The 107,262-nt window shown below is 66.1% G+C and carries 104 protein-coding genes and 3 pseudogenes; 45 read left to right on the plus strand and 62 right to left on the minus strand.

All coding sequences use genetic code 11. The annotated features are described in order from the left end of the window. The 11 genes from HX774_RS05050 to HX774_RS05100 all read right to left on the minus strand — a co-directional run. The coding region (locus HX774_RS05050) for a transposase (RefSeq protein ID WP_178824801.1) at positions 1-501 on the minus strand (501 nt) is incomplete at its 3' end. A gap of 301 nt (positions 502-802) precedes the next feature. Further along, on the minus strand, positions 803-979 hold the full coding sequence (locus tag HX774_RS05055) for a hypothetical protein (RefSeq protein ID WP_178824802.1): 177 nt from the start codon (positions 977-979) through the stop codon (positions 803-805). Between the two features lie 63 nt (positions 980-1,042). Beyond that, entirely contained in the window at positions 1,043-1,987 is a 945-nt protein-coding gene (locus HX774_RS05060; protein ID WP_178824804.1) for a DUF2493 domain-containing protein, read from the minus strand. A 320-nt stretch (positions 1,988-2,307) separates the two neighbouring features. Next, positions 2,308-2,811 carry a GcrA family cell cycle regulator gene (locus HX774_RS05065; protein ID WP_178824806.1) on the minus strand — a complete coding sequence of 168 codons (504 nt, stop codon included), beginning with the start codon at positions 2,809-2,811 and terminating at the stop codon, positions 2,308-2,310. A 134-nt stretch (positions 2,812-2,945) separates the two neighbouring features. Next, positions 2,946-3,365: a single-stranded DNA-binding protein gene (locus tag HX774_RS05070; protein WP_178824808.1), complete on the minus strand. Its 420-nt coding sequence runs from the start codon at positions 3,363-3,365 to the stop codon at positions 2,946-2,948. Between the two features lie 30 nt (positions 3,366-3,395). Further along, positions 3,396-3,806 (minus strand): hypothetical protein, encoded by a 411-nt coding sequence (locus tag HX774_RS05075; protein WP_255500073.1) that lies wholly within the window; start codon positions 3,804-3,806, stop codon positions 3,396-3,398. Positions 3,807-4,061: 255 nt separating this feature from the next. Next, positions 4,062-6,077, minus strand: coding sequence for a ParB N-terminal domain-containing protein (locus tag HX774_RS05080; RefSeq protein WP_178824810.1), 2,016 nt, complete (start codon positions 6,075-6,077; stop codon positions 4,062-4,064). A gap of 27 nt (positions 6,078-6,104) precedes the next feature. Then, positions 6,105-7,067 carry a toprim domain-containing protein gene (locus tag HX774_RS05085; protein WP_255500074.1) on the minus strand — a complete coding sequence of 321 codons (963 nt, stop codon included), beginning with the start codon at positions 7,065-7,067 and terminating at the stop codon, positions 6,105-6,107. A 7-nt stretch (positions 7,068-7,074) separates the two neighbouring features. Next, positions 7,075-7,734: a RadC family protein gene (locus HX774_RS05090; protein WP_178824812.1), complete on the minus strand. Its 660-nt coding sequence runs from the start codon at positions 7,732-7,734 to the stop codon at positions 7,075-7,077. A 346-nt stretch (positions 7,735-8,080) separates the two neighbouring features. Further along, a complete protein-coding gene (locus HX774_RS05095) occupies positions 8,081-8,725 on the minus strand; it encodes a hypothetical protein (RefSeq protein ID WP_255500076.1) in 645 nt (214 codons plus the stop codon). 21 nt (positions 8,726-8,746) lie between these two features. Further along, positions 8,747-9,103, minus strand: coding sequence for a hypothetical protein (locus tag HX774_RS05100; protein WP_178824814.1), 357 nt, complete (start codon positions 9,101-9,103; stop codon positions 8,747-8,749). Positions 9,104-9,960: 857 nt separating this feature from the next. Between HX774_RS05100 and HX774_RS05105 the strand changes: the two genes are divergently transcribed. After that, on the plus strand, positions 9,961-11,748 hold the full coding sequence (locus HX774_RS05105) for a response regulator (protein WP_178824816.1): 1,788 nt from the start codon (positions 9,961-9,963) through the stop codon (positions 11,746-11,748). A 153-nt stretch (positions 11,749-11,901) separates the two neighbouring features. Beyond that, complete coding sequence (locus tag HX774_RS05110; protein ID WP_218650283.1) at positions 11,902-12,126, plus strand: hypothetical protein; 225 nt, start codon at positions 11,902-11,904, stop codon at positions 12,124-12,126. Positions 12,127-12,138: 12 nt separating this feature from the next. Here HX774_RS05110 and HX774_RS19985 read toward each other — a convergent pair whose 3' ends face one another. From HX774_RS19985 to HX774_RS05125, 3 genes are all read right to left on the minus strand, one after another. After that, positions 12,139-12,345: a hypothetical protein gene (locus HX774_RS19985; RefSeq protein WP_255500077.1), complete on the minus strand. Its 207-nt coding sequence runs from the start codon at positions 12,343-12,345 to the stop codon at positions 12,139-12,141. Positions 12,346-12,467: 122 nt separating this feature from the next. After that, the gene (locus HX774_RS05120; RefSeq protein ID WP_178824822.1) at positions 12,468-13,328 is read right to left on the minus strand and encodes a Ku protein; all 861 of its coding nucleotides are present in this window, start codon (positions 13,326-13,328) and stop codon (positions 12,468-12,470) included. A 99-nt stretch (positions 13,329-13,427) separates the two neighbouring features. Next, on the minus strand, positions 13,428-13,664 hold the full coding sequence (locus HX774_RS05125) for a DUF5961 family protein (protein WP_114817667.1): 237 nt from the start codon (positions 13,662-13,664) through the stop codon (positions 13,428-13,430). A 147-nt stretch (positions 13,665-13,811) separates the two neighbouring features. Here HX774_RS05125 and HX774_RS05130 point away from each other — a divergent pair, with 147 nt between their 5' ends. The 4 genes from HX774_RS05130 (at position 13,812) to HX774_RS05145 (ending at position 20,712) form a co-directional block, all read left to right on the plus strand. Beyond that, on the plus strand, positions 13,812-14,570 hold the full coding sequence (locus tag HX774_RS05130) for an ImuA family protein (protein WP_178824825.1): 759 nt from the start codon (positions 13,812-13,814) through the stop codon (positions 14,568-14,570). Then, entirely contained in the window at positions 14,485-16,002 is a 1,518-nt protein-coding gene (locus HX774_RS05135; RefSeq protein ID WP_178824827.1) for a DNA polymerase Y family protein, read from the plus strand. The genes HX774_RS05130 and HX774_RS05135 overlap by 86 nt, the downstream gene beginning before the upstream one ends. Then, a complete protein-coding gene (locus tag HX774_RS05140) occupies positions 15,999-19,256 on the plus strand; it encodes an error-prone DNA polymerase (protein ID WP_178824829.1) in 3,258 nt (1,085 codons plus the stop codon). Before HX774_RS05135 ends, HX774_RS05140 begins: the two co-directional genes overlap by 4 nt. A gap of 568 nt (positions 19,257-19,824) precedes the next feature. Further along, on the plus strand, positions 19,825-20,712 hold the full coding sequence (locus tag HX774_RS05145; RefSeq protein ID WP_218650284.1) for a hypothetical protein: 888 nt from the start codon (positions 19,825-19,827) through the stop codon (positions 20,710-20,712). Positions 20,713-20,901: 189 nt separating this feature from the next. Here the strand turns inward: HX774_RS05145 and HX774_RS05150 are convergent, their stop codons facing one another. The 3 genes from HX774_RS05150 to HX774_RS05160 form a co-directional block, all read right to left on the minus strand. Then, positions 20,902-21,084, minus strand: coding sequence for a hypothetical protein (locus HX774_RS05150; RefSeq protein WP_178824833.1), 183 nt, complete (start codon positions 21,082-21,084; stop codon positions 20,902-20,904). A gap of 212 nt (positions 21,085-21,296) precedes the next feature. Then, positions 21,297-22,115 (minus strand): TIGR02587 family membrane protein, encoded by an 819-nt coding sequence (locus tag HX774_RS05155; protein ID WP_178824835.1) that lies wholly within the window; start codon positions 22,113-22,115, stop codon positions 21,297-21,299. A gap of 146 nt (positions 22,116-22,261) precedes the next feature. Then, on the minus strand, positions 22,262-23,155 hold the full coding sequence (locus HX774_RS05160) for an SDR family oxidoreductase (RefSeq protein WP_178824837.1): 894 nt from the start codon (positions 23,153-23,155) through the stop codon (positions 22,262-22,264). A gap of 347 nt (positions 23,156-23,502) precedes the next feature. Here HX774_RS05160 and HX774_RS05165 point away from each other — a divergent pair, with 347 nt between their 5' ends. The 5 genes and pseudogenes from HX774_RS05165 (at position 23,503) to xth (ending at position 27,523) form a co-directional block, all read left to right on the plus strand. Beyond that, the gene (locus HX774_RS05165) at positions 23,503-24,459 is read left to right on the plus strand and encodes an NAD(P)/FAD-dependent oxidoreductase (protein ID WP_255500079.1); all 957 of its coding nucleotides are present in this window, start codon (positions 23,503-23,505) and stop codon (positions 24,457-24,459) included. An 84-nt stretch (positions 24,460-24,543) separates the two neighbouring features. Next, a pseudogene (locus HX774_RS05170) lies at positions 24,544-24,813 on the plus strand (SemiSWEET family sugar transporter); the annotation flags it as partial. Between the two features lie 485 nt (positions 24,814-25,298). Next, the gene (locus HX774_RS05175) at positions 25,299-26,033 is read left to right on the plus strand and encodes a Crp/Fnr family transcriptional regulator (protein WP_370523343.1); all 735 of its coding nucleotides are present in this window, start codon (positions 25,299-25,301) and stop codon (positions 26,031-26,033) included. 336 nt (positions 26,034-26,369) lie between these two features. Next, complete coding sequence (locus HX774_RS05180) at positions 26,370-26,612, plus strand: hypothetical protein (protein ID WP_178824842.1); 243 nt, start codon at positions 26,370-26,372, stop codon at positions 26,610-26,612. A 137-nt stretch (positions 26,613-26,749) separates the two neighbouring features. Next, a complete protein-coding gene (xth, locus tag HX774_RS05185; protein WP_178824844.1) occupies positions 26,750-27,523 on the plus strand; it encodes an exodeoxyribonuclease III in 774 nt (257 codons plus the stop codon). A 22-nt stretch (positions 27,524-27,545) separates the two neighbouring features. On the opposite strand, the gene HX774_RS05190 is transcribed toward xth, so the two are convergent. After that, positions 27,546-27,920 (minus strand): hypothetical protein, encoded by a 375-nt coding sequence (locus HX774_RS05190; RefSeq protein WP_178824846.1) that lies wholly within the window; start codon positions 27,918-27,920, stop codon positions 27,546-27,548. Positions 27,921-28,114: 194 nt separating this feature from the next. Continuing rightward, on the minus strand, positions 28,115-28,348 hold the full coding sequence (locus HX774_RS05195; protein ID WP_178824848.1) for a hypothetical protein: 234 nt from the start codon (positions 28,346-28,348) through the stop codon (positions 28,115-28,117). A gap of 97 nt (positions 28,349-28,445) precedes the next feature. Between HX774_RS05195 and HX774_RS05200 the strand changes: the two genes are divergently transcribed. The 3 genes from HX774_RS05200 (at position 28,446) to HX774_RS05210 (ending at position 29,856) form a co-directional block, all read left to right on the plus strand. After that, a complete protein-coding gene (locus HX774_RS05200; protein WP_178824850.1) occupies positions 28,446-28,817 on the plus strand; it encodes a hypothetical protein in 372 nt (123 codons plus the stop codon). 478 nt (positions 28,818-29,295) lie between these two features. After that, positions 29,296-29,532, plus strand: a complete 237-nt coding sequence (locus HX774_RS05205) for a DUF378 domain-containing protein (RefSeq protein WP_178824852.1) — start codon at positions 29,296-29,298, stop codon at positions 29,530-29,532. 66 nt (positions 29,533-29,598) lie between these two features. Next, a complete protein-coding gene (locus tag HX774_RS05210) occupies positions 29,599-29,856 on the plus strand; it encodes a hypothetical protein (protein ID WP_178824854.1) in 258 nt (85 codons plus the stop codon). 369 nt (positions 29,857-30,225) lie between these two features. Here the strand turns inward: HX774_RS05210 and HX774_RS05215 are convergent, their stop codons facing one another. Both HX774_RS05215 and HX774_RS05220 read right to left on the minus strand, forming a co-directional pair. Beyond that, positions 30,226-30,996: a DUF2243 domain-containing protein gene (locus HX774_RS05215; protein ID WP_178824856.1), complete on the minus strand. Its 771-nt coding sequence runs from the start codon at positions 30,994-30,996 to the stop codon at positions 30,226-30,228. Between the two features lie 253 nt (positions 30,997-31,249). Continuing rightward, positions 31,250-31,996: a Crp/Fnr family transcriptional regulator gene (locus HX774_RS05220; RefSeq protein ID WP_178824857.1), complete on the minus strand. Its 747-nt coding sequence runs from the start codon at positions 31,994-31,996 to the stop codon at positions 31,250-31,252. 773 nt (positions 31,997-32,769) lie between these two features. Here HX774_RS05220 and HX774_RS05225 point away from each other — a divergent pair. Then, positions 32,770-34,845 (plus strand): glycoside hydrolase family 65 protein, encoded by a 2,076-nt coding sequence (locus HX774_RS05225; RefSeq protein ID WP_178824859.1) that lies wholly within the window; start codon positions 32,770-32,772, stop codon positions 34,843-34,845. Positions 34,846-35,411: 566 nt separating this feature from the next. On the opposite strand, the gene HX774_RS05230 is transcribed toward HX774_RS05225, so the two are convergent. Both HX774_RS05230 and dinB read right to left on the minus strand, forming a co-directional pair. After that, complete coding sequence (locus HX774_RS05230) at positions 35,412-35,981, minus strand: alpha-ketoglutarate-dependent dioxygenase AlkB (protein ID WP_178824981.1); 570 nt, start codon at positions 35,979-35,981, stop codon at positions 35,412-35,414. A gap of 5 nt (positions 35,982-35,986) precedes the next feature. Next, positions 35,987-37,075, minus strand: coding sequence for a DNA polymerase IV (gene dinB, locus HX774_RS05235; protein WP_178824861.1), 1,089 nt, complete (start codon positions 37,073-37,075; stop codon positions 35,987-35,989). Positions 37,076-37,282: 207 nt separating this feature from the next. Here dinB and HX774_RS05240 point away from each other — a divergent pair, with 207 nt between their 5' ends. Continuing rightward, positions 37,283-37,525 carry a hypothetical protein gene (locus tag HX774_RS05240; protein ID WP_178824799.1) on the plus strand — a complete coding sequence of 81 codons (243 nt, stop codon included), beginning with the start codon at positions 37,283-37,285 and terminating at the stop codon, positions 37,523-37,525. Positions 37,526-37,703: 178 nt separating this feature from the next. On the opposite strand, the gene HX774_RS05245 is transcribed toward HX774_RS05240, so the two are convergent. From HX774_RS05245 to HX774_RS05265, 5 genes are all read right to left on the minus strand, one after another. Further along, the gene (locus tag HX774_RS05245) at positions 37,704-38,876 is read right to left on the minus strand and encodes a zinc-dependent alcohol dehydrogenase (RefSeq protein WP_178824863.1); all 1,173 of its coding nucleotides are present in this window, start codon (positions 38,874-38,876) and stop codon (positions 37,704-37,706) included. Between the two features lie 18 nt (positions 38,877-38,894). Further along, positions 38,895-39,410, minus strand: coding sequence for an SRPBCC family protein (locus HX774_RS05250; RefSeq protein ID WP_255500084.1), 516 nt, complete (start codon positions 39,408-39,410; stop codon positions 38,895-38,897). Between the two features lie 72 nt (positions 39,411-39,482). After that, positions 39,483-39,941: a hypothetical protein gene (locus HX774_RS05255; RefSeq protein WP_178824867.1), complete on the minus strand. Its 459-nt coding sequence runs from the start codon at positions 39,939-39,941 to the stop codon at positions 39,483-39,485. A 1-nt stretch (position 39,942) separates the two neighbouring features. Further along, positions 39,943-40,530, minus strand: coding sequence for a DUF4142 domain-containing protein (locus HX774_RS05260; protein ID WP_178824869.1), 588 nt, complete (start codon positions 40,528-40,530; stop codon positions 39,943-39,945). A gap of 230 nt (positions 40,531-40,760) precedes the next feature. Then, positions 40,761-40,976: a hypothetical protein gene (locus HX774_RS05265; RefSeq protein ID WP_178824871.1), complete on the minus strand. Its 216-nt coding sequence runs from the start codon at positions 40,974-40,976 to the stop codon at positions 40,761-40,763. Between the two features lie 153 nt (positions 40,977-41,129). Here HX774_RS05265 and HX774_RS05270 point away from each other — a divergent pair, with 153 nt between their 5' ends. Beyond that, positions 41,130-41,786, plus strand: coding sequence for a DUF6766 family protein (locus tag HX774_RS05270; RefSeq protein ID WP_178824873.1), 657 nt, complete (start codon positions 41,130-41,132; stop codon positions 41,784-41,786). Here the strand turns inward: HX774_RS05270 and HX774_RS05275 are convergent. Together HX774_RS05275 and HX774_RS05280 are read right to left on the minus strand one after the other, a co-directional pair. Further along, positions 41,783-42,511, minus strand: a complete 729-nt coding sequence (locus tag HX774_RS05275; protein ID WP_178824875.1) for a DUF72 domain-containing protein — start codon at positions 42,509-42,511, stop codon at positions 41,783-41,785. The two genes, HX774_RS05270 and HX774_RS05275, sit on opposite strands and share 4 nt — an antisense overlap. Before the next feature lie 37 nt (positions 42,512-42,548). After that, positions 42,549-42,797, minus strand: a complete 249-nt coding sequence (locus HX774_RS05280) for a hypothetical protein (protein ID WP_178824877.1) — start codon at positions 42,795-42,797, stop codon at positions 42,549-42,551. A 214-nt stretch (positions 42,798-43,011) separates the two neighbouring features. Here HX774_RS05280 and HX774_RS05285 point away from each other — a divergent pair, with 214 nt between their 5' ends. The 3 genes from HX774_RS05285 to HX774_RS05295 all read left to right on the plus strand — a co-directional run bounded on the left by HX774_RS05285 (position 43,012) and on the right by HX774_RS05295 (position 45,256). Beyond that, positions 43,012-43,206, plus strand: coding sequence for a hypothetical protein (locus HX774_RS05285; protein WP_178824879.1), 195 nt, complete (start codon positions 43,012-43,014; stop codon positions 43,204-43,206). 407 nt (positions 43,207-43,613) lie between these two features. Further along, a complete protein-coding gene (locus HX774_RS05290) occupies positions 43,614-44,375 on the plus strand; it encodes a histidine phosphatase family protein (RefSeq protein WP_178824881.1) in 762 nt (253 codons plus the stop codon). Next, on the plus strand, positions 44,372-45,256 hold the full coding sequence (locus tag HX774_RS05295) for an NAD(P)H-hydrate dehydratase (protein WP_178824883.1): 885 nt from the start codon (positions 44,372-44,374) through the stop codon (positions 45,254-45,256). The genes HX774_RS05290 and HX774_RS05295 overlap by 4 nt, the downstream gene beginning before the upstream one ends. Before the next feature lie 87 nt (positions 45,257-45,343). Here HX774_RS05295 and HX774_RS05300 read toward each other — a convergent pair whose 3' ends face one another. From HX774_RS05300 to HX774_RS05325, 6 genes are all read right to left on the minus strand, one after another. Further along, a complete protein-coding gene (locus tag HX774_RS05300) occupies positions 45,344-45,589 on the minus strand; it encodes a hypothetical protein (RefSeq protein WP_178824885.1) in 246 nt (81 codons plus the stop codon). 155 nt (positions 45,590-45,744) lie between these two features. Then, complete coding sequence (locus HX774_RS05305; protein ID WP_178824887.1) at positions 45,745-46,650, minus strand: manganese catalase family protein; 906 nt, start codon at positions 46,648-46,650, stop codon at positions 45,745-45,747. 55 nt (positions 46,651-46,705) lie between these two features. Continuing rightward, positions 46,706-47,224 (minus strand): ferritin-like domain-containing protein, encoded by a 519-nt coding sequence (locus tag HX774_RS05310; RefSeq protein WP_178824889.1) that lies wholly within the window; start codon positions 47,222-47,224, stop codon positions 46,706-46,708. 78 nt (positions 47,225-47,302) lie between these two features. Next, on the minus strand, positions 47,303-48,127 hold the full coding sequence (locus tag HX774_RS05315; protein ID WP_255500085.1) for a cyanophycinase: 825 nt from the start codon (positions 48,125-48,127) through the stop codon (positions 47,303-47,305). Beyond that, on the minus strand, positions 48,120-50,903 hold the full coding sequence (gene cphA / locus HX774_RS05320; RefSeq protein WP_370523344.1) for a cyanophycin synthetase: 2,784 nt from the start codon (positions 50,901-50,903) through the stop codon (positions 48,120-48,122). Before cphA ends, HX774_RS05315 begins: the two co-directional genes overlap by 8 nt. Continuing rightward, positions 50,900-51,091: a hypothetical protein gene (locus tag HX774_RS05325; protein ID WP_178824893.1), complete on the minus strand. Its 192-nt coding sequence runs from the start codon at positions 51,089-51,091 to the stop codon at positions 50,900-50,902. Before HX774_RS05325 ends, cphA begins: the two co-directional genes overlap by 4 nt. Positions 51,092-51,400: 309 nt before the next feature. Between HX774_RS05325 and HX774_RS05330 the strand changes: the two genes are divergently transcribed. The 5 genes from HX774_RS05330 to HX774_RS05350 all read left to right on the plus strand — a co-directional run bounded on the left by HX774_RS05330 (position 51,401) and on the right by HX774_RS05350 (position 54,557). Further along, positions 51,401-52,165 (plus strand): iron-containing redox enzyme family protein, encoded by a 765-nt coding sequence (locus tag HX774_RS05330; protein WP_178824895.1) that lies wholly within the window; start codon positions 51,401-51,403, stop codon positions 52,163-52,165. Further along, positions 52,165-53,088, plus strand: a complete 924-nt coding sequence (locus tag HX774_RS05335) for a methyltransferase (RefSeq protein ID WP_178824898.1) — start codon at positions 52,165-52,167, stop codon at positions 53,086-53,088. The genes HX774_RS05330 and HX774_RS05335 overlap by 1 nt, the downstream gene beginning before the upstream one ends. A 94-nt stretch (positions 53,089-53,182) precedes the next feature. Further along, positions 53,183-53,710 carry a hemerythrin domain-containing protein gene (locus tag HX774_RS05340; RefSeq protein WP_178824900.1) on the plus strand — a complete coding sequence of 176 codons (528 nt, stop codon included), beginning with the start codon at positions 53,183-53,185 and terminating at the stop codon, positions 53,708-53,710. 355 nt (positions 53,711-54,065) lie between these two features. Continuing rightward, the gene (locus HX774_RS05345) at positions 54,066-54,266 is read left to right on the plus strand and encodes a hypothetical protein (RefSeq protein WP_178824902.1); all 201 of its coding nucleotides are present in this window, start codon (positions 54,066-54,068) and stop codon (positions 54,264-54,266) included. A gap of 81 nt (positions 54,267-54,347) precedes the next feature. Further along, the gene (locus HX774_RS05350) at positions 54,348-54,557 is read left to right on the plus strand and encodes a hypothetical protein (protein ID WP_178824904.1); all 210 of its coding nucleotides are present in this window, start codon (positions 54,348-54,350) and stop codon (positions 54,555-54,557) included. A 168-nt stretch (positions 54,558-54,725) separates the two neighbouring features. Here HX774_RS05350 and HX774_RS20370 read toward each other — a convergent pair whose 3' ends face one another. Beyond that, positions 54,726-55,358, minus strand: coding sequence for an IPTL-CTERM sorting domain-containing protein (locus HX774_RS20370; protein WP_370523346.1), 633 nt, complete (start codon positions 55,356-55,358; stop codon positions 54,726-54,728). Between the two features lie 142 nt (positions 55,359-55,500). On the opposite strand from HX774_RS20370, the gene HX774_RS05365 reads away from it, so the two are divergent. The 5 genes from HX774_RS05365 (at position 55,501) to glf (ending at position 61,578) form a co-directional block, all read left to right on the plus strand. After that, a complete protein-coding gene (locus tag HX774_RS05365; protein WP_255500108.1) occupies positions 55,501-56,247 on the plus strand; it encodes a Crp/Fnr family transcriptional regulator in 747 nt (248 codons plus the stop codon). A gap of 22 nt (positions 56,248-56,269) precedes the next feature. Then, the gene (locus tag HX774_RS05370) at positions 56,270-56,458 is read left to right on the plus strand and encodes a hypothetical protein (protein WP_178824911.1); all 189 of its coding nucleotides are present in this window, start codon (positions 56,270-56,272) and stop codon (positions 56,456-56,458) included. A 143-nt stretch (positions 56,459-56,601) separates the two neighbouring features. Further along, a complete protein-coding gene (gene galE / locus HX774_RS05375) occupies positions 56,602-57,609 on the plus strand; it encodes a UDP-glucose 4-epimerase GalE (protein WP_178824913.1) in 1,008 nt (335 codons plus the stop codon). Next, complete coding sequence (locus HX774_RS05380; RefSeq protein WP_178824915.1) at positions 57,599-59,146, plus strand: glycoside hydrolase; 1,548 nt, start codon at positions 57,599-57,601, stop codon at positions 59,144-59,146. The genes galE and HX774_RS05380 overlap by 11 nt, the downstream gene beginning before the upstream one ends. A gap of 29 nt (positions 59,147-59,175) precedes the next feature. Further along, positions 59,176-61,578: a UDP-galactopyranose mutase gene (gene glf / locus HX774_RS05385; protein ID WP_255500111.1), complete on the plus strand. Its 2,403-nt coding sequence runs from the start codon at positions 59,176-59,178 to the stop codon at positions 61,576-61,578. A 285-nt stretch (positions 61,579-61,863) separates the two neighbouring features. On the opposite strand, the gene HX774_RS05390 is transcribed toward glf, so the two are convergent. Then, entirely contained in the window at positions 61,864-63,189 is a 1,326-nt protein-coding gene (locus HX774_RS05390; protein ID WP_370523345.1) for an NAD(P)/FAD-dependent oxidoreductase, read from the minus strand. 110 nt (positions 63,190-63,299) lie between these two features. Between HX774_RS05390 and HX774_RS05395 the strand changes: the two genes are divergently transcribed. Beyond that, entirely contained in the window at positions 63,300-63,809 is a 510-nt protein-coding gene (locus HX774_RS05395; RefSeq protein WP_178824918.1) for a hypothetical protein, read from the plus strand. On the opposite strand, the gene HX774_RS05400 is transcribed toward HX774_RS05395, so the two are convergent. Then, positions 63,806-64,468: a Crp/Fnr family transcriptional regulator gene (locus HX774_RS05400; RefSeq protein WP_178824920.1), complete on the minus strand. Its 663-nt coding sequence runs from the start codon at positions 64,466-64,468 to the stop codon at positions 63,806-63,808. The two genes, HX774_RS05395 and HX774_RS05400, sit on opposite strands and share 4 nt — an antisense overlap. Before the next feature lie 134 nt (positions 64,469-64,602). Next, positions 64,603-64,833 (minus strand): hypothetical protein, encoded by a 231-nt coding sequence (locus tag HX774_RS05405; RefSeq protein WP_178824921.1) that lies wholly within the window; start codon positions 64,831-64,833, stop codon positions 64,603-64,605. Positions 64,834-65,010: 177 nt separating this feature from the next. On the opposite strand from HX774_RS05405, the gene HX774_RS05410 reads away from it, so the two are divergent. After that, a complete protein-coding gene (locus HX774_RS05410; protein ID WP_218650285.1) occupies positions 65,011-65,799 on the plus strand; it encodes a Crp/Fnr family transcriptional regulator in 789 nt (262 codons plus the stop codon). A gap of 736 nt (positions 65,800-66,535) precedes the next feature. On the opposite strand, the gene HX774_RS05415 is transcribed toward HX774_RS05410, so the two are convergent. The 5 genes from HX774_RS05415 to HX774_RS05435 form a co-directional block, all read right to left on the minus strand. Then, the gene (locus HX774_RS05415) at positions 66,536-66,730 is read right to left on the minus strand and encodes a hypothetical protein (RefSeq protein WP_178824925.1); all 195 of its coding nucleotides are present in this window, start codon (positions 66,728-66,730) and stop codon (positions 66,536-66,538) included. A gap of 650 nt (positions 66,731-67,380) precedes the next feature. Beyond that, positions 67,381-67,680 carry a hypothetical protein gene (locus HX774_RS05420; RefSeq protein ID WP_178824927.1) on the minus strand — a complete coding sequence of 100 codons (300 nt, stop codon included), beginning with the start codon at positions 67,678-67,680 and terminating at the stop codon, positions 67,381-67,383. Next, positions 67,677-70,223, minus strand: coding sequence for a cbb3-type cytochrome c oxidase subunit I (locus tag HX774_RS05425; RefSeq protein WP_178824929.1), 2,547 nt, complete (start codon positions 70,221-70,223; stop codon positions 67,677-67,679). The genes HX774_RS05420 and HX774_RS05425 overlap by 4 nt, the downstream gene beginning before the upstream one ends. After that, the gene (locus tag HX774_RS05430; protein ID WP_178824931.1) at positions 70,220-71,170 is read right to left on the minus strand and encodes a c-type cytochrome; all 951 of its coding nucleotides are present in this window, start codon (positions 71,168-71,170) and stop codon (positions 70,220-70,222) included. Before HX774_RS05430 ends, HX774_RS05425 begins: the two co-directional genes overlap by 4 nt. Then, positions 71,160-71,540 (minus strand): cytochrome c family protein, encoded by a 381-nt coding sequence (locus tag HX774_RS05435; RefSeq protein WP_178824933.1) that lies wholly within the window; start codon positions 71,538-71,540, stop codon positions 71,160-71,162. The genes HX774_RS05430 and HX774_RS05435 overlap by 11 nt, the downstream gene beginning before the upstream one ends. A 235-nt stretch (positions 71,541-71,775) precedes the next feature. Here HX774_RS05435 and HX774_RS20375 point away from each other — a divergent pair. Then, a pseudogene (locus HX774_RS20375) lies at positions 71,776-72,237 on the plus strand (cytochrome c); the annotation flags it as partial. On the opposite strand, the gene HX774_RS05440 reads toward HX774_RS20375, so the two are convergent. The 4 genes from HX774_RS05440 to HX774_RS05455 all read right to left on the minus strand — a co-directional run bounded on the left by HX774_RS05440 (position 72,233) and on the right by HX774_RS05455 (position 75,483). After that, the gene (locus HX774_RS05440; RefSeq protein WP_178824935.1) at positions 72,233-72,967 is read right to left on the minus strand and encodes a cytochrome b; all 735 of its coding nucleotides are present in this window, start codon (positions 72,965-72,967) and stop codon (positions 72,233-72,235) included. The pseudogene HX774_RS20375 and the gene HX774_RS05440 sit on opposite strands and share 5 nt — an antisense overlap. Then, positions 72,964-73,689: a cytochrome c oxidase assembly protein gene (locus HX774_RS05445; protein ID WP_114817705.1), complete on the minus strand. Its 726-nt coding sequence runs from the start codon at positions 73,687-73,689 to the stop codon at positions 72,964-72,966. The genes HX774_RS05440 and HX774_RS05445 overlap by 4 nt, the downstream gene beginning before the upstream one ends. A 64-nt stretch (positions 73,690-73,753) precedes the next feature. Beyond that, the gene (locus HX774_RS05450) at positions 73,754-75,061 is read right to left on the minus strand and encodes a sorbosone dehydrogenase family protein (protein ID WP_178824937.1); all 1,308 of its coding nucleotides are present in this window, start codon (positions 75,059-75,061) and stop codon (positions 73,754-73,756) included. Continuing rightward, positions 75,061-75,483, minus strand: coding sequence for a DUF2231 domain-containing protein (locus tag HX774_RS05455; protein ID WP_178824939.1), 423 nt, complete (start codon positions 75,481-75,483; stop codon positions 75,061-75,063). The genes HX774_RS05450 and HX774_RS05455 overlap by 1 nt, the downstream gene beginning before the upstream one ends. Positions 75,484-75,746: 263 nt before the next feature. On the opposite strand from HX774_RS05455, the gene HX774_RS05460 reads away from it, so the two are divergent. From HX774_RS05460 to HX774_RS05480, 5 genes are all read left to right on the plus strand, one after another. Continuing rightward, positions 75,747-76,526, plus strand: a complete 780-nt coding sequence (locus HX774_RS05460; RefSeq protein WP_114817696.1) for a hypothetical protein — start codon at positions 75,747-75,749, stop codon at positions 76,524-76,526. Beyond that, entirely contained in the window at positions 76,510-77,280 is a 771-nt protein-coding gene (locus HX774_RS05465) for a metallophosphoesterase (RefSeq protein WP_178824941.1), read from the plus strand. The genes HX774_RS05460 and HX774_RS05465 overlap by 17 nt, the downstream gene beginning before the upstream one ends. A 525-nt stretch (positions 77,281-77,805) precedes the next feature. Then, positions 77,806-78,216, plus strand: a complete 411-nt coding sequence (locus HX774_RS05470) for a biliverdin-producing heme oxygenase (RefSeq protein ID WP_178824943.1) — start codon at positions 77,806-77,808, stop codon at positions 78,214-78,216. After that, a complete protein-coding gene (locus HX774_RS05475) occupies positions 78,213-80,783 on the plus strand; it encodes an HWE histidine kinase domain-containing protein (protein ID WP_178824945.1) in 2,571 nt (856 codons plus the stop codon). Before HX774_RS05470 ends, HX774_RS05475 begins: the two co-directional genes overlap by 4 nt. A 78-nt stretch (positions 80,784-80,861) precedes the next feature. After that, positions 80,862-83,789: a PAS domain-containing protein gene (locus HX774_RS05480; protein WP_178824947.1), complete on the plus strand. Its 2,928-nt coding sequence runs from the start codon at positions 80,862-80,864 to the stop codon at positions 83,787-83,789. A gap of 791 nt (positions 83,790-84,580) precedes the next feature. Here the strand turns inward: HX774_RS05480 and HX774_RS05485 are convergent. The 5 genes from HX774_RS05485 to HX774_RS05505 form a co-directional block, all read right to left on the minus strand. Continuing rightward, positions 84,581-85,264 (minus strand): LuxR C-terminal-related transcriptional regulator, encoded by a 684-nt coding sequence (locus HX774_RS05485; protein ID WP_178824949.1) that lies wholly within the window; start codon positions 85,262-85,264, stop codon positions 84,581-84,583. Between the two features lie 311 nt (positions 85,265-85,575). Beyond that, positions 85,576-86,442 (minus strand): hypothetical protein, encoded by an 867-nt coding sequence (locus HX774_RS05490; RefSeq protein WP_178824951.1) that lies wholly within the window; start codon positions 86,440-86,442, stop codon positions 85,576-85,578. 37 nt (positions 86,443-86,479) lie between these two features. Then, entirely contained in the window at positions 86,480-89,041 is a 2,562-nt protein-coding gene (locus HX774_RS05495) for a fimbria/pilus outer membrane usher protein (RefSeq protein ID WP_178824953.1), read from the minus strand. A 61-nt stretch (positions 89,042-89,102) separates the two neighbouring features. After that, entirely contained in the window at positions 89,103-89,750 is a 648-nt protein-coding gene (locus HX774_RS05500; protein ID WP_162790634.1) for a fimbria/pilus periplasmic chaperone, read from the minus strand. 166 nt (positions 89,751-89,916) lie between these two features. Then, entirely contained in the window at positions 89,917-90,420 is a 504-nt protein-coding gene (locus HX774_RS05505; RefSeq protein ID WP_178824955.1) for a hypothetical protein, read from the minus strand. A 476-nt stretch (positions 90,421-90,896) separates the two neighbouring features. Here HX774_RS05505 and HX774_RS05510 point away from each other — a divergent pair, with 476 nt between their 5' ends. After that, positions 90,897-91,160, plus strand: coding sequence for a hypothetical protein (locus HX774_RS05510; RefSeq protein WP_178824957.1), 264 nt, complete (start codon positions 90,897-90,899; stop codon positions 91,158-91,160). Between the two features lie 709 nt (positions 91,161-91,869). Here the strand turns inward: HX774_RS05510 and HX774_RS20000 are convergent. The 3 genes from HX774_RS20000 to HX774_RS05525 form a co-directional block, all read right to left on the minus strand. Further along, complete coding sequence (locus HX774_RS20000) at positions 91,870-92,040, minus strand: hypothetical protein (RefSeq protein ID WP_255500115.1); 171 nt, start codon at positions 92,038-92,040, stop codon at positions 91,870-91,872. A 208-nt stretch (positions 92,041-92,248) separates the two neighbouring features. Further along, complete coding sequence (locus tag HX774_RS05520) at positions 92,249-92,530, minus strand: toxin-antitoxin system, antitoxin component (protein WP_114817416.1); 282 nt, start codon at positions 92,528-92,530, stop codon at positions 92,249-92,251. 409 nt (positions 92,531-92,939) lie between these two features. After that, a complete protein-coding gene (locus HX774_RS05525; RefSeq protein WP_218650286.1) occupies positions 92,940-94,070 on the minus strand; it encodes a zinc-binding dehydrogenase in 1,131 nt (376 codons plus the stop codon). A 147-nt stretch (positions 94,071-94,217) separates the two neighbouring features. Here HX774_RS05525 and HX774_RS05530 point away from each other — a divergent pair, with 147 nt between their 5' ends. Continuing rightward, a complete protein-coding gene (locus HX774_RS05530; protein WP_178824959.1) occupies positions 94,218-94,574 on the plus strand; it encodes an MbcA/ParS/Xre antitoxin family protein in 357 nt (118 codons plus the stop codon). Beyond that, complete coding sequence (locus HX774_RS05535) at positions 94,571-95,275, plus strand: RES family NAD+ phosphorylase (protein WP_178824961.1); 705 nt, start codon at positions 94,571-94,573, stop codon at positions 95,273-95,275. The genes HX774_RS05530 and HX774_RS05535 overlap by 4 nt, the downstream gene beginning before the upstream one ends. 14 nt (positions 95,276-95,289) lie before the next feature. Here HX774_RS05535 and HX774_RS05540 read toward each other — a convergent pair whose 3' ends face one another. From HX774_RS05540 to HX774_RS05550, 3 genes are all read right to left on the minus strand, one after another. Beyond that, complete coding sequence (locus HX774_RS05540) at positions 95,290-96,549, minus strand: integrase arm-type DNA-binding domain-containing protein (RefSeq protein WP_178824963.1); 1,260 nt, start codon at positions 96,547-96,549, stop codon at positions 95,290-95,292. 400 nt (positions 96,550-96,949) lie between these two features. Next, positions 96,950-98,395: a UdgX family uracil-DNA binding protein gene (locus HX774_RS05545; protein ID WP_178824965.1), complete on the minus strand. Its 1,446-nt coding sequence runs from the start codon at positions 98,393-98,395 to the stop codon at positions 96,950-96,952. Beyond that, a complete protein-coding gene (locus HX774_RS05550; protein WP_178824967.1) occupies positions 98,395-99,636 on the minus strand; it encodes a putative DNA modification/repair radical SAM protein in 1,242 nt (413 codons plus the stop codon). Before HX774_RS05550 ends, HX774_RS05545 begins: the two co-directional genes overlap by 1 nt. A 151-nt stretch (positions 99,637-99,787) precedes the next feature. On the opposite strand from HX774_RS05550, the gene HX774_RS05555 reads away from it, so the two are divergent. Further along, positions 99,788-100,807, plus strand: a complete 1,020-nt coding sequence (locus HX774_RS05555) for a ligase-associated DNA damage response exonuclease (RefSeq protein ID WP_178824969.1) — start codon at positions 99,788-99,790, stop codon at positions 100,805-100,807. Beyond that, on the plus strand, positions 100,807-102,411 hold the full coding sequence (locus HX774_RS05560) for a cisplatin damage response ATP-dependent DNA ligase (protein WP_178824971.1): 1,605 nt from the start codon (positions 100,807-100,809) through the stop codon (positions 102,409-102,411). Before HX774_RS05555 ends, HX774_RS05560 begins: the two co-directional genes overlap by 1 nt. Positions 102,412-102,436: 25 nt before the next feature. On the opposite strand, the gene HX774_RS05565 is transcribed toward HX774_RS05560, so the two are convergent. Continuing rightward, entirely contained in the window at positions 102,437-103,651 is a 1,215-nt protein-coding gene (locus tag HX774_RS05565) for an FAD-binding oxidoreductase (protein WP_178824973.1), read from the minus strand. A 177-nt stretch (positions 103,652-103,828) separates the two neighbouring features. Here HX774_RS05565 and HX774_RS05570 point away from each other — a divergent pair, with 177 nt between their 5' ends. Next, the gene (locus tag HX774_RS05570; protein ID WP_255500118.1) at positions 103,829-106,270 is read left to right on the plus strand and encodes a ligase-associated DNA damage response DEXH box helicase; all 2,442 of its coding nucleotides are present in this window, start codon (positions 103,829-103,831) and stop codon (positions 106,268-106,270) included. Beyond that, entirely contained in the window at positions 106,267-106,992 is a 726-nt protein-coding gene (gene pdeM, locus HX774_RS05575) for a ligase-associated DNA damage response endonuclease PdeM (protein ID WP_255500119.1), read from the plus strand. Before HX774_RS05570 ends, pdeM begins: the two co-directional genes overlap by 4 nt. A 21-nt stretch (positions 106,993-107,013) precedes the next feature. Here pdeM and HX774_RS05580 read toward each other — a convergent pair. Next, a pseudogene (locus HX774_RS05580) lies at positions 107,014-107,262 on the minus strand (SLC13 family permease); the annotation flags it as partial.

Genomic DNA, 107,262 nt, shown 5'->3' on the forward strand with positions numbered 1-107,262 from the left:
GGCCTGGTCGAACGCGCCCCGGCCGACCTTGGCGAGCTTGACGCCGAAGCTCTTGAGCGAGTGACGGATGCTGTTTTCCAGGTCGAGGAATTTGCGCTTCAGGTTGCGGCGCTGGATCAGCAGCAGCCGCAGCCGGTAGGCCGCCTCGGTTTTCACATGGGCGGTCCGGTACCAGCCGGTGCGCATCAGGTGGGCCAGCCCCAGGGCGTCGGTCGCGTCGGTCTTGTTGCGCTGGGCCGCCAACGCCGCCCGCACATGGCGGGTCTCCAGGCAGGTCGCCGGCACGCCCAGGTCTTTCAGCGCTGGCTGCAGCCACGGCGACAGCGCCCCGGCCTCGTGCCCGGCCCGTCGCAGAGTGGCGCGCCACGGCGCCAGAGCCTGAGCAATGACGTCCGGCTCGGTCGCCACCGTCGTCTCCAGCCGCACCTCGCCTTTCAGATCGACGATGCAGATCGCCGTCTCGGCCACGCCCACGTCCAGGCCCGCATAGTGTTCCGTCATCGTCCCTCTCCGCCGTTGAGCGGGCCGCGGCGGTGCGCCCGCAACGGCGACAACGTCCACGGACGGGATGCGGTGTCTGGGCGAGGCTTCAGGCGAGAGGCGAGCCGGCCCGATTACACCGGCACTGAGCCTCTTTTCGCAGATTTCCAGACATCCTCAGCAAAGCTTCGGACACCCGATCAAATGCGATCACGGGTCTCTGCTGCCAAAGGCGGGAGCGCTCAACGCGTTTCGCTTGGCCAATGCTGCCGCCGCATAGCAAAGAAAAACCCGCCCGGCCGAAGCCGAGCGGGTCGTTCACTCAGTCTGCCGGACGGTCCGGTTCGTCGTCCCAGTAGGCCGGATCGCAGGGATCCAATCTGCGGATGCAATAGTCGTCCCAGAGATCGGCGGCTGAAAGGCGGATCGCCATCTCGTTCTGCTCGGCTTCCCATTCGCTGGGGTCCGGTTCGTCGTGGTCGGAAGTGTCGGAGGTCATCACCCTCTCCATGAAATGACTCGTCCGGTGATACCGAGCGAGGCGTTGTTGGGATGCAGATTGTCAGGCGGCTCGCGCCTTGACGGCGACGTGTCGCAGCCCGGACTCCATCGCCTTCTGCCCGAGGTTGAGCGCCGGTCCGAACGGACGTCCGTCCACTGACCGCCCCTCATCCAGAGACCGTGCCAGCGTAAGGCAGCAGGTCGGCTCGAGCGCGATGAGATCATCGTTGGCCCTGAAGGGCGCCGCCTTGCCGTGGGCGTCGAAATCCGCCCGTGCGAGGATGAGCGTCACCCCCTTCTGCTGCGCCCATCGGATGGCCAGCTTCTCCGCGCCTTTCGCTCCGGTCGTGGCGAGCGCCATGTCCGGCCACTCCGCCAGGGCCCAGTTCAGGGCGTCGAAGATGCGCGCCGCGTCCTCCGCCCCATCCGCCGACGGCGCGCCCCGGAAGGCCACCACTGCGCCCCGGTGGCGGGCGTCGCCCGCCCTCCGCTCGCGAACCGCCCGGATGGCTTGCTTGGCCTCCAGTTGCGCCGCCGTCAGGAAGCTCCCCCTGCGGCTGCCCTTCCAGGCCGTCCAGACCTCGCCGGTGGAAACCGTCCAGGCGTCCGCAGCCGCATCCCGTATCCGCTCCGCCGCCTGCGTCGCCGCGTCACTCGCTCGAGCCTTGGCGGTCGCCTCCTGCAGCTCCACGTCCGCCGCCTCCGATCCATCGAAATCGCGGTCGAGCCGGCGCATTGTATCGCGCGCCCGATCAGCCTCCCGTTCGATCCGTCCGGCCGCCGAATGAAATGCGCCGATCAGGGCTTCGCCGAGGAGCGTCTGGAAGTCCTCCAGCGCCGTGTCCGCGATCACATCCAGAAGTTCGGTCATGAGGGCTCGCCCAAGCTGGACCAGGGCTTCCTCGGAGGCCTGCGGGCGTTGATCGCCGAACGCTGCGCCAAGGTCGAAGGCGGAGTCTGATGTCGCGGTGACGGCCATGGCCGACCCGGTGTTCAGAGTGTGCATCGTATCGTTCCCGTTCTGAAAGGCCGAAGCGCCCCATGCGCAACGACCCCATTCCTGGCCACGTCGGGGTCCCCGGCAGTCACCGCAGCGGTCCGCCCCTGCGGGCCGCGAAGGGAAACGGCAAAGCCGTTGACGGCCGGGGTGACGTGTCAGGATGGGAGGTCGTTGTGTGGGGGCATGTCCTCGCCCCTCCGGCGAGGACCCCACTCGGCGCCGTCGCGCCGATAGCCACGGAAGACATGCGGCCGCCCTGCACTGCGATGACGGCCGCGCCGTCGTCGCCTCCATCTCGGGCGCGGTCGCCCTGCGCGCATCAGACGTCAATCGACGCCGACCATTCTCATCAGGCTCTCGGCCGAACAGGGCCGCCTCTGATAGCCTACGGCGGCATGGGCCGCGCAAAAGGCGCCGCGCGTCACCGGACGCCCGCACAAACCGAAACCCGCCTCGCCGGAGGAGCCGTAGGGCCAGCGGCACTGACCGAACCCTACGGACAGTATGGTGGCCGTCGGCGCGGGCGGCGCAGCCCCCAAGGCCGCCGACGTCCCCACCTTTGATCGGACCTTCACGGCCGCAGGCGACCTCGCAGCGGGCGGCGAAGCATCGACCGCGTCCCGAGGCGGCTTCGCACGGGGCGGCGCTTCAGTCCGCGCCCGCCTGACCTCGGGTCCACGGGCCAGGCCCAGGCGATAGACCTTGCCGAGGACGGCGCAGCGCGAGACGCCGCGGCCGAATTCGCGCGCGATGGCGGCGGCGGTCCGGCCCTCCAGCCACAGGGCGGTCAGGCGGAGAATACGATCCTCAGTCCAGATAGAGGCGGTCATGGGGATGCTCATCGTCAGTGAGCCCGATCGGCTCGCCCCCGACCGCCCTTCCTCCCGCTTTCCAGGACCGGCAATGACAATGGCCCGGCGCGTCTGCGCCGGGCCATGCCGCCCGCCTTCCGACCGGGTTGCAGTCAGAAGGGGATGTCGTCGTTCAGATCATAGCCGGACGCCGCATCGGGGCCGGCGTCGCCGGCGGCCGGCTCTCGGTTCGAGCGGGCGTCGCGCCGGTTCTTCAACCGCATATCGTCCACCACAACCCGCAGGTCGTAGTGTTCGACCCCGTCCTTGCCGGTCCAGCTGTCATTCTCGACATGGCCCTGGAGGACGACCCGGCTGCCCTTGCGGGCATAGGGGGCGATGTAGTTTTCCGTCGTCGCCTCATTAAAGCAGACGCAGTTGAAGCCGGTCGTCCGCTCCCCCTGTTCGCCGTCGGCGCGCCGATAACGGGTCGTCTCCAGGACGCGGAAGCTCGCGCGTTTGCGGCCCGAACCCTGGGCCGAGAGTATGGAGGGATCGGCGGCCAGATAGCCTTCGATGACGAGGGTCTGCATGGTCAGTCTCCTTGATATGAGGGTGAGGATTCAGGCCGCGGCGCGGCCCCGCTTGCGAGTGCGGACCGTCTCTGCGGTTTCGTCAGCCATGTCCGCCGAACCTTCCGCTTCGGGTTCCGCGGCCCGGTCGCCCGACCAGTCGAGGACCGTCAGCCGGTTCACCACCAATTCCTTGGCGGCGCGTTCGGTCCCGCCCCTCGCCGTATAGCTCGTGTCGACGAAGGCCCCCACGACCAAGGCCTCGCACCCCATGGCCAGGCCTCGGGCGATGACCTTCTCGTTGAGGCCCTTCGCCCAGCTGACGCAGTTGACGCCGACGATTCTGTCCTGGCCGCCGGCGTCCACGCCGCGCTTCTCGAGCAATCGGAACACCGCCTTGGCGAAGTCGGTGCTGATCTGGGGATCGGCCGCCAACCGGCCGGTGAACACCATGGTCTGCATGTCAGTCTCCTTGTGATCCGAGGCCGGGAAGACCTTCTCCCTCGTTCCGCCTCGCCCTCCGGATCCCTTCCTCCCTCCGGACCGGTTCCGCCGGACGCGTCCCGACGAAACCGGCTTTCCGGTCAGGCCGCGTCGGTCGCCGCCGCGCCCTGGGCGCCGTCAACCAGGGCCGCCTCCCCGGCCGCCGTCACAACGAAGACGCCGACGCCCCATGTCCCCTCTCGGTCATCAGCTTCGCCGCCAGTCTCCGGATCGTCAGCGTCGGCCGCCCTCGTCAGGCGCTTCGTCCGCGTCCTCCAGCGCCAGCCTCCATGACAGGCAGGCCGGCGCCCAGGTCCGCGCCTTCGCCTGGTCCTCCGTCCAGGCGACGAGGTCGCCCTTCCTCATGCGAGCCGGTGCCTCGGTCTCCGCCCCCATGGCCTCTAGCATGGTCAGAAGTTGCTCCCGGGAATGGGGCCGCAGATAGGCGCCGTCCGGGGTCCACCAACGGGCAATGTCCGCGTCGCAGAGGTCGGCGATCTCGGCGGCCTCGGTCCTCGCCGCCTTCCGCACGAGGCTGGTTCGGTCCTCTCGCAGGTCGAGGCTGAGGGCCGTCAGTTCCGCCAGCGGGCCCAGCCTGTCGCCCAGCTCCATGGCGTGGACCCAGGCGATGATCGTCAGGCCCGACGCCTCCCAGGCGCGACGCCGCTCATCGAGGCGTTCGCGCACCGCGCCGTCCAGGGCCTCGACGATGCGCCCCCCCGTCGGGTTGAAGATCGAGGCTGTGACGGCGAGGGCCGCCTCAGTCCGTCCGATCGACGGCCAGATCGCCACGGCCCCGAACAGCCGGGCGATCAGGGCCGTGAGCGCGACCTCCGGCGCGTCCGCCAGGGCGCGGATCAGACCGCGCGTCGCCATGTCCGTGCGGGTCGCGTGCAGGACATGACTGACTCCGTCGACCTCGGGCGCCGGGGCCCGCGCACGAGGCGGCGCATAGGCGCTGCGAGCCATCGCTCGTCCCGGAGACTCCGTTTTCTCTACGTCAGTCTCCCCGGCCTCGTCGCCCCTCGACCTGACAGGATCGACCTCAGCCTCAACCGGCCCGTAGCAATCGACCTCGACGCCGGTCCGCAACGTCGGCTTCATCACAAGAACAGTGGCCAGCCTCTGGCCTGCGCCGGCCTGATCCTGGGCGATCCGCGCCCGTACAAAGGTTTCCAGACCTCCCGCACGGGCCGCATCGGGCGCTTCCGGTTCGGTCGCCGCCACGGCCTCAGCCGCCGCTTGGGTGCGGTCGCGAGCCTCGTGATAGACAAGGGTCGCCTCATCGGAAAGGCCGCCATAGGCGTAGAAGAGCTGCTCCAGGTCCTCAGGCAGCTCCATCCCCTCGTCGTCGGGAGCGAGGTGCACGGTCAGGCCCTCCGCCTCAAACGGCGCTGCAATCTCCGCCGCGCGTTTGAGCCAGGCCCGCGTCAGGGCCTCCGGATCCAGCAGGACAGGCGGCATCTCCCCGAACAGATCAGCCTCCGTCCGCCCGCCCTCGGCCGCGTAGAGCGCAGGCGTGACCAGGCCGCAGCGGGGATCCCGGTCCGTGATCCGGCCCTCGCCCAGCTGTTCCTGGATGCGCCACTCCGCCAGACCATGTCCGTCGAGGACGCCCTGGGCCATTTCCACCTGCTGGGCCTTGTTCTTCAAGCGCGCCAGCAACCTGGCCTGGCGCAGGGTGATCTTGCCGGCCTTCAGCGCCTCCAGGGCGACGGCGGGAAGCTTCGACAGGGCCGCCAGACGGCGGATCTCGACCTCGCCATAGCCCAGGGCGCGGGCGATGACCTTCACGCCCAGCCTTTCCCTCAGCATCCGGCCGATGGCGGCGATGACGTCGGCGACGTGAACCGGGGCGGCGGTGTTGGTCAGGACGACCGCCGCCGCCTGGCGCGCCCGGTCGGTCTCGACGAAGACCTCCACGGAGTGATCGTCGTCGATGAGGCCGCCGTCGCGCAGAAGCCGCAGAGCCAGCAGCCGCCGACGTCCGTCCAGGACCATATAGGCCGCTTCGTCCCTCCTCCCCGGTCGGACAGTCGGAAACTGCAGCAGACCGGCGGCGGCGATGGTGTCCGCCAGCTGGGGAATGTCATCATCGGGCGCCTCGCCATGGCGAAGGTTCTCGGGGGCGAGGTCAAGGTCGCCCAGGCGCACGACGGCCTGGCGGCGCATCGACCTAGCGGGCGCCGATGCGGATGAAGCCTTAGCGGGCGCCGCCGCAGCGGCGGCCTGTGAAGCAGAACGGGTCATGGGTCTTCTCCCGCCGGTCCGCGGGGCCTATCCCCACCTTGCCGGCGCCCTCCTGCGCCCTTCCTTCCCCTCCCTGTCGGCCGCCAAGACCTCATTCCAGTCCCCAAACGGCGCTGGCGGCAAACGGATCTCGACCGTCGTCCCCATGGCCCGAAGGCGCGACCCCAGCCTTGCAGCCGCCGCCTCGCCTGCCAGGCCGCGGTCCCCCGCGATCAGGATGCGACGAACCCCCTCAGGCGCAGACCAGTTGGCGAGATTTCCGGCGGACAGCAGGGCCCAGCCGGGGAGATCGAAGCGCGCCATGGCCGAGAGCGTCGTCGCCACACCCTCGCCCACGACCATTTCCGCCGCCGTCGGGCTAAGGCGCACAGCCACGCCGGAAGGCGCTGACCCGACTGTCTTGCGCGGCAGGCGAAGGCGACGCGCCGCGCGCCCGTCCGGATCGAGATAGACGATCTCCACGGCGCTGATCGCGCCGGCGGGCGTGCGGATCGCCGCGATCAGGGCCGGACAGGTCGGGCCCGCCTGGCGAAACACGGACACCGGCGCGGCCGGATGGCGGCGCAAATCATGGGGCGCCGACCGAAGACAAAGACCGCGATGCCGGAAATGACGGTAGCCGAGATCGCCTTCGACGAGCGGGATGGCCTCAGCCCAGAGCGAGTGGGCGACGGCGATCCGGGCACGAGGCGGCGGGCGCGACGGCGCGACGGGCGCCGCTCCGGCGGTCGTCCCCGTCACGCCGGCCAGACGGCCTCGGGCGTCGATCAGATTCAGGCCCTGAAGATGGGCGCGCACGGCGCGCCAGTCCGCCGAGCCGAATCCATGGATCACGAGCCGGTCGCCGTCGAGCAGGAGGGAGACGGAGCGGTCCGCAGGACTGTGGCCCGGCGCCGGCACATTGGCCCTCCCGCCGCCATGATGGAGGTCGCCGCCCAGGGCGGCGACGATGTCGCGGAGGCTCAGCGGTCGGATTCGGGCGCCGGCCATGGCGGCCTCACATCAGGCCCAGAGCCCGGAAGCTCGCCGTGCCCTCCCGGCCGACGATCACATGGTCATGGACCTGGATGTCGAACACGCGCGCGGCCTCCACGACCCGACGCGTCATGTCGATGTCCGAGCGCGACGGATCGGGATCCCCCGAAGGGTGGTTGTGAGCCAGGATCAGAGCCGAAGCGGAAAGCTCCAGCGCCCGGCGAACCACTTCTCTGGGATAGACTGGAGCGTGGGAGGTCGTCCCGTCCGCGCGCCATTCGTCCTTCATCAGGATGTTGCGCCGGTCGAGGTAGAGGACCCGGAACTGTTCGCGTGGCGCATGCGCCAGACTGGCGCGAAGATAGGACGTCAGGGCGCTCCACGACGACAGGACCGGCCGGCGGCAGGCCTCCGCCCTCGCCATGGCGACCGCCAGGCGTCGCGCCCTCGCTAGATCGGCGACCGCTCCGGCCGCAAGACCCTGACGATGCAAGGCGACCTCGTCTGCGGCGGCGACCTCGGCCAAGCCGCCGAAGGCTTGAATCAGGTTCGCCGCTGCAGCCCGGCCGGCGGCCGGAGACAGGGATCGCCCCAGGATCGAGGCGAGAAGGTCGAGATCGGCGTCTGCCGCAGGCTTGGGCAAGGCCGACGGGCGGGGCGTTGAAGCGGAATGGGACGACATGGCGGGCTCCTGGTCAATGCGCTCCCGATCGGCGCGCCCCCGTCCGCCCTTCCTTTTCACTCTGACCAAGCTTGCCCAGGGGCCTGGACCTGATGACCCTGGCCGCTGCCCCCACGAAACCGAAAGCCGCACGGCCCCAGTCGCCCTCCAAGGTGCACACGCCGCAGTTTCTTGCCGGTGTCGCGAAGTCGGGATCTCCAGCCGCCCGCGCATCAACGCCGTCCCCTGCTCCCTGACTTCGTAAGAAAAAAGGCCCTCCGTCTTGCGACGGAGGGCCGAGAGATCTTCAAAAAGCGCATCACCACTCTATCAGATCATCCCGATAGCATTCTCGCGGTTACGGCGATTAGCGATATCGAGCCCGTTCCTGTTCGATCTGATCGGTCGTCCAGGGCTGAGCGGCGGGGTCGAAGGCGGACCAGCCGCCTTCACGGTAGGCCCCGACGCGCGCCTGAGAATCGAAGCCCCGACGATCGTTCAGGATGGTTTCAATACGCTCCCGCTCGGATTCGTCCGCCTTCACGCTCACCAGCGTGCCGCCACGACGAACGCCCTCGGCATAGACATGGGCTTCTTCGTCGGAATGCCCCGCTTCCTTCAACGCTCCGAGCAACCCCCCGGCCGTTCCGCCGACAGCAGCGCCCGCCACCGCCGCCACCGCGGTCGAAGCAAGCCAACCGGCCGCCACAACGGGGCCAAGTCCGGGGATCGCCAACATGCCGAGGCCAGCGAGCACTCCGGCGCCCGCGCCTAGAACGCCGCCCGTCGCGGCGCCCTTGCCGGCGCCTTCAGCGATATCGTTCTCACCGTCTCCGTTCAGATCCCCAAGCTTGCGGTCGTCTGCGTGACGATGACCCTCGTGCCAGTTGTCTGCGTTGTTCGAAATCAGGCTGATCTTGTGATGATCAAAGCCGGCGGCTTCCAAGGCGGAAACAGCCTCAAGCGCCTGGGTGTGCGTGTCGAATAATCGAGTGACCGTAGCCATGTGCATTTCCTTGAAACTGAAGTGATTCTAGCGAGTCGAAGGGGCGGCGCTGACGACCCCCTTGTAATCGACGGAGACCTGGCTCTCCGCCCCGTCCTTGGTGGCGACCGCCGTCCAGATTCCCGAAGAGTCCTGGCTCAGGGGTCCAACAGCCGTGTAACCCTGCTTCTCGATAGCCGAGCGCGCCTGGGCTTCGGTGAAGGAGTTGGCGCCGGGCGTGAGGCTCGCGTCGGCGGGGTTCGAGGACATGTCGACCGCCGGATTCCGCGGCGCATCGGATTCAGAAACCACCGGGCCTTCGACCCTGCCCTCGTCCGCCGAATTGTCGCTGCAGGCTGTCAGCAGCAGCGCTGCCGCCGCTAGGGCGTAGATGGCTCTCGTCATGTGATTTCCTTTCAAGGAGACTGTCCGGAAAAGAAGCTGCGCTCCGGTTCAGGGTTCCGCTGAAGGGTCGACAATTCCGCCCAACCCCCGTCTCTCAGGCCTCATTGCAAAACGGCAGGGTCCGCAAAGCTGCATTCCCGACACAGAGAACCGCATCGGATTTCGAACGTTCGCGACGAACCTAAGAGACCCAATCCAGCCCCCTCGCAGGCACGAGGCGGAGCCCGCTGATTTAACCCTCCAGGGCGGCTGAAGTCGCCCTGTGGTCAAGCTGCATTGGCGACCACAGCGCGGTGCGTCAAACCAAGGACGCCGAGAGCGGCGTTGTTTTTCTTGCGCCCGGGCTCGCGCTAAAATCTGCGCCAGTGACGGCATTGGACGCAGGATCGGGTTGAGCCCGGCCTTTTTTTGAGCGGCGGTTCTTGCGGGCGACCACAAAGGCGTCGGCGCGTCTGGCTTCCCACCTGGGCGTTGTCCCCGAAGCGTCTCCGGCCACCACCGCGCTCAGCCCCTTACGGAAGCATGGCACAGACGCGGCGTTTGATGTCACCGAATGTCAGTTCGAACGCCTGCGCGCGCTGGCGGTTAGTTCCTCGGCGGAGGGTCCGACCGGGCGCTTGTGATCGCCTGGCGTTACGCGTGGCCGCCGGGATGAGGTTTCCCGGCGTCGCCGGCATGGGGTCCGATGGTCATCTGACAGTCCTCATAGCCGCTCCGGTTTGGAGCGCCCCCTCGCTCCCTCCTCCTCCCTCCCGATCACCGCTGGAGAGAACAGGCGCACATTCCGGGACCCTGAGAGGCCTTGAGGCTTTGTTGACGAAGGCGGTCTCAGGATCGCGCAAAAGGGAGAGACGGTCATGACCCCCAAGAAGAGGCGGCGGATCGGGGAGGCGCTCAGGCAGCGGGCCGGGCAGTGGCGCACGCGCATAGGTTTCAGCCTGCTTATCGCCCTGGCCTTCTGGCCCATGGTCGGTCTGCGCTTCGCCCTGACCTGGACCGTCGCCTATGTCCTGGTCCAGGCAGGGGAAAGGTTCGTGACAGCGGTCTGGACCGCTTCGCCGCGGCTGAGGCGCCGGCTCGCTCCGATCGGGGTCAGCCTGGTCCTCTCCAGCAACCTCCTCTTCGCCGTCTTCGCCCTGCGCCAGGCCATGACCCTGGAGACCCAGGGCCTGGTCTGCGCCGCTCTTTTGCTGTCCGGCGCCCTGATCAACGGCCTCATGGTGACCGCCGGTTCCCGGACGATCACGGCAGTGACGCTGGGTCCTCATCTGTGCGCGCTTGCGGCCCTGCCCGTCTTCATGCGCATCCGGTACGACCAGCCCCTGCCTGCCCTGCAGCTTCTGGTCGCCGGCCTGCTGCTGGCGGCGGCTACGGTCGCGGCTGTACGCGGCCTGTCCGCCGCCCTTGCCCAGCGCCGGACAGCCGAGGCGACGGCCGTCGCCGCGCGTCGTCTGGCCGAAGCGGCCAGCCGCGCCAAGAGTGATTTCATCGCCAATATGAGCCACGAGATCCGGACGCCCCTCAATGGGGTGATCGGCATGGCGCGCGCCCTGTCCCAGGCCGACCTGCCCCCTCGCGAAAAGGAGCAAAGTCTCCTGCTGGTCGATTCCGGCGAAGCCCTCCGCGTCCTGCTCAACGACATGCTGGACCTCTCCAAGATCGAGGCCGGCAAGCTGACGATCGACGCCCGTCCCTTCGCTCTCCGCCCGATGCTCGAGGGCGTCACCCGCCTCTTCGAACCAGCGGCCGCCGCCAAGGGATTGACGATCGGCCTCGAGATCGCACCCGGCCTGGCCCGGACCTGGATCGGCGACGAGGCGCGCATTCGTCAGATCCTTTCCAATCTGGTCTCGAACGCGGTCAAGTTCACGAGTACGGGAGGCCTGGTCGTAAGCGCGGCCCCCGCAGGCGGCTCCAGCGGATCGGCAGCCTTGGCGGGGCTTCGGCTCGCCGTCGTCGATACCGGTCCGGGCATAGATCCCGCCCAGATGGATCGTCTCTTCCAGAAATTCGTCCAGCTCGACGAATCCTCCACCCGTCGCCATGGCGGCACGGGACTCGGACTCGCCCTGTGCGCGGATCTCACCTCCCTGATGGAGGGGGAGATCCAGGTTCGTCGGGCCCCGAGCGGCGGCATGGAGTTCCTCGTCCTCCTGCCGCTGAAGACCGGTCATGCCGATCTCGCTGAGACCCCGCCCCATGAGCCGGCGGCCCGAGACCTCGAGGGCGCACCGCTATGGGTTCTTGCCGCCGAGGATCACCCCACCAATCGCAAAGTCCTGGAACTTCTGCTCGAACCGACCGGCGTCCACTGCCGCTTCGTCGAGAACGGCCAGGAAGCGGTAGAGGCCTGGCGCGAGCAGAACTGGGACGTCATCCTGATGGACGTGCAGATGCCTGTGATGGACGGCCTCGCCGCGACCCGCGCCATCCGGTCGGAGGAAGCCTTCGGCGGCCGCCGGCGAACGCCGATCATCGCCCTCACGGCCAACGCCTTGCAGCACCAGCAGGAAGAATATGCGGCGGCGGGGATGGATGATTTCGTCGGCAAACCCATACAGCCGGACCGCCTGTACGCGGCGCTGAGCCGGGCGGCCGAACAGTCTGAGCCTTTGACCAGGTCGGCGGACGCCGCCCAGGCCTAGTCGCGGCGGCTCAAGAGGGCGCGCCGGCGGTCCCGACCAAACGCTCCGTAAGGGCGCCCGGCATGCGATTTAGCGGAACCCCGAGCCGGCGGGATCGCTTGATGCGCCAAATCGAGGTCAAGTGGCGTGAATTCATACTTTTGCATTGTTAACATGCCCGGCGTTCCGGCGCGTGAAATCAGGGTGCTGGACGTACGCGACGACGCCTCGGCCATGCAGGCCTTGTCCGCTGTGGCCGCCGAATGGGTCGGCTTCGACACCATCTGCCTCTATCAGGGTGAACGCTTCATCCAGGTGCTGAGCAATCCTGCTCTGGGCTTCCCCCAGGACCCACTGGTCCTCCCGCAAGACCCGACGCCACGGGCCGAGGCGGCTTGAAGCCGCGCCCCCTCATTCTTCTTCCTGGCCGGCGAACCAGGCCGCATAGGCGGTATTGCGCGCCAGGCGGCGATCGACGTCAGGCGCGCCGTCGCTCCACCACGGCGGCCCCCTTTCGCCCAGTAAAACCTTGGCCGCCTCCACCTCTCTGCGAGCGAGAAGCAGGGCCTGTTCATCCCTTGCTCGCAGGGCGTCCCGCACCGCCCTGCGGGCGCGCATCAGGTCATTTACGAGGCGCTCGCGCGCCTCTGGAGCGAGGGACGGGTTGGAACATCGCCACAGGCGCCCCCGCACGACGAAATACCGCCCGTCCGGCGTAACGGGATGGGGGCTATCGTCCCTCAACCGGCGCGACGGCGCGGCGAGGCTCGAGACGTCTTGGCCGGCGCGGGCGACTTGGAGGTGCGTCCACGTCCCTTGGTCCGCGGAGCCGCCCCTTGGAGACTGGCGCGAAGGGCGGCCATGAGGTCCACGACATTGGTGTCTTCCGGCTCGACCGAGCGCACCGGCTTCTGGCCCTTCTGCTTGGCCGCGATCAGGGCCTTGAGCGCCTCTTCGTAGCGATCTACGAACTGGTCCGGATCAAAGGGTCCGGCCTGCTGCTCGATGATGCGCCGGGCGATGTCGATCATGGCCGGATCGGGCTGCTTGTCCGAAATGGCGCCAAAAACATCCCTTGTGTCGCGCACCTCCCCTCGGGTGCGCAGGGAATAGGCCAGAATGCCTTGGTCGCGCGGCTCCAGAGCCAGAAGGCGCTCGCGCGTTGAAAGCACCACCCGGCCCAGGGCGATCTTGCCTTCCGACCGCATGGCCTCGCGGATGACGCCGAAAGCTTCCTCGGCGATGGCTCCGGCGGGAGCGAGATAATAGGGGTTGTCCCAGTAGATCCGATCAATCTCGTCGGCGGGGACAAACCGCTCGATGTCGATGGTCTTGGTGCTCTCGAGCTTGACCGACCTGATCTCCTCGTCGGTGAGCAGGATGTATTCGTCCTTGGCGACGGCATAGCCCTTGACCAGGGAAGACCGCTCCACGGGCCCGGTGTCGGGATCCGTCGTCACCATGCGGATACGGTTATTGGTCTCCGGATTGATGAGGTTGAAATGAACCTCCCCTCCGGAATTGGTGGCCGTATAGAGGGAGACCGGACAGGTCACGAGAGACAGACGCAGGTGTCCCTGCCATGTGGGGCGAAAGGCCATGATCCGAACTCCTGGCGGACATCAGGCCCGCCACCTCGGATTCAACACCGTCCCGACGAATTCGCTCCGTCCGATTTCAGGCTCGTAGACCGGTCAGCGTCAGCCGCAAGGCTCGGCCTGACCGTCGCCGAGGTCGATGACGAAGCAGTGTTCCTGCCCCCCCTCCATCTCCGCCACGAAGACCCGGATCTCGTCGTCGGCGTCCACGGGCGGCGCATAGATTTCCGTGTAGCCGACGGCGGCGGCCTCGAAGCTCGGCGCCTCGATGACATGTCCGTGGGCCCGTCCCACGCCCTCGGCATAGGCGAAATAGCGATGCTGTGCAGCTTCGATCATGGGCTCTCCTCCTCAAGTGAATGCGGCAGGCGACAAAAGGATTCCATGATTCGTCCGGGGATAAGCCTTTCTCCTGATTGACTCCGTCCCGGAATGAGAACCAGAACATAACAGGAACATTATAGACCTCGGAAAGGAGGCCCCGTCATGCACGTCCGGCCTGTCGCCGAGCTCGCAACCTTGCGCGCCCGCATTGAAAGCCTGGAGACATCCGGTCGGTCCCGCGCCGGCGTCCTGCCCTTCGGCGTCCCTATCGTCGACGCCGCCCTGCCCCAGGGCGGGCTGGCCCTCGGCGCCCTGCACGAGGTGGCCGGCGGCGGCGACGGGGCGGTGGACGGCGCGATCGCCGCCCTCTTCGCGGCCGGCATAGCCGCCCGCCTCCCGGGTCAGGTGCTCTGGTGCCTGACCCGGCCTGATCTCTTCGCCCCGGCGCTGCAGCAGGTCGGGCTCGACCCGGACCGGGTCCTCTATCTGGAGACCGGCGACGAGAAGAGCCTGATGGCCTGTTTCGAGGAAGGCCTGCGCCACGGCGGTCTGGCCGCCGTTGTCGCCGAGACCGCCCGCCTCTCCATGACCGCCTCGCGTCGCCTCCAGCTCGCCGCCGAAGGCTCGGGGGTCACCGCCATCGCCGTGCGACGCTGGCGGCGCGCGAGCGAGGCCGCCGACTTCGGTCAACCGACAGCGGCGGTGACCCGATGGCGGGTGACCGCCCAGCCCTCCTCGCCCCTCCCCGCGCCCGGCGTCGGCCGCCCGCGATGGTTCGTCGAACTCCTCCGCTGTCGCTCCGGCGACTGCGCCGATTTCTCTCTGGAAGCCTGTGATGAAAAGGGTCGTCTCGCTCTACCTCCCGAACTGGCCGATCGATCGGCTGCGCCGGCGGCTGGGGTCCGCCGCACCGCCGCCTGAAACGCCGACCGTTCTTGTCGGGCGGGATCGCCGCCGACGTATTCTTACGGCCTGCAATCCAGCCGCCCGGGCCCTGGGTCTGCGCCCTGGCATGGCCTCGGCCCAGGCCCATGCCCTCGTCCCCGGCCTGAAGCCCTTTGACGCCGCTCCCGCTGAAGACGCAGCCGCGCTTGAGCGGCTCGCCCTTTGGGCCATGCGCCGCTACGCCCCGGTCTGCGCGGCGGATGCGCCTGACGGTCTCGCCATCGACGTCACGGGCGCCGCCCATCTCCGGGGTGGAGAGGAGAAACTCCTGGTCGACCTGGAAACGCGCCTGGAGGAAGCCGGCGTCCGCGCCAGGGCGGCCGTCGCCCCGACCTACGGCGCCGCCCATGCCGCGGCGCGTCATGGCGGCCCCGCCGTCATAGGCGCGGGCGAGATCGGCCAGTCTCTGTCCAACCTGCCCCTTGCCGCCCTGCGCCTTTCGCCGGACCTCATCCAGTCCTTGGGCCGCATGGGCTTCGAGACCATCCTGGATCTGGAACGCCAGCCCCGCGGCCCCCTGACGCTCCGCTTCGGGCCCGAGGCCGGCAAGCGCCTGGACCAGGCCTTTGGCCGGACCTTCGAACCCATCATTCCCGTCATCGAGACCGAACAGCCCCGGGTGGAGCAGGTCTTCGCCGACCCCATAGGCGCGCCCGAGACCCTGGCGCGCTACGTCGGTCTCCTGACAGACGCGCTTTGCGCGCAGCTGGAACGACAGGGCCTGGGCGCACGCCGCCTCGACTGGCTCTGTTATCGTGTCGATCATCGCATTGAGGCCGTCCGCGTCGGTACGGCCCGGCCTGTGCGGGACCGTCGACGCCTGACTCGACTGCTGCAGGACAAGATCGAGACCGTCTCGCCCGGCTTCGGCATTGAGCGGATGACGCTGACGGCCTCGATCGCCGAACCCCTGGACTGGCGGCCAAGCCCCTCCAGCCTGGCGGATGTGGCGGCGCCTGACGTCTCGGGCCTGGTCGATTTGCTGGCCAATCGCATCGGCGCCGGCAGCCTTTACCGCATGACGCCTGCAGAGAGCGACGTCCCGGAACGATCCGTCCGCAAGACGGCCCCGCTCGCGGGCCCCTCCCTGGCCGCCTGGGCTCCGGACTGGCCGCGGCCGGTGCGTCTCTTTCCTTCGCCCGAGCCGGTCCAGACCATGGCGCTCCTGCCCGACAATCCCCCGACCCATTTTACGTGGCGCGGCGTGCGGCGACGCATTCGGCGGGCCGACGGCCCGGAGCGGATCTACGGCGAGTGGGGCCGGCGCGACGCCGAGATGTGGGTTGTCCGGGACTATTTCCAGGTCGAGGACGAGGCCGGTGAACGCTTCTGGCTGTTCCGGGCCGGCGACGGCCTCGACGCCCGGACCGGCTCCCAGGCCTGGTTCATCCACGGGCGGTTCGGATGAGGTACGCCGAGCTCCAGTGCGCCTCCCACTTCTCTTTTCTGAGGGGGGCCAGCGCCTGCGAGGAGTTGTTCGCCGAGGCGGCCGCCTGCGGCCTCGACGCCCTGGCGGTGACGGATCGCAACAGCCTGGCCGGGATCGTTCGCGCCCATGAAGCGGCCAAGGCCACGGGGGTGCGCCTGATCGTCGGCTGCAGTCTGGAACTGACCGACGGCGCCGTGGTCCTCGTCTATCCGACTGATCGGACCGCCTATTCACGCCTGACCCGCCTGCTGACCCTTGGCAAGCAGAGAGGCGGCAAGGGCCGCTGCTTGCTGGACTGGGAGGATCTCGCCGGTCATGCCGAAGGCCTGGTGGCCATACTGGCGCCCGACCGGCCGGACGCCGCGGCCCGCCGTCGGCTCGAGCGGATGAAGGCGGTCTTCGGCCAGAACGCCCACGTCGCTCTCGCTCTGCGTCGACGTCCGCGAGACCAGATGCGCCTTCATGAGCTGTCATGCCTGGCGGCTGAGACCGGCGTCGCGACCGTGGTCGTCAACGACGTCCTCTACCACCATCCGGACCGCCGCATCCTGCAGGACGTCCTCACCTGCATCCGGGAAGGTTGCACCATCGACAGCGTCGGCTTTCGCCGCGAGCGTTCCGCCGACCGGCATCTGAAGCAGGCCGTCGAGATGCACCGCCTGTTCCGGGCCTGGCCCGAAGCTTTGGCCCGAACCCTGGAGATCGCCGACCGGTGCCGCTTCTCGCTCGACGAGCTTGCCTACCAGTACCCTGAAGAGGCCGGCCTCCCCGGAATGACGCCCCAGCAGGCGCTAGAGCACCTCACCTGGGAGGGCGCGAAGACCCGCTATCCGGATGGCCTGCCCGAAAAGGTCCGGAAGAGCCTGGAGCATGAGCTGCGCCTGATTGCGACGCTCGAATACGCCCCCTACTTCCTGACGGTCCACTCCATTGTTCGTTTCGCCCGCAGCCAGGACATCCTTTGCCAGGGCCGGGGCTCTGCCGCCAATTCAGCGGTCTGCTATGTGCTGGGCGTCACCTCTATCGACCCTGAACGCAACGACCTCCTGTTCGAACGCTTCATCAGCCAGGAGCGCAAGGAGCCTCCGGACATCGACGTCGATTTCGAGCATGAGCGTCGCGAGGTCGTCATCCAGTGGATATTCGAGACCTACGGGCGTCGCCACGCCGCCCTGTGCTCTACCGTCATCCGCTACCGGTCGCGGGGCGCGCTTCGCGACGTGGGAAAGGCCCTGGGACTGTCCGAAGACATCATCAAGGGCCTGTCGTCCCAGGTCTGGAGCTATTCCAGCGAGGGCGTCGAGGACCGGCACGTCGAAGCGCTCAACCTCAACCTCGCCGATCGCCGTCTGCGGCTGGCCCTTGATCTGTCGCGTCAGTTGATCGGCTTCCCGCGCCACCTTAGCCAGCACCCCGGCGGCTTCGTTCTCACCCACGACCGCCTGGACGACCTGGTTCCCATCGAGCCGGCGGCGATGAAGGATCGCCAGGTCATCGAATGGGACAAGGACGACATCGATGTCCTGAAGTTCATGAAGGTCGACGTCCTGGCCCTCGGCATGCTGAGCTGCATGAAACGCGGCTTCGATCTCCTGGCCGAACATAAGGGCGTCGCCCTCGACCTTGCGACTATTCCGGCTGAGGACCCTCTGACCTACGCCATGATCCGCAAGGCCGACACCCTGGGCGTCTTCCAGATCGAAAGCCGCGCCCAGATGGCCATGCTGCCTCGGATCAAGCCGCGCACCTTCTATGATCTGGTCATCCAGGTGGCCATCGTCCGGCCCGGTCCCATCCAGGGCGACATGGTCCATCCGTATCTGCGGCGTCGCGAAGGCCGCGAGGCGGTGGACTATCCCCGGCCCGAGCTGGAGAAGGTGCTGGGCAAGACCCTCGGCGTCCCCCTCTTCCAGGAGCAGGCCATGAGGGTCGCCATTGAATGCGCCGGCTTCACCGCCTCCGAGGCCGACCAGCTCCGCCGCGCCATGGCCACGTTCAAGTTCACGGGCGGGGTCAGCCACTTCAAGGACAAGTTGGTGGGGGGCATGGTCGAGCGCGGCTATGCGGCCGAGTTCGCGGAAAAGACCTTCAGCCAGCTTGAGGGCTTCGGCTCCTACGGATTTCCCGAAAGCCACGCCGCCTCCTTCGCCCTGATCGCCTATGCCTCGTCCTGGCTCAAGCGTCATCACCCGGACGTCTTCTGCGCCGCCCTCCTGAACGCCCAGCCCATGGGCTTCTACGCCCCGGCCCAGATTGTCCGCGACGCTCGGGAGCACGGCGTCGAGATCCGCCCCGCCTGTGTCAACGCCAGCCGCTGGGACTGCACCCTCGAAAAGACCAGCGACAGTCGTTTCGCCGTGCGGCTGGGCCTGCGGATGGTGCGAGGCCTGGCCAATGCCGACGCGGCCCGCATCACGGCGGCGCGGTCGGACCGTCCCTTCGCCTCCGTGGACGATCTCTGGCGCCGCGCGGCCGCGCCCGCCGCCAGCCTGGTCCGCCTGGCCGAGGCCGACGCCTTCCGCCCGTCGCTGGGGCTGGAACGGCGCGAGGCGCTCTGGGCCATCAAGGCCCTTCGGGAAGCGCCTCTGCCCCTCTTCGCGGCAGCGGACGCCCGGGACGGATCCGTCCTGGCGGAGGTTCCCGAAGCCACGCCTGACCTGAAACCGATGACCCCCGGTCGGGAGGTGGTGGAAGATTACGGCCACCTGGGCCTGACGCTGCGCGAACATCCCCTGAGCTTTATTCGGGGCGATCTTCAGCGGAGACACGTCATGACCTGCGCCGAGGGCACGGCCATGCGTGATCGCCGCCTGACACGGATCGCCGGCCTGGTCCTGGTGCGACAGAAGCCCGGCAGCGCCAAGGGGGTGATGTTCATCACTATCGAGGACGAGACAGGGGTCGCCAATCTCGTCATCTGGCCCAGCCTCTACGAGGCCCAGCGCCGTGTCGTCCTCTCTTCAAGCCTGCTGGTCGTCGACGGCAAGGTCCAGCGCGAGGGCGAGGTCGTCCACATCGTCGCCACCAGGCTCCATGACGGCTCAGACCTGCTGGCTTCTATAGGCGAGAGAGGCCAGGCCTTCCCTCTTCCCCACGGTCGCGGCGACGAGGCCCATAAAGCCAGCGGCCCCGATCCCCGCTGCGCGCCTCCACGGGCAGGTCAGGCCCGCGACATCTATATTCCCGACTTCTCTCTGGAGACGATCAAGGTGAGGTCCCGGGATTTCTGCTGAAAAACAGCCTTGCGGCGCAAATGGCACGACGCGCAAAAGTCGATCTTCGGCAGGAACACCCGGCGCCTCGCGCCGCTTTGCGGTGACAGGGATCATCAACCACCGCCCGCCCTGTTCATGAGTATATGACGCATGCCCCGTAACACCGCCACGCCGGCTGCCCTTCGCGCTCTTCAACAGGAGGCTGAGAGGATGGCCCGGCTCTCGCCTTTCTCCGCCGACCGCGACCGATTCAACAGGATCGCACAGCGCTACCGCGACGAAGCCGAAAAGCAGGCCTAGACGGCCGATTTCCCTTCTCCCGGACGGCGCGGCAGCTTCGTTGCCGCCGTCGTTGCAAGACTGATTTTCCAATGGCGGAGACATCTTGCCTGCTGCAGGGACTAGCGCCCGCCCCCTGGATCGCATCGCTTGGCGCTTGCTTCGACGCCTTGATCGGGTCCAGCAGGGTGTTCATTCGGGTGGTCGCCCCGCGCTGCGAAGTTCCCGCCCGCTTGTCGGAGGCCCGGGAGCAACCGACAGCACGCAGAGCCGTTCATCGCGGAACCTTCACCTTGACGAGCAAACCATGACCTCAATCCGCTGTCTGCCCGCCGCCGCTGTCGCTGTCGCTCTCGTCGCCTGCCCAGCAGCAGCTCAGAACACCGGCGACGCGCCTTCCCAGCAGCAGGAAAGGATCGGGGCCATTCTTGGCGCGCTTTTCGGCGACCGATTGGGCGTTACGACGTCGATCGAAGCCCAATGGGCGGCGGGACGCACGCCGCTCCTGACCCAACGCAACCAGTTCACCGCTCGTATTGATTCCGACGTCCGCTCCGGCGCGATCAATCAAATGACCGGAACCCGGCTCAAGAGCGATTATGCGGCGCTTGTGGATCTCGAGACCCGCTACGGATCTGATCGTCGCTTTACAGCGGAAGAACGCGCGGACCTGGCCAGCCGCTACGAAGCCCTGACCCGCGTGCTCGCAGACGGCCGCTATGCCGACTCTTCGTCGGAGGTCGCTTCGGTCGTCGCCGGCAAGGCGGACTTTGACCGACGGGTCGATACGGCTGTGTCGACGCGTCGCCTGAGTCGTACGGAAGGGTCGCGGCTCAAGGGCGACTACGCCGCCCTGATCCAGGTCGAAGCGGGATATCTGCGCGACGGCCAGATCACGGTTCGCGAACGCGAGGATCTCGACTCCCGGCTGGACGCCCTCGACGCCCGCGTCGGCGACGTGGGATATGGGAGCGGGACAACGGCTCAGACGCCGAGCAGTCGTCTTGACGCCGTGCTTCGGGGCCTGCCTTATTCGGGTCTTTCCGCCGCCGCCCAGACGCAGCTGCGCATCGAGCACGGCGACCTTGACCGACTCGCTGCGGCTTACGAACGCCTTGCTCCGTCGGCGGATGACCGGACCTATCTGGAACGGCGCGTCGGCGAACTCGAGACCCGGGCCAAGGTGCGGCGCTGAAGCGTCGAGCGCACGGCACGCGCGGGGCAGAAGCGAAACCGATCGCTGACCTGCCCCGCAACGCCCGTCTGCGCCCCGTCCGGGAGCCGTCCAGCCCAGTCCGGCAAGAGATGCGGGCCGATGAAAAGCTCAGGGCTTCGGACCCGCCAGTTGCAGTGAATCAGGCAGGCCGCTGGCGTCTCCCATGGCTCAGGGATCGCTCCATCCCATGACCCGGACGCGCGCCTGAGGTTTCGCATTGGAGGAAAACACCAGGGTCGCCCGCTTTTCGCCGCGCCCCGGCACATAGTCCAGGCTGGCCCGCGCCCGCTCCCCTTCGGCTTCGCCTTCTATCTCGACAGCGGCCGCCGTCATGTCGCCCTTGTTGAGCACCCTGACCTCCACAGCCCAACCCGATGCGACGGGCCGAGGGGCCTCCGGTCTGACAGAAAGATCCGGCGGCGATTGATGAGCGAATGCGGAGCGGGACAGCACCACGATTGCGGCCAGGGTGACGACGAGACCCAGGAGGGCGCACAAGCCCTGCAACCGGGACGGCGCTCCCTCGTCGGATTTTCTGCGGCTCTTCATCCTGGTCATCATCCTCATACCAGAAGCCGGGCCGCCGCGGCCCCCAGAGCCGCCGGGAAAGCCAGCACGACCACATTAGCCATGATCGCCCCCGCCCCATGCCCATCGACAGCGGCGAAGGCCCACAGCATGGCGAAGCTCGCCGCCAGACAGAGGGCGTAGCCCGGCAGGGTGAAGTGCAGGAAGGCGCGAAGCGGCGTTTCCTTCTCTTCCTGGCCCGCAAAGCCTGCTTCGAAGACGATGACATGCAAGAGGACCATGGAGACGACCATCAGCCCCAGAGCGCCCAACGGCGTGGTCAGATAGGCGATCAGTCGCATTTCCTCGGTCGGCGCGAGATTCATGGCGAAATAGAGCGCGCCCGCCAGCATGAGAAAGAGCTCGCCCGGGTAGGAGGCCTCGTCCTCGTCCCCCTCTTCGCCGTCGCCGGAAAGCTGGCGGCGGGCCGCCAGGGCGCCCAGAGCCGCCGGCGCCGCCTGAAGGGATATCTGTCCGGTCGCCGACGTCAGGGAAGCGTAATCAAGGACATTGAACAGAGCCAGGAGCGCGGCCGAGGTCACGTAGCCGACGGCGAGCGCGACCAGGGTGTCCAGGGTATTGTTCATCAGACCCCTGCGCGCCGAAAAGCCCGCGTAATGTGCGAGACCGTAAAGCACCGGCAGCGCCCCGAGCACAAAGGCGAGGCGTCGCAAAGGGGGCGCGGACACGCCCAGAGCCCACATCTCCATCGTCATCAGGAGGGGCAGACTGAACAGCAGGGCTCCGCCGAAGGCGCGGCCGAGATCCGTGAGATAGCTCAGCTCCGATTTGGCCCCGTGAACCGCGGCTTGCATCCTTCCCCCTCATCTCCGGCGTCGTGCTTCGACCCGATGCGCCTTCCGTAAGCCGCCGCTGAACCGCGCAGTCTCAAGCGTGCCTGGAGCCAACGTCCACCCAGCCTTGCTGTTCCTCTCTGTCGATGACCCGGCTTGGGGACGTCTCAGCCGACCCCCGCCCCGCCGGTGACGCCCCAGACCTCTCCCGTGACGAAACTGGCCTCCTGTGAGGCCAGCAGCACATAGACAGGGGCGATCTCCACGGGCTGTCCCGGACGGCCGAAGGCGCTATGGGCGCCGAACTGCTCGACCTTCTCCTGCGGCTGGCCGCCGCTGGGCTGCAGCGCGGTCCAGAAGGGCCCGGGCGCTACGGCGTTCACACGCACGCCCTTGTCGATCATCTGTTTGGCCAGGGCCTTGGTGTAAGCGACGATGCCAGCCTTGGTCGTGGCGTAGTCCAGCAGGATGTCCGACGGCTCATAGGCCTGTATCGAGGCGGTGGTGATGATGGACGCCCCCGGAGGCAGGTGCGGCGCCGCAGCCTGACACAGCCAGTGCAGCCCGTAGAGGTTGGTTTTCATCGTCGCGTCGAAATCCTCTGTCGAGACCTTAGACACGTCTTCTCGGTATTGTTGATGTCCAGCGTTGACGATGAGAATATCCAGTCCGCCGAAGGCCTCGACGACCCGCTCGACCATGGTCGCGTTCCAGGCCTCGTCGCGGATGTCGCCCGGCAACGCCAGAGCCCTGACCCCGGCTTTCTCGATCAGGGCGATCACCTCCCTGGCGTCCGCCTCCTCGGACGAAAGATAGCCGATCGCCACGTCTGCGCCCTCGCGGGCGAAGGCGATGGCGATCGCCCGCCCTATGCCGGAATCGCCGCCCGTGATCAGGGCCTTGCGCCCCTTTAGCCGACCATGGCCGACATAGCTGGCTTCGCCGTGATCCGGCCTGGGGCTCATGCGGCCCGCCAGCCCCGGCTCGGGCTGGGGCTGGCGGGGAAAAGGCGGTCGGGGGTACTGGCTGCGGGGATCCTGCATGGCGAGGCGATCGGTCATCGGGTCAACCTTGTGAGGAGGCGCGCGACGTCAGGCGGCGCGCTAACATGCTGATCTAATGCCCTCGCCGCACGGCGCGTTCCGCTGCGCAGACCCGTCCCATGACGGCGGCGGGATCTCAGGCTTGCCCCCGTCGCGCTCTCTATCGCCTTCGGTTCTTAGGCGAAGAAATCGCGATCGCGCCTTTGAGTCACCGGCTCGGGTTGTTGACGCACAGCGCCGCCTGAGGCCGCTCCGTTCGCCGCCGCCAAGGTGAGACGCGAACCTCAGGTCATTCGTCAAAAAAAGAAGACGGAACGGCGCGCTCCTTCATCTGTTCGCACGGAACGTCACCACGAAGCGAACCCATGGCCGCAGAAACAGAACTGACCGCTGACCCCGATGTCGCCATCGTCGGCGCCGGGCCCGCAGGCTTGACCGCAGCCCTCTATCTGGCGCGATTTCGCCGGAATGTGCTCGTGCTGCATGACGGCAAGAGCCGAGCTCTACGCATTCCTCTTACGCACAACGCTCCCGGATTCCCGGAAGGCGTTCGCGGCCCGGACCTCATCGCACGCATGACGCGCCACGCCGTTCAGTATGGCGCGGCCATCCAAGAGGCTGAGGTCACCGCCATAAAGGCCGTGACTGGCGGATTTCGCCTTCACCTCGGAGACGGTTCGACGCGCGTGAGTCGCGGCGTCATCCTGGCGACAGGCGTGGATCTCAATCAGGTCGATCTGCCGGAAGCCGCCCATGAGGCGGCGATCCGGGCGGGGGTGCTGCGCTACTGCCCCGTCTGCGACGGATATGAACACATTGGCAAACGGATAGGCGTGATCGGCTGCGACACCAATGGCGCCGCTGAAGCCCTCTTCCTGCGCGGATATTCCAGCGACATCACCTTGATGCCGCTCAACCGTCCCGACATCTCCTCCGCCGAGGCGCGGGCCCTGATCGATGCGGGGATCCGGTTGGAGACAGGCGCCCTTCTCGCTCTCGAACCCGGCGCTGATCACATCATCGTTCGTCTGGACAGGGGCGCGCCGTTGACCTTCGACGTCATCTACCCGGCCTTGGGGTGTCGCCCGCGTTCAATCCTGGCGGAACAGCTCGGGCTCCGCCTCACGGAGGACGGCTGCGTGACGTCCGACTCCATTCTCGACAGTCGGGCGGCAGGCGTCTTCGCCGCGGGAGACCTCGTCGAAGGCCTGGATCAGGTCAGCGTGGCCATGGGCCACGGCGCTGTGGCGGCCACCCGGGCGCACAACTGGCTGCGCGAGCAGGCGCAGGTCACGCTCCGGAGCCAAAGAACCGGGCGATGACGCGTTGCCGCCTACTGAGGCGACACTGCCGGCGCACGCGCCCGAACCCAAGGAACAGCATAAAGCGCCTGACGTTGCGGCCGTATGAGTGAACTTCTCGCCAACATCGTCGGCTCGGCCGCCGCCGTCTGCTCCGTCACCAGCTTCGCGCCCCAGGGCGTCAAGATCTGGAAGGAGAAGGACGCCTCGGCCGTGAGCCTGAAGACCTATGGACTGACCGTCACCTGCTTCGTCCTCTGGGTGATCTACGGCGTCATGACCCAGGCCTGGCCCGTGACGATCGCAAACGCCTGCGCCCTGGCCATGGCGTCGGGCGTGCTCTTCATGAAGTGGCGTTTCAGGGACAATGGTCCCCGGGCTGGCGATCCTAGCGTCCCAGACGCTCCCGCCTTCGCGACGGAGCCGGATGAGACGCCTATTCGACATAAGGTCTCAATGAAGCATGGAGCGAAGGAATAGTTTTGAAGCCGTCTCAAGCTCGACGCCCTGAGAAACACGGGAAGAGTTGTCAGCGAGCCTGTGACGGAGGGCGACGCGGGGCCCATCATGACAGACCGCTTGGAAGCTGCTGGCGACCGGCATCGGCTTCCTTGTCAGGCCTCGCCAGACCGCCGAACTTCACGCCGCGCGGTCAAGGTCCTCGACAAGTTCGGCCCGAACCCCGCGCCGCGGCCTCGCAAATCGGCAAAGGCTTAGACGATCTTCAGGCGAGGCAGCGCGGAACCAAACCCGGTCAGCGAGACGTTTTGCTTGCTGATCAAGGGAGGCACACTCGTTTCGAGCGGCCAGTTCCTGTCGCCATCGCGGTCTTAATTCGGGGGCTTGCTCTGGATTTCCTGGTGCGCAAACTCAGGCATGGCGCCTGGATCGATGAGGACGACGAGAGGTCATTACGTGCCCTTTACGAGGGCGTGCGTCTGGTCCACGCCCGCGGCGATATCATTCGCGAAGGCGCGACGCCGCGCTTCCTGACCCTCGTGCTAGAGGGCTGGGCCTGCACCTATCGGGATCTTGGGAACGGCCAGCGCCAGATCCTGTCCATTCTGCTTCCCGGAGACCTCGCCGAACCCTTCGGCATCTTGCCCGACTTCGCCGATCACTCCATAGGCGCCGTCACCCAGGTCACCCTCGCCCAGGTAAATCCTGACGCGATCCGGGCTGCGGCGAGCGCCAGCCCCCGGATCGAGCAGGCTCTGTGGTGGGATCTGCTCGTGACGATCGCGATCGAACGGGAGCATGCCGTCAGCCTCGGCAGGCGCACCGCTTCGGAGCGTCTCGGTCATCTTCTCTGCGAGTTGCATCTTCGTCAGGCCCTGGTGGGGTTGGCCGAGGGCGCCTCATGTGAGTTCCCTTTGACCCAGTCGGAGCTGGCTGATCTGCTTGGCCTGTCCGCCGTTCACGTCAACCGTTCCCTCCAGGACCTGAGGGGCAGGGGTCTCGTCAGTCTGCGAAACCGCAGACTCATCATTCACGAACTCGAGGCCCTCAGGAACTTCTCCTTTTTCGATCCTGACTATCTTCATGCTGATACGGACGCCCTTCATTCCGGCGAGCTCTCGTTGAGAGGTGAATGACAGATCACGCCCGGCGCATGAGAGCGATCTGGCGGCCGACAATTAAGGTGACCCTCAGAGCTCGCACGAGACGGGTTGATGGAACGCCCGCCGCTGTGAAATCTGTTGCTGCGGTCGGCGACCCTAAACCGCCAGCCGGGAGGCGGACGGCCGGGCGTCCGCACGCAAGATCAGTTCACCTGCGCAATACATGTCGGGGACGCCGAGCGGGTGCATCAGAGCTGTCCTGCTCGGATCGTCGGTTCTTTCGCGCGGTCGAACCAGGCGATCAGCCCGCCGTGCCGACGTCTGACCCGCGGGTTCATCCGATCTCCCCGGTCCTGCGTATAGAGGCCCATGAAGGCGCTCTACAGATATATCGTCACGCAACCGGACAAGGAATTCGTCCTCGACAACGCGGCCGCCACGGACGCCGTCGCCTATCGCGAAGGGGTTCGTTTCGCCGCTGAATTGCTCGCTGAACAGTCTTCGCCCGGTCAGAGGCCTATCAGCTTTGGCCTGGTCGTTCTGAACGCCGACGGCCGCGAGATCTGGCGCGTGGACATCAAGGCTTCAGCTCCGCCAGACGCAGGTTCATGAGGCGACGCCGGCCAGGCGTCCGCGGAACGACTTTCGCGGCGGCCGCCTTTAAACACCATGGTCTTTCCGCCTATTGCTCGAACGGTTCTTGCGTCTGACGCGGGTCGCCGGACCTCACCTTACCGGACAGGTCCGCGATGAGGATCGCCACCTATAACGTCAACGGGATCAACGGCCGGTTGCCCGTTCTGCTCCGATGGCTGAAGGCAACCCGCCCGGAGGTCGTCTGTCTGCAGGAGCTTAAGGCGCAACACGGCGACTTCCCTGCAAAGGCCCTGGGCGACGTCGGATATGAAGCGATCTGGCTCGGTCAGAAGAGCTGGAACGGGGTCGCCATCCTGGCGAGGGACGCCGCCATCCATGCGACCCGCCGGGGCCTCCCGGGCGACCCTGACCCAAACCAGAGCCGTTATATCGAGGCTGCGATCAACGGCGTCCTGGTGGGTTGTCTCTATCTGCCCAACGGGAATCCCGCGCCCGGTCCTCGGTTTGAGTACAAGCTCGCCTGGGCGGAAGCCTTCATCGCTCATGCCGCCGGGCTGATTAAGACCGGTGCTCCGGTGGTCCTGGCGGGCGACTACAACATCATCCCGACCCCGGCGGACGTCTACAAGCCAGAGCGCTGGACAGACGACGCCCTCTTTCGTCCCGAGGCGCGCCACGTCTTCAGCCGCCTTCTCGACCAGGGATGGACAGACGCCCTGCGCCTGCACCACCCGCAGGAAATCCTTTTCACCTTCTGGGATTACTTCCGGAACGCCTACGCCCGCAACGCGGGACTCCGCATCGACCATCTTCTCGTCAGCCCGTCGCTCGTTGATCGCCTCCGCGCCTCCAGCGTCGATCACGAGGTCAGAGGTTGGGACCGATCAAGCGACCACGCTCCGACCTGGATCGAGATCGCACCCTGAAGCAACCGGCCAACGGCCCAGGTCAGAAGGACAGGCCGTTCTCAATCCGGCGAAACAGCGTGAGGGCCTGAGCGTCGTCCAGAGCGTCGATATCGACGCCGGCCGTGAGATCAACCAGGAGATCAATCACAGTCCCGCAGGCTGCGCTGTCGGTCGGCGCCTCCGACTGCACCCAGGCCGCAATGGCCGCGAGCGTGTGCAACGCTTCCTGATCGGTCATGGGACTGTCCTGAAGGGCGGCGGCGGCGGCGATCTCCCGCATTTCCCACAAGGCCTTGCGACAGGCGTCCGGGTCCTCTTGTCGTGGGTTCTGCGCAATCGCGGCGACGGCCGGCGACGCCGCCACGCTCACGACCAGCTGGAACAGGATCTCGCCTCTGCTTGAAAAAACGGTCATCCGCGCCTCGCGCGAAATCCAAAAGCCGGGTCCGTCATCCCGAAGAAGTTCGCCCAAGGTGCGAACCGCCTCGACCCGGGCCTCCTGCATCGAGGCAAGGCTCGACTCCCACCTGAACCTTCCACCCTCAGGCCCCGCGTCGGACTCGAATATGAAGCTCAGCATCTTGCCCTGAAGCTTGCGCGCTTCCGAAGTCAGCGTGACGAAGGGGCGGCGTCGACCCCCGGAGCGCCATCCGAGGTCCCGCGATCGTCCGAGCGGCCGGTTGCATCCATGGACGTCGTGGTGGCCTCATCCTGAAAGGCGGCGGCGTCTTCGACCTGCGCCCCGTTATCGACGGGCGCGGCGGCGAAAGGTCCCGCCCAGAAGGCCCAAACCAGGGCGAAACCGACGGCCGTCAGCAGCAGCCCTCCCAGGAGGACCGCCATGATGCGCGCGCCTCTTCGCCCCTGGCGGACGTACTGAGCCTGGACCGGTCGGTTGTTTCGAACGGCCCGCGCCGAGGCTTCATGGGGAGTGTGGGGCATGTTCGTCCTCTTCATCTTGGAGCGGGCGCGGAATTCCGCCCGGCGAACGCGTCCCAATCGACGCCTCGTGCTGTTGTGGAACGACCGCTCACAGGCTCAAGAGGCCGAGCACCAGCATCAAGAGGCCGACTGCTGCCGCGCATCCGTACCAGAAGCTCGGCGTGAGGCGCGGCCCTCCGGGCTGGAATACAGGCTCCGTCGGGAGAGGATCGCCTGGTCCCTCTTCGGCAGGGACGACCGAACGCGCGCCACCGGCCTCTTCATCGGCGCCGGCGGGAGCCGTGCCGGGATCAAAGATCGGCCTGGCGCCATGGCCGCGACGACGCCATTGGGCGTCCTTTTCCTGAAGGGGGTGGGGCATGCGATCTGAATCCATGACGCGACCCGTGGTTCCTATTCGGGGGTCGTAGGTCGGGAAGGCGACACTGGAACGGCCCGCTCTTCGCCCACGTGGTGTTCAAAACATCCGCTCTCGACCTCAGTGCGGGAAAACACCTCCTCCTGACCGTCGATCAGCAGTTCGTCGGCCAGATCGTCGAGCACCTCGCATGCTTGACCGATCGTCCCTGGAGCGTTCGGGCCGGGCTGATCCGCCGTTATGCGCTTCCTGTTGCGGGGTCCGGACCTGTCACGCCTCTGGTTCATGGTGCTGCGCCTCGCGTTCGCTACGTCTCCACGAGAACAATCCATCACCACGCTGACGGGTTCAGTCGGGCTGAGCGATGGACCGAACGTCCCGAAAGGACGGGCCGAAAGAGACGGCGGCCCTGCACCTCTGACCGATACCGGTCTCAGCGGAACAAGGAGGGGGCCCGCCCGATTGACCGGCATCGTACGGAGGAAAGACAATGAAAGTCGTCAATCTCGTCACCCTTCTTCTGGTCATCATCGGCGCGGTGAACTGGGGTCTTGTGGGCGCCTTCGATCTCAATCTCGTTTCCGCCCTTTTCGGCGACGGCTCCGCAGCCGCTCGCGGCGTCTACATTCTTGTGGGGATTTCGGGTCTTTGGCAGCTGGCGCCTTTCGCCCGGGCGTTGCAGATCGATGAGCCTCGCGCCGAAGCCGGTCGTCGCCTTGCCCGCTGAACCTCCGCCGAGACGGGCCGCGTCCAGTCCGGGACGGGTTCCGGCCAGAAACGCCAGGGACTGGTCATGATCTACTTCTGTTTCATTGAAGGCGACGCTCAGCATGATGTCGAAATGACGCTGTTGAAAGCCGTCGAAGACGGCACAGCGATGCAGGAGGCCAGAGCGCTTCATTTCGGCGGACGGACCGGCTACGTCTTCGACGGCGACCGCGCGGTCGGCTCCGTGGAGACGTCCCGCGAGCCGGCGTCGGACCAGTCCTTGTTCGGCAGGATCGATTACGAACCGTTCGGCGCGCCTCTCTCGTCAGGCCCGGACGCCTGATCGGTCGATGGTCGTCGCCGGGACTCAAATCTCTACCTATCCTGCCGGTGGCAGGACAAGCGTTGAAACCCAGCATACTCTCACTGGACATGCCGGGTCGTCGGTTCGACGCCGCCGACCGACGACCCGAGACGACCGCGCCTTGAGAAGCAGGGCCGCGGCCCGAGGTCGCCACGGCGAAGCTCATTTCTGAGAAATAGACCCCTGCTTGCGGGCCAGCGCGCAGCGGAACTACTTCCCTCAAACGAGGTCTCATCCCTCGCGTTCAGGCCCGCTTTAACCGTTGCATCGGGCTCGGCGTTCGACAGCGAAACGTTCGATGCTTCGCTGGCGTGTCGAACCCGCTGCCATCGTGGTTGTTCAGATAGGTCACGCCCGGCTCCAGTCGAAGCATCCGGCAGGCAGGCCCGAGCCGCTGACCAGCACCGCCCCGTGTCGATACAGGGACCACCTTCGGGAGGGATCGAGTCTGAAAACCACGACCGACATTTCCGCGTCCGACCAGACCAGCCGGGCATCCGTCGCCGCCATCGCTCTGACCGCCGTTTCTGGTCCGGCCCCGGGTTGGAAAACCACCGTTGTGAACTCCGGCTGATCTGACGGCGGCTGAAATGCCCACACTCCCGCCCCCGTGCTGACCAGCCCGAGCAACAGAACTGTCAGGGTCGCAGGGTTCACGGGCGACAATCCCCGCTTTCGCCTCAGCAGCAGGGCTCCAAGCAACATGGGAACCAGGGCGAAGGCGAAGAACCAGATCAGATCCCACATCAACGGGCTGGGGCTGTCCAGTTTTACGCGGTGTATGCCGAGGATCCAGTGAGAGAGCACGCTGTCCACAAAGTGCCAGACGCCGAAGCCTAACAGAATCGCTCCGAGGGTTTGAAGCCCCCACGGCCCTGTCCCCTCATTGCGCGCCCGCCACAGCCCCCAGAGGCCGAGGGCCGCGATCGCATACATGAGGGCGTGGAAATAGCCGTCCCAAAGCACTTGAAAGCGGAGGCTGGAGACGTCCGGCACCAGACTGAGAAGGTGATGCCATTGAAGAATTTGATGGAGCAGGATGCCGTCAAAGAACCCGCCAAGGGCGAAGCCCAGGACCGTCGCCCATCGAATCCAGCGGGAGTTGCACAAGTCCTTCATCCCGTCTTGAAACAGGCGGCGATCGCTTGAGTTCCTATGTCGGCTTCCATCCTTAAGCGGAGTTTGCCGCACCCGCTGAGCCTCCTTCGCTGCGCGGCGGGCTCGGTCGCTGGGTTGGCCATCAGGAATGGCGAGCTCGTCGGCAGCTCCAGAAACAGCTTGCTCGCCACCCCGGTCGAGCGGCCCACGCTCTTTGTCAAGGCATCGACAAAGGGCAGCCTTGAGACGCGGGGGTCGTGGCCCGTCCGTAACCTTAGGCGATGGCGCGCAAGAGATCGGCGGGCGCCTCCAGATAGGCGGACTCGAACTCGCCAAGGGCGGCCAAGGCCTCCAGATCCGGAAGGCGCACCCTCCCCCCGGACATTTCGATCAACCCTTCCTCTCGCAGTTCCCCGATGATGCGGTTGACGTGCACTGCGGACATTCCAAGCATGTCCGACATCTCCGTCTGGGTCATGGGAAGGCGGAAACCGTCGCCCTCCGTCAGCCCCACGATCTCCATCCTCATGAAGAGTTCGCAGAAGAAACGGGCGAAGCGCTCCTTGGCGTTTTGCACGCCCAGGGACAGCACCCATTCGCGGCTGATCGCCCCGTCAACGAGGGTTTCCAGCCAGAGGCTGCGCATCAGCTCCGGTTCTTCACGGATCAGCCTGTCGAGCGCTGAATGGGAAATGACAGCCGTTCTGCAGTCGGTGAGGGCGGTAAGGCCTTGGGGCTGTCGCTTTTTCAGCAAGGAGCCAAGGTTTACAAAATCTCCGGGAATACAGATCTCGGTGAACTGACGGCGCCCATCAGCCAAAATGCGGTAGCGCGCGCAGAAGCCTGCCGTCAGGAACATGCACGTCGATGCGTAAGCGCCCTCTACGACCAGATCCTCCTTCGCAGAAACCCGTCGTGTCGAGGAAAAAGCCTGTGAGAGCCGATTGATGGCCCGAGCCGGGACATCCCGGCGAATGCTGAGCTTCGCGAACAACAGGTCAGAAAGATCAGTATCGGACACTCTCGACTCCATACCGGCTGCGTGCGCTGACGCGCCATGGCCTTGTCTGGTTCGCCTTTTGGTTGGATCCAAGCAGTCTGGCTGCGCGTCACGATAACGCCGCTGGGCCAGAAGTGTTTCTTCCGTCCTGTAGTCCCGCCGGCCAGAAGGCCGGAGGTCCCGCTAAGGCGCGCTCGAAGCCTCACTTCGGGTGCTCGGGAGGCTGAATCAATGTGTGAAATCGGACGAACAAAGCTGCCGCCGAAGTTCCGAGAGGCTCAAGACTCTTCCCTGCTACGACTTCGACAATGCGCCGGAAGCGGTCATTTTCGGCTAATCCCAAACCGGACGCGCCGGTGATCAGAGGCTCGCTCGCTGCAGACGATCCTCGTCAAGGACGCACCTAGGCCATAACCCACGGCGGCGAGGACGACGCGCCCCCTCCCTCCGGAAAAAGGAGCAGCTCCAAGACCGGAGCCCGACACAGGTTCGGCCCGGCCTCATGAAAAGGAACCAACCTGTCAAGAAACCGTCTGTATGGCGGGGGCCGGTCAGGAGCAGGGTCATGACATCCGAGCAATCCCTTGGGCGGGCGCGCAACGCCGCGACGCCGAGCGGCAAGCCCGAAGCCGCCGAATCCGACAAAGCCGTGATGCGGGTGGGTCGCGAGTCCCGCCGGCGCGCCGGCCCGGACGGGCCGGACGCCACGATAGTCGGCGACATCTTCAAAACGCCTCCCGGTCAGGGGCGAGCAAAAGAACCCAGAGGAAAAACGCCTGGGGCGCGTCCCCCAAATGGATGACCGACCTGCGTCGCCGCTGAATCCCGAAGCCGTTTCGGGGCCACGAGACGGCGACCTGCCGGCCTATCTCGGCAACGGCCTGATTGGCCTGAGGGTTCGCGAGGTCCCCCTCTTCGCCGGCATGGTCCTTGTCAGCGGCCTGACCGGCGCCCATCCGGAGCGCGGGATCGAGGCGGCGGCCGCCGCCCCCTATCCGCTGTCCGGCGATCTGGCGATCAACGGCGTCTGGATGAGCGAGCAACCCTGGGCCGTCGGCGATCTCCGTCAGTCCTACGACTTCGCGACCGCCGAGCTCCACTCCGCCTTCAGTTTTCGGGTCGGAATGCGGAGCCTTGCGGTTGAGGTCGTGACCTTCGCCAGCCGCACGGCCCCCTCGATCGTCGCCCAGGAGGTCCGGGTTGCGGCCGATGGCCCCTGCGAGGTGAAGTTCCGGTCCGTCGTATCGATCGCCGGACTGACCGGACGGGTCGCGCGACGGCGCACGGACACGCCCGGGGAACCCGAACCTGTCTGCGACGGCAGCCTCTTGTGGGAAACGGCCGAAGCGCTCAGTCAATGCGGCCTGGCTCTCGGCACCGAAGCCCCGGCGTCCGCCCGGCGCCAGGTCCTGACCTGGAGCGACGCCGGTCCCCTCTGCACGGAGTATGAGATTCGGCTGGCCTCAGGGAGACCCGCGAGGTTCAGGCAGCTGGCGGCCCTGGTCCCCTCCGCCCTCCATGCCCGGCCTGACGAGGAGGCCGTCAGGCGCCTGGCGCGGACGGCCAAGGATGGTTTTGAAGTCCTGAGACGTTGCAACCGCGCAGCCTGGGCGGAGATTTGGGAAGGCCGGATCGTCATTGTCGGCGCGAGTGCGCGACACCAGGCGCTTGTCGACGCCGCCTACTACTATCTGAACGCCTCCGCCCACCCCGCTTCGCCGGCCTCCACCTCGATCTTCGGCCTCGCGACCTGGCGGGACTATCACTACTACTACGGCCATGTGATGTGGGATGTAGACGCCTTTTGCCTCCCGCCTCTGATCCTCACGCAGCCGGACGCGGCCCGCGCCATGCTGGGTTTCCGGAGTCGGGGTCGGCCCGCTGCGGCGGCCAATGCGCGCCTCTCCGACCGCCAGGGGCTGCAATATCCCTGGGAAGCCGCACCCGGCACGGGCCAGGAAGCGTCGCCCGGCGCCGGCGACGCAGCGCATCATGAGGACCACGTCTCTCTGCATGTGGCACGCGCCTTCTCTCTCTTCGCCGACGCCACGGGCGACCAGCGATTTCTCGAGGAAGAGGCCTGGCCGGTGCTCAGCGGGGTGGCCGACTGGTTCACGAGCCGGGTGAGCCGGACAGACCGCGGCTTTGAGCTTCTGCGTTCGATGGGACCGGCCGAGGTGCCCTCGCCTCCGGACAACGACGCCTTCAGCCTCATGGCCGGCGCGGACGTGCTTCGGCGCGCCCTGCGGGTCGCCGAGCGCCTGCGACAGACCGCGCCCGACGCCTGGAAGACGGTTCTCGCCGATCTCTATCTGCCGGTGCGTTCCGACGGGGTCATCGCCGCCCATGACGACTATGACCGCCGCGAGGAAAAGGGCGCGACCCCCTCCCCCCTCGCCGGCCTCTTCCCCTATGACTATCCGGCCTCCCCCTCTTTGAGCCGCAAGACGCTGGCCTTCTACCTGAAACTCTGGCCCGACTATGTCGGGTCGCCTATGCTCCCTGCTCTCTACTGCGCCTGGGCGACCATGGCCGGCGATCGGGACCTGGCGCTGAGGCTCTTTGAGGAGGGCTTCGCCGCCTACGACCGGCCCCGGTTTCACCAGTGCCTTGAGTACCGGCAGGATCGAGCCGAGGGTCCCGCAGCCGGTCCCTTCTTCGCCAACCTCGGCGGCATGCTTCTCGGTCTCTGCTTCGGGCTGACCGGACTGGTGGTGGACGACGGCGAGCCGGAGTCCTGGGCCCGCCGCCCCATCACCCTGCCGACGGGCTGGGAGGCTGTCAGGATTGAGCGTCTCTGGATAAGAGGCCGCTCAGCGCGCCTTGTCGCGCGGCAAGGCGCCGAGCGCGCCGAGCTGTCCTTCTCCTGAGGTTAGGACGTGGCCGCAGGCTAGCAACGCGCTTGAAGACCTCGCTCGCCCTCCACCTGCAGGCCTTCAGCGTCGGCTCCGCATCGAAGACGGAAGGCCAGGGGTGAAAACACCTCTCCGCTCCGAGCGTCCTGAATGGCGACCCCTGTCAGCCCCTGAGCCTCGAATGACGCCGCCAGGCGCAGGGCGGCGTGGTCATCGGACACGCAGGTGGCGAGGTCTTTCTCCCCGACTTCATAGATGACCAGATAGGGCAATGATCACTCCCAGTTCCGCCTCCCTCGAGAAGCGCCCTCGCCGGGCGTCGTCTCCCTGTGTCGGAAGCCCGACACAGGCGCGCTCAGGACGTGCGCGTCCCGACCTGGAGCGGCGGGTCTCTCTAAAGACAGTGACGAAGAACGTGCGCCTTAAGCCGCGGCGCAGTATCGCAGGCGGCAAGGATTAGGCCTGCATATCGCCCTGGTCTTCTGGCCCATGAGCGGTAGGCCGGCGAAGCCCGGCAAGCGCGTTCGAAGTCTGGGGACTGGCGACTGGGCCTGCCGTCTCCCGCCAAGCGCGCTCACCTATCAAGCCAGGGTTCTGAAGGTGATGGAATATCGCAGGGCCCTCATCGGCGAGATCGAATGCTCCCACTCTCTGCGCGCTTCTCCGGACAGACGATAAGCCGATCCAGGCGCCAGCGGCGCCGCTGACCGGCGCCATCCCGCGTCCGCCCTCTGGCGCAGGCGCATGACGCAAGGCGCTAGGAAGGAGACGCCGAAGATCTCCCCGTAAACCGGCCTGTCGCGGTGCCATCCGATCCCGGCTCCGGGGGCATATTCATTGATGAGGACCTGGACGAAGGCCTCTTCATCAAGGTCGAGCCGTCCGGTCAGACGTCCCAGGAGCCCTTTCAGAAAATCCGGCCAGGGATCGGCTGCTTCCAGCCTGCCCCGTTCCAGATCATAGCGGCGCCCGAAGGCGGCGATCTGCCGGAAGCCCTGGTAGCCCATGTGCTCATAGGGCCTGAAGCTCAACCGCTGCAGTTGCTCGACCACCGCCGCTTGCTCGAATGCCGACAGGACATCCGGCCAATAGTCGAAGCCCGGAGGCACGGCAGGTTGAGGCGCGTGCCCGAACAGGTCGGCCTGGAGCATGGCCGTCACAGCCCCAATTCGCCCGAAGACGCCCCTGACGACCTTCCCGGCGACGCCTTCTCCAGATTGGAAAGGGTCACGCCGACAAGCCGCACGCCCCGGGTCGGTGGATAGAGGGATCGCACCAGCAGGCGGGCGATCTCGCGCAGCCGCGCCTTCGAGGCGACCGGCTCATCAAAGGACCGGCTGCGGGTCGATTGCTGGAAGTCAGCCCACTTGATCTTGACCGTCACGGTCCGGCCCAGCGACCCGGCCTTCTCGCACCAGGCCCAGACATCGTCCGCCATCTCGTCCAGCCCGGCTTCGATCTCCGATGGGTCGACCAGGTCGCTGGCGAAGGTTGTCTCCGATCCGCTCGACTTGCGTTCCCGATCTGGATTGACCGGGCGGAGATCCTCTCCCCGGGCCACGCCATGGTACCAGGCGCCGGACTTGCCGAAGTGATGCTGCAGGAAGGCCAGGGACTGACGCTTCAGGTCCGCGCCGGTCTCGATGCCCAGGCGGTTCATCTTCTCCGCCGTCACCGGCCCGACGCCATGGAAACGCTTCACAGGCAGGGCCTCGACAAAAGCCTCCCCTCGCCCCGGCGGGACTACGAACTGGCCGTTCGGCTTGCGCTGGTCCGAGGCCAGCTTGGCCAGGAACTTGTTGTAGGACACCCCGGCCGAGGCCGTCAGACCGGTCTCCTCGAAGATGCGCGCGCGGATCTCCTCCGCCGTCGCCGAGGCCGTCGACAAGCCCCGGATATTGGCGGTGACGTCGAGATAGGCCTCGTCGAGGGACAGGGGTTCGATCAGGGGCGTGTAGTCTGCGAAGATGGCGTGTATCTGCGCCGAGACGGCGCGATAGACCTCGAACCGGGGCGGTGTGAAGATCAGGTCCGGGCACTTACGCAGGGCCGTGCTTGAGGGCATGGCCGAGCGCACCCCGTACCGGCGCGCCTCATAGCTGGCGGCGGCGACCACCCCGCGCGAGGCGGCGTGACCTACGGCCACCGGCCGTCCACGCAGGGCCGGATCATCCCTCTGCTCCACCGAGGCGAAGAAGGCGTCCATGTCCACATGGATGATCTTGCGAGGCGCGGCGACGTCCATGCGCCACGCCTACCAGAAAGAGAACAAATCCGGAACTGATATCCTGCCCGTCAGCAGCCGCTCCACACCACGCAACCAGGGCGCCCGCCCAGGCAAGGGACCGAAACGGGTTCCGCCAAGGCTGCCAGGGCCCGCTGCCGGACAGTAGGAACACGGCGTCATGCCCACGGTTCGACAGGCGTGGACCAACAAAAGGGAGACACGTCAATGGACCGAGACAAGGACGCCGACCGCTGGGGCGGCCCGGGCTCAAGTCACCAGAACCGGCAGGCCCCGCAGCCCGATCCCGTAGTGAAGGACGCCGAAGATCCCGATCATCTGTCGCCCCGCAGCCAGGTCTCGGGCGGCGGAGGCGAGAAGGATGTGCACAAGGGCCATCCGGCCGAGGCGCGTTCGACCAGGCAGGCGTCCAGCGAGGAGAAGCGCCATGAACGCAACAATCGCCAGTAAACGCCTCGGTCCTTCGAGCGACGAAGCCCGCTGGGCCCGTCGCCTGAGCCCGGACTAGCCCGACCGCCTGCCTTCATCCGACCGCGTCGAGCCGCAAGGCTCCGCCATCGAGGCCCGTCTCCACCGGAGACGGGCCTTCGTCCTGTTCGCCGCCCAGCCGGACGCCCCCCGAAGCGGCTCAAGGTTTGAGGACGACCTTGGTCCACTCATTGGGATTGTCGTGGAAGTTCTTGTAGGCCGTCGCCGCCTCCTCGAGGGGAAGGCGATGGCTGATGAGGTCGGTCGTGTCGATCTGACCGTCCATCACCAGCTCCAGCAGCTTGGGCAGGTATTTCTGCACATGGGTCTGCCCCGTCTTCAGGGTCAGCCCCTTCTGCATGAAGGCGCCGATCGGCAGCTTGTCGCCGATCCCGCCATAGACGCCGGGCATGGAGATGCGCCCCCCCTTGCGGCAGGCCATGATGGCCTCGCGCAGGACATGCTGGCGATCAGTGCCCAGTTTGGTCTCCTGCTTGACCGCATCAATAATGTTATCCGGAGCGAAACCGTGCGCCTCCATGCCTACGGCGTCGATGCAGGCGTCAGGTCCGATACCCGCCGTCATCTCCTTGAGCGCCTCAAGCACCTTGACCTCATGATAGTTGAGCACCTCGGCTCCGTTCTGTTTCGCCAGGGCGAGGCGCCGCGGATGGTGGTCGATGGCGATCACCCGCGCCGCCCCCATGTGGATGGCGCTCTTGATCGTGAACAGGCCGACCGGGCCGCAGCCCCAGACCACCACCGTGTCGCCCGGCTCGATACCGGCGTTTTCCGCCGCCATCCAGCCGGTGGGGAAGATGTCCGAAAGGAAGAGCACGCGCTCGTCTTCGATGCCGTCAGGCACGACAATGGGACCGAAATCCGAGTAGGGAATGCGCGCATACTCGGCCTGGCCTCCGGCGTAACCGCCCGTCAGGTGCGAGTAGCCGAACAGACCAGCAACGGGGTAGCCGTAGGCGACCTCGGAGGCGTCGGATTTGTCGGCCGGGTTGGAGTTGTCGCAGGCCGAATACTGCTCCTTGCCGCAGAAGAAGCACTGCCCGCAGGCGATGACGAAAGGCACCACCACCTTCTGCCCGATCTTCAGACTCGTATTTCCCCGCCCCACCTCGACGACCTCGCCCATGAACTCATGGCCGAGAATATCGCCGCGGTGCATGCCCGGGATGACGCTGTCATAGAGGTGGAGGTCCGAGCCGCAGATGGCGGTGGCGGTGATCTTGATGATGGCGTCCCGAGAATTGACGATCTCGGGATCGGGGACCGTGTCCACCCGAACGTCGTGTTTGCCGTGCCAGGTCAGTGCGCGCATGGAATTCGTCCTTGAAGATCAGCCGCGGGGCGCGGCGACGGGAGCTTGGGAGGTGGAAACCTCGCCCGTCTCCATCAGCTGTTTGAAGCGGCGAAGTTCGCGTCGGGCCTGGATGCGCGGCTCGCGCTGCATCACCTTGGCCACGAGCTTGCCCACGGCGCCGGCGGGCGGATCATAGCTGATCATGACGCGAACCTCGGTCCCCCGTCCGAAGGCGTTGTCGCGGAACTCGACCCAGCCTTCGTGATCGATGTCCGCCACCTCCGTAGAGCGCCAGGCGATCTTCTCGCCCGGCCGATCTTCGACGATCTCGGTTTCCAGTTCGACGTCCATTCCGCCGGGACCGGCTATGACCCAGTCGCGTCCGTCGCTGCTGACGGACCGGACATTGGCCATGAAAAGGGGAAGATTCCGGAACTCGCGCCAGAAGGCGTAGAGCTCGGATCGGGGCCTATTGATCATGACGGCCTGGATGGACGAGGAGGCATGCTCCCCGTCGTGGACGTCGTCGTTCAGAAATCCTGTCGACGCCATATTCGCGTCAGTGCTTCTCGGCTGCGTCTGCATTGTTCTCTCCGGTTCCTGGGAGGCGGCCGCCTCCGCCCATCATCGTTTCTCGCGCGCCCTGGCGAGGTCGCGAACAAGCTTGGTCCGCGCCTGGTCAAACCGCGCCTTCTCTTCCGCGGCCCGGGCTTCAAGGCTCCTCATCTCGCCGCGCACAGCCTCGGCGCTGTCGGCATGAGCCCGCTCGAGCGCCTCTAGTTCGTCAGTGAGGCGCTGAACCCGACGCTGCTCGGCGGGCGTCGGCCCCTTGCGCGCCTTGGTTCGGGCCGCTCGAGGGCCAGCCTTGCCGACATCGACCGCCAGCCCCCGCTCGACGACCTCTCCAGGCCGCGCCCTAGCCGCCTCGGCGTCCTCGGCTTCGGGGGCTTCCCTGGCGAGGCCGGAAGCAAAAATGTCCTGCTGCATGCCCCAGGCGGCCAGGGCCTTGGGTCGGGAGGGGGCCGCCACCGTGAAACGATGAAAGCCGTCCGACCATTCAAAGACCTTCAGCCTGGGGGCCATGCTATTCGCCGGAAATCGACTTCTGGATTTCCTCGGCCTTCTGCAGATGGGCCTCGATCTTGGGCAGGACGGTGCGCGCGTGCGTCGCCAGGGCGGGCGCCTCCGCATTGTCCGAGAAGCCGCGGTGCAGGGTCACCGCCTCCTGATGAGCCGCGACCTGCTGATCGATGTAGACCTTGTCGAAATCGGCAGCGCTGGCGGACCTCAGGTTGTCGATCAGCCCCTTGCGCCGCTGATCGAGTTCCGCAGGCGGGGTCACGTTCGGGGCCGCAGTTGAGGCGGCCGCCTTGAACGCCGCGCTGGCGGCGGTGTGATCCGTCTTGATCATCTGGGCCAAGGCCTTGACGTCAGCCCGTTTCGCCCGTTCGAGAGCGATGTCGGCGGCCTGGATTTCATACATGTCTCCCATAGCGGCGCTCGGGACATAGGCACCGACCATATTGCTCCCCATGGTCGCGGCGGAGGTCTGACCCACCGGAGCCGAAACCGCGTCCTGGGCCTTGTCGACCGCCTCATCCCCCCCCTGCGGACTGCAGGCGGAAAGAAGCGCAGCGGCGGCTGAAGCGGCGATGATCGAGGCGTGGCGCATGGTCGTTAGCTCCTTTTGGGTGTGATTGAGGAAGCGCGCGGCGCGCCCGCAGGTTTCCCTCCCGGGCCCGCCGGGCGTGGCGAGACCCCGGCGAGCCCGGCGCAGCGGGGCTGCGCGCCACTGTCGGGAAGGCGACACAAGCTCGAACGCCGCGGTTGACGCCGACGCTCTCCGTTCGAAACGATCAGTCGAGCGTCGGAGTCTCGATCCGCCGAGCGGCGGCGGAGCTCCTACTCATCCTGAAGTCCCAGGTCACGGCGGAGATCAGCGAGAAATCCCCGGGTGACCTCCATGGTCGGGCTCTGTCCCACCTTGGCGTCCGCCCGGAGCAGGAGGCGCTGCACCTCCTCCTGCTCAAGAAGCCCCTTCTCCACGAGGGTGTCGAGCAGAGTCAGCTGCAAGGCGATTGAAGCGAGCGAAAGCGCTCCGGACTGCTGGGCGTTCATGGGCGATGTCCTTCCGGTGAAACAGGGCAATCCCTCCCGGAGCTGTCTGTTTCTCACGCTCGCTACCCGACACAGGGAGCCTCCACGGAGCCTCGGCGTCAGTAAGAGCCTTGACCGTATCACGACGTTTGATCAGGGCCTCCGGAGGACATCATGCGGATCTTGCGCGACAACGGCCTGACCCTCGTTCTTCTGCTCCTCTTCGCCGCCAGCATTCTGGGCCATGCCCTGACAGGGTGGCGGGTGGAGACGGCGGACGCCCTGCGTCACGGCCAGGACGGCGGCACGCTGATGGAATATCTCGGCAGCGCCGCCTTCCTGTCGACGGTCTTCGAGAATTGGGAAAGCGAGTTCCTGCAGATGGCGGCCTATGTGGTCCTCACCGCCTTCCTGATCCAGAAGGGCTCGTCAGAATCCCGCGCCCCCGAGGCTCCGCCCCGCGACGCCGATCTTGAGGCCCAGGCCGGAAAGGCGGGAGCGCCCGCGCCCTTACGCTGGGGCGCCTTCGCACGGGCTGTCTATTCCCGGTCGCTGGGTCTGGCGCTTGTGGTCCTTTTCCTCGCCTCCTTCATTCTCCACTGGACCCAAAGCGCGCGCGCGGCCGCGCAGGAGGCGCTGGAGCATGGCGAAGCGGCCAAGGGGGCCTTCGGCCATCTCGCCGACCCCCAGCTCTGGTTCGAGTCCTTCCAGAACTGGCAGAGCGAGTTCCTGTCCACGGCGGTCCTGGTGGTTCTGTCGATCTACCTGCGGCAGCGCGAATCGCCTGAATCCAAGCCGGTCGCCGCCCCCCACGACCAGACCGGAGACTAGGCGGACCTTGCCATCCGAACGAGCGCGAGCGCGTTCGCCGCCGCCGCACCCGAGGCGGTGTTGTCGAAGATGGCCCAGCGCTCAGCCCCGGCCGGACCTGCCGCCCTGACCCTTTGAAGAATGGCCTTGAGCCGGTCGAGCCCATAGGCCGAGCGGTACATGTCGGGACTGCCGTGCAAGCGGAAGTAGACATGGGCCCCGGAGCCGCCGGGCAGGCCTGCTCCCGGCGCCGGTTCTGGATCGGCCGCGACGCGCGCGACCCGGCGAGAGGCGAGCCATAGATCCGCCGAGGTCGTGAACCACGAAGCGTGCCGTGGCTCCAGCACGATAGACGCCTCGAGCACAGCCTCGAAGGCGTCCATAAATGCTTCTGCCCGGGCCTCGTCAAAGGCTAGGCCCGGCGGCGTCTGGATCAGGACTGGTCCCAGGCGGTCGCCCAGCCCCCTGAGATCGGCGGCCAGGTCCGCGAGCAGGTCTTCGCAATTCTCCAGTTTTCGACGATGTGTGATTTCGCGGGGCGCCTTTACGGCGAACCGAAAGTCCGCTGGCGTGGCGGCGGCCCAGCGCTCAAAGGTCGAGATCCGATGGCGGCGGTAGAAGGTGGAGTTGATCTCTACGGCGCCGAGGCGGGCAGCGTAACGTTCGAGTCCGCCGCCCGTGAGAGGAAAACGGTCTCTCACCCCTGCGGGAATGGCCCAGCCCGCCGTCCCGATCCGAAGTCTCATCTCCGAGCGTCCCCGCGGCCGGCGCGACCGTCAGGGATCACGCAGGATCGCGACGCGCCGCCATGCCGGGCGTGGTCGGCGCGAGCTCCTGCGCCTGGGTCTTGGGAGGCGGACCATCTGTTCTCTGCAGACCATCGTCAGGCGTCTCGCGGATTGAAAGGATGGAGTCCCCGTTGTTCAACAGGGGGGCGGCGGCGTCCGCCGCCTGGACATCCGTCGGAGAAGGAACCCTCAGCTTGCGCTCGGCGCCATGGGCGTCGGCGACGACGATCTCATAGAATTTCATATCCATTCCTCATCTGGTTCCCGGTTGTGTCGGCGAGCGCGCCAGACCGACATGTCTGGCGCCCTGCTGCTTCCGGGTAGCGCTTCGGCGGCGGACGCGTTCCGGACACGTCGCCCGAAGGCCGGATCGGCGACACATTGGCGACATGGGGAACAGGCGGCGCATTCCGGAGCTTGAACCCTCGAACGCCCAGCACGAAGGATAGAGAGCGCCCATGAAATCCGCTGACAAGCCTGCTGTCCTGCGCAACCCCAGGCGGCTCCTGAAGTTCGCTGGCCTTCTCCTTCTGCTTCTGGCCCTTGTCTACATCGGCACGGCTTTGACAGGGTTTCTGAGAAATCAGGAAAAGCGGCCGGACCCGCGAATGACGGGCGCCGAGGCGCCGCTTGAGCGGGCGGCGGACGACTGAAATCCATCACCGTGCGCAGACCGAAAAGTCGGAAGCCCGACCGATGGAACGCCGTCTTGCGCGTCTCGTTACGCCCTCCCGACGATCAGAAGGGAGACCCTCAAGTTCAATGTCAGCGGATCGCGTCTACGATCAGTATTTTTTCGCCGCCATGGCCGACCGCGGTTTCTACGTCTTCACGTCGCCGCCGCCCCACGCGAGGACGACGACGACGTCCGCGGCGCCGGTCTCGTCCCGCCCGAGCATCAGCGAATCCGGCCGGTCGGCGGCAGAATCCATTCCGGAGGCCGCTCCGCTTGCGGAGGCGGCTTGAGGCCGCCAACCGGCCCCTGCGCCCCCCCACTCCGGGGCGACGTACGGCCTTCGCCGTTCGGGCGTCCCGTTCCCCATCTACGGCGAGGCAAGCCTTGACCACCGTCCCCCACTGGCCGCTCGCCCTCTGGCTGGTTCGCCACGGGCAAAGCGCCGGAAACGTTGCGCTCGAAGCCGCCCATGCCGCTGGTCATGATCGCATCCAACTCGAGATGCGGGACGCAGACGTCCCGCTTAGCGCCGACGGTCTTGTACAGGCCGAGGCCCTCGGATCCTGGTTCGCGAATCTCCCGGCCCATGAACGTCCGGAAGTCGTACTGGCTTCACCCTACCGCCGCGCGCGTGAAACCGCTGAAGCGATTAGAGCCGGCGGCGGCTTGGCGGCGGTCTCCATCTCCCTGTGTGAGGACGAACGCCTCCGCGAGCGAGAATTCGGCGTCCTGGACCGCCTCACTGCCTCGGGCGTGGCGGAGCTATTTCCGGATCAGGCCGAAGCCCGTCGCCTCCTTGGAAAATTCTATCATCGGCCGCCGGGAGGCGAGAGCTGGTGCGATGTCATCCTGAGGCTTCGGAGCGCCCTTGACACCCTCAGCCTGCACCACGCCGGCAAGCGGGTCCTGATCATCGGCCACCAGGTCGTCGTTCTCTGTCTTCGCTACCTGCTTGAGCAACTCGACGAAGCCGAGGTGCTGGCGATCGACGCCCGCGGCGACGTCGCAAACTGCGGCGTCACGGAATATCGTCTGGCCGCCGACGGCGCCCGAATGGAACTGGTCCGGTACAACTTCACCGCGCCTCTTCGAGAGACCGGCGCCGCCGTCACCTCAGCGCCCGACGCCCCGGTGGCCGCCCGATGACTGTCGCCCTCCTGGACGCCGACCTGCTGGCCGGGACGCCCCTGCCGAAGCTCTCGCCGAACAGCGACAAGGAGGAGCGCGGGGCCGTCCTCGTGGTCGCCGGCGGCGGCGGGGTTCCAGGCGCGCCCGTGCTTACAGGTCGGGCGGCCCTTCGCGCGGGAGCAGGCAAGCTCCAGGTCGTCTCGACCCTGCGACTTCTGGGCCCTCTCGGCGCCGTCCTGCCCGAGGCGGCCATCCTATGCGTGCCCGAGACCCGGCGGCTCGAGATCGCCCTGCCCTCCCGTCCACGCGTCGCGGCCCTTGCCGCCCACGCTGGGTCCGTGGTGGTCGGGCCCGGGATGGCGCCGCGGAAAACCCCGCGCCGGTTCGCGCGAAGCCTGATGGAGGCCTGGCCTTTTCTCCCCATCGTGGTGGACGCCGCCGCCCTGCCCTCGCCGTCAGAAGCCGAGGTCTTCTCCCGATTGGCGAACGGGCGGGTCGTCCTCACGCCCCATGCCGGGGAAATGGCCCGACTGCTGGATCGGTCCCGGGAGGCGGTGCTCGCCGACCCTCTCGCCATGGCGCGGGATGCGGCGAGCCGACTGCGGTCCGTCGTCGTTATGAAGGGGGCCGCGACCTTCGTGGCCACGCCGTCCGGCCTGGCCTGGCGGCACCTCGGCGGAGTGGCCGGCCTCGCTACTTCCGGGTCCGGCGATGTTCTGGCCGGTTTGATCGCCGGACTCATGGCCCGCGGAGCCTCACCCCTCCAGGCCGCCCATTGGGGCGTCTATCTTCATGCGGCTGCGGGAAGGCGGCTCGCGGCAGGCCTAGGAGCGCTGGGCTTCCTCGCGTCTGAGCTGCCGGACCAGATTCCCGGGATTCTGGACGAGGTTGATCATTGACGGGCGCCGTCCAGCTATTTGCCGGCTCCAAAAAGATCCAACCCAGACGCCGTCGGATTCGCTGCATCGACAGCCGCGGCCCAGACTTTATTGACCCTTGTCGTCTTCGTCTGGAACGATCCCGTCCAGCACAAGCGCCATGCCGATGGTCATGACCACCCATGCATTCATGATCAATGCCGGGTCGCCTTCCGCCATGGCAAGCGCGGCTGCGCTGAGCCCGCCCGCAGAGAGCAGAGATCCGCACCCCATCTGCAAGGCGGTTTGACCTGGTTCATCTCGCGTCATCGTCGCCCCATCATCCCGACCCGGCGGTCCTGTGATGCTGATCATAGCCTCCGCCCTAGGCGGCGCCGGTCAGAGGCGCCCTCGGTCGGCCTGCGCTCCTGGCGACACGGACCTGATCGGTCATGTCTCTCATGATGCCTGGAGCGCGCCGGTTGCGCGGCTGCCGGATGCTTGGGCCTGCCGAGGCTCCCCAGAACCCGTCAGGCCTCAGCCTCCATAGGCGTGGTGCGCCCGGCGCCAGGACCAGCGCCGAGATCGGCTCCAGTGATTGGATTGGCTGAAGGATCGGACTGGGTGCGGGACCCGAAGGCCTCAACCGTCTTCTTGTCAGCCGGCGACAGCTTGACCGAGGCGTCGCCCGCGCCGCCGTCCACCGCCGCCTGGGCTTCGCGTTCGTCGACGACCTCCCACTGCTCGCCCTCGTTCCAAGACCCGCGCGCATCCCCCTCTCCCTGGGACATGTTGTAGTATTTGTCGGCGAAGTCAGGATGACCGGGAAGCTTGCCCGGCGGGAAGTTGGCGGGGATGGCGTAGAGCGCCTTCTCGAAGGATTTCTGGTGGGCGACTTCCCGTGTCATGAGGAAGGTCAGGGCGTCCTTGATGCCCGCATCATCGGTGACGTTGATCAGCCGTTCATAGACAATCTTGGCCCGGGATTCAGCCGCGATATTGGAGCGAAGGTCGCAGGCCGGATCACCGATCGAGTCGATGTAGGCCGCCGTCCAAGGCACGCCGGCGGAGTTGATCAGGGCCGTGCCGCCGCCGTAGAGGATGGACATCGTGTGGCTTTCGCCGCCCGAGGTCATGCTGGCGTAGAGGTCCGCCTCTTCCTCGGCGGCTTCCGCGAGCTTGCCCTTTGCCCCGCGATTGAGCATGGCGACGATGGAGCCGATGATCTCGAGATGGCTCAGTTCCTCAGTGGCGATATCCATCAGCAGGTCGCGGCGACCCACGTCCTCGTCGGCCAGCCCCTGGGTGAAGTAGCGCATGGCGGCGGCCAGCTCCCCCTGGGGACCGCCGAACTGTTCCAGCATGAGCGTGGCCAGGGCGGGATTGGGTTCAGCGACCCGAACCGTATACATCAGCTTCTTGTTATGCATGAACATGGGACAGACATCCTTTTGATGACAATGGAAATGATGTCGAGGTGGACATGGCAGTTCAGCGGCTGGCGTTTTCGCCGGCGCGCCTCAACTCGAGGTGCTTCTCAACCAACAGGGGCAGGCTTTCGTCGACCCAGCGCGCCATGCGCAGCTCCTCCTCCAGGGTGGCCTTGAGAGGGTCGTAAGCCGCCGCATAGCCTCCGCTCTCGGCCAGCAGGATCAGGGCCCGATAGGAGGCCGCCTCAAAATTCTCGAAGGCGTAGTTGGCGAAGGCGTTCTTCAGAATCTCGTCTTCGGCGAAGCTGTGGCCGATGGCCGCCAGATTGCCGCCGAGCGACAGCGCGGCGTCCTTCAGCCCGGACGGCGTCTCGTCGAAGCCGGCTAGCAAGCTCTCCAGACGGACGATCTGTCCCTCGGTCTCGAGACGGTGGGCTTTCAGCCTGTCGGCGACCTCGGTGAAGTTCAGGGCCCGCTCGATCTGGCGATCCATCAGGGCCAGGGCCTGATTCTCCACCGCGTGGGCGTTCTTGAGGCCCGTAACGAAGACGTCGCGCCAGATGTCGTCTGCATTGGTCATATCGGCCTTCCTTCCTGCAATCGGTACAGAAGGCTAACCCCTCGCGACCGGCGACGGAGCCGACGTGTCGGGTTCAGGTCACTGCGGATCGTTGCTCCCGCCCTTGCCTTCCGGACAAGCACGCTGCGGACGACGGCGATCCAGGTCGAACCCGTCGCCCTGCGACAGGACGTGGAGGCGAACGTCAAACATGGACAGGGCGTCATCGGCGCCGCCCTCCGAAATATTGGAATGCGTCGCGCCCTCGCCGTCCACGACGTAGACGGCGCCGTCGCCCAGCACCCGCAGCTCTCCTTGCTCGACCACCACAGCCGTGTTTTCGTCAATCCCCAGCCCCATGAGGCGCGGATTGTGGGCCACTGCGCCCAGAAGCCGGCCGAACCTTCCCCTTTCGGCGAAATGCTGGTCGATGATGACATTGGGGAGCAGGCCGAGTCCCGGCGCCATATGCACCTCTCCGATCCGATAGGATTCCGCGCTAGGTCCCTTGACCAGCATGGTCTCGCTCATCACCGACGCCCCTGCAGAGGTTCCTGCGATGAGGCCGCCGCGCGCATGAAGATCCCGGATGCGTTGCTCGATCGGCGTGTCGCCGATCTGGCTGGCGAGCCTGAGTTGGTCGCCGCCGCTGAAGAAGACGCCGGCGGCGCCGTCAAAAACGTCGAGAAGATCCTTGTCACGGCTTTCGGCCCGATCCTCGACGTAGAGCTCGATCAGATCCCCGACGCCAAGGCCGCTGAAGCCTTTTCGATAGCTGTCGAAGTAGCCTTCGGGCTCATGGGAGGCGATGGTCGCGATCACCAGCCTGCCCCCGCCGAGACGGCGGGCCACCTCGCTGAGGATGACGCGCTCGCCGGTCTTGTCTTCATGTCCGCCGATGATGATCAGGGGGCCCTTACCCATGGGGAGGCTCCAGAACGACGCCCGGTGCATTCAGGCCCAGGGCCGAGGACGGGAAGGTGGGGCGGAAGGCCAGGATCTGCTCCCACACCGCTTCGATACGTGTCGGCGTCAGGACGACGAGGTCGCCGGGCCGCGCCGCTTCAAGGCATGCCGCCACCGCCTCCTCCTCCTTCTGCACGCCGCGAAAACGCGACCCGTCCGCTCCGCTGCGCAGCGCCCCCTCGGCGAGAAGGCGGATGACTTCTCCGGCGGGCCGGCCGCGGTTGTCGGGCGTCTCCCTGAAGACGACCTCGTCGAAGAAGCCGGCGCTGATCTCGCCCATGGCGACGATCTCCTGCGTTCGCCGGTCGCCCGGGATGCTGATCATGGCGATGACCCGTCCGCCGACGGGCCGGATCGCGGCCACAAGGGCGCCGAGCGCCCGAAGGCCGTCCGGATTGTGAGCATAGTCCATGATGACCCGGAAGCCGTGCTGATCGCAGATGTTGAGACGACCGGGATTCTGCTCGTAGCTGGATGTGAAGCTGGCCAGGGCCGGCCCGATCCGCTCCGGGGGCACGCCCACGCCGTAGCAGGCCGCCGCGGCCGCCAGGATGTTCGCCACATTGAAGACGGCTGCCCCGCCCAGGGTTGCAGGTAGGTCGGCGGCATGGCCCAGCCGGCGGCGCTCCCCCCGGTCGTGAAGTTCCAAAACCCCGCTTTCGGCGTCGTAGAGGACCGCGCTCCCCCCTTCGGCCACATGCTTGAGCAGGAAGCCCGGCGTCTCCGCGCCGCCTCGCATGGAGAACCAGCAGACCCGGCCTCCGGCATGGCGCGCCATCCGCAGGGTCAGGGGATCATCAGCGTTGAGGACGCTCAGCCCCCGACGGGACACGGCCTCCGCCACCACAGACTTGACCTTCGCCAGGTCCTCCAGCGTGTCCACGCCTTTGAGCCCCAGGTGGTCGGGCTGGACATTGAGGACGCAGCCAACGTCGCAACGGTCGAAGGCGAGCCCCTCGCGGAGGATGCCGCCTCGGGCGCACTCCAGCACTGCGACGTCCACAAGGGGGTCGTTGAGCACCATCCGGGCGCTGCGCGGGCCGCTGGCGTCGCCGGCTCGGATTCTCTCTCCGTCGACATAGACCCCGCTGGTGTTGGTCAGACCGACAACCTGGCCTTCCGCTCGCAGCACATGGGCGATCATCCGACCCACGGTCGACTTCCCATTGGTGCCCGTCACCGCGATGACGGGAATGCGGGACGGAACGCCCCGCGGGAACATCATGTCGATGATCGGCCGGGCGACGTCTCGCGCCTCGCCCTCCGAGGGCGCCAGATGCATGCGCAATCCCGGCGCCGCATTGACCTCGACCACCCCCCCGCCCGTGTCACGCACCGAGCGGCGGATGTCCGGCGCCAGAAGATCCACTCCGGCCACGTCCAGGCCCAGGGCCAGGGCGGCCCGCCGGGCGATTGCGGCGTTGGCCGGGTGAATCTCGTCGGTCCGGTCCATCGCCGTCCCGCCCGACGAGAGGTTGGCGGCGGTACGCAGCAGGACCCTTGCGCCGGGCGCGGGGACGCTCTCGGGCGACAGGCCCTGGCGGGCGAGGAGGGTCAGCGCCTCCTCGTCGAGACGGATCAGGGTCAGGCTGTTCTCATGGCCGACGCCCCGGCGCGGGTCGAGGTTGACCTGTTCGACCAGTTCGGCCACCGACCGGCGCCCGTCGCCCTCGACGCAGGGCGGCCGGCGCTCGGCGACGGCGACGACCTTCCCGTCGACCACCAGGACGCGGTAGTCCCGGCCCGGAAGCTCCTGTTCGACGATGACCCGTCGTCCATGGGGCGCGGCCAGGGCGAAGGCCTTCCTGACGGCCTCGGGCGTGTCGAGACCTGTCGTCACCCCCCTTCCGTGGTTGCCGTCGAGCGGCTTGACCACGACTCTCCCGCCCAGGCGGGCGGCGGCGGCGGCGGCCTCTTCCGCGGTGCGGACCACCTCGCCGCGCGCAGTCGGACAACCAACCGCGTCGAGCAGGGCCTTGGCCTGAGCCTTGTCGCCCGCCAGTTCGGCCGCGATCAGGCCTGTACGATCCGTCACGCTGGCGCGGAGGCGTCTTTGCCGGGCGCCCCAGCCCAGGCGCAGCAGGCTCCCGGTGTTGAGGCGTTCGACAGGAATCCCCCTCCGGCGGGCGGCGTCGACCAGGGCCTGGGTCGAGGGTCCGAACGCGGTCCGGCGCACCGCGTCCCGAAGGATCGACACCGCCGCGTCAGCGCCGACCGCACCCGGCAGACGCGAGTCCAAGCTATCCGCACAGACCCGGTCCAGACCGCCGATCCCGGCGAGGGTGTCCGGCAGGAGGGCGTCGCAAAGCTGGAGGGCCAGTCGTCCGGCCAGGAGGGCCGTGGTCTCGTCGCGATAAGTGAAAAGGATGTCGTAGACGCCCGCGCTGCCGCGCACCGAACGCGTCTTGCCGCGGGCGACAGGGGTTCCTGCGCGGGTCTGCAGTTCAAGGGCCACATGCTCCACGACGTGGCCGAACCAAGTCCCGTCGCGCAGACGACGGACAAATCCGCCCGGCTCGCCGTAACAGCATCCGTGCCGGCGCAGACCGGGAAGCCCCTCCAGCAGGCGGGTCGTGAAGTCGCCCAGCCGATCGGTCGGCCAATCCTCCATCCGCCCCAGATCCAGGCGGATCCGCGCCATGGGTCTTGCGCTGTACAGATGAGGGCCGCGGTAAAGGCTCCGCTCGAGAACCTGCATCGGCCGCTCTCCGGTCGCCGTCGTCATCGTGCTCATGCAGCCAGCTCGCGCGGCGCTTCCTCGGTCAATCCGCGCACCAGGGCGCGAACCACCATGGCCGCGGCCACGGCGCGCGACGGGGCTTGACCGTCGACAAGGGCCGCTCCGTCTCCTGGGTCCGTCACGGCCCAGATCCAGATCTCTCCGACCTGGCTGATCGTCCATCCAAATCCAGCCTGTTTCATTCGGCGCCTCCCTGAAGGACTGGATGAACCGACTGTCCCGAACCCAGTTCCACTGTCTGAAACCCGACACGGAGGCAGGGATTTCACGGCCTCGCACCCCTTCGGGAACCCTGGGTCGCGGCAAGGCGTATGGCAGTCCCCAAGTCACAGGAGCCTTTCATGTCGCCAGAGGGTCCAGCCCCGCTCCCCGCCCCCGAACCCTCGGACCCGGCGGGTTTTCATCGCCGGTTGGCGCACTGGAACCACCGTCGCCTCGCCCCAGCCACGCCGCGCCCTGCCTGGCGTGACGACCTCCGCCACGATGCGGAGATGATGCTGGTCGAGGGCGAATTCATCGAACGCGCACGGGCCGAGGCCGCGCCCTGGCTCGCCGACCTTCCTTCCACCGCCGACGCCTTCGTCGCCTGGTTCGAGGCGCTCAAGGGATTCGGCCCCGGCGAGACGGATCCGCTCTTTCCCTGGCTGGCCGAGACGGCGTCGATAGAGGAGATGCGCTGGTTCCTGCTCCAGGAGGTGGCCGGTGAAGCCGGGTTCGAGGATCTCGTGGCTATGGCCCAGGTCAAGATGCCGGCCCGTCCCAAGCTCGAATTGGCGCGCAACTATTGGGACGAGATGGGTCGCGGGTCGGAGGCCGGCATGCACGGCCCCATGCTGGACCGTCTCGCTGCGGCGCTCGACCTCAATCCCAGGATCGATGAGACGGTCTGGCCGTCCCTCGCGCTCGGCAATACCCTCGTCGCCTTCTCCACCCAGAGACGCTACGCCTATCACGCTCTCGGGGCCCTGGGAGCGGTCGAGCTCACGGCACCCTGGAGAGCCGCCCATGTGGCGGAGGGGCTGAAACGACTCGGCGTCGGCGTGGAGCGCAAGTACTTCGCCCTTCACGCCACCCTGGACATCGCTCATTCCGAAGCCTGGAACGAGGAAGTGCTTCGTCCGCTTGCGGCGGAGCGGCCGGAGTGCGTCCGGGCCCTGGCCGAAGGTGCGATCATGCGGCTGATGGCGGGGGCCCGCTGTTTCGAGGCTTACCGGACCCATCTCTGGGGCGCCTCGCCCCTACGTCGCTCCGCGTGATGGCGCAGGCCTTCACGGCCCCCGACCTCGCCCTGCTGGATCTTCTTTCTCGCCTGGACGCCGTCGGATACGATTTCGTTTCGCCTACCCCGGCCACCCATGGCGTGGTCGCGCGACGACAACGGGCGGGAGGGAAGAACATCCTTCGGGACATTCTCGGCTGGGGCCGGGCCTTTGATCCCCAAACCGCGCCCGCTTGGCTTCTGGACGTTCTGACGGAGGCCGACGCCCTCAAGGAAGACGCCGACGGCTTGCGCGCCCGGCTTCGCGTGAGCCGGTTGGACGGTCGCCTTCACCTGCATTCCGCCTCCTCCGCGGACGACCAGGCCGTCTTCCTGGGCCCCGACAGCTATCGCTACGTCCGTTTCCTGCGCCACGCCCTGTCCGGCGCCGCATGGAGAAAGGCCCTCGAGATAGGGGTGGGCGCCGGGGCCGGAGCTCTCGCGATCGCCGCCCTCAATCCGCAAGCCGCTGTCGTCGCCACCGACATCAATTCCCAAGCCCTTCGCCTCTGCCGTCTCAACGCCCGGCACGCCGATCTTCAGGTCGATCTCCGCCCAGGCGGCTTTCCCGTTGAGGGCGTCTGGGACCTGATCGCGGCCAACCCGCCTTACATGGAGGGCCGCAGCGGACGACTGTACCGCGACGGCGGCGGTCAGTACGGGGCGGAAGTCGCCCTGGGCTGGGCAGGCGAAGCCCTTTCCCGTCTCGCGCCCGGCGGCCGCCTCCTGCTCTATACCGGCGCCCCGGTCGTGGCCGGCGAAGATGTGGTGCGGGCCGCCCTCACGAGCCTGGCGCGCCGGCGCGGGGCGCATCTGGTCTATGAGGAGATTGATCCTGACGTCTTCGGGGCCAGCCTCGCTCGGCCCGCCTACGCCGAGGTTGAACGCATCGCCGCCGTCGGCGCCGTGGTCACCGTCTGACGGCTGCTTCTCCGCTGTGTCGGCTTCCGGTCTCAGCCGACCGGCCTGTTCGCGGATCGTTAGGCCTGTCTGAAGCCATAGGGAGAAGAACGACATGTCCGTCATCGACAAGGCCATCGCCGCCATCACGCCAGCACCTTCGGCGGAAAAGAGGGCGGAAGCCACGGCGGCGGCGCGTGAGGTCGCAGTGGCCGGGGACTGGCTGTCTACAGCCCTGGATCACCATGAAGCGATCAGGACGGCGTTCCGGGCCGGTCGAGAGGCGGCCTCGGGCGCGGAGCGTCTGACGGCGCGCGGCGCCCTGGCCCTTGTCCTCAATGGTCACAGCCTCGCGGAGGAACTGGTTCTTTATCCAGCCATGGCCCGCCACGGCCACAAGGGCCAGGCCGGCCTGGCCTATAGCGAGCAGACCGCCGCCAAGATGCAGATGGCGGAACTTGAGACCATTGCGCCGGATTCGGAGGCATGGCTCGACAAGTGGGAGCATGTCGAGGGCGCCGTCCTGACCCATATGTATGAGGAAGAGCACGGTTGGTTTCTCCTCCTGAAGGCTCATGCCGAGGACCAGGACCGATTGAAGTTCCGCTACCTCCAGGAATTCGATCGCTACGTCGGCGCATGACCCCCGCACGTCGCTCCCCGGCTCCGGACACCCTGCGGGAGGCCGCCCCGCCTGTGATCATAGACATGACGATGATCTGGAATTCGAGAGCGCCGCGGGAATCCTGGAACAGGCCGAAGCCCCGAGCCTTGTCATGCGATCTCCGCGCGACCGTCCGTCGTTGCGGCGCTCCGGCCATCGGGGTCAATGACAACTTCGGGCGACGGTTTGAAGACCGGCGGCAGATCGTCGAGCGCGCGTGTCGCCGCGGAGCGCGGGGAGCCTCCATCTCCTGGCGTCTGGCGTCTGGCGTCTGGCGTCTGGCGTCTGGCGTGGTCCTCCCTCATGCGCCCTTCGCCGATCGAGGAGAAAAGATATGGCCAAGCTTATGGCAATCGCATCGAATGATGGCGGTAAGGTCTGGATCAGCCCAGAGCATGTCATCAAGCTCGCAACGCTGGGCGTGGGCCGAACGGTCTTGACGCTCACATCAGGCGAGACGTTCGAAATCGGCGGCGATCTTGATGATATCGCTGATGCGGTGAACCGTAATCGCGCCGACGCCATTCATCCCTGATGCAGCCCTTCCCCTAGGGTCGAATATGGTCAGGAACGAAGCGAGCGAAGGCCGTTTTGGGTTAGCCGATAAGAGGACCGGATGAGCGAAACGCAAACCAGCAGCGCCGCCTTGATCCTTCGAGCGGGCAAGGTCCGCATCGCGTCGCGCATTAATCTGTCCAATGGCGGGCTGCTGGCGGTTGGAGGGCTTGTATCCAGCATACTCGTGTCGACGGCGGCCCTGGTCTGGGTTTCGACCAACGTCGCCCGCCGGCATCCCGTGGCGACGGGGTTGCTGCACCGACGTTAGCCACGAAAAAGGCCCGCCGTTTCCGGAGGGCCTTGGGATTACTTGGGCTTCTTCGAGCCGCCGGCCGGGATCTTGTCGATCAGACCCTTCATGCTTGGGTTGGATGCGTTGGTCTTCGGCTGGGCCTTCTTGGCCTTCCCCTTGGATTCTTTCACGTCGTCGTGCCTTTCATGTGCGGGGAAGGCTATCAGCCCTGGCCCCGGCAAATGAGGCCGAACTGTCCCGTTTCAGAATGAGCCGTGCGGCATATGGCCCGGGTTGCGCGACGCGCCGCCGTCGAACTAGGGCGGCCGCCACGCCGAACAGGGCAAGCGCCAGAATGATCATGGCCCACTCCGACATTGTCGGGATCGCCGCCACCCTCAGGACGAGATGCAGGGTGCTTTCTTTCTGGATGTTCTCGTCTTGGAGCGTGCCGCCGTCCTGCAGCGGCCTGCCGGCGAAGATCAGAATCTGCTCGGGGGGGTTGGAAGCCCTCCTTGTCCTGGATTTTTTGACCTTCGCGGCCTCGATCGAGACGCTCGACTCAACGTCAAGCGTGATCGTCTCACCGGTCGATGTCGTTGGCGAAGAGTTGCAAGCTTTGAGAGAACACAGGCTGGCGCGCCAGCGGTCCGGTCGCCGACGCCCACATGCGTTCCCATGACCTTTGGGCGCCCCGCGACGATCTCGCCCCGTCTCGCCCTGGGCGATTGGCCTCGGCCCTGGGCATACTCTCCGACGGGCCAGGCGCCGACACCCGTCCGGCAGCCAGTCTCGACGCGGCGTTCCGGAACAGCAGCGCTTCGACCGGCGCTTGATTTCAACTTTCGGCCAGCGCGAAACACGCGAAAAACCAACCTATGTGAAGAACTGAGCGCCGAAGCCATGCTGTTGGTCGAAGGCCATGAAGAATCAGTTGGATATAGGTCTTGAAGCACGGCTCACCGCTCCCCTTGAGCGTATGCTGGCCAGCTTCGCCCCGGTAGGGATCGAGGGGACGGCCCTGATCCGCACCAGCTTCACGAGCGCCCCACAGCAGCAGCCGTCCGGCGCCGCCATTCCCATGGACCCCGAGCGCAACCAGGCCCGACTGGTAGCGAGCGGCTGGATCGCGAGGGGCGCCATGCTGAACGACGGACGCCGTCAGATTGTCGGTCTCAGCCTGCCGGGCGACGTGATCGTGGCTTCGGGTTCGGTGGACGCCGATCTCCAGGTCTGGGCCTTGACCGAAATCGTCACGGTGGACGCGACCGCCTTCTGGACCATGCTTTCTGAACCCGGGGCCCTGGCCTCCCCGCTGAAGGAAGCCTGGCGGCGCTGCCGGACAGCCGAGCGGCTTCGAATGGCGCGCCAGGTCATCCGGCTCGGACGGCTCAACGCCTACGAACGTACGGCCCACTTGCTCCTCGAGCTGCACGAGCGGCAGGTCCGTCTGGGGTCAGCGCGCGGCGGCGCCCTCCACCTTCCCCTGACCCAGGACGTGCTCGCCGACATCCTGGGCCTGAGCGCGGTCCACATGAACCGTACGCTGCAGCAGCTTCGACGCAACGTCCTCGTCGACTACAGGACAGGACGCACCGTGCTGCAGGATCTGGCTGGCCTCGTCCAGGCGGCCAACCTCAGCGCGGTTTGCGGGCCGCTCATTCCTGCGCCCTTCCAACACCCCGGAGCGACCGGAACCGGTCGGTCCTCGGACGGGTTGACCTGAAGCCTTTGCAAGCGAGGACCCCATGACCCGCCCCCCTGACAAGCTGATCCGCCCGCACCCCGAGGACAATACCGACCCCACGGTGACGGCGCCGGCCCGTACGGACGGACGGTCAGACGGTCTTGAGGAAAAGAAGCCCGTCCGGATTTTCCGCGCGGGTCAGAACGCTGGCGGCGACACCCGCTCCACGGCGGCCGCGACCCGGACCTAGGGTCGCGTCGCCGGCGCCCATGTGCGCACGCTCTGTCGCCGCAGCTCCGTCTTAGCCCATGACGAGGGCGGCCAAGTCGTGGATCGGACACTGGCAACAACAGGGCGGCCGCGTCCCTTCCCCTCTGGCAACGGAGGACTCTGATGAAACCCATACTGGTGACGGGCGGCGCGGGCTACATCGGCGCGCATGCCTGCAAGGCGCTCGCAGCCGCCGGCTTCGAACCCGTGGTGTTCGACGATCTGAGCAACGGCCATCGCGACGCGGTCAGATACGGCCCCCTGGTTACGGGAGACGTGCGCGACAGCGCCGCCCTGAGCACCTGCATGAAGCGGCATGGCGTGCAGGGCGTGATCCACTTCGCCGGCCTGATCGAGGTGGGTCGATCCGTCCAGGATCCGGCGACCTTCTGGGACGTGAACCTCAACGGAGTCGCTTCGGTCCTCGCCGCCATGCGCGCCAACGGCGTGCGGCGGATCGTTTTCTCTTCCACCGCCGCCGTCTACGGCCAGGCCGGCGCCGGGCTTCTGGATGAAACGGCGCCGGCGCCTCCCATCAATCCCTACGGCGACAGCAAGCTGGCGGCCGAACGTCTGATCGCCGCCCATGCCCGCGCCCATGGCGTGGAAGGCGTAGCCTTACGCTATTTCAACGCCTCGGGTGCGGACCCGGAGGGAGAGCTCGGCGAGGCCCATCAACCCGAGAGCCATCTGATCCCCCTGGCCCTTGAAGCCGCGCTTGGCTTCGGTCCTCCGCTCAAGGTCTTCGGCCTGGACTTCCCGACGCGCGACGGCGCCTGCGTGCGAGATTTCATCCATGTCGCCGACCTCGCGCGCGCGCACGTCGCGGCCCTCACGGTCCCGGTCGATGAAGCCGGTTTCCTCGCGATGAATCTCGGACTGGGCAGGGGGCTGTCGGTGCTGGAGGTCATCGCGGCCGTGGAGCGGACGACCGGCCGCCCCGTGCCCTGGGAAGCCGTGCCGCGGCGCGCCGGTGATCCTCCTGTCCTCGTGGCGGAACCAGGCCTGGCGCGGCGTCGCCTGGACTGGACGCCGAGGCTTACGACGATTGACGACATCGTCGAAACCGCCCTGGCCTGGCGGCTGAATCCACGCTTCGGCCCCGCCGCCGCCCACGCCCATGTCGCCTGAACAAAAGCCGCTGGAAATCTGGGGCGGTCACGAATGCTCATTGAACCGGGTCGGCGAGACGTTTCGAGATCAGACCGTCCTGAGCGGACATGAGGAAAGGGAGGACGATCTGGACCGGTTCGCCGCTCTCGGTCTCAAGGCGCTGCGCTATCCTCTCCTGTGGGAAAGAACGGAACTCTCGCCGGGCGTCCTCGACTGGAGCTGGGCGGATCGGAGGCTTGGCCGCATACAGGCCCTGGGCATGGGCGTGACCGCCGGCCTGGTACATCACGGGTCGGGGCCGGCCTGGACCGATCTCCTGGACCCGGACTTCGCATCGGGTCTGGCGCGCTTCGCGGGCGCGGCTGCAAGGCGTTATCCCTGGATCCGGGACTGGTGCCCGGTGAACGAACCCCTGACCACTGCGCGTTTCAGCACCCTTTACGGCCTGTGGCATCCCCATCTTCGAGACGAACGGTCTTTCTGGCTCGCCCTCCTTAATCAGGTCGACGCCGTGCGCGGCGCCATGCGCGAGATCCGGCGGACCATACCGGAGGCCCGACTGATCCAGACCGAGGATTTCGGCCGGACCTTCGCCACGCCGCCCTGCCAGGACCAGGCTGATCATGAGAACCGTCGGAGGCTGATGACCTGGGACCTGCTCTGCGGACGGGTGACGCCCGAGCACGATCTTTACCCCCGTCTCGCCCACATGGGATTGGGCCCTCGTCTGGACGCCATCTCAGCCGATCCCTGTCCCCCGGTGATCGGCCTCAATCACTACCTCACCAGTGATCGTCTTCTGGACCACCGGCTGGACCGCTATCCCGCGTCGCTTCATGGCGGAAACGGACGCCTCGCTTACGCAGACGTCGAGGCGGTGCGTGTCATTGACCCCGCCCCGCCGGGCTGGAGCGCTCATCTGCAAGCACTCTGGCGCCGCTACCGCAGACCCATCATCGTCACCGAATGCCACCTCGGCTGCACCCGCGAAGAACAGTTGCGCTGGCTCCACGAATGCTGGTCGGCGGCGCTGGACGTCCGCCGGTCGGGGGCGAAGGTGGAGGCCGTGACCGTCTGGAATCTCCTGGGCAGCTTCGATTGGGACAGTCTCCTGACTCGCGCGGACGGCCGCTACGAGACTGGCGTCTTCGACATCTCGGAAGGCGCCCCTCGTAAAACGGCCCTGGCGGCGCTCGTGAGGGACCTGGCCCTGGATGGCGACACCGATATGGCGCTCGCAACCGAGACCGGGTGGTGGCGGCGCCCGCAACGTCTGCTCTACCCGCCGCCAAGATCCGGGTCCCTGTCCTGTCGGCCACGGGAGGCGGCCCCCTTGCAGGCCATTGCCTGCCAGGACGCGCACCCTGAACTCCTGGCGGAGTGCGAACGTCGAGGATTGCGTCTGGACGGCGCCGACGACGGCGCGGCCTGGCGCTTCGTCGCTTCAGAGACGCCGACGCGCCGAGCTCTGGATCTATTGATCGACCAGCGCCTGTCCCGGGACTCTGTGCCCTCGACCCGACACAGGGATACGGGCGGCGGTCGTAGGGTTTGATCAAGGCTCCTTTTTTGAAGAAAGCCGCCATGACCCAGACTTCCGCCGCCTCCGCCGCCGATGTTCTTGATCTTCCACACGCGCGACGAGATCCCGTCGTCTGCCTCTCCCATCTGCGGTGGAACTTTGTCTTCCAGCGGCCTCAGCATCTCATGGCCCGGTTCGCCCGGACCCGGCCGGTCGTCTTCCTGGAAGAGGCCCTGCCTGCAGATCCCGGCGCTCCGGTCGGCCTCGACGTTCGGGCATGCCCCGACACCGGCGTGCTGGTGGCCACGCCCCGACTTCCGCATGGCGTCGACGGGCCCTGTCGTGACGCTGTCGTGCGACAGCTGCTCGACGACCTTCTCGCCGACCGCGCGCTGAGCCGTCCCGTGCTTTGGTACTACACACCGATGATGTTGCCGGTCGCGAGACATATCGAAGCCGCCGCCGTGGTGTTTGACTGCATGGACGAGCTTTCCGCCTTCCGTTTCGCCCCGCCGGAACTCCGAATTCTGGAGGCGGAGTTGATGAGCGCGGCGGACGTGGTTTTCACCGGCGGCTACAGCCTCTTCGAAGCCAGGCGGAACCGGCACGCCAATATCCATCCCTTCCCTTCCAGCGTCGACGTCCCTCACTTCGCACGGGCGCGCGAGGCCGGACGCGATCATCCGGCTCAGGCGGATCTGCCCGGGCCGCGGCTCGGCTTCTACGGGGTCATCGACGAGCGCATGGATCTGGACCTCATCGCGGCGGTCGCCGACGCACGGCCGCATTGGTCGCTCGTCTTCGTGGGTCCGGTCGTCAAGATCGACCAGGCCGACCTGCCCCGGCGTCCTAATGTGCATTACCTGGGCCTGAGGACCTATGATGAGCTCCCGGACCTTTTGGCGGGATGGGACGTGGCGCTCATGCCTTTCATGATCAATGAGTCCACCCGTTTCATCAGTCCGACGAAGACACCCGAGTATCTCGCGGGCGGTCGCCCGGTGGTCTCGACCCCGGTCGCCGACGTGGTGCGGCATTACGGGACTCTGAAGGGCGTCCACATCGCCGAAGGCGCCGACGCCTTCTTGGCCGGTTGTGACGCAGCCCTGGCTCAAAGGGACGACGCGTCGTGGCTGGAGGAGGCCGACGCCGCTCTATCGCACCTGTCATGGGACCAGACCCAGGCCCGGATGGCGGTCATGGTCGACAGGGCCGCTGCCCTCCGCGAACCCCTCACGGGCGGCGTCGCACATCGCCCATGCTCCACCGGTCCCGGCTCCATTCGCGCCCCTGAATCCCCCTTCATCCGTCCATCAAACCGGGCGTCTCACTACGACGCCCTTGTCGTCGGCGCCGGCTTCGCGGGTTCAGTCATGGCCGAACGCCTGGCCTCAAGCGGACGACGGGTCCTCCTGGTCGATCGCCGTTCCCACATCGGCGGCAACGCCTACGACGAACAAGATGCGGCGGGCGTTCTGGTCCACCGGTACGGTCCCCACATCTTCCACACCAACTCGGCCGAGGTGTTCGACTATCTCTCGCGTTTCACACCCTGGCGGCCTTATGAACATCGGGTTCTGGCGCGAGTGGGGGAACGCCTCGTGCCCATGCCTATCAACCGGACGACGCTCAATCTGCTCTACGGCCTGGACCTCAGGTCCGACGAGCAGGCCGAGGCCTATCTGGCGTCGCAGGCTGAGCCGGTGGACAAGGTGGTTACGTCCGAGGATGTCGTGGTTTCTGCGGTCGGCCGGGAGCTCTACGAGACCTTCTTCCGCGGCTACACCCGCAAGCAGTGGGGCCTGGACCCTTCGCAGCTAGACCGTTCCGTGACGGCGCGCGTCCCGACGCGAACCAATACCGACGACCGCTATTTCACTGACGCCTTCCAGGCCATGCCCCTGCACGGCTATACTCGGCTGTTCGAGAACATGCTGGATCACCCCAATATCCGGGTGGAGACGGGTGTGGACTTCAGGGATGTCGAGGCCGAGGTGCTCTACGACCATCTGGTCTTCACGGGGCCTATCGACGAGTTCTTCGACCACTGTTACGGGCCGCTGCCCTACCGGTCGCTGCAGTTCCGCCACGAAACGCTTCAGCTGGAGACCTTCCAGCCTGCCGCCGTCGTCAACTACCCCGATGAGGCGGCGCCCTATACCCGGGTGACGGAGTACAAGCACCTGACGGGCCAGTCGCATCCCTGCACCAGCATCAGCTATGAATACCCCTGCGACGACGGCGACCCCTATTATCCGGTCCCCCGCCCCGAGAACCAGGCGCGCTTCAAGCAGTACGAGGCGCTCGCCCTCGCGCGGCGCGACGTCAGCTTCGTGGGCCGCCTCGCCACCTATCGCTACTACAACATGGATCAGGTGACCGGACAGGCTCTGGCCGCCTTCCGTCGACTGACAAGGGCCTCCGTCGCTACAGGTCTGACGGCAAGTCCGGGTATCCGGGCCTGACGCCCCGTCTTCGGCCAGGCCTGTGTCTTCCGCCTCCACCGACGGAAACCCTCATTCTAACCCATGTTATTGGACCGCCTCCTGTTCCGGGGCGAGGATGGCTCCATGTCGAGAGCGGAATCCAGACCGAGACGACCGAACGGCTTTATTAACCGGGTGCTGGCCTTCATCTTCGGCCCGACGCCGCTGATGCGCCGCCCCGGCAGGAGCAGGAACCGCATTTCACGCGGCGACGACCGGCGCGCCTGAGCGCTGAGCCCTTCGACCGACCTGCACGCCATCGCGTCAGTGCAGCTTGAGCCGCCCCGATACACGGCGATGGGCCAGCCGGCTCAAGGCGAGCAGGATGGTTCTGCGCAGCCCGACGACAACCCGGTGGTGTTGGAGGTGAAGCGCCATATAGGCCCAGCGCGCGAGAAGGCCCTCGATCAGGAAATCAGGTCCGACGAGGCCTCCCATCAGCGAGCCCAGTCCATGATCAGGGCCAAGGGAAATGAGCGCCCCCCTGTCGTGGTACTGAAAGGGTCCGGGATCCCCGGGCCGCGTCAGAGCTCTCGCCAGATAGGCGGCCTCCTGAGACGCAGCCTGGGCCCTAGCCGGAACCGCTTGGCCTTCGGGTCCGGGCGCCTCTGCGCAGTCGCCTATGGCGTAGACGCCCGGAGCGGAAGCACGGAGCCGGTCGTCCACGATGAACTGATTAAGCCGGCCGGTGGCCAGGCCGAACGTCCTGTTGATGTCAGCCGCCTGGACGCCGGCGGCCCACACGATCAGGTCGGCCGGTATCTCGCCCACGCTGGTCTCAAGGCCGTCGGCCCGCACCCGCGTCACGCGCGCCCCGACGGCGAGCTTGACGCCGCGCGCCCGCAGCGCCCGAGCCGCCTTGTCGGCGACCGCCTCAGACAAGCCGCCGAGGATGCGAGGCGCGGCTTCTGCTATCGTCACCTCCAACGTGAAGCGCTCAGTCGGGTCGAGCGCCGCCGACAGGACCGCGTGTCCCTCCAGAAGCTCGGTTGCGAGTTCCACCCCGGTCGCGCCGGCCCCGACTATGGCGATCCTGAGCAAACGGCGACCGTCATAGGCGGATGACAGGAAGAGCGCGGCGAGGCGCCTGTGAAAAGCCTCAGCATCCGCGACGTCCTCCAGCATACAGGCGTGTTCCGCCGCTCCCGGGGTGTCGAATAGATGACTTCCAGCGCCGATCGCCAAGACCAGGCGCTCGAAATCCATCGAACGCGCCTCGATCAAGAGACTGCCATCGACGTCACGCGTTTCGGCCAGACGCAGGCGGCGCGCGACGGGATCTAGGCCTTCGACCTCGCCGAGCACGAACCTGAAATGATTGCGCCGCGCAAGCATCAGATAGTCGAGGCCTTCCTGCCGCGAGTCCAGCGACCCCGCTGCAACCTCATGGAGGGAGGGCTTCCACAGATGGAAGATCGCCCGGTCTATGAGGAGCACCCTTCGGGGTCCTTCCAGAGGGCCTAGACGGCGCCCAAGACGGGCGGCGAGCTCCAGGCCGCCAGCGCCGCCGCCCACGATCACGGTCTGGTTCTGCATGCTCAAACAACCCACGCCGTCTTCAGGGGTTGCGAAAAGACCAGCGCCCGCCACACGCCCTAGGTCCGCCGGGTTGCCTTCGACCGCCAGTGACCAAAAGAAGACTCTGGGCGCCGGCGGAGGCGAACAGGCTTTCATTTGAGCGCGGCTTCAGAAGGAAGGTTGTGACCATGCTCGCCGGACTCCGCTATCTCGATTGTCGTTTCACGGACCATCTCATGTCAGAGACCGCCGCTGACCGCCCTGTCGAGCTCTGCACCCTGTTCGCCAAGGTCTCCATCATCCGCGAGGAACTGCTCTATCCCCGCTATGTCGATATCGATCGCTCGGTCGTGGCCGATCTTATCGCGATCATGGACCTGATGCGGGTCATCGCGGGCGAGTTGGAAATCGCGACGCCGGTCGAGATCCAGGCCACCCGCGCCTGGATCCGGCAATGGCGGCGCTTATGGCGCGACCATGCCGCCCTGGAGGAAGGTTCGAACGGTCTGCTCGAGCGGATAGGCACCGTGCCTGGCGACAAATACTGCGAGATAGACCTGAAGGAACGGCTTGCCGGCCTCGAGAGCCTGACGGACGTGCCGGTTCCAGAGCCCGTTTCCATAGGCAAACTCCGCAGCCATCGCCGTCCCTCAGGCCTCGTGCTCGACAACCACGAGTTGGACCAGTATTAGACTGGAGCCTTTCCGAGCCTCAGATAGGTGGGGTCGAACTCCGCCTGGCGGACCAAGGCATCCCAGTCGCAGATTTCTATGGCGCGTCCCGCCCATCTGACCATTTCCGCCGCGCGAAGCTGGGCTATCGAGCGATTGACGTGAACGTCCGACAGCCCGAGAACGTCTGCAAGCACGGCCTGGCTGAGTGGTAGCTCCATCCTGCCGCTCCCGGCGCGATGGACAGTCTTCAGGCGAAGATAGAGTTCGCACAGAAGATGGGCGAGGCGCGCCACCGCGGTCCGACGCCCCAAACCTGCGATCCATTGCCGGTGCACGGCGGCGTCCACAAGAGTGTCCATCCAGAGCAGCCGGGTCAGATGGGGTTCGGTCTCGGTCAGCCGGCGCAGACCATCATGAGGAGAGCGCGCAACCGTGCAGGAAGTGAGCGCCACGACGCCATGATCCATGGGGCTCATCATCAAACTGTGCAGATCGACGAAGTCGCCAGGCACATTCAATTCCGTGATCTGCCTTGCGCCGTTGGTCAGCACCAAATATCGGGCGGCGAACCCGTCGAGGATCAGGGTGCTGTACGCGGGCGACGAATGCTGCCGGACAATATCACGGCCGGCCGGAACGAAGATCGGCGGCTGAAGAAGCTCTCCCAGAACCGTCATCTCGCGACCGGAAAGTTCATCGCGACGCGCCAGCTTCTGGATCAGGGGGCTGATCAGGACCGTCTCCTCGCCATTGGTGCGTTGTGATAATGCTCGGCGGTCGGGCGCGTTCCGCCGCCTTCCGCGTCGCGCCGTCAGGACCTGGGGCCGTTTCCTTCACTCGCCGTCGCCATGCCCTTGGCGTCCGCCGAGACATTAAAACGCAGCTCCCCGTCCTCGAAGACTTTTGCTTCCTGGAAGGTCCGGCTCGCGCCCAGGCGCCGCTTCACCATTGTGATCGCTGACTGCGCCTCATCGGCGACGACGGATTCTGTGCGCAGCACGCCCGTGCCCCGGGCGCTGAAGCAAATGGTGTAAAGGGTCATGTCGGCTCCTGTTCCTGAGCTTAGTTCAGCGAGGAGGCCCACGTTCCTTGTGCATTGAGCCCGACTCTGGCGGCCAATATTTCTTTGTCCGCAACGCTTCCGAGCTCCTCTCTCTTTTCCTAACCCATGTAAGTGCGGCTCGCGGCAGGTGCGTCACTCTGTGCTCAGGAGTCAGACATGCAAACTATGATCAGCCTCACTAGCGCCGGCTGCGGGCTTCATCGCCCGCACCTTGACTTGGTCGACCATCCTGTCTTCCAGGCGCTTCCGTCCAGTATCCAGTCGATCGCTCAAGCCCAAAGCAGACTGATGTCGATCCCTGCCGGCCAGCCCCTAGTGGAAGTTGGTTTTCTCTCCTTCGTCCTGGCGGGGGTTCTGGGCCTCTTTCCCAACGGCGACCGCATATGCGTCGCGACCGTCGTCGCCGGCTCGGTTCACGGATGGGACCACGCCCTGGAGCCGGACGGCCCCCGGCCGACGGCCAAGGCGCTGATCGACACGACGTTTTGCCGGGTGCCTGCCGACTGCGTCATCGACGGCCTCGGCCGCGATTGGCTGAACCGCCTGGTGGCTCGACAGTCTTCCCGGCGGGTGAGCGTTCTGGCCGCCGAAGCGGCCTGTAACGCCTGCCACCTCGTTCAGGAACGGCTGGCGAAGTGGCTCATCCGGCTGCATTGCGGGGCCAATGGCGCTCCTCTCCGTCTGACCCAGGCCGATTTCGGCGCCATGCTCGGCGTGCAGAGAACCAGCGTCAACGCCGCCGCCGGGCGCCTGCAGGCCATGGGCCTGGTGCGCTTTGGCCGGGGGAAGGTGCAGATCCTCGACTTGGCCGGTCTGCGCGCAGTTTCCTGCGGCTGCGGCGAGCATGGGGTTTCTTCTGTAAGCGCGGCCGCCGCGCCTTTGCGCGCCGCGGAGTCTGCCAGCTGGGACGCACGCGAGGCGCCCCTCCGGAATACGGCCGCCTGATCAGGGAATGACTGCAGCGCGCGAAAGAGGGTGTTCCGCCGCTTCGTATAGGCGGCCGGCCTGGGCTCCGCGAAGAAGATCCTGGCCTGCCAGGACGACGCCGATGGCGGCTAATGAGGCCGCGCAAATACCTCCGGCCGCCAAAACCCAGCTGTTACGTCTGCGAACTGTCCGGCCCTTGCTTGGAAAAGGAATGACGACGCCCATGACTCCGGCCCCTGTTCGGACGAGGAACGCAGGGAAACGGCTTGGGGGGGTAAAATGTCGTCTTGGCGACACTGATGGTCGCCAGCGAAACCGGACACGTACCGCCATAAGAGCGCCCCTTGAAGTTCGCAAGCCGGATCAGTGGGCAGGTCCCCCTCGGCCGTGATCCGTGGCTTGGGCTCGCCTATGGGATCGAACTCGGTCAAGCCGATTTGACGGTGAACACCTCGCGCTTGACAGCGTTAGGCCCCGAAGATTGCCCAGAATGGTCTCGGTCCGCACGCGATGTCGGAACAGCCTTGACGATCATAAGCGTGGCCCCGTGGAACACTTACTGCACAGACCTTGAGCGTCCGCATCGCCGCGTCCGCCTTCGTTGAAGCCGAGCAGACCCCCGGTCGCGCCGCCGCCCCCCACACACACTAGCGTCGATGACCGTCTATACGGCCACTCGACGAGGCTCCTTAACTGCAAACGCCGCTTCAGTGCTTGTCGGGTTTAGACAGCGCGCGCTCGCGCCGCGATAGGGTCAGCCGAGCGGCTTCTGGTAGATATCGCGGCCGGGAGAGCGGTTGATGATCCGGGAGATTTCCCTGAGGACGGCGCGCTCGCCGTTAAGGGCTCCGGAAGATCTCGCTGCCTGAAGAAGAGCATCGATTTCCCCCAATTTTCCTGGCAGCGCCGGAAGCTCAACGGCTCTGAAGGTCTGGTCGTGCATGCTCATGTCTTTGCTCCTGATGTCTTCTGGAGCAACGCCGCCCGATCCATCCCGCTCCATGCCGCAGCGAAAGGCCCGGCAGAGCGCATGCGTCTTTCATAAACCGCGCCGATAAGTTCGGAACCCGACCGAAGGAGCGGCGCCGAAGATGCGACGTTGACTGCTTGCAGATCCTTCCTGAGGGAAGATCAGCAGGCGGCCGGTTCCGTGATTGCCCCCCTTTGGCGCAACCGGCCGTCTTCTCTCTCGCTCCCTCAGGCTTAGGTTTCAGTGAGCTGAAGCGCCTACGCGACAGATTTCCCTGCCATCGTGCCGAACAATGACCTGAAGCGAAAAGGCGCCGCCTTCTCGCATAGGGTTTTCGCGCAACATTTCCGAAAGGAAGAGGACGGCCTCCCGCCAAGCCTCGGCGTCCGTAGCCGCTGCGCCCTGAAGAGAGACCTCAGGGTCCACGCCGCTTAGGATGAAATCATATGTCGCCATGGAGCCTTCTACGTCGGGGAGGCCCAACGGTTCGCAAGTTTCCGCTACCGGACACAGGGGATCAACCAAGATTGGACCAACGAGGCGTGGAACCAGCATGAAGCTAGATGCCTCGCGCCCCGGAAGCGAAAGGCCGAATTCCGGAGCGACGTAGCGCGACTTTGACATGACGTTCAGAACGCCAGCGGGGCCGTCTGCCATAAGACGCCGATCCCGGCGACAAGAGCACTGGTCAAGCCCACACGCCGTTCCCACGCCTCCGGACCAATGCCCCCGCGTCGCCCCCTCCCGAGCCAGACCGCCATGGCGACGAGCGCGAGCAGACAGCCCAGGCTGAAGACCAGGCCCATCCAACGCGCGCCGGCAGCCTCGCTCGACGACCAGACGTCGGCCGCGCTGGACATCAGATAGAGACCGATGAAGTGAGCCGCCCAGATCAGCAGGCCGCCTATCATCCTCAGCCAGCGCGTCATATCCCGCTGCCCGGGAATAGGCGAACCAGGAGGATGACGCCGATCGACTGCGCTGCGGTGAAGGCCAGGAAGAGGCTGATCAGGTCGACCGTCGAAGGACGATCCGCCGCCAGGCGACCGAACAAACGCCTCAGTACGACATAAACACCCATCAGGCCGCCGATGGCGGCGAAGGTCCCAGCCCAGCTCAGCAGGGCGTAGACCGACGCGCCTTGGCTGGAGACGTCCGGCTGCAAGCCCGTCTTCCACCACGCCCGCCCCTCCACGATTGAAGCCGCGATCACCCCTGCGGAGGCCAGCACCAGCAATCCTGTTGCCGCCGAGACCGCGCCGTCGCGCGCCATTCTCACGGCCCGCGACGCTGCGAGCGCGCAAACGCCGGCCACGGCCAGCAAGCCGACGGAAACCAGGAGCGAACTGATAGGCGGCGGGGCCTGCCACAGGTCCGGCCGTCGGCTCCACAGGAAGACATAGGAGAACCCGGCCAGCAGGCAAACCATCCCCCCGACGATCAGGACGATCACCATGGCCCACCAGCCGTGGCTGAACGGACCAGATACATAGTTGGGCACGCGGATGCCCGCACCGATCTCCGTCGTCTTGCGCGCATGCGGCGCGTCCAGGAACCAGCACCAGCGCATGATGCAATAGATGGCCAGCACGCCGCTGACGACGGCGGCGGCATAGGCCTGGATGGTCAGGATCAGGAAGAAGCCCGCCGTGAAGACCGCGCCGAACAGATGCCAGCCTGAAGGACGAGGGATGCGCAGCACATACTGCGGCTCCGCGTTCAATGGGCTGGTCACCAGGGTCTGACGCTCGCCCCGGGCCGCGCCCGGCAGGAAATAGCGGCCCGCTGCGACGTCTTCCGCCAGCCCCTTCTGATCCCACAAGGGATAGAGGCTCTTCACCACCGGGATCGACCGGACCGAATAGAAGCCGCTGGGCAGCCACTCCAGCCCTGGACCTTCGTGGATGTTGCCGGCCTCGCGGGGGCCGAACGGCCGGAAGTTGCGGATCATGTCGATGACCCACAGCAGGACGGCCAGACCGAACATGAAGGCGCCGATGGTCGAGATGAAGTTGGGCAGATCCCAGCCTCTACCTGGCAGGTAGGTATAGACCCGCCTCGGCATCCCCATCAGCCCGGTCAGGTGCATGGGCATGAAGGCCAGGTTGTGCCCGGCGAACATCAGCCAGAAGATCCACTTCCCCCAAGATTCGCTCAGGGGCCGCGCGCTGGACATGGGCAGCCAATAGTAGATGGCGGCGAACAGCGGGAAGACCATGCCGCCGATCAGGACGTAATGGAGGTGGGCGACGATGAAATAGCTGTCGTGGGCCTGCCAGTCGAAGGGCACCATGGCGACCATGACGCCTGTCAGCCCGCCCATGACGAAGATGACCATGCCGCCGACGGCGAACAGACCCGGCGTCGAGAACCGCATCCGGCCCGCCGCCATGGTCGCGATCCAGGCGAAGACCTGAACCCCCGCCGGCACGCTGACCGCCATGGAGGCCGCGCTGAAATAGTTGATGCTGATCTGCGGCATGCCCGTGGTGAACATGTGGTGGGCCCAGACGCCGAAGCTGATGAAGCCCGTCGCCAGCATGGCCATGACCACCAGCGGATGTCCGACGAGAGGCGTGCGCGCCATGGCCGGAATGATGGTCGACATGGCCCCCGCCGCCGGCAGGAAGATGATGTAGACCTCCGGGTGGCCGAAGAACCAGAAAAGGTGCTGCCACAGCATCGGGTCGCCGCCCTTGAGCGGGTCGAAGAAGGGCCAGCCGAGCGCCCTTTCCAGCTCCAGCAACAGGGTCGCCAGAATGATGGACGGGAAGGCGATGATGATCATGCAGGCGAAGATCAGCATGGCCCAGGCGAAGACCGGCAGCTTGTCCAGGGTCATGCCCGGCGCCCGCGTCTTCAATACCCCGACGATGATCTCGATGGCCCCCGCGATCGCCGAAATCTCGATGAAGCCGATGCCCAGCAGCCAGAAGTCGGCGTTGATGCCGGGTGAATAGGTCATGCTGGTCAGCGGCGGATACATGAACCAGCCCCCGTCCGGCGCCAGGCCGAAGAACAGCGAACAGAAGAAGGCCAGCCCTCCGATCAGATAGGCCCAGAAGGCGTAGGCCCCCAGGCGTGGAAACGGCAGGTCGCGCGCCCCCAGCATCTGCGGCAACAGCAGAACGCCCAAAGCCTCGACGGCCGGCACCGCAAACAGGAACATCATCACCGTGCCGTGCATGGTGAAGATCTGGTTGTAGGTGTCCTGGGCCAGGAAGCCCGTCATCGGCAGGGCCAGCTGCGTCCGCATCAGCAGCGCCAGGACCCCCGCCAGCACGAAGAAGAGCATGGCCGCGCCGACGTAATAGACGCCGATGATGTTGTTGTTGGTCGCCGTGATCCATTCCCACGGCGTGCGTGGCCCGCACCAGGCCTGTTCCAGCTGCTCTAGCTCCCCCGCGGGCCGGGGTTCCGTGGTCGGGAAACGGTCGTACTTGTCGACGTCGAAGCCGGTTTCCGACGTCATTTCAGGCTTTCCAGATAGGCCGCGACATCTCGCAGCTCCTGTCCGCTCAGGACGGAATAGGAGGGCATGCGGTTGCCGGGCTTGATGCCCTGGCTGTCGGCGATCCAGCCCGCCATCGTGCCCTGGTTATTGGGCAGGATGCCCGCCCCCAGCGTCTGCCGCGATCCCACATGGGTCAGGTCCGGCCCAGCCAGACCATTGGCCTCCGTCCCCCGGATCGTGTGGCAAGCGCCGCAGCCCGAGGCCGTGAACACCGCTGCGCCAGGCACGCCCGACACCGCCGCCGGAGCGGCCTGTTTGAGACGCCACGCCGCAAAATCAGCCGGCGAATGGGCCACCACCACCAGTCCCATCAGGGCGTGGGGGCCGCCGCAGTATTCAGCGCACTGGCCCGCATAGACGCCCGCCGCGTCGGCCTGCAGACGCATGAAGTTGCGCCGGCCGGGGATCATGTCCGTCTTGCCGCCCAGACGCGGAATCCAGACGCTGTGGATCACATCCGCGCTTTCCAATTCCAGAACCACCGGACGACCGGCGGGAATATGGACTTCATTGGCGTCCTGAACGAGTTCGCGGCCCTGATCATCGAGATAGGCCACTCGCCACCACCACATCTCGCCCGTGACGCGCACCCGCATTTCGCCGGCGCGCGGCGCGTCAGCCACGCGGGCTGTCACGCTCAGCCCGTAGATCAGAAGGCCGGTCAGCACGACGATGGGAAAGGCCAGGCCGCCGATCCAGACCAGCTTCTCGCCAGCGACCCGCCGCTTCCATTTGGGCGGTCCGAACAGGGCGACGCCGAGCGCGATCAGCACCAGGGTCAGCACCACGGCGCCCATGACGAACAGGACCCAGGCGACTGTGGTCACCGGCCCGGCGAAGGGGCCGGCCGGGTCCAGCACAGGCGGCGGCCAGCCGCTCAGAACGGCGGGCGTCTCAATCGTCATCGAGGGTATAGAGATAGGCCGCCACATCGCGGGCTTCGGCTTCGGTCAGAGGCATGGGCGGCATTCCCGTACCGGGCAGCAGGGCCGGGGCGTCGCGAACCAAGGCCGTCATCACCCCGGGTTGGTTGGGCAGTCGCCCCGCGATCATCGGTCGCGACGCCACCCCTGTCAGATCCCCGCCCGTGCGGCCTTGCGGCCACCGAACGCCCGGTATGGCATGGCAGGCGGCGCAGCCATGACGCTCGATCAGTCTGAGCCCTTCTGCTGCATCGGCCTGGGCCAAGGAGCGCGGCGCATTCGCCTTGTCGGTGCAGGCCGTCACGGCGGCGCATAGCCCCGTGGTCAGCAGCAAGGCCCCTATGGTCCGCATCGTCCGTACATGATCGCATCCCGCCCCTCTCCAGCTTCACCAGAACCCAATCCTTCGCAGCCTGAGGGGTTCCCGCCCCGGAACCGAGACCATCAGTCGGTGTTGGGACAGGGTGCGCGCTCTCCCTCCCCTCACGCTTCTCGGCCTCCTCCTGACTGGCCCCGCACTTGTCGCGTGCGACGCCACGCCCGGCGAAACCGACCGCGCCTTCTCGTCCTCGGGAAAGGTCATCGCCATGAGCGGCGGCGCGGGCGGAGCGGCGAACGCCTGCTTCACCTGTCATGGACTTCAGGGCCAGGGCGACGGCGTCTCGACCCCGCGCCTGGCCGGGCTGGACGCCGGCTATCTGCAAAAACAGATGGAGGACTACGCCAGCGGCCTACGGCCGGATGATGTGATGAGCCGCGTCGCCAAGGGGCTCGATCCCGACAGCCGTCGTGCCGTCGCCCTCTTTTACGCCGGATTGCCGTCGTCGACGTCAACGAGGGCTTCCCCTTCCGTCGCCACGCCTCCGCCGGTTTGGCGGACGGGCGATGCCTCTCGCGGCGTCACGGCCTGCTCATCCTGTCACGGCCCCAATGGACAGGGCGCGGGCGAAGGGCAACCGATCGTGGCCGGCCAGCCTGTCGCCTACACCCTGGAGCAGATCGACCGCTGGAAATCCGGCAAGCGCCGCAACGATCCACGCGGCGTCATGGCCGCCGCTGTCCAGAGGCTGACGGACGCAGAAGCGCGCGCCATAGCCCAGTGGTTGTCCGGCCAATCCGTCTCTCCAACGCCCGCCAGCGCCTCTGCCAGCGCGTCCGTTTCGGCCGCAGCTGCGGCGCGACCGGCAGCATCGCGTGAAACACGCCGTCCCGATCGATCAGATGGTGCTTGAGCGCCGCCCCCGCATGGATCGGGATCATCAGCAGCAAGGCAGCCACCATGGCCCAATGCATCCATTCGGCCCCGGCCTCGATCGCCCATCGCTGGGTGTTGGAGACCTCCTGCATCGGCAGCAAGGGCCAGGGGATAAAACCCGCCGCAGCCAGCTGGGTGTCTCGCGCGGTGGCGGAGATCATCGCCCATCCTGACAGCGGCAGACCGAACAGGCAGATATAGAAGACATAGTGGGTGATGTGCGCCGCCAGGCTCTCCCAGCCCGGCTTATCCGCGTCATTGATCAGATTGGGCGCCGCCAGTCGCCAGGACAGCCGACCGATGACCAGCAGCAGCATCAGCAGGCCGATGGCGAAATGCACGTCATAGGCCGCCGCCTTGGCCCCGCCCACCGGCAGCCGCCCCATCCACCAGCCCCAACCGAGCTGGAAGAAGACCAGGCCCGCCATGGTCCAGTGAAAGACGATGGCGACCGGCGAATAGCGGCCTTCGTCGTGATGGCCCGCCGCCCATTCCAGCGCCTGTGCGATCAACCGGTCAATCATGCCGGACGCGCCGCCTCCCCGCTCCTGAACAGCTCGCTGATCCGCCAGAGCGCGACCAGGAGATAGGCCGCCGCCGCGGGTGCCCACATGATCAGGCCCGCCGCCTGCTGATCCTCCAGCGGGGTCATGCCCCAGGCCAGGGTCGTGGCGAAGTGCGGCGCATACAATGGCTCACCCGCAAACACGATGAGCGCCCCCAGCAAGCCCATCAGCAGCATGGCCGCCAGCAGGCCCGCCACGGCGGCGGCCGCGTTGGACGCCCGCACCGCCGCCCAGAACCAGACGGCGCTGCCCAGAATGGTCAGTTGCATGACCCAATAGAGCAGATCGTTCGACAGGGCCGCAGCATAGAGATCAGGCGCGTGCCAGGCCCAGAAGACGACGGCCTGAACAGCCGTCGCCACGGCCAGTCGCGGCGCCCTCAGCCTGGGCAGCCACAGAGCCGCCAAGGGCGCCGCAGCGAGCAGGAGCAACAGATGGTGCAGCGTACGAGCCGTGAACAGGGCTGAACTCAGTGCGCACAGCGGCGAGATGAAGACGAGAACCAGCACCCCCGCCGCACCCAGCAAGAACGGCGATCCGGGGTGCCGCTTCATCGTCAGGAAGACACCAGCCGCGATGAAAACCGCCAGCACCGTCAGAAGCACCGGATCGCCGTTCCAGCGTCCCAGCACATCCACGGGATCGGGCGCGGGCCCGCAATAGGGCGTCCAGGGCGTCATCGTCATAGTCGGCTAACGACCCGGAACGGCGACGGTTCAATCCTGCTTCGCGACCGTGACGCCCTCACCGCGAGGGGGCGATCCGCCAGACCGTGTTGGACAGGTCGTCTGCGACCAGAAGTATTCGTTTCGTCGGGTCAAAGGCCACGCCGACCGGACGGCCGCGGGCCTCGCCGTCCTTGAGGAAGCCGGTGGCGAAATCGATGGGCTGTCCCGCGGGGCGGCCGCCGCTGAACGGGACCCAGGCGACCTTGTACCCGGACGGGTCCTGACGGTTCCAGCTCCCATGCATGCCGATGAAAGCGCCGTCGGCGTACGGGCCGCCGAAGCCGCCGCTGCGCGCGAAATCAAGACCAAGCGCCGCGACGTGCGAGCCCAGGGCGTAGTCGGGCTTGACGGCCCTGGCGACCATGTCCGGCTTTTGCGGCCTCACGCGCGGATCGACGTTCTGGCCCCAATAGCTGTAGGGCCAGCCGTAGAAGGCGCCGTCGCGGACCTGGGTCAGGTAGTCGGGCACCAGTTGAGGACCCAGTTCGTCACGCTCGTTGACGACTGACCACAGGAGTCCGGTGGTCGGTTCGATCGCCAGAGCGGTCGGGTTGCGGATACCGGTGGCGATCGTGCGACGCGCCCCGGTCGCGCGGTCGATTTCCCATACAACGGCCCGTTCCTCTTCCAGGGCCATCCCACGTTCGCCGATATTGGAGTTGGAGCCGATGCCGACATAGAATTTGGCGCCGTCCGCGCTGACGGCCAGGGACTTGGTCCAGTGGTGATTCACGCGCGAGGGCAGAGCCGTGACCCGCTCGGGCGGGGTCGCGATACCGGTCTGGCCCGGCTGGAAGGCGAAACGGGTCAGCGCGCCCTGCTCGGCGACGTATAGGTAGCCCTCGACATAGGCCAGACCGTATGGCGCATCCAGATTATCGACCAGGACGGCGCGCAGTTCGGGGACGCCGTCGTTATCGGCGTCGCGCAGCAGGGTGATACGGTCGCCGCCGCTGATCTTGGTGTTGCCCTGCTTCTTGATGAAACCGGCGATCACGTCCTTGGGGCGCAAGGGCGGCGCGTGACCGCCCCGCCCCTCGGCCACCAGCACGTCGCCGTTCGGCAGGACCAGCATCTGACGCGGGATCTTCAGGTCGGTCGCGAAGGCGCTGACGGTAAAGCCCTGCGGAACGGTGGGCGTCTCGCCGTTCCATCCGGCGGGCGGACTGATCTTCATCGCTGGGACCAGGGTCTCGTTCACCTTGGGCAGATCAGGATTCTGTCCGGTCTGGCTCAGCTTGGGATCGCTGGCGTTGCCGCAGGACGCGACCGTTAGAGCCATTGCAAGGGTCGCGGCGCTGGCGGCGAGCAGGTTCTTGTCCATCAGATGGTCTCCCGCGCGGAATAGGCGATCCAGCCGGCGATCATGACCAGCAATGTGCATAGGAGGGACAGGATCAGGCCAAAAGCGCCGACCGAGCTCCACGCGTCCTGGCTGTGCTTGAAGGCGTTGACCAGCCCCAGCACCCAGGCCAGGGCCAGCGCAACCAGATGGATCAGGCTGAGGCGGGACCGACCCCGCCGCGCGCGAACGACATAATCGATGATGGAGAAGACGCCTGCGATCCCGCCGAACACCAACGCCCCGGTGATCAGCCAGGCCGTGAAGTTCGTCCACTGAATCTCCGCCGTCTTCAGATAGGCGATGTCGGTGAACAGGGCGAAGGTGAAGAGGCTGATTGGAAAAGCCAGCAATATGCGGTGCAGGGGTCGAACCACCCCGCCGGATCGCTCATCGATGGTCATGTCGCCCTCTCCCTAAAGCCTGGCTTTGGCTAACTGCTTGGCCGCGAGATGGTTCAACCGCTCGGCAGAATGGGTTTGGTCAGTTGAGCCCGATGGCGCTTCGACCGGTTTCGATCGCGGCGGGCGCGCTTTCTCAGACGGCGAGCGGCGTCCCGCGAGGAGGCGCTGATCATCGACCATGCCGGTTTTGGTCAGAGCTTGCCGGGAGGGAACCCTCGCCTTTGCGCCTCCGTTTCCCTGACCTTGTTCAGGAACCCCGCTGCATGTCTGACACCGTCGCCGAGCCCGCATTTGAACCTCCGCCCGAGGCCATGGCCTTTTACGAGGAGAGCCTGCGGCTTTTGAAGGAATCCGGCGTGCCTTTCCTGCTCTCCGGCACCTATGCGGTGACGGCCTACACCGGCATCCGCCGTCCCACCAAGGACCTGGACGTCTTTTGCAAGCCAGGCGATTACCCTCGCATTCTCGCCTACTTCCAGGCCCGTGGTTACCGGACGGATGTTGAGGACGAGCGCTGGATCGCCAAGGTCTGGAAGGACGACAAGCACTTCTTCGACGTCATCTTCGCCATGTCGAACGGCACCATCGCGGTGTCGGACAGCTGGTTTGGCGAGGACCGGATCACGGTCTACGGCCATGAGGTCATGATCACGTCGCCGACAGCCCTGATCCTGTCCAAGGTCTTCATCCAGGATCGGTATCGATACGACGGCGCCGACGTGAACCACGTCATCCTGAAGCAGTCCGACGCCATCGACTGGAAGTCCATGCTGGATCAGATGGACCTCTATTGGGAGGTCCTGATGGCCCATCTCCTGAACTTCCGCTTCGCCTATCCCACAGAGCGCGGCCGTGTGCCGGCATGGCTGATGACCGAGCTCCTGGAACGGCTTCAGGCCCAGGTCGATCTGCCCGCGCCGCGCGTCAGGGTCTGTCGTGGCCGTCTGTTCAGCCCTCGCGACTATATCGCCGACATCAGCGAATGGGGCTTCGGCGACGTTGTCGGCAAGGGCCTGGAGGAACGCCATGACCCCGTCGCCTGACATCCAGACGCCTCAACCCGGCATGGAGGCCGGACCGGGAAGGAAGCTGCGTATCGCCGCCGTTGGGGACCTTCACGTCGGCGAGACTTCACACCGTGTCTATCGCGACCTCTTCGACCGCGTTCACGAAGACGCCGACGTCCTCTGCCTTTGCGGCGACCTGGTCAACTTCGGCAAGACAGGCGAGGTCGAGAACCTGCTCGAAGACCTGCGCGCCTGCCGCATCCCCATGGTTGGGGTTCTCGGCAATCATGAGCATGAATGCGGCCAGCCCGACGAAGTCGCCCGACTGATGTCCGAGGCGGGCGTCAGGATGCTGACCGGAGAGTCCTATGAGATCGGGGGCGTCGGTTTCGCCGGCGGCAAGGGCTTCGTCGGCGGCTTCGGTCGTTACATGCTCAGTTCGTTCGGAGAGGCTTCGATCAAGCAATTCGTCCAGGAGGCGGTCGAAGACGCCAACCTGATCGAGAATTCCATCCGCACCCTTCGTACCGAACGCAGCGTGGTGCTGCTGCACTACGCGCCAATCGTGGACACGGTGATCGGCGAGCCGCCGGAGATTCACCCCTTCCTCGGCTCCTCTCGCCTGGGGGAGGTCGTGGATCGCTACGAGAACGTCAGACTGGTGGTCCACGGCCATGCTCACCGCGGCGCGCCTGAAGGCCGCACGGCACGGGGCGTCCCCGTCTACAATGTCGCCTTGCCCGTTCTGCGGACCCTGGGTGCCCTTCCCTATCGTGTGTTCGAGGTCTGACCAGTATTGCCGATGGCGGGGACCAGCTGCCCGAAGATGCTTCGGTGGACGTTCAACTAAAGGATCACACCGCGCCCCGTGTTCACAGGGGAACGAACGCCTTGTCATCTACGGCAGTCCCTCGAGGTGCGAGTGTCAAACTCACGGCCAGAAACGCGGCCCTGTCCCTGGTCACGGACACACAGCGCCGCCGCTTTCCGCTTTTCGGAGCATCTCCGCCGATCGCCTTCTAAACATCCCTGCGAGGCAACGGCCGGCGAGGTTCCGGCCTTGTTCCGGTCAAGCCTTTGATAAACCGTTAGACGCTCGAACGAGGGCGTTCCCAATAGTGGGTGCCCCCTGGAAAACGGAAAGGAAGCCAGCCTGCTCAATTCCTCTGGACCGGCCCCCGCAATCAGCGCGCGCTTCAAGCTCAAGGCGGCCACCGCCGCCGCCCATGACCGCCTGGACGGATGGATGTCTCGCTATGATCTGACCTGTCGCGCCGACTATGGCGCCTTTCTCCAGGCGCAGGCCGGCGCCTTCATGGGCGTCGAGGCCGCTCTCGATGAAGCCGACGCCGAAACCCATCTGCCGGACTGGCATGAACGGCGCCGCACAATGGCGCTGCGATCCGACCTGAACCTGATGGGCCTGACCTTTCCTGAACCGGCCCAGGTCACGCCTTTTCGCGGAGAGGCGGAGGTCCTGGGCGCAATCTATGTCCTTGAAGGCTCTCGTCTCGGCGGCGCCGTTCTCATCCGCTCGGTTCCCGATGGCCTTCCGAAATCCTTCCTCTCGTCCGGGAACCCGGCCGCCTGGCGCGCATTAGCCTCTGTTCTTGATGAACGGCTTAGTTCGCCGGACCGCTTCGACAGCGCCGCAAGGGCGGCCTGTTCGGTGTTCGCCGTGTTCGAAAACGCCGCACGCGCCTATCCCGGAGCCGACCGAAAGTGACGACCCCCGCCGCCTCGGTCGACCTGACCAATTGCGATCGCGAACCCATACACATCCCCGGAGCCATCCAACCGATCGGCTTCCTGGTCGCTTTAACCGCCGACTGGCAGGTGGCGCGCGTCTCCGCGAACATCGGGGATTTCCTCGATCAGTCGCCGGAGGCCATGGTTGGAGCTTTGATCCAGGACCTGTTCACGCCCAAGGCGGTTCACGACCTGCGCAACCGTGTCGCCATGCTGGGCGGCCGCGACGCTGTCGAACGCCTCTTCAGCTGCGTGCTCGTGGACGGCGGCCCGGCCTTCGACGTCGCGGTTCATGTCTCCGCCGGGGAGGTCGTGATTGAAGCCGAGCCGGCGTCCGGGGAACACGGCGACGCCAGCGGCGCCGTCCGATCCATGATGTCGCGACTGGATCAGGCAGCGGATTTTCCCGCCTTCTACAGAGAAGGCGCCCGACAGGTTCGCGCCCTGCTCGGCTATGACCGGGTGATGGTCTACCGGTTCGCCGAGGACGGGTCCGGCGAGGTCGTGGCTGAAGCGGCTCGGTCCGGCATCGGTCGGTTCATGGGGCTTCGCTATCCAGCGACCGACATCCCCGCCCAGGCGCGGGAACTGTACCGGCGCAATCTCCTGAGATTGATCACGGACGTGAACGCCGTGCCGGTGCCCATCATTCCCGCGCGCAACCAGGACGGCCGCCCGCTCGATCTTTCCCTATCGACGCTTCGCTCGGTCTCACCGATCCACATTGAATATCTCAAGAACATGGGCGTCGGCGCCTCGCTGTCGATTTCCATCATCGTGGACGGCAAGCTCTGGGGTCTGTTCGCCTGCCATCACTACGCCGCGCGCCGCCCCACCTTCGAGCGGCGATCGGTCAGCGAGTTGTTCGCCCAGATGTTCTCCATGCGCCTGGAAAGCCGCGAGCGTAAGGAGACCGTCGAGTACGAACGTCGCGCGCGAGACATTTCCGATCAGTTGTTGGGCGCCGTGGCGTCGGACGAAACCCTGTTGAAGGATCCTGACTGGCTCGCAGACATTCTCACCCACGCCATACCGGCCGACGGCGTCGGCGTTTGGCTGGGCGGCAACCACGCCTTTTCCGGCGAGACGCCCCCTCTGGAGGATTTCCGTCGCATCGTGCGCGCGCTGAACGGCACGGCCGCCGGCCGCGTGTTCGCTACGGATCACATCGGGGCGCTGGTCCCGGAGGCGCGCGCCTTCGCGTCGGGTGCGGCCGGCCTGCTGGCCATTCCCATCTCTCGCTCGCCGCGCGATTACGTCATCCTCTTCCGCCGGGAGCTGGTCCATTCCGTGCGCTGGGGCGGCGACCCGCACAAGCCGGTGAGTTTTGGCCCGAACGGCCCTCGCCTGACGCCGCGCGAGAGCTTTGCGGAATGGAAAGAGCTGGTCGAGGGACGATCCCAGCCGTTCACGGCCTCAGAAATCCGGGTGGCGGAAACCTTGCGGGCGACCCTCATCGAGGTCGTCTTGCGTCTCGCCGACGAAGCCTCCGCCGAGCGCCAGCAATCCAGCGCTCGCCAAGAGCTGCTGATTGCGGAGCTCAATCATCGGGTGCGCAATATTCTGGGCCTGATACGGGGATTGATCCGCCAATCGGAGCCGACCAGCGCCAGCATCGCCGACTTCGTCAAGGTCGTGGACGGACGCATCCACGCCCTGGCGCGCGCCCATAACCAGATCACCGACGACCACTGGGGACCTGCGCCGCTCCAGGCGCTGATCGACGCGGAAGCGGCCGCCTTCGTCGATGAGCGAGGACGCATCACGCTTCAGGGAGAACCGGTTCTCCTGAACCCGAACGCCTACTCGACCATGGCTCTGGTCCTGCACGAACTGGTCACAAACTCCAACAAGTACGGCAGTCTTTCGGCCCAGGACGGGCGGGTGGTGATCGGCTGGAGCCGCAATGCGGCCGGGGACCTGATCATGGAGTGGCGGGAAATCGGCGGACCGCCGGTGACCCCGCCCACGCGCCAGGGCTTCGGCACCACCATCATAAGCCGGTCGGTTCCCTATGATCTCGGCGGCTCGGCCGATGTCGCCTATGAGCCAGGGGGCGTGCACGCCGTGTTCCGCATCCCGGCGCGCCATCTGTCGGAACCGCGCTCCACGGACGGCGCCAAGACGATCAAATACCCGCGTCCCGCCATCGGCCACCCCCAGCTCGTTCCGGACGCGGTCCTGGCCAATCACGACATTCTGCTGGTCGAGGACAGTCTGATCATCGCGTTGGACGCCGAGGATATCGCCCATCGCCTGGGCGCGGCCTCCGTCACCACGGCCGCCACCGTGGAGGGCGCGCTCGAATTCATCGACGCCGCTCGGCCCACCGTGGCCATGCTGGACATCAATCTCGGCGACCGGCACAGCTATCCGATCGCCGACAGGCTGGCCGAGGTCGGCGTTCCCTTCATCTTCGCGACCGGCTACGGCGAACAGGCAAACCCGCCGATCGAACACAGGGGGCGCCCGATCGTTCAAAAGCCCTACACCCTGGAGAATGTGGCGAGAGCTTTCGACAGCCTGATCGGCGAAACCACGTAGACGCACGGTCGCGCGCGATCAGGGGGATTTGTGATTCACACGGCTGCAGACACGAGCTTCCTGAATGGTCCGGGCGAAATGGCCCGGCTCATCCGGGATCATGACTGGTCGACGACGCCGCTCGGCGCCAGGTCTGCATGGCCGCAGAGTCTGACCACCATGGTCGGCATGATGATCGCTGCCCCGAACCCCATGGTTCTGCTCTGGGGCGCGTCGGGCGTCCTCCTCTACAATGACGGCTATGCGCGTTTCGCCGGCAAGAGGCATCCTGAGCTCCTGGGCATGGGCGCCCGCGAGGGCTGGCCTGAAATCGCGGATTTCAACGACGCCAATATTCGACGCGGCCTCGCAGGACAGTCCTGGTCGCTTGAGCGGCAGGAGCTGGTGCTGGATCGGGGAGCCGGTCCGGAATCCGCCTGGCTTGACCTCCACTACGCTCCCGTCCCCGATGAAAGCGGCCAGCCCGCCGGCGTCATGGTCTTCGTCTCCGAAATCACCGAACGCATCCGTCTCGCCGCTCACGAGGCCGAGGCGGTTGAACGGCTCGAGCTGGCGCTGTCGGCCGGTCGCGGCGTCGGGGCGTGGGATTGGGACATCGCTTCCGACCTCGTCCGCGCCGATGAACGCTTCGCCCGTCTCTACGGCGTCGATCCCGTTGTCGCCCGAGAAGGCGCTCCGCTCGAGGTCTTCTTCAGCGCCATCCATCCCCAGGATCTTCCGGCGGTCCAGGCGGCGATTGCGCGGGCCATTGAGGCCCGCTCGGCCTTCAGCGAAGAATACCGTCTGGTCCAGCCCGATGGCGAAACGATGTGGGTCGTCGCCGAGGGGCGGTGCGTCTTTGACGCCGAGGGACGTCTCCGCCGTCTTCCGGGCGTCAGCTTCGACATCAGCGAGCGCAAGCAGGTCGAGATCAGGCAAGCCGCCCTGCTCCGCCTGCACGACGAACTCACCGCCCTGGACCACCCGGAGCAGATCCCGGCCGCCGCCGCTCGCGTCGTCGGCGAAACTCTGAACCTGGCGGCGGCCTATGTCTCGCTCGACAGGGGCGCGAAGCCTTGCGGGTCTGAGCCGGATCGGACCGTGGCGCTCGGCGCGAAGCCGCCGAGGCTGGCCTGGTCGCCGCGAGCGCATCCCGAGGTATTCGCGACCTTGGCCCAGGGGCGCGCCGTCGCTGTCGCCGATGTCGTTCAGGACGCCCTCACGCTCGGCGAGGCCGCCGCCCTGACCGCTGCGGACATCCACGCCTTCGCAGCCGCGCCCCTGCTGGAGCGGGACCAACTGGTCGCCATGCTGTTCGTCACAGACGCCCGCCCTCGCGCCTGGAGCCAACTCGATCTGGACTTCCTGCAGGATGTAGCCGCCCGAACCCGGAACGTCCTGGAACGTCTTCGCGCCGAAGCCGAGCGCTCCGAAAGCCAGCAACGCTACCAGACCCTGTTCGACACCATGGACGAGGGGTTTTGCGTCATCGAATTCATCGATGGGCCCGACGGGCCGCTCAGCGACTACGTCCATGTCGAAGCCAACGCCGCCTACGCCGAACACGCCGGGATCGGAGACGTGGTCGGCCGCCGGGTCCGCGACATGGTTCCGGCCGAGGCCGACAGCTGGGTTTCGCTTTATCGGGACGTGCTCCAAACAGGCCCGCCGATCCGTTTTGAAAAGGAACTGGAAGCCACCGGCCGATGGCTGGAACTGGCCGCCTTCAAGGTCGGACCGGCCGGAGGTCGTCAGGTCGCCGTTCTCTTCAAGGACCTGACGGCGAAAAAACGGGCTGAAAGAGCGCTGGCGGATCTCAACGCCTCGCTCGAAGCCCGGGTCGAGGCGCGGACCGAAGAATTGCAGTCCGCTCATGCCGCCTTGCGTCAGAGCCAGAAGATGGAGGCTGTCGGTCAGTTGACGGGCGGCATCGCCCACGACTTCAACAATCTTCTGGCCGGTATTTCCGGCAGCCTGGAATTGATCGCCAAACGGATGGCGCAAGGCCGCGGAGCCGAAATCGGGCGCTACGTCGAAGCGGCGCAGGGCGCCGCGCAGCGGGCGGCCACCCTCACCCAACGCCTTCTGGCCTTTTCCCGCCGCCAGACCCTGGCCCCTCGCCCGACGGATGCGAACCGCCTGATCGGCGGCATGGAGGATTTGATCCGTCGTACAGTCGGGCCTGCCATCGACCTCGAGGTCGTCGGCGCAGGCGGTCTCTGGTTGACCGAGATTGATCAATCCCAGCTTGAGAACGCCTTGCTCAACCTCTGCATCAACGCCCGCGACGCCATGGCGCCCGGCGGAGGACGACTGACGATCGAAACGGCGAACAAGTGGCTCGACGATCGTCATGCCCGCGAGCGCGATCTCGCCGCCGGGCAGTACATTTCCGTCTGCGTCACGGATACGGGCTCGGGGATGACCCCCGAAATCATCGAGAGGATTTTCGAACCCTTCTTCACCACCAAGCCGATCGGACAGGGCACCGGCCTGGGTCTGTCCATGATCCACGGCTTCGTGAGGCAGTCCGGCGGACAGATCCGCGTCTATTCCGAACCGGGTCTGGGCACCACCATGTGCCTCTACCTGCCGCGCCATCACGGAAGTCTGGCCGAACCAGACCCGCTCGTCGCGAGTCCGGAGCCAGGGTCCGGTCATGGTGAAACCGTGCTGGTCATCGACGACGAGCCCTCTGTTCGAAACCTCGTCGCAGAGGTTCTGCGCGAGCATGGCTACGCCACGCTGGAAGCGGGCGACGGGCCTTCGGGCTTGCGCATCCTGGAGAGCGAGCACCGTATCGATCTTCTGGTCACCGATGTCGGTCTTCCTGGCGGCCTGAACGGGCGTCAGGTGGCGGACGCCGCGCGCATGAGGCGCCCGGAGCTCAAGGTCCTTTTCATCACGGGCTATGCCGAGAACGCCGCCGTCGGCAACGGACTGCTGGAGCCCGGCATGGAGGTCATGACGAAGCCGTTCGCGATGATGGATCTGGCGGCCAAGGTCACAACCATGATCGAGGCCTGAGCCGCCCTGTCGGCGCCCGCGGCCAGCCGACCTGGCAAACGCCTCGGCCGCCGTTCAAGCGCCCTTCTACCGGCAGGTAGCCCCGGGCTCGCTTTCATGCTCCAGGGCATCAGCCTCTCGTCTGTACCGCTCGGCGATCCTAGCGAACCTCTCACGATCAGCCTTGAAGGGCGACAACCTCGCCATGTTTTCGGCATTGAGTTGGAGCCGGCGGAGTTCGGTAAGGCGGGACGTACGGGTCATCATTGAACTCGGAAACTGCAGTCGTGCACTGGGTCTGGAGAGAATCTTCGGGCGGAGCCTGATACGGTCCGAATGAGACCCTGGATGAGCTGAGCGTTCCCGGGCGCGAGCCAACGTCTTCGTGTAGTCAGGCGTCGGAACGCCCTGGGTCGCTGTGATCTGGTTTGCCGCCGTCAAACGAGGGGATCGACACGATCAACGCCCCCTAGAGCCCGGATGCCGGCCAGAGGGTCCTGACGCCGCCGCAGATAATCGCCGCACGCCTCCAAGATGGCGCCGGATATTGAGGCTCGCCGGTCGCAGGACCTAGAGAAGATCACAGATATGGCCGCTGCTGAACCCGCGACGTGGCGTCATCATCATCGCTGCCCGGCAGCCTGTGCCGGCGCCCTTTACCTGACGCGATAGCGTCGGGACATTCTCGTGCTGCACGACGCATGGGCCGTGCGCCAGCCATTCCGCTTACCCACAACCCAGCCTGGCTATTCAGGCCGGTGTGCTCACTGCGATCAAAGAGCCTATTGCCGTCCTCGGCGGTTTCGTCAGCTTCAGGCCATCAGGAAACTGAGGCGAAGGACGCCGTTTATCCCCTTGACGCCCATACGCATGCAAATCGAGCGGAGGTGGGACCGGACCGTGTGTATGGACATGTCCATCTTGCGGCTGATGTCCTTGGGCGCTTCGCCGCTGGTCAGTCGAACAAGCACGGATTTCTCGACGCGCGTCAGGCCAAAGACACCGCCCACAGCTGCAACCTTGCCTTCGTCCAGCGGCTTGACCGGGCGCACCGATGCGAAAGCCCGATTTGGCGCTTCGGGCGCGGTCGCAATATCCAGAATGCACCAGGCGTCGTCTCCGGCGCGGAACAGGATGCGACCCGCTTTTTCGTGCTCGTCGGCAAGCCGTTGGAGAAGCATGTCCAACTCGAGGCGATTGCGATGTGAGGAGCAGATAAACACGCCTCCGGACCCGAGCATTCCGCATGCGGCCAAGGCGCGTGCAGCGGCGTTGCTGCTCAGAACGCGACCGCTCAGGTCCAGAACAAACCGCGCCGTTTCATCATTTTCAAACCAGACCTCAGCCTCAGAAAAGCGAGGGATGGACCTCGTGATCGGCGGCCTTGCGAAGGAGCGTCGCTCGCTGGGCGCGCCCCCGCCTCTCTCCCCCATTTCACGCCGCAGATGGTCATCAGGCATGCCAACCGGCGCCCCGACGATATCCTGACTAATCATAGCTTCCCTGCTCCGGACGGCCCCGTGAATCGGCGGACTCAGCCCCTCACCTACAAGCTGCAATCACATTGCCGGTGCATTGGTTCGCCATACAAGAACACAGAGCAAGACAATTCTAAGAAATAATAGTTTCAACTCAGATCAAAGCCAAAGTATTAGCCAGCAAGCTATCAAACCAGTTCGACATCATTTGATATGTATCAATAAAAAATAATCATTACCATCAAGGCATACAACCATCACTTAAAAATAACCCTAGAAATGAGATTTAAAACTTAAACGTTAATCTTCGTTATCCAAATTGGTACTTGTTAATTTGGCGAAATATCAACGGTAATCAAGTCTTCGTACCTCCCGCCCATCTGACCATTCACGAGCCCCAAGATGAAAGTCATGGGCAGGGCGAGTCCCGAGAGGGTGCGAGGAGGATCAATTTCTTTTGTCCAAAGAGCGGTTAGATCGACCTGATCGCCATCAAGCTCCACGCCATAGGGCACGACGGTGGCGTTCTCTACGTCTCCCAATCGGCGCATCACCCCGCCGTGCTCCGACTTAATTGTCAGAGTGGAAGGGGCATTGGCCCGAACCTGGACAAAGATACGACGGGTCGCACCCGTCGCCGCCTCGCCGAAATCAACGACCTCGACGCTGGACCCTTCACCAAACGCTCCCGCGGCGCCGGCCAGGTTCAATTGGGCACGAGGCGTCGACTGCAGGACAAGACGGACGGGAACAGGGGAGATCAGCTCGACGCCGTCAGTGTTTTTTATGAGCAGACGCAGATCGACGCCGTATTCACCGGCATCGGCGACAGCGCCCTGCACCACGACGGCGTCCATTTGGGCCACCCCCTTTTGCCCCGCCGCCAGAAGGTATTGGAAGACGCCCCTCTGGACGTCAGCCGCCTGAACGCCCGAGGATTCACGGGGGCGAAATCGAACCCCTACCCCGCCGAGCTTCACGTCCGTCACCTCAATGCCAGCCTCATCCGTAAATGAAAGTCGTAGGTCGCACGCTCCCTCGCCCTTGTTCTCCAGGGCCACGTCCAGGGCGCCCGGCGTTGGGCTGAGCGCGAATGGATTATATTCGATGCGAACAGTTTGAGCCGCCTCGACAAGCGCCGGATTGCAATCTTGCGCATGCGCATTCGTCGCGCCCAAAAGCAGGGCGAAAGCCACGCCGCCGCCCCTTAGCCACGCCCTTGGTCCCAACAGTTCAGGGCAACGACCGCGAAACTCTGATTTCACCGACATCGATTATTCCTTCCACATTATCGGGGATGACGAACTCCCCGAGCACTCCCCCCTGCACAACCAGACGGTAGCGACCGGGCGCCAGCCCATCAGCGACGAAGCGCCCGCCTCTGTTGGTGAAGAACGGCTTGCCGGGCGCGCCTGCAGGCGCATCGGTCGCCATGATCGAACCGCCTACCAGGGCGATGGGGCCTTCGGGCGAAACAAGAATACCTCTGGCCGTGTGCGACGCGTCGCTGCCAACGACGAACCGATATCCGTTGCCATATCCCGGGAAGGTGCTGATCACGCCGCTGCCGAGGTCATAACCGGGCGGAAGCGGATCGACATCGAGCTCGTAGCGTCGAACGCCATACCCCCGGTCGATACCGGCGAGCGCCGGTCCGAACCAACCACTGCGGGCCACGGGGTAGCCGCTGGAGTCTGTCAGACTGACCTGCGCGTTCTTGAGCGTCGGATGCGGCGTGGCGATAACAAAGCCTTCACGCGCGGCGCGACCGATGCCGAACGCGCCGTCTGCATAACCAACGAGGGTCGAGAGCCGCCACAGAGACTCCTGTCGGGTGGAGCCGCCTGGCACGGTGGACACCAGCCGGTTGGAGATAACCTCTGCGTCGAAGCGGTTGTTGATGTAGCGCAGATCGCCGGAAAGGGTCTGGTTATTGCGATCTTCAGAGAAGCGGATGTCGCCGCTCAGATCATTCAGCCGCCCCGAGGCCGAGCGTGAGATCCCCACCTCGCGGAATTCGTTCTGACTGTCGTAGCGCGCAGCGCCGCTCCATCGACCGCCAAAACGGGTGGTCAGCGTCAAGCCGAAGCGCGTATCCTCGACACCGTCGCTGGTGGCTCCACGCTGCCAGGCCAGATTGACCCCGAACTTGCGGAACGTCCGACCAATCGACACACTGAAATCGGTCCGATCCTCTTGCTCACGCCCCTTCACGAAGGCGGCGCCAAGACTGAGAGAATAGGCCTTGTAGCGGACGAGGGCCTGCCCGGCGGCCCGCCACTGCTCGCGATTGAAGGCTGAGTTCTCGAAGGCCGTCTGGAAGAATTTGCTGGTCGCCTGCGCAGAGGCGACAACCCGCAGCTCGACCTCGCGCGCCAGTTTCGCCTCGCGCATATAGTCCAGCGCAACAATATAGCCTTGCGCGCCCGTATCGCCATTGTGGCTGACGGCGGCGCTGGCTTGCACCAGCCCCAGGCGGCTTCCCCACGTTGCAAGCCCCCCCATCTGACCGCGGCCGTCAGCCCACTGGGCGTTGGCCCCGAGCGTAAGCGCGTCGGTGATCCCTTTGCGGACAAAGCCGGACGCCGCGAGGGTCGATCCGTATTCCAACTGGCCGCCCTCCTCCAGGACGCCAGCCGATACGCCGAAATCCATCACGCCCGGATCCAGCAGCCCCGCCCCGCCAAAAAGATCGAAGACCGCGATCTCGCGCTGGCCGCTATCCTCTTCGACCAGCAGCCGAACGGTGTTGGCGCCCTGACCAAAGGGAAAGTCGGACAACGAGTAAGGACCTGCCTCAAGTCGGATACGTTCCACGACAACGCCGTTGACCTCGACCACGACCAGAGCAGGCCGATCCAGAATGAACTGTCGACGGCCAGCCGGTCGCACATTCTGGAACGGGCGTATGGTCGAATAGGCGCGTGCAGCCGACAGACCCAGAAAACGGCGAGATCCCTGAAAACTCTCAACCGGCGGCGCAAACTCACCCGCTGTCAGGCGAACGGCGGACTGAAACAGATCTTTGGAGAGCCGTATCTCGCGGCGACGCCAGCGTTGATCCTGACTGCTGCCGTCGTAGTCGACGCCCCCCGTCAGAGTGACCCCATCGAACCCGCCAATATTGGCGAACATATCGATACCGCCGGCCAGAGGCGCGAAGCGCCCCTCATCATGGGAATACAACTGGGCCATGCTGATATTGGCGCCCGCTGCAAAATGAGCGGGCTGATCGAAGGCCGTTGGATCGACCACCTCATTACGGGCGAAACTGACATCGCGACGCGCGCGGGCATCAACAGCCAGTTCCGCGACAAAAGTCAGCGACAGAGGATCGAAAGAAATCGAAAACCCCTCTCCTCTCAGATCCGCCATGCTGACGCGTTGCTGCGAGGCGATGACCGCCTTCAATCGATCTCGCACGCCCGGAGAGACCTTGGAGCCCACCAGGTCCATCAGGGCGACAGCGTCGATGACGCCCTCGCCCTGCATGTCCACTTCGCCGCTGATGTCGCCGAGATATAGCCCATCGAGCGTCAATGGACCCTGGATCGGCGTCAATACCGGCGTCGGACGAGCGCTGGGGGCCTCGTCCTGGGGTCCGCCGGTCGCCGCGCCGGTCATGGGGGGATTGACCGGGGCGGCGCCGGCGGCGAACGGGACGTTGGAGGCGTCCCGTTCAACCGGAACCATCACTGCGGTCGGAGATCCGAACGCTTCGACGGAATAGTCGCGCGCCGTTCGCACCACCTCGTCCGAGGCGCGTGACGCCTCGGCTCGACAGGGCGAGGCCACACTGCCCCCCAAGCATGCCGCAACGCCGAGGCGCCGCCAGGTCGTGCGTCCAGCGGCCATTTCACAGGAGGGCGATCGACGCAGTGACGTCGCCGTTTGCCCCTGCCGCTAACGCCGCAGGGATACGAATCCTGCGCGTGGCGCCGCCGGCGATCACGCTGACCTCTCCGACGTCGACATCCGCCGCCGGAACCTCATGCACCTTGCCGTCGGACGTTGTCAGCGTGAACCGGGCTTCTCGAAGATGAGCGAAACCTGCGCCCGTGTTGTGAGCCGACAAGAGCACATCGCCGTTAGCTTCCCGCGACACCGACGTCACTTCAACCGCCGCTCGCGCATTCGCGGGTGCGACAAAGACATAGGTGTTGATGGTGAACGCGACCTTGATGTCGGCTCCGGCTCCACCGCTCTCGGTCGTCGTCTGCATGTTGATCGGCAACTGCGCCGCACGAACCAGATACATCCGGCCTTCACTGCTGGCGTCGCCAAGATAGCGGACTTGGACAACCTGCTCGCGGTTCGGCGGGATCACCGACTGGACGGGGAAAACGACTATGTCGTTATCTTCGGGCGTCAGACTGCGAGCGCCGGTCTCATCGACCTGCATCCGATAGACTTCAATCTCGACCGTCGCTGCGGCGGCGCTGTCATTTCGCACCGTCAACCGATAGCTCGATCCGCTGCCGGACGGCGTGATCTTGGCCACCATAGGCGACACGTCCATGGCGCGACTGTCGCCGGTCGACCCGAGACTCAGGACTAGGGCAGCGACGGCTGCCGCGACTGTTTGCAATCTCATGACTGCATCCTCCCATGCAGGTTAAAGCGCAGAAAAACGGGGAGCCGCTCCATCGGCTCCCCGCTTCCCTTTCCGGTCAGGCCGGGTTCAACGCGAAGGTAAAGACTTCCGTATAGGTGCCGGCGGGCGCAGAAGCCGCACCGGGGCCGGAGGGCGCAGCCGCGCAACCCGAAGAGCCAGGGTTGGTCGGGTCGCCTTGAGTTCCGCCCGCGCCAGGGCCGCCTGGGACGTTGTAGCAGAGGTTCAGGAACAGATCGGCGAAGATGCCGTCAGCCAGGGCCTGGCTATAGCCGCCCGAGTTGGTGACGATCGCGGGGCTGCCGGGCCAGGTGTCGACGGCGGCGAAGCCGAGAGCCGGCACGCCCTGAACGACCAGATCCCAGTCATAGTTGATCAGCACGCCGGCCGGAGACTTGAAGTCGCCATTCTGGGCGCTGGAGGTCAGCTTGGCGCCCGTGGCCGAGTTGCAGGACATCCGCAGGGTGGTGACTTTCTGCCGAACGCCATTGGCGACGGCAGCATTGCCGCCAGCCACATTGGCCAGGCCAATGCCGCAGAAGTCAGTGACGCTGGTGGTCACAGTCACGTTCGTCTGCGCGCTAGATACGGCAGGAATAGCGAGCAAAGCTGCGGCAGCGGCTGCCACCATTACAAAGTTACGCATAATAACCTCCGATTGATTGTGCTTGAAAAATCGGTCACATCCCTCGATGGACCGGACAATGCGGCTGTCACCACATTGAGGCCATATTGAACTCGCCATCGGCTGGGGGCATCCCCCAAGCGCGTGGTCATAGTTGCCTAGTCAATATTGCTATTTTCTCGCATGGTTGGAGTGGTTCACCACTTGCAGCAATCGACAACCCTCACGGCCAGCATGCTGAATACGTTGCAAAATCACCTAGCCGGCTACGCCCCACCGTGATCGAAGCTGAGCCGCTTTTGTCATCCTTGGGTTTTGAGGAGAGGAACTGATCCAAGACAAGCCACGCGCCAAGTAGGCGCATTTTAACCTAGTTAAGTGCTCATCGAACCAAGGTTCGGCATGGTGATGTTATGGAAGAGGAAAGCAACATCCACAACGATCCGAGCTTCCGCCTAGGCACGCTCGTCGGTCGGTTGCAGGCCGTCAGGGATATGATGGCCCTCTTCGCCATGGGCGAAGCGGCTGACGACGACTTGGATGGCCAGATGAAGGACATCGTTCGCCGCCAAGCCGCGATCGCCCTCTGGCTTGAACAAGCGCAGACCGAATGCGACGCGAGGTGGGAACGATTGCTTTCAGAACTGCGTGAGCAGGAAGGCGAGGACGGCGCCTGACGCCTGCCCCACCAGCGCCGTGTGGCAGTCCTCCTTGGACCTACAAAGAGGATACTCCTCGAGGGAGCCGCTAAAGGCTACCGAACATTCGACCGCCCGTGCACACGAACGCCGGCCCCCTGCTCCCTGACCCCGCATGAAAAAGGCCCTCCGTCTTGCGACGGAGGGCCTTTTTCATGAAGCGCATCACCACTCTATCAGATCATCTCGATAGCATTCTCGCGGTTACGGCGACTAGCGATATCGAGCCCGTTCCTGTTCGATCTGGTCGGTCGTCCAGGGCTGAGCCGCCGGGTCGAAGCTGGACCAGCCGCCTTCACGGCAGGCCCCGACGCGCGCCTGAGAATCGAAGCCCCGACGGTTCGACGTCCGAGGCCGCGGTGAAACGCACCGGCCTCAAGTCCCGGCGCGCGGCCGGCCCCGACGGCCCGGACGCCACAGTGATCGGCGACACCTTCAAGGCCAAGCCCAAACCCTAGCGCGATGCCTGCCCGACGGGCGGATGCCCCGTCTCAATCCCTTACGACCCGGCGTTTCGCCAAGGCGCGGATATGAGGATCGACCAGGCAAGCGGCGACCTCCCGTGCAAAAGCGCGTTGCGCCTCGGCTTCATCGAGGATCAGGCGATCTCCGGCCGCTAGGCGGGAGGAAAGACGAAACAGGACCTTCTGGCCACGTCGTGAGCCCCTCCTCTTGTTCGACGTCGCCGTCAGCCCCGGATTGCGCCCTCGACCAGTTCGGCGCCCTCGCGCGTGATGCCCTGGGCCGCCCGCTGCAGGGTGCTGGTGTAGGAGCCCGAGGGCAGCAGGCCGCGCCTCGAGGGGAAGACCGCGTGGACGATCCATTTCGTCGGTCGCCAGTCGGCCAACAGGTCGATCAATCGACCGGCCTCCAGATCCCCCCCACCGCCACGGTCGGCAACATGACAACGCAAGCCCCTGAAGCGCCCCCTCGTGCAGCATATGCAAGTCATCGGTCACCGTTCATGCCGTCCCTGTGCGCCAGGGCCCAGATGTGATCGCGGTGGGCCGGGCCGAAGTCCAGGCTACGCCAATCGGCCAGGTCCGCCTGACCGACGCCGGGCGATCTCAGTCCGCCCGAGCGTCCGACGCCGAAGGGCTCCGCGACGCCGCGCGCACGAAGCGCACGCGTTCGGTTTTCAGTTCCGGCTCGGGAACGTATCCCGCCTGGGCGAATGCGCGCTGCTGCGGCGGGGCTGAAGGCGCATCCTCGGCCCGCCACCACTTCGGGTCGGTCGACGCCTTTGGCAGAAGCCCGCCCACGATCCGTTCGATATCGCGAAAGCTCAGCTCGACTTCCGCCGTCTTCTGGCGGCGCAGGTAGCGAGCAAGAGGCTCATACTTCGCCATGTCGACCCTTCTCCTGTCACCGTGCCACGACGACCCGCCTGCACAATTCAAGCGGTCGTCCATACGGGACGCCGCCCCGTGAGAGAAGGCCGCACAGGCGATTCTCAACTGGACGCCGGACGTGAATGCGACCCGACGCCTCCGCCGCAAACGGGGGGGCAATGGACGGGGAATGGCCGGGCCGCGCCTCGCCGAAGCTGAGGAGTGGACGAAACCCCGCGACGCGACAAGGTTCCGCCTAATGTGCCCTGCCCTCCCCGCCCAAGCGCCACTCCGACGCCGGTCGCGCCGAAGTGATGTTCCAGGCCAATCGGGACAGCCTGGAACACCATTCCGCGATCGCAGCCGGCGCCACGATCCGCGCGCCTTGTGGCGGTGCTGGCCCAGGCCTGCCGCTCAGTCGGTCGCCCTAAGGTCGGAACAGCACCTTGCCGGCCTTACCAGGCGCGAGAGAGGCCTCCACCGCGCGCGACGCCTCGTCGAGCCCGAATACGGCCTCGACCGGCAATTCGAGCTGACCGCTGGCGGCGCGTGTCAGAAGCTCGCCGATAAGACGGCGGCGCTGATCGGACGGCATGGCCGCCGACACCTTGGTGCCCCAGAAGCCCTTGAGCGTGAGCTGCTTGAAAATCACCGCGCCGGAGGGAATTTCCATGGCCGCGCCGGTCATGGAGCCGAACGACACCAGCAATCCGTTTTCGCCGAGCAGGTCCGCCAGATCGCCGCTCGATGTTCCGCCGATGGAGTCCACCGCCGCCTTGATCGGCGCCTCTCCATGAAGGGCGCGGACCTGGTCTTTCCAGTCCGGCGTCGCCGTGGAAACCACATGGTCGATGCCCAGAGCCCCCAGCTCAGCCACGCCAGCGTCGCGCCGGACTAGGTTGATTGTGTTGACGCCCCGCCCCTTCGCCAGCATGGCCAGGATTTTGCCGACCGCGCCGTTCGCCGCGTTCTGGATGATCCAGTCGCCTTCGGCCACGCTCAGGACCTCCAGAAGGGAGATGGCGCTGAAAGGCATGGCGATCAGTTGCGCCGCCGCTTCGTCGCTGACAGCATCCGGCACGGGAACCAGACCGCCCGGCGAAGCCAGGAAGTACTCGGCCCAGCTGCCGTGCACCCCCGCGACGGCGATCCGCTGCCCCAACAAAGCGGCGTCCACACCCTCCCCGACGGCCTCGACGACGCCGACCGCCTCGCTGCCGCCGATGGCGGGCAAGGGCGGTTTGTAGCCGTAGCTGCCGCGGATGGTCCAAAGGTCATGATTGTGGATCGGCGACAGCGTCGTGCGGATGCGGACCTTGCCAGGCCCAGGTTCAGGCGTTGGCAGGTCCGCCAGATGGAGGAGTTCGGCCGGTTCGCCGAAGCTGTCGTGGATCAGGCTGCGCATTCGGTCTCTTTCCACCCGTCGCCCGGCCCTGACCGATGACGAGTTCATCTGGTTGAGGCTTGAGATGGGGCTCCACCGTGCGTCTGCAATGTTCCCCTCAATCCCCCGGCGTTTTCTCCGGGTTTTGTTCGCGTCATCTTGGATGGCGGACACCAGGGGAATGAACGAGGTCCATCGCCCCCTTCATGGCTTGCGCCATGACGTACAGACTTCTACATTATGTCCATGGCTATGCAGGACGCCGCCGTCAGACCCATCGACCCGCTCCCGCCGCTGCGCGATCCGCAGGAACGTCGGCGCATGTCCGCGCCTGCCCTGAAGCTCTTCTTCAAGGCCTCAGCCCTATGGGGCCTGACGGTCGATCAGAAGCGCGCCGTCCTCGGCGACGTCTCGCGCCAGACCGAGCACAATTGGCGCAACGGCGACGCCACCACCCTCACCCGCGACCAGCTCGAGCGCATCTCCCTGGTCCTCGGCATACTAAAGGGGCTGCGGCTCATCTTCGTCGAGGATCAGGCCGGAATCCGATGGCTGAAGGCGGAGAACCGCGACCACCCCTTCAACGGCCGCTCGCCGCTTGAGCGGATGACCGACGGCGGCATCGCCGACCTCTACGACGTCCGACGCTACCTCGACGCATGGCGGGGCGTGCGTTGACCACGCCGCCGCAGCGCCGGTTCACCTCCCGCACCCATCGCCTGGTCAACAGCCGCTTTCCCACCACGGGCGTTTTCGACGACATCGCGGAGGACGAAGAAGAGCTCCGCGTCGCCTTCCAGCTCGAGGAGATGACCAACGGCCGCCTCCTCGCCATGGCGCGCCTGGAGATGATGCCGCCGGGCTCCCTAGCTGCGGGGCCGACCGCCACGCTCGCCAACGCCGCCTTCCTCCACGCTTCCGAGAGCGGCGGGCGCTTCAATGGGCCCGACCTCGGCGCCTGGTACTGCGCAACGGACATCGAGACGGCGATCGAAGAGACCCTCCACCACAACGGCAGACGGCTTCGACTGTCGGCCGGCGGCTTTCCCAACCGCATCCAGCTGAGAGAACTTGTCGTCCATCTGGACCTGGATCTGGCGGATCTGCGCGGGCTGCAGGCGGAACGTGCGGAGCTCTACGATCCCGACGACTATCGCGCCTCCCAGGCCTTCGCCGCCGATATTCGCTGGCCTGGCGACCCGGACGGCGTCGATGGCCTCGTCTATGACAGCGTGCGCCGTCCAGGCGGCGTGAACGCCTGCATTTTCCGCCCGGGCGCCCTGCCCCTGCCCATCCTCCAGGGCGGGCACTACGAATACGTCTGGGATGCGAAGGGTCAGGTCGAGGTGATCATGCTGACCGGCGTCAATCGAGCCTAGCCTGACCGCAGCCCTCAAGCAGACGCCCGTCTCGGCAGACAGACGCCCGCCGTCATTTCGGACAGGCAGTAGTCGGACCAGGCCTCCAGGACCTGGCGCCGCTTGCGCAGGGCGTCGCTCCGCCGATAGGCTCGCTCGGTCTCGTCGCCGACGACATGCGCCAGACACTCCTCGATGGTCTCTCGGGCGTAGTCCGTCTCGTCGCCCGCCCAATCCCGAAACGTCGAGCGCATGCCGTGCGGCGTAAAGCCCGGCGCCAGATCCCGAAGCATCATGTCCATCGCCATATTGGACATCGGCCCGCCCTTTGGTCCCGGAAAGATGAGCTGGTTGGGTCGCGGGTGGGTCGGATGAACCGCCTTCAAAACGTCCAGTGCGCCGGTCGATAGCGGTTGGCGAAAGGCGCGTTCCTTCATGCGGCTCGGGTCGAGCGCCCAGACATCGGCTCTGATCTCGCCCCAGACCGCCTCCAGGGTCATGGTCTCACGCGCCACGGTGAAGATCGTGAACTCCAGCGCGCGGGCGGACATGCCCTGGCTGGCCGAGAGTCGCTTCATGAAGGCCGGAATCTGTTCGTAGGGCATGGCCGGCATGTGGCCGCGCTGGAGCTTGGGGCGCGGCGGCAAGAGGTGGATCAGGTTCCCCTTCCACACAGCCGGGTTCGGGCCGGTGCGCAGCTTCTTAACCCTGACGTAGTCCAGCACTCTTTCGAGGCGCTCGCGCAGCTTGCCGGCTGACTCCGCCTTGGTCAGCCAGAGCGGCGTCAGTACGGAGAGAACGGCCTCGACGTCGATCTCATCGACCGGCCAGTGTTTGATCGGCGCGGCGTGGCGCTCGATGGAGCGCATCCAGCCGGCCTTGGTCTTGCGACCACGCCAGCCGCCTTCCTGGGCTTTCACATAGTCCGTCCAGCACGCCAGCAGTGTGGGCCGCTCCGCGACGCCGGTTCGGACCGCCGGCCTGTCCATCCCGGTCGAAGGGCTCGCCTCCAGGCTAAGAGCATCGGTGCGGCGTTGTTGCGCCAACGGATCCCTCCCAGCAGCGATGGACTGCTTGGCCCTGTCGCGGGCGAGACGCGCATCCGCCAGGGACACGTCGAGCATGGACCCGAGACCCATGTCCCTTCGTGCGCCCCCCGACCGGTAGCGATAGATCCAGCTACGTCCGCCCGTTCGGGCCACGACGAGATAGAGGCCGTCTCCGTCGGAATAGTAGCCCTCGCTCTTGAAGCCACGGACACTTCGATCCGTGAGCTTGCTGACTTTCAAAGCCATCGCCGCGCTCGCTGCAAATCATCCAGGAGCCTCGATTCTAGTGGCTCCTAATTTGGTTTGCACCCACCATCCTTCCCATCCAGCTTCCCATCCAGCAGACAAAAACTCGGTGAAATGCCCTGACGCGGTTTGCAGCAGTTTGGAAAAACAGAACACATTGTAGTGAATAAGTTTTTTGACACGAAACAGGCTCAGATGAAAAAATCTGGCAATCTATTTCCGGCCTCTACCCGCGGAGCCACTCGGGGGCATTAAGCCCATGACATCGTCACGCTTATTCGTAGTTGGCCCTGGCGGCTTCTCATCCAGATTTCTATGCACCTAACACGCGGAACGATTTTCGCGTCCTCGTCGGCATGGCTTTGCACCTTTGAAACACGGCGGACGATCACTGGCCCGATCAAGTCAGCCCCGCTTCTGTCCGAGCCATCCTGAGATCCTCGACAAGGGCCATGCGCGCGCGGCGACGCTCCTCAAGATCAGGCATACGCAAGACAAAGGCCGGATGAAGCGTAAGCAGAGCGCGCGCGCCATCCGGCGTGTCAATCACCGCGCCCCGCTCCGTCATGATGGATGGCTTTCGCGCCAGCACAGCCAGGCCCGCCGTCGCGCCCAATGCGAGGATCAGCCGGGGCTTAACAAGTCTGCGCTCCTGATCCAGCCACCAGCGGCAGGCCTGGACCTCGCCCGCGTTGGGCGTCTTGTGCAGGCGTCGCTTGCCCCGCGGCTCGTGCTTGAAGTGCTTGACCGCATTGGTCAGGTAGACCCCTGAGCGATCAATGCCCGCTTCGGCGAGGGCGGCGTCGAGAACCTGACCTGCTGGCCCGACGAAGGGCTGGCCCGCCAGGTCTTCATGATCGCCCGGCTGCTCGCCGACAATCATCAGCCGCGCCTCGCGGGGTCCCTGTCCGCAAACGCCTTGGGTCGCATCCCGCCAGAGAGGGCAGCGCCGGCAGTTCTGCAGGCCTCGCTCCAGGTCCGCCGGGTCCGCAGCGACCAGGTCATCGGTCGAGCTCCGATCAACGGTCGGTGCGCGCAGGCGCTGGAACTTCTCATTGGGCGGGGGCGAAGGTTCGGAGACCATGACCTCGGTGCGGGTCGCCGCCGAGGCCACCAGTCCAGGGATCAGAGAAGCCTCGGGCAGGTTCTTCCAATACCGCTTCGGCATCTCCGACTGCATCATGCGCGTGCGCAAACGCGCAGGATTGAAGGTCGAAGCGTAGTAGGTGCGCCAGAAATCCTCGACCTCGTCCTCCTGCGGCGCCTCGTCCTGACGTCCCGGCGGCCCGAAGGTCAGGGCGTCTCCGTCCCAGTGGGCGGTCCCATCCGGCGTCAGGATAGACCACTGCATGGTGCTGAACCGCCGTGCGAAAAAGGGCGCCGTCTTCTCCAGCACGCGATGCGCCGGCTCGAACCAGGCCACCCAGCGCTCGCCGTCCGCATCCCTCGTCTCGCGAAAACGGACGAAGGCCTTCATCTTGTGGGCCGCGCGGTGAACGTTCTTCACCCGCTCGGCCGCCGCTGCGACATCGGGATCGGACACCACCCGCATCAGATCGGGCTCGTCCCGCAGCCGCCACAGCAGCCGATACATCAGGTCGAACCGATCCGGTGCGCGGTGCAGGATCAGGTCGCCCGCAGTTTCCATGAAGGCCCGAGGGACGACGAAAGCATCGTCCGCGGGGACTGCGCCAGCCGCCCCATCAACGTCGAAAAGCCCGTCCTGAACAGATCCAGCCGTGACAAAGCGAGCGCTGGCCGGCTCAACGCCCGCAATGCGCAACCGGCGCACAGCCGTCTTCCATCCGGTGAAATCGGTCTCACTCGCCAGGACAATGGTACGCATCAAAACAGGCTCAACTGTTCCGGGGCCCGCTGCGGCGCCAGCCGCGCGCGCAGGTCCTCCGCATCCGTCAAACCGCCCGGCGTCCAGTCCAGGGCGACGATCCACGGCCGCACCTTGTCGATCGACCGCGTCAGCCGGGCCACGTCCTCCAGTCGCAAGGTACGATAGCGCCGGACCGACAGGATGCGATCCACCGCCTTCACCCCCAGCCCCGGCACGCGCAACAGGTCTTCGCGCGCGGCCAGATTGACGTCGGTGGGGAAGATGTCGCGGCGCTTCAACGCCCAGGCCAGCTTGGGATCAACCGCCAGATCCAGCATCCCGTCCGACGCGCCCTCGCCGATTTCAGGCGCGCTGAAGCCGTAGAAGCGCATCAGCCAGTCGGCCTGATAAAGCCGATGCTCCCGCATCAGCGGCGGTTTCGACAGCGGCAGAATGCTGGAACTGTCGGGAATGGGGCTGAAGGCCGAATAATAGACGCGGCGCAGGCCATAGCCCCCATATAGAGAGGCGCTGCGGTCCAGGATTTCCGTGTCCGGCGCCCCGTCTGCGCCGACGATCAACTGCGTCGACTGACCGGCCGGCGCGAAGGTCTGCGGACGATGCCGGTCGCGCTTCTCCGGCTTGGCGGCTTCCAGCCTCAACCGCACCTGCCCCATGGTCTTGCGGATCAGGCGAACGTCCTTTTCGGGCGCCAGTCGCCCCAAGGCCTCGTCGCGCGGCAGCTCGATATTGGCCGACAGACGGTCGGCGTAGCGCCCCGCCAGCGCCACCAGCCGCTCGTCCGCTTCCGGGATCAGCTTCAGATGGATATAGCCTCGAAAATCATGGTCCTCGCGTAGGCGACGCGCGACCTCGACCAGTTGCTCCATCGTATAGTCGCCCGAGCGCACGACGCCGGACGACAGGAACAGCCCCTCGATATAGTTGCGCTTGTAGAAGGCCAGGGTCAGATCGACGACCTCCTCGACCGTGAACCGCGCCCGCTCGACGTTCGAGGATGACCGGTTGATGCAGTAGACGCAGTCGTAGATGCAGAAGTTGGTCAACAGGATCTTCAGCAGACTGACGCAGCGCCCGTCGGGCGTATAGGCGTGACAAATGCCCATGCCCTCCGTCGAGCCCACGCCCTTGCCGTCGAGGGAGTTGCGCTTAGGCGCGCCGGACGACGCGCACGACGCATCATACTTGGCCGCATCGGACAGGATGGAGAGCTTTCGTCGAAGTTCGATACGCGCCATTCGTTCATGATATGTTCCATGATCCGAAAGGTCCAGCGTGACCGTATAATGGTGTGGACGGCGGAACCCTGACCTTCATGGCTCCGTTTCCCTGCCCTGTTCAGGGCCGGGCCCTGATGTCCGACTGGCTTTGAAAGCGACCCTCACGCGCATGTCCCTGCCCGATCACGGTTTCGCCTCGGTCCTGCGACCAACGCTTGGCGGCCTATGGTGCCCGGAAGGCGACTTCTACATCGACCCGCCGCGCCCGGTAGACCGGGCCGTCATCACCCACGGTCACGCCGACCATGCCCGTGCCGGCCACGGCGCCGTTCTGGCCACGCCTGAGACCCTGGCCATCATGGGCGAACGTTACGGCGCGGACTTCGCGGGTCAGACCCAAGCTCTGACCTATGGCGAACGGCTGAAGGTGGGCGGGGTCGAGGTCTCGCTGGCCCCCGCTGGGCACGTCCTAGGCTCGGCTCAGGCGACCGTGAGACAGGCAGGACTGACCATCACCGCCTCGGGCGACTACAAGCGTCGCCGCGACCCGACCTGCGCCGCCTTCGAACCCGTGCCCAGCGACGTCTTCATCACTGAGGCCACCTTTGGCCTGCCGGTCTTTCGCCATCCGCCGGACACGCAGGAGATCGGTCGCCTGCTGCGTTCGGTCCAGCAATTCCCGGAACGCGCCCATTTGGTCGGGGCCTATGCACTCGGCAAGGCGCAACGGGTGATCCGCCTGCTGCGCGAGGCGGGCTATGACGAGACCATCTATGTGCATGGGGCGCTTGAACGCCTCAATCGCCTCTATGAGCATTTCGGCGTCGATCTGGGACCGCTGGCCCCGGCGACCGGATCAAAGGCCGATTTCGCCGGGCGCATCGTCATCGCGCCGCCCTCCGCCATTGCCGACCGCTGGAGCCGACGCTTCCCCGATCCGGTCACGGCCTTCGCCTCGGGCTGGATGAGCGTGCGGGCGCGGGTGCGCCAACGCGGCGTCGAACTGCCGCTGATCCTGTCCGACCACGCCGACTGGGACGAACTGACTGCCACCCTGACCGAGCTGTCGCCACAGGAGATCTGGATCACCCACGGCCGCGACGACGCCCTGCGCCGCTGGGCCGAACTACAGGGCCTGACGGCCCGCGCCCTGCACCTCATTGGCTATGAAGACGAGGACGACGACTGATGCGCGCCTTCGCCGCCCTCTTGGACCGGCTGTCGTTCACGGCGTCGCGCAACGCCAAGCTGCGACTGATCCGCGACCACCTGGCCGATGCGCCCGATCCCGACCGGGGCTGGGCGCTGGCCGCCCTGACCGGCGCCCTGTCCTTCACCGCCGCCAAGCCCGCCATGATCCGTCAGGCGATCGAGGCCCGCGTCGATGCCGAGCTGTTCCGCCTGTCTTATGACTATGTCGGCGACCTGGCGGAGACCGCCGCCCTGATCTGGCCGGCCCGACACGGCGCCAACCGCGAGCCGGAACTGTCCGAGGTCATCGACACTCTGAACACGGCCAAGCGCGGCGAGGTTCAGGGCCTGCTGGAAGGCTGGCTCGACGCCCTGGACGCCGACGGCCGCTGGGCCTTGCTGAAGTTGGTGACGGGCGGTTTGCGCGTCGGCGTCTCGGCGCGGCTGGCCTGGCAGGCGGCGGCGGACTTCGGCGGCGTCGAGGTCGCGGACATTCAGGAGGTCTGGCACGCTCAGACCCCGCCCTACGCCGACCTCCTGGCCTGGCTGGACGGCAAGACCGAGCGCCCCTCGGCCATGGCCCATGGCCGCTTTCGACCCGTCATGCTGGCCCAGCCGATCGACGAAGCCGTCGACCTGCCCCGCCTCGACCCTGCCGCCTACGCCGCCGAGTGGAAATGGGACGGCATCCGGGTCCAGGCCGTCAGCGAGGCCGGGGTGAAACGCCTCTATAGTCGCACCGGCGAGGACGTGTCCGGCGCCTTTCCCGATGTCCTCGCCGCATTGGACTATGAGGGGGCCATCGACGGCGAGCTTCTGGTGCTGCGCGAGGGTCGGGTCGCCCCCTTCGGCGACCTGCAACAGCGGCTGAACCGCAAGACCGCGGACGCCAAGCTGATGGTCAGCCATCCGGCGGGCATACGCGCCTACGACCTGCTGGCGGCCGAGGGCGAGGACCTGCGCGCCCTGCCCTTCGCCGAGCGCCGCGCGCGGTTGGAGACCTTCGTCGCCGCCGTCGGGTCCAACCGCATCGACCTGTCGCCCCTGGTGCCGTTCGAGGCTTGGGACGAGCTGGCCGCCCGGCGCGCCGAACCGCCGCCCGGCGATCCGCAGTCAGCCGAGGGCTTGATGCTGAAGCGGCTGGACAGCGTGTATGAGGCGGGCCGCCCCAAGGGGCCCTGGTTCAAGTGGAAGCGCGATCCGCACCTGATCGACGCCGTGCTGATGTACGCCCAGCGCGGCCACGGCAAACGGTCCAGCTTCTATTCCGACTACACCTTCGGCGTCTGGACCGAGGACGCCGACGGCATCCATGTGCTGACCCCGGTCGGCAAGGCCTACTTCGGCTTCACCGACGAGGAACTGAAACAGCTCGACAAGTTCGTGCGCGATCACACGGTGGAGCGCTTCGGCCCCGTCCGCTCCGTCACCGCTACCCGCGAGTTCGGCCTGGTGCTGGAGGTCGCCTTCGAGGGTCTCCAGCGATCCAAACGCCACAAGTCCGGCGTCGCCATGCGTTTTCCTCGCATCAGCCGCATCCGCTGGGACAAGCCGGCCAAGGAGGCCGACGAACTGGCCACCCTCGAACGGATGCTGGACTAGCCGCGCTTCCCGCGCCGCCGTGAACTCAGCGACGATAGAGGTCGGCGTCAGGATCTTTCCCGCCCCTCAATGCGGCCGCGACCACCTGGCTGGCGATCACCGAATAGGTGATGCCGTTGCCGCCGAACCCCATGACCGCCCAGGCGTGATCCAAACCCTCTACCGGCGCGATATGGGGCAGTCCTGTCGCACTTTCGCCAAAGGCGCCCGCCCAGACATAGTCGATCTCCACCTCCACCTTGGGCAGAAGCTGCTTAACCTTGGCCAGGATTCGGTCGCGCTTCTCGCGCATCAGCGCTGGGTCGGCATGCGCGGTCGCCGAGGCTTCGTCCTCGCCGCCGACGATCAACCGTCCGTCCCGACTGGTGCGCATGTAGAGGTAGGGATCTGCCCCTTCCCAGACCATGGTCTCGCGCAGCCAGGCCGGAAGCTTCGTCCCAAGCTTGGAGGCCAGCGCCCAGGTCGAGATCACATCGGAATCCGGCGCAGACACGCCCTCCGGCCGCTCATAGCCGCAGCAAAAGACCACCGCCGACGCCCGAACAGCGGGGCCCTCGTCAGTCAGCAGCGTGACCCCGTCCGGGTCGGACGCCGCCTGCATGACCTTGATCGGCGAATAGATCCGCGCGCGCCGTCCCGCCGCACGCCGAAGCAAGCCGGCCGCCAGTTGGGCCGGATCGGCGCTGGCCGAGCCCCCGCTCAGAATGGCCCCCGTCCGCTCGACGCCGAACTGGTCGCCCAGTTCAGCGCCCGTCAGGAACCGGCTGTCCAACCCGATCGCCGCACGCGCCTCGGCCTCCGCCTCCAGCGCTCGCCGCCCATAGGCGTCGCCAGCCAGATAGAGGGCCTTGCGGTCCTGAAAGCCGCATCGAATCTGCTCGTCCGCCACGATACGCCCCAGGTCGTCCACCGCCCTTCGGGACCGCAGATAGGCCAGGCGGGCGTCGGCCTGCCCGATTTTCCTGGCCAGCGCCGTCAACGGCAGGTCGATCTCCCACTGCAGGAGCGCGGTCGAGGCGACGGTTGAACCCATCATCGGCGGACGGCGATCCAGAACCGCCACCTCATGATCCCGTGACAACTCATGGGCCATCAGCGCGCCGCTGATCCCAGCGCCGACAATAGCGACATCGACCGAGATCGCCTGCTTCAAGGGGCGAGCGGGCACGCCAAGGAAAGCACTGTCGGCCCATAGGGAGCGGCCGCTTCTCAGATCACGTTTCTGGGTCAATCCCGCCATTTGGCCTTCCCTCCAAGCCTCGCTTTGAGACCGGACGACGGAACGCGCCTTGTGGCCGAGGGGTTGCTCTCGTCCAGCCCTTCAAAGGGCCCGGGCTCAGGCTCGACATCCGATGCAGGGGTGAAACAGAACAAGAACGTGCCTATATTCGACTTCATGCCCCTGGGATCTTCACGCTTGGACACCTGCGACCTCGCCTCCGACCGGCTGCCGCCCCGCTTTCGTGACTGGTTCTCCAGTCGCGGCTGGTCCGCGCGCGCCCATCAGTTGGCCATGATCGATAAGGCCCAGACCAGCGCTGACGTGCTGCTGATCGCCCCGACCGGCGGCGGCAAGACCTTGGCTGGTTTCCTGCCCAGTCTGATCGACCTGGCAGAGCGCGGGCCGCGCAACGGGCCCAAGGCCCTGCACACGCTCTATATCTCGCCGCTCAAGGCCCTAGCCGTGGATGTGGAACGCAACCTGCTGACACCTGTGCGCGAGATGGACCTGCCCATCGTGGTCGAATCCCGGACCAGCGACACCGGCCAGGCCCGCCGCCAGCGCCAGCGGATCGCCCCGCCCGACATCCTGCTGACCACCCCGGAACAACTGGCTCTCTTTTGCGCCTGGGAAGGGGCGCGCGACTATTTCGAGAACCTGCGCTGCGTGGTGATCGACGAGATCCACGCCATCTACGGCTCAAAGCGCGGCGACCTGCTGGCGCTCGGCCTGGCCCGTTTGCGAAGCTTTTCACCCCATCTGCGCTGCGTCGGCCTGTCGGCGACCGTGAACGACCCGGCCATTGTCAGGCGCTGGCTGTCGGACAAAGGCGACGACATCGTCCTTGGTCAGGCAGGCGCGCCAGCGCAGGTCGAGGTTCTGCTGTCCGAAAACCGCGTGCCCTGGGCCGGCCACACCGCCCAGCACGCCATGGCCGAGGTCTATGAGACCATCAAGACGGCGCGGACGACCCTGGTCTTCGTCAACACCCGCTGGCAGGCGGAGTTCGCCTTTCAGGAACTATGGCGGCTGAATGAGGACAACCTGCCGATAGCCCTTCATCACGGCAGCCTGTCCGCCGAGCAAAGGCGCAAGGTGGAAGCCGCGATGTCGCGCCAGGAACTGAGAGCGGTGGTCTGCACCTCGACGCTGGATCTGGGCATCGACTGGGGGGCGGTTGATCTGGTCATCCAGCTTGCAGCCCCCAAGGGCGCCTCGCGACTGGTGCAGCGGATAGGACGGGCCAACCATAGACTGGACGAGGCTTCCCGCGCAGTTATTGTCCCCGCCAGCCGGTTCGAAATGCTGGAGTGCCAGGCGGCGGTGGAAGCGGTGGCGGAAAACGCCCTCGACGGCGATCCGCCCAGGACCGGCGCGCGCGACGTCCTGGCCCAGCACATCATGGGCTGCGCCTGTTCCGAGCCCTTCGACCTGGTGGACATGTACGAAGAGGTACGCCGCGCCGCGCCCTATGCGGGACTTTCCTGGGAAGCCTTTGAACAGGTCGTCGATTTCGTCTCGACCGGCGGCTATGCGCTCCGAAGCTATGATCGCTTCCGACGGATCGTTCGCGGTCGCGACGGCCGCTGGCGCGTGCTCAATGAGGAGACAGCAAGACGGCACCGGATGAATGTCGGCGTCATCGTCACGGCCCAGACCCTCAACATCCGCCTGCCTGGCCGCCACGGGTCTGGTCGCAAGATCGGTCAGGCCGAGGAGTGGTATTTCGAACAGCTGACCCCGGGCGACAGCTTTCTGTTTGCAGGCGAGATATGGCGCTTCGAGGGGGTCAGGGGGACCGACGCCATCGTCACTCGTTCGACCGAAAAAGAGCCCAGGGTTCCCAGCTGGGGCGGTTCGAAATTCGCGCTGTCCACCTTTCTGGCCAAGCGCGTTCGTCGGATGATGAGCGACGAAACCTCATGGTCCCGCCTGCCGCACGACGTCTGCGAGTGGCTGTACGCGCAAAAGGCGCACTCCAGTCTGCCGGGTGAAGATGATCTTCTGGTCGAGACCTTCAGTCGGGGCAAACGCCACTACATGGTCTGCTATCCGTTCGAGGGGCGACTGGCGCACGCCACGCTGGCCATGCTTGTCACGCGTCGGCTGGACCGCGCCGGGGTCGGGCCGATCGGCTATCTGGCCAACGACTACGCCCTGTGCGTCTGGTCCCTGCGTCCGATGGACAGCCTCGATTTCGACGCCCTGTTCCAGCAGGACATGCTGGGCGACGATCTGGAAGCCTGGCTGGACGAGAGTTTCATGGTGAAACGCGCCTTCAAGGAATGCGCCCTGATCAGCGGCCTGATCGAGCGCCGCATGCCGGGGCATGAGAAGAATGGCCGACAGGTGACGTTCTCCGCCGACCTGATCTACGACACCCTGCGTCGGCACGATCCCGATCATCTTCTCTTGTCCTGCGCCCGCGAGGACGCCGCGCGCGGCCTTCTGGACCTGGCGCGTCTGGGTGAACTGCTGGCCCGCATCTCAGGCCGTATCAGGGTTGAGCGGCTCCGGCATGTTTCACCCTTCGCCGTGCCCCTGTTGATGGAAATCGGCAAGGAACGTGCGCCCGGAACCTCGGCTGCAGACATGATGCTGGAAGACGCGGCTCTGATCGACGAGGCCATGTCTTGAGCGTCGCCAAGCTGGAGGCCGCCGACGACGGCGCCTTCGCCACCCGCCTGGCCGGGGCTGATGTCGTGTTTCGCGTGTCTGGCGCCCTCTGGTTGCCGGGGGAGCGCATGCTGGTGGTCGCCGACCTGCACCTCGAAAAAGGGTCCGCCTACGCCGCGCGCGGGCAGCTCCTGCCGCCCTACGACACGCGCGAGACCCTGAACCGGCTGGAGCATGAGATCGCGACGCTCGCCCCCCGATCCGTCGTCCTGCTGGGCGACACTCTCCATGACCACGGCGCATCAGCGCGTATCGTCTCGGATGAGCGCGCGCGCCTCGCCGCTCTGGCTGAGAGGCTCAGACTGATCTGGGTCGCCGGCAATCATGATCCCGATGGTGCGGGGGACCTGGGCGGCGAGACCGCCCAAGTGGTCGAGGTCGCCGGGCTATCGCTACGCCACGAGCCCTCTCCCGGCCCCGCCGATGGCGAGGTGTCGGGACACCTGCACCCCTGCGCACGCGTCAGCGGCCCGGCAGGAAGCATTCGCCGTCGCTGCTTTGCCTCCGACGGAAGCCGCCTGATTCTGCCCGCCTTCGGCGCCTATGCCGGGGGACTGAATCTGCGAGACCCCGCATTCACTGGCCTTTTTCGCGCGCCCCCGACCGGCTACCTGCTGGCTCGGCGCGTCGCGGCCGTCTCCTATGAGAAGATGCGGCCTGATCAACGATCCATGGTTGGTTGATCAAAACCACCACTCTCGTCCTTAGACGTGCAGAGGCCAGAACAGCAGGATCAGCGGCGGCCCGGCCATAAGCACCAGCAGACTGAGCGGCGCGCCCAATCTCGGATAGTCGGAGAACCTGTAGCCGCCCGGCCCCATCACAAGGGTGTTGCACTGGTGTCCGATGGGGGTGAGGAAATCACAGGCCGCACCCACCGCCACCGCCATCAGGAAGGGGTCGGGATTGAACCCGAGTTGCCTGGCCAGGGTGGCGCCGATCGGCGCGACGAT

The organism is Brevundimonas sp. P7753 (assembly GCF_013386595.1).
In the GTDB taxonomy this organism is placed as follows: Bacteria; Pseudomonadota; Alphaproteobacteria; order Caulobacterales; family Caulobacteraceae; genus Brevundimonas; species Brevundimonas bullata.

Coding starts and splice junctions, on each gene's coding strand:
- HX774_RS05280 (WP_178824877.1), bottom strand. CDS start 42,797: ATGAAATTCTATGAGATCGTCGTCGCCGACGCCCATGGCGCCGAGCGC.
- HX774_RS05265 (WP_178824871.1), bottom strand. CDS start 40,976: ATGAACGCCCAGCAGTCCGGAGCGCTTTCGCTCGCTTCAATCGCCTTG.
- HX774_RS05075 (WP_255500073.1), bottom strand. CDS start 3,806: ATGCAGACCATGGTGTTCACCGGCCGGTTGGCGGCCGATCCCCAGATC.
- HX774_RS05215 (WP_178824856.1), bottom strand. CDS start 30,996: ATGAAGGACTTGTGCAACTCCCGCTGGATTCGATGGGCGACGGTCCTG.
- HX774_RS05255 (WP_178824867.1), bottom strand. CDS start 39,941: ATGGCCCCCAGGCTGAAGGTCTTTGAATGGTCGGACGGCTTTCATCGT.
- HX774_RS05310 (WP_178824889.1), bottom strand. CDS start 47,224: ATGACCAATGCAGACGACATCTGGCGCGACGTCTTCGTTACGGGCCTC.
- HX774_RS05200 (WP_178824850.1), top strand. CDS start 28,446: ATGTTCGTCCTCTTCATCTTGGAGCGGGCGCGGAATTCCGCCCGGCGA.
- HX774_RS05565 (WP_178824973.1), bottom strand. CDS start 103,651: ATGGCGGGATTGACCCAGAAACGTGATCTGAGAAGCGGCCGCTCCCTA.
- HX774_RS05550 (WP_178824967.1), bottom strand. CDS start 99,636: ATGGCGCGTATCGAACTTCGACGAAAGCTCTCCATCCTGTCCGATGCG.
- HX774_RS05415 (WP_178824925.1), bottom strand. CDS start 66,730: ATGAGCATGCACGACCAGACCTTCAGAGCCGTTGAGCTTCCGGCGCTG.
- HX774_RS05120 (WP_178824822.1), bottom strand. CDS start 13,328: ATGGCCTTTCGCCCCACATGGCAGGGACACCTGCGTCTGTCTCTCGTG.
- HX774_RS05135 (WP_178824827.1), top strand. CDS start 14,485: ATGAAAAGGGTCGTCTCGCTCTACCTCCCGAACTGGCCGATCGATCGG.
- HX774_RS05520 (WP_114817416.1), bottom strand. CDS start 92,530: ATGGCGAAGTATGAGCCTCTTGCTCGCTACCTGCGCCGCCAGAAGACG.
- HX774_RS05540 (WP_178824963.1), bottom strand. CDS start 96,549: ATGGCTTTGAAAGTCAGCAAGCTCACGGATCGAAGTGTCCGTGGCTTC.
- HX774_RS05190 (WP_178824846.1), bottom strand. CDS start 27,920: ATGACCGTTTTTTCAAGCAGAGGCGAGATCCTGTTCCAGCTGGTCGTG.
- HX774_RS05555 (WP_178824969.1), top strand. CDS start 99,788: ATGTCCCTGCCCGATCACGGTTTCGCCTCGGTCCTGCGACCAACGCTT.
- dinB (WP_178824861.1), bottom strand. CDS start 37,075: ATGGACGTCGCCGCGCCTCGCAAGATCATCCATGTGGACATGGACGCC.
- HX774_RS05245 (WP_178824863.1), bottom strand. CDS start 38,876: ATGCGCGCACTGACCTGGCACGGCAAACACGACGTTCGGGTGGACACG.
- HX774_RS05485 (WP_178824949.1), bottom strand. CDS start 85,264: ATGATTAGTCAGGATATCGTCGGGGCGCCGGTTGGCATGCCTGATGAC.
- HX774_RS05205 (WP_178824852.1), top strand. CDS start 29,296: ATGAAAGTCGTCAATCTCGTCACCCTTCTTCTGGTCATCATCGGCGCG.
- HX774_RS05210 (WP_178824854.1), top strand. CDS start 29,599: ATGATCTACTTCTGTTTCATTGAAGGCGACGCTCAGCATGATGTCGAA.
- HX774_RS05230 (WP_178824981.1), bottom strand. CDS start 35,981: ATGCTCCAGGCCGACCTGTTCGGGCACGCGCCTCAACCTGCCGTGCCT.
- HX774_RS05225 (WP_178824859.1), top strand. CDS start 32,770: ATGGATGACCGACCTGCGTCGCCGCTGAATCCCGAAGCCGTTTCGGGG.
- HX774_RS05240 (WP_178824799.1), top strand. CDS start 37,283: ATGGACCGAGACAAGGACGCCGACCGCTGGGGCGGCCCGGGCTCAAGT.
- HX774_RS05335 (WP_178824898.1), top strand. CDS start 52,165: ATGGCGCAGGCCTTCACGGCCCCCGACCTCGCCCTGCTGGATCTTCTT.
- HX774_RS05110 (WP_218650283.1), top strand. CDS start 11,902: ATGCCCGGCGTTCCGGCGCGTGAAATCAGGGTGCTGGACGTACGCGAC.
- HX774_RS05365 (WP_255500108.1), top strand. CDS start 55,501: ATGCTGGCCAGCTTCGCCCCGGTAGGGATCGAGGGGACGGCCCTGATC.
- HX774_RS05465 (WP_178824941.1), top strand. CDS start 76,510: ATGACCCCGTCGCCTGACATCCAGACGCCTCAACCCGGCATGGAGGCC.
- HX774_RS19985 (WP_255500077.1), bottom strand. CDS start 12,345: ATGCGCGCCCGCAGGGCGGTGCGGGACGCCCTGCGAGCAAGGGATGAA.
- HX774_RS05160 (WP_178824837.1), bottom strand. CDS start 23,155: ATGACCGATCGCCTCGCCATGCAGGATCCCCGCAGCCAGTACCCCCGA.
- HX774_RS05140 (WP_178824829.1), top strand. CDS start 15,999: ATGAGGTACGCCGAGCTCCAGTGCGCCTCCCACTTCTCTTTTCTGAGG.
- HX774_RS05435 (WP_178824933.1), bottom strand. CDS start 71,540: ATGCGGACCATAGGGGCCTTGCTGCTGACCACGGGGCTATGCGCCGCC.
- HX774_RS05275 (WP_178824875.1), bottom strand. CDS start 42,511: ATGAGACTTCGGATCGGGACGGCGGGCTGGGCCATTCCCGCAGGGGTG.
- HX774_RS05350 (WP_178824904.1), top strand. CDS start 54,348: ATGAGCGAAACGCAAACCAGCAGCGCCGCCTTGATCCTTCGAGCGGGC.
- HX774_RS05370 (WP_178824911.1), top strand. CDS start 56,270: ATGACCCGCCCCCCTGACAAGCTGATCCGCCCGCACCCCGAGGACAAT.
- HX774_RS05145 (WP_218650284.1), top strand. CDS start 19,825: ATGACCTCAATCCGCTGTCTGCCCGCCGCCGCTGTCGCTGTCGCTCTC.
- HX774_RS05325 (WP_178824893.1), bottom strand. CDS start 51,091: ATGAAACAGGCTGGATTTGGATGGACGATCAGCCAGGTCGGAGAGATC.
- galE (WP_178824913.1), top strand. CDS start 56,602: ATGAAACCCATACTGGTGACGGGCGGCGCGGGCTACATCGGCGCGCAT.
- HX774_RS05455 (WP_178824939.1), bottom strand. CDS start 75,483: ATGACCATCGATGAGCGATCCGGCGGGGTGGTTCGACCCCTGCACCGC.
- HX774_RS05055 (WP_178824802.1), bottom strand. CDS start 979: ATGACCTCCGACACTTCCGACCACGACGAACCGGACCCCAGCGAATGG.
- HX774_RS05440 (WP_178824935.1), bottom strand. CDS start 72,967: ATGATTGACCGGTTGATCGCACAGGCGCTGGAATGGGCGGCGGGCCAT.
- HX774_RS05340 (WP_178824900.1), top strand. CDS start 53,183: ATGTCCGTCATCGACAAGGCCATCGCCGCCATCACGCCAGCACCTTCG.
- HX774_RS05285 (WP_178824879.1), top strand. CDS start 43,012: ATGAAATCCGCTGACAAGCCTGCTGTCCTGCGCAACCCCAGGCGGCTC.
- HX774_RS05090 (WP_178824812.1), bottom strand. CDS start 7,734: ATGTCGTCCCATTCCGCTTCAACGCCCCGCCCGTCGGCCTTGCCCAAG.
- HX774_RS05085 (WP_255500074.1), bottom strand. CDS start 7,067: ATGGCCGGCGCCCGAATCCGACCGCTGAGCCTCCGCGACATCGTCGCC.
- HX774_RS05305 (WP_178824887.1), bottom strand. CDS start 46,650: ATGTTCATGCATAACAAGAAGCTGATGTATACGGTTCGGGTCGCTGAA.
- xth (WP_178824844.1), top strand. CDS start 26,750: ATGAGGATCGCCACCTATAACGTCAACGGGATCAACGGCCGGTTGCCC.
- HX774_RS05425 (WP_178824929.1), bottom strand. CDS start 70,223: ATGACGTCGGAAACCGGCTTCGACGTCGACAAGTACGACCGTTTCCCG.
- HX774_RS05500 (WP_162790634.1), bottom strand. CDS start 89,750: ATGGTGGCCAAGATCACGCCGTCCGGCAGCGGATCGAGCTATCGGTTG.
- HX774_RS05095 (WP_255500076.1), bottom strand. CDS start 8,725: ATGCACATGGCTACGGTCACTCGATTATTCGACACGCACACCCAGGCG.
- HX774_RS05510 (WP_178824957.1), top strand. CDS start 90,897: ATGGAAGAGGAAAGCAACATCCACAACGATCCGAGCTTCCGCCTAGGC.
- HX774_RS05345 (WP_178824902.1), top strand. CDS start 54,066: ATGGCCAAGCTTATGGCAATCGCATCGAATGATGGCGGTAAGGTCTGG.
- HX774_RS05405 (WP_178824921.1), bottom strand. CDS start 64,833: ATGACCCTTTACACCATTTGCTTCAGCGCCCGGGGCACGGGCGTGCTG.
- HX774_RS05195 (WP_178824848.1), bottom strand. CDS start 28,348: ATGGCGGTCCTCCTGGGAGGGCTGCTGCTGACGGCCGTCGGTTTCGCC.
- HX774_RS05330 (WP_178824895.1), top strand. CDS start 51,401: ATGATGCTGGTCGAGGGCGAATTCATCGAACGCGCACGGGCCGAGGCC.
- HX774_RS05420 (WP_178824927.1), bottom strand. CDS start 67,680: ATGACGCGCTGGCTGAGGATGATAGGCGGCCTGCTGATCTGGGCGGCT.
- HX774_RS05270 (WP_178824873.1), top strand. CDS start 41,130: ATGCGGATCTTGCGCGACAACGGCCTGACCCTCGTTCTTCTGCTCCTC.
- HX774_RS05470 (WP_178824943.1), top strand. CDS start 77,806: ATGGGCGTCGAGGCCGCTCTCGATGAAGCCGACGCCGAAACCCATCTG.
- HX774_RS05060 (WP_178824804.1), bottom strand. CDS start 1,987: ATGCACACTCTGAACACCGGGTCGGCCATGGCCGTCACCGCGACATCA.
- HX774_RS05430 (WP_178824931.1), bottom strand. CDS start 71,170: ATGACGATTGAGACGCCCGCCGTTCTGAGCGGCTGGCCGCCGCCTGTG.
- HX774_RS05070 (WP_178824808.1), bottom strand. CDS start 3,365: ATGCAGACCCTCGTCATCGAAGGCTATCTGGCCGCCGATCCCTCCATA.
- HX774_RS05165 (WP_255500079.1), top strand. CDS start 23,503: ATGGCCGCAGAAACAGAACTGACCGCTGACCCCGATGTCGCCATCGTC.
- HX774_RS05260 (WP_178824869.1), bottom strand. CDS start 40,530: ATGCGCCACGCCTCGATCATCGCCGCTTCAGCCGCCGCTGCGCTTCTT.
- HX774_RS05100 (WP_178824814.1), bottom strand. CDS start 9,103: ATGACGAGAGCCATCTACGCCCTAGCGGCGGCAGCGCTGCTGCTGACA.
- HX774_RS05315 (WP_255500085.1), bottom strand. CDS start 48,127: ATGGGTAAGGGCCCCCTGATCATCATCGGCGGACATGAAGACAAGACC.
- HX774_RS05065 (WP_178824806.1), bottom strand. CDS start 2,811: ATGACCGCCTCTATCTGGACTGAGGATCGTATTCTCCGCCTGACCGCC.
- HX774_RS05295 (WP_178824883.1), top strand. CDS start 44,372: ATGACTGTCGCCCTCCTGGACGCCGACCTGCTGGCCGGGACGCCCCTG.
- HX774_RS05450 (WP_178824937.1), bottom strand. CDS start 75,061: ATGGACAAGAACCTGCTCGCCGCCAGCGCCGCGACCCTTGCAATGGCT.
- HX774_RS05480 (WP_178824947.1), top strand. CDS start 80,862: ATGGCCCGGCTCATCCGGGATCATGACTGGTCGACGACGCCGCTCGGC.
- HX774_RS05410 (WP_218650285.1), top strand. CDS start 65,011: ATGCAAACTATGATCAGCCTCACTAGCGCCGGCTGCGGGCTTCATCGC.
- HX774_RS05445 (WP_114817705.1), bottom strand. CDS start 73,689: ATGACGCCCTGGACGCCCTATTGCGGGCCCGCGCCCGATCCCGTGGAT.
- HX774_RS05155 (WP_178824835.1), bottom strand. CDS start 22,115: ATGCAAGCCGCGGTTCACGGGGCCAAATCGGAGCTGAGCTATCTCACG.
- cphA (WP_370523344.1), bottom strand. CDS start 50,903: ATGAGCACGATGACGACGGCGACCGGAGAGCGGCCGATGCAGGTTCTC.
- HX774_RS05250 (WP_255500084.1), bottom strand. CDS start 39,410: ATGGCGTCGACAGGATTTCTGAACGACGACGTCCACGACGGGGAGCAT.
- HX774_RS05125 (WP_114817667.1), bottom strand. CDS start 13,664: ATGATCGAAGCTGCACAGCATCGCTATTTCGCCTATGCCGAGGGCGTG.
- HX774_RS05560 (WP_178824971.1), top strand. CDS start 100,807: ATGCGCGCCTTCGCCGCCCTCTTGGACCGGCTGTCGTTCACGGCGTCG.
- HX774_RS05380 (WP_178824915.1), top strand. CDS start 57,599: ATGTCGCCTGAACAAAAGCCGCTGGAAATCTGGGGCGGTCACGAATGC.
- HX774_RS05545 (WP_178824965.1), bottom strand. CDS start 98,395: ATGCGTACCATTGTCCTGGCGAGTGAGACCGATTTCACCGGATGGAAG.
- HX774_RS05130 (WP_178824825.1), top strand. CDS start 13,812: ATGCACGTCCGGCCTGTCGCCGAGCTCGCAACCTTGCGCGCCCGCATT.
- HX774_RS05105 (WP_178824816.1), top strand. CDS start 9,961: ATGACCCCCAAGAAGAGGCGGCGGATCGGGGAGGCGCTCAGGCAGCGG.
- HX774_RS05180 (WP_178824842.1), top strand. CDS start 26,370: ATGAAGGCGCTCTACAGATATATCGTCACGCAACCGGACAAGGAATTC.
- HX774_RS05460 (WP_114817696.1), top strand. CDS start 75,747: ATGTCTGACACCGTCGCCGAGCCCGCATTTGAACCTCCGCCCGAGGCC.
- HX774_RS05080 (WP_178824810.1), bottom strand. CDS start 6,077: ATGACCCGTTCTGCTTCACAGGCCGCCGCTGCGGCGGCGCCCGCTAAG.
- HX774_RS05530 (WP_178824959.1), top strand. CDS start 94,218: ATGTCCGCGCCTGCCCTGAAGCTCTTCTTCAAGGCCTCAGCCCTATGG.
- HX774_RS05400 (WP_178824920.1), bottom strand. CDS start 64,468: ATGACGGTTCTGGGAGAGCTTCTTCAGCCGCCGATCTTCGTTCCGGCC.
- HX774_RS05300 (WP_178824885.1), bottom strand. CDS start 45,589: ATGATCAGCATCACAGGACCGCCGGGTCGGGATGATGGGGCGACGATG.
- glf (WP_255500111.1), top strand. CDS start 59,176: ATGACCCAGACTTCCGCCGCCTCCGCCGCCGATGTTCTTGATCTTCCA.